At 71.8% G+C, this 97,464-nt stretch carries 82 protein-coding genes (1 of these 82 only partly in view); 34 read left to right on the top strand and 48 right to left on the bottom strand.

All coding sequences use genetic code 11. From position 1 onward, the window contains the following. The 3 genes in view from PV682_RS14205 to PV682_RS14215 are tightly spaced (at most 9 nt apart) and all read right to left on the bottom strand, a layout consistent with a single transcriptional unit that may run on beyond the window. On the bottom strand, positions 1-1,090 hold the 5' portion of the coding sequence (locus tag PV682_RS14205) for a lactate 2-monooxygenase (protein ID WP_319729400.1). 80 nt of this gene lie to the left of the window's left edge; the window shows 1,090 of its 1,170 coding nt (coding positions 1-1,090); it begins with the start codon at positions 1,088-1,090; the stop codon falls past the left edge of the window. A 9-nt stretch (positions 1,091-1,099) separates the two neighbouring features. Beyond that, positions 1,100-1,777: an alpha/beta fold hydrolase gene (locus PV682_RS14210; RefSeq protein ID WP_319729402.1), complete on the bottom strand. Its 678-nt coding sequence runs from the start codon at positions 1,775-1,777 to the stop codon at positions 1,100-1,102. Continuing rightward, positions 1,774-3,354: a purine-cytosine permease family protein gene (locus PV682_RS14215; protein WP_319729404.1), complete on the bottom strand. Its 1,581-nt coding sequence runs from the start codon at positions 3,352-3,354 to the stop codon at positions 1,774-1,776. The genes PV682_RS14210 and PV682_RS14215 overlap by 4 nt, the downstream gene beginning before the upstream one ends. Positions 3,355-3,761: 407 nt before the next feature. Between PV682_RS14215 and PV682_RS14220 the strand changes: the two genes are divergently transcribed. Then, on the top strand, positions 3,762-4,196 hold the full coding sequence (locus PV682_RS14220; protein WP_319729406.1) for a subtilase-type protease inhibitor: 435 nt from the start codon (positions 3,762-3,764) through the stop codon (positions 4,194-4,196). A 286-nt stretch (positions 4,197-4,482) separates the two neighbouring features. On the opposite strand, the gene PV682_RS14225 is transcribed toward PV682_RS14220, so the two are convergent. The 7 genes from PV682_RS14225 to PV682_RS14255 form a co-directional block, all read right to left on the bottom strand. Continuing rightward, a complete protein-coding gene (locus tag PV682_RS14225; RefSeq protein WP_319729408.1) occupies positions 4,483-4,839 on the bottom strand; it encodes an STAS domain-containing protein in 357 nt (118 codons plus the stop codon). A gap of 95 nt (positions 4,840-4,934) precedes the next feature. Next, positions 4,935-5,225: a hypothetical protein gene (locus tag PV682_RS14230; RefSeq protein ID WP_319729411.1), complete on the bottom strand. Its 291-nt coding sequence runs from the start codon at positions 5,223-5,225 to the stop codon at positions 4,935-4,937. A gap of 2 nt (positions 5,226-5,227) precedes the next feature. After that, positions 5,228-5,707, bottom strand: coding sequence for a hypothetical protein (locus PV682_RS14235; RefSeq protein WP_319729414.1), 480 nt, complete (start codon positions 5,705-5,707; stop codon positions 5,228-5,230). A 256-nt stretch (positions 5,708-5,963) separates the two neighbouring features. Next, positions 5,964-8,774: an NHLP bacteriocin export ABC transporter permease/ATPase subunit gene (locus PV682_RS14240; protein WP_319729416.1), complete on the bottom strand. Its 2,811-nt coding sequence runs from the start codon at positions 8,772-8,774 to the stop codon at positions 5,964-5,966. Beyond that, entirely contained in the window at positions 8,771-10,921 is a 2,151-nt protein-coding gene (locus PV682_RS14245) for an NHLP family bacteriocin export ABC transporter peptidase/permease/ATPase subunit (RefSeq protein ID WP_407705668.1), read from the bottom strand. Before PV682_RS14245 ends, PV682_RS14240 begins: the two co-directional genes overlap by 4 nt. Positions 10,922-10,926: 5 nt before the next feature. Then, positions 10,927-11,733: an HlyD family efflux transporter periplasmic adaptor subunit gene (locus PV682_RS14250; RefSeq protein WP_319729421.1), complete on the bottom strand. Its 807-nt coding sequence runs from the start codon at positions 11,731-11,733 to the stop codon at positions 10,927-10,929. Between the two features lie 99 nt (positions 11,734-11,832). Continuing rightward, entirely contained in the window at positions 11,833-12,039 is a 207-nt protein-coding gene (locus tag PV682_RS14255; protein ID WP_055718680.1) for a hypothetical protein, read from the bottom strand. Between the two features lie 719 nt (positions 12,040-12,758). Between PV682_RS14255 and PV682_RS14260 the strand changes: the two genes are divergently transcribed. Further along, positions 12,759-14,150, top strand: coding sequence for a S1 family peptidase (locus PV682_RS14260; protein ID WP_319729424.1), 1,392 nt, complete (start codon positions 12,759-12,761; stop codon positions 14,148-14,150). Between the two features lie 51 nt (positions 14,151-14,201). On the opposite strand, the gene PV682_RS14265 is transcribed toward PV682_RS14260, so the two are convergent. Then, positions 14,202-16,205 carry a SpoIIE family protein phosphatase gene (locus PV682_RS14265; RefSeq protein ID WP_319729589.1) on the bottom strand — a complete coding sequence of 668 codons (2,004 nt, stop codon included), beginning with the start codon at positions 16,203-16,205 and terminating at the stop codon, positions 14,202-14,204. A gap of 355 nt (positions 16,206-16,560) precedes the next feature. Here PV682_RS14265 and PV682_RS14270 point away from each other — a divergent pair, with 355 nt between their 5' ends. After that, positions 16,561-17,169: a response regulator transcription factor gene (locus PV682_RS14270; RefSeq protein WP_319729425.1), complete on the top strand. Its 609-nt coding sequence runs from the start codon at positions 16,561-16,563 to the stop codon at positions 17,167-17,169. On the opposite strand, the gene PV682_RS14275 is transcribed toward PV682_RS14270, so the two are convergent. From PV682_RS14275 to lanKC, 4 genes are all read right to left on the bottom strand, one after another. Further along, a complete protein-coding gene (locus PV682_RS14275) occupies positions 17,164-18,981 on the bottom strand; it encodes an ABC transporter ATP-binding protein (RefSeq protein WP_319729426.1) in 1,818 nt (605 codons plus the stop codon). The two genes, PV682_RS14270 and PV682_RS14275, sit on opposite strands and share 6 nt — an antisense overlap. Next, positions 18,978-20,774 carry an ABC transporter ATP-binding protein gene (locus PV682_RS14280; RefSeq protein ID WP_319729428.1) on the bottom strand — a complete coding sequence of 599 codons (1,797 nt, stop codon included), beginning with the start codon at positions 20,772-20,774 and terminating at the stop codon, positions 18,978-18,980. Before PV682_RS14280 ends, PV682_RS14275 begins: the two co-directional genes overlap by 4 nt. A 103-nt stretch (positions 20,775-20,877) precedes the next feature. Beyond that, positions 20,878-20,988: a SapB/AmfS family lanthipeptide gene (locus PV682_RS14285; RefSeq protein WP_055719801.1), complete on the bottom strand. Its 111-nt coding sequence runs from the start codon at positions 20,986-20,988 to the stop codon at positions 20,878-20,880. A gap of 51 nt (positions 20,989-21,039) precedes the next feature. Continuing rightward, entirely contained in the window at positions 21,040-23,652 is a 2,613-nt protein-coding gene (lanKC, locus tag PV682_RS14290; protein WP_319729432.1) for a class III lanthionine synthetase LanKC, read from the bottom strand. Positions 23,653-23,868: 216 nt separating this feature from the next. Here lanKC and PV682_RS14295 point away from each other — a divergent pair, with 216 nt between their 5' ends. Then, positions 23,869-26,292: a SpoIIE family protein phosphatase gene (locus PV682_RS14295; RefSeq protein WP_319729434.1), complete on the top strand. Its 2,424-nt coding sequence runs from the start codon at positions 23,869-23,871 to the stop codon at positions 26,290-26,292. A gap of 66 nt (positions 26,293-26,358) precedes the next feature. Here the strand turns inward: PV682_RS14295 and PV682_RS14300 are convergent, their stop codons facing one another. Together PV682_RS14300 and PV682_RS14305 are read right to left on the bottom strand one after the other, a co-directional pair. Then, complete coding sequence (locus tag PV682_RS14300; RefSeq protein ID WP_407705664.1) at positions 26,359-27,273, bottom strand: oxygenase MpaB family protein; 915 nt, start codon at positions 27,271-27,273, stop codon at positions 26,359-26,361. Positions 27,274-27,276: 3 nt separating this feature from the next. After that, positions 27,277-28,335 (bottom strand): alpha/beta hydrolase, encoded by a 1,059-nt coding sequence (locus PV682_RS14305; protein ID WP_319729437.1) that lies wholly within the window; start codon positions 28,333-28,335, stop codon positions 27,277-27,279. A 192-nt stretch (positions 28,336-28,527) separates the two neighbouring features. Here PV682_RS14305 and PV682_RS14310 point away from each other — a divergent pair, with 192 nt between their 5' ends. Then, positions 28,528-30,387: a glycoside hydrolase family 5 protein gene (locus PV682_RS14310; protein WP_319729440.1), complete on the top strand. Its 1,860-nt coding sequence runs from the start codon at positions 28,528-28,530 to the stop codon at positions 30,385-30,387. Positions 30,388-30,437: 50 nt separating this feature from the next. Here PV682_RS14310 and PV682_RS14315 read toward each other — a convergent pair whose 3' ends face one another. Beyond that, on the bottom strand, positions 30,438-31,682 hold the full coding sequence (locus PV682_RS14315; RefSeq protein ID WP_319729442.1) for a YncE family protein: 1,245 nt from the start codon (positions 31,680-31,682) through the stop codon (positions 30,438-30,440). Positions 31,683-31,851: 169 nt separating this feature from the next. Here PV682_RS14315 and PV682_RS14320 point away from each other — a divergent pair, with 169 nt between their 5' ends. Next, positions 31,852-32,535, top strand: coding sequence for a TetR/AcrR family transcriptional regulator (locus tag PV682_RS14320; RefSeq protein ID WP_319729444.1), 684 nt, complete (start codon positions 31,852-31,854; stop codon positions 32,533-32,535). A 142-nt stretch (positions 32,536-32,677) separates the two neighbouring features. On the opposite strand, the gene PV682_RS14325 is transcribed toward PV682_RS14320, so the two are convergent. Continuing rightward, positions 32,678-33,889, bottom strand: a complete 1,212-nt coding sequence (locus tag PV682_RS14325; RefSeq protein WP_319729593.1) for a glycosyltransferase — start codon at positions 33,887-33,889, stop codon at positions 32,678-32,680. A gap of 207 nt (positions 33,890-34,096) precedes the next feature. Here PV682_RS14325 and PV682_RS14330 point away from each other — a divergent pair, with 207 nt between their 5' ends. Next, on the top strand, positions 34,097-36,031 hold the full coding sequence (locus PV682_RS14330; protein ID WP_319729446.1) for a ricin-type beta-trefoil lectin domain protein: 1,935 nt from the start codon (positions 34,097-34,099) through the stop codon (positions 36,029-36,031). Between the two features lie 539 nt (positions 36,032-36,570). Next, positions 36,571-37,260, top strand: coding sequence for a hypothetical protein (locus tag PV682_RS14335; RefSeq protein WP_319729448.1), 690 nt, complete (start codon positions 36,571-36,573; stop codon positions 37,258-37,260). A gap of 3 nt (positions 37,261-37,263) precedes the next feature. Here PV682_RS14335 and PV682_RS14340 read toward each other — a convergent pair whose 3' ends face one another. Continuing rightward, positions 37,264-37,632, bottom strand: a complete 369-nt coding sequence (locus tag PV682_RS14340; RefSeq protein ID WP_319729451.1) for a nuclear transport factor 2 family protein — start codon at positions 37,630-37,632, stop codon at positions 37,264-37,266. A gap of 167 nt (positions 37,633-37,799) precedes the next feature. Here PV682_RS14340 and PV682_RS14345 point away from each other — a divergent pair, with 167 nt between their 5' ends. Next, positions 37,800-38,108: a hypothetical protein gene (locus tag PV682_RS14345; protein ID WP_319729454.1), complete on the top strand. Its 309-nt coding sequence runs from the start codon at positions 37,800-37,802 to the stop codon at positions 38,106-38,108. A gap of 153 nt (positions 38,109-38,261) precedes the next feature. Here PV682_RS14345 and PV682_RS14350 read toward each other — a convergent pair whose 3' ends face one another. The 9 genes from PV682_RS14350 to PV682_RS14390 form a co-directional block, all read right to left on the bottom strand. Continuing rightward, positions 38,262-39,419 (bottom strand): type III PLP-dependent enzyme, encoded by a 1,158-nt coding sequence (locus PV682_RS14350; RefSeq protein ID WP_319729595.1) that lies wholly within the window; start codon positions 39,417-39,419, stop codon positions 38,262-38,264. A gap of 5 nt (positions 39,420-39,424) precedes the next feature. Further along, a complete protein-coding gene (locus tag PV682_RS14355) occupies positions 39,425-41,122 on the bottom strand; it encodes an IucA/IucC family protein (RefSeq protein ID WP_319729456.1) in 1,698 nt (565 codons plus the stop codon). Further along, positions 41,122-42,288, bottom strand: coding sequence for an MFS transporter (locus PV682_RS14360; RefSeq protein ID WP_319729458.1), 1,167 nt, complete (start codon positions 42,286-42,288; stop codon positions 41,122-41,124). Before PV682_RS14360 ends, PV682_RS14355 begins: the two co-directional genes overlap by 1 nt. Next, on the bottom strand, positions 42,285-43,871 hold the full coding sequence (locus PV682_RS14365) for an IucA/IucC family protein (RefSeq protein ID WP_319729460.1): 1,587 nt from the start codon (positions 43,869-43,871) through the stop codon (positions 42,285-42,287). The genes PV682_RS14360 and PV682_RS14365 overlap by 4 nt, the downstream gene beginning before the upstream one ends. A gap of 128 nt (positions 43,872-43,999) precedes the next feature. Next, entirely contained in the window at positions 44,000-45,160 is a 1,161-nt protein-coding gene (locus tag PV682_RS14370) for an ATP-grasp domain-containing protein (RefSeq protein ID WP_319729463.1), read from the bottom strand. Between the two features lie 44 nt (positions 45,161-45,204). Then, entirely contained in the window at positions 45,205-46,236 is a 1,032-nt protein-coding gene (locus PV682_RS14375; RefSeq protein WP_319729465.1) for an ABC transporter substrate-binding protein, read from the bottom strand. A gap of 31 nt (positions 46,237-46,267) precedes the next feature. Further along, positions 46,268-47,080, bottom strand: a complete 813-nt coding sequence (locus PV682_RS14380; RefSeq protein WP_319729468.1) for an ABC transporter ATP-binding protein — start codon at positions 47,078-47,080, stop codon at positions 46,268-46,270. Beyond that, on the bottom strand, positions 47,080-48,090 hold the full coding sequence (locus PV682_RS14385) for a FecCD family ABC transporter permease (protein WP_319729470.1): 1,011 nt from the start codon (positions 48,088-48,090) through the stop codon (positions 47,080-47,082). The genes PV682_RS14380 and PV682_RS14385 overlap by 1 nt, the downstream gene beginning before the upstream one ends. Next, positions 48,087-49,055: a FecCD family ABC transporter permease gene (locus PV682_RS14390; protein WP_319729473.1), complete on the bottom strand. Its 969-nt coding sequence runs from the start codon at positions 49,053-49,055 to the stop codon at positions 48,087-48,089. Before PV682_RS14390 ends, PV682_RS14385 begins: the two co-directional genes overlap by 4 nt. Positions 49,056-49,253: 198 nt before the next feature. Between PV682_RS14390 and PV682_RS14395 the strand changes: the two genes are divergently transcribed. Continuing rightward, the gene (locus PV682_RS14395; RefSeq protein WP_319729475.1) at positions 49,254-49,955 is read left to right on the top strand and encodes a (2Fe-2S)-binding protein; all 702 of its coding nucleotides are present in this window, start codon (positions 49,254-49,256) and stop codon (positions 49,953-49,955) included. Here PV682_RS14395 and PV682_RS14400 read toward each other — a convergent pair. Next, the gene (locus PV682_RS14400) at positions 49,952-51,712 is read right to left on the bottom strand and encodes an ABC transporter ATP-binding protein (RefSeq protein ID WP_319729477.1); all 1,761 of its coding nucleotides are present in this window, start codon (positions 51,710-51,712) and stop codon (positions 49,952-49,954) included. The two genes, PV682_RS14395 and PV682_RS14400, sit on opposite strands and share 4 nt — an antisense overlap. A gap of 135 nt (positions 51,713-51,847) precedes the next feature. Here PV682_RS14400 and PV682_RS14405 point away from each other — a divergent pair, with 135 nt between their 5' ends. The 5 genes from PV682_RS14405 to PV682_RS14425 all read left to right on the top strand — a co-directional run bounded on the left by PV682_RS14405 (position 51,848) and on the right by PV682_RS14425 (position 55,749). Continuing rightward, the gene (locus tag PV682_RS14405; protein ID WP_319729480.1) at positions 51,848-52,936 is read left to right on the top strand and encodes an S-(hydroxymethyl)mycothiol dehydrogenase; all 1,089 of its coding nucleotides are present in this window, start codon (positions 51,848-51,850) and stop codon (positions 52,934-52,936) included. Further along, positions 52,936-53,565 carry an MBL fold metallo-hydrolase gene (locus tag PV682_RS14410; protein ID WP_319729483.1) on the top strand — a complete coding sequence of 210 codons (630 nt, stop codon included), beginning with the start codon at positions 52,936-52,938 and terminating at the stop codon, positions 53,563-53,565. The genes PV682_RS14405 and PV682_RS14410 overlap by 1 nt, the downstream gene beginning before the upstream one ends. Positions 53,566-53,665: 100 nt before the next feature. After that, positions 53,666-54,619, top strand: coding sequence for an SDR family oxidoreductase (locus PV682_RS14415; RefSeq protein ID WP_319729486.1), 954 nt, complete (start codon positions 53,666-53,668; stop codon positions 54,617-54,619). Between the two features lie 115 nt (positions 54,620-54,734). Continuing rightward, entirely contained in the window at positions 54,735-55,430 is a 696-nt protein-coding gene (locus tag PV682_RS14420) for a L,D-transpeptidase family protein (protein WP_319729489.1), read from the top strand. A gap of 145 nt (positions 55,431-55,575) precedes the next feature. Then, the gene (locus PV682_RS14425; RefSeq protein WP_193555000.1) at positions 55,576-55,749 is read left to right on the top strand and encodes a hypothetical protein; all 174 of its coding nucleotides are present in this window, start codon (positions 55,576-55,578) and stop codon (positions 55,747-55,749) included. 67 nt (positions 55,750-55,816) lie between these two features. Here PV682_RS14425 and PV682_RS14430 read toward each other — a convergent pair whose 3' ends face one another. Together PV682_RS14430 and PV682_RS14435 are read right to left on the bottom strand one after the other, a co-directional pair. Next, positions 55,817-57,148: a S1 family peptidase gene (locus PV682_RS14430; RefSeq protein ID WP_319729494.1), complete on the bottom strand. Its 1,332-nt coding sequence runs from the start codon at positions 57,146-57,148 to the stop codon at positions 55,817-55,819. A 134-nt stretch (positions 57,149-57,282) separates the two neighbouring features. Then, entirely contained in the window at positions 57,283-58,188 is a 906-nt protein-coding gene (locus PV682_RS14435) for a hypothetical protein (protein WP_319729496.1), read from the bottom strand. A gap of 512 nt (positions 58,189-58,700) precedes the next feature. Between PV682_RS14435 and PV682_RS14440 the strand changes: the two genes are divergently transcribed. Genes PV682_RS14440 through PV682_RS14465 form a run of 6 tightly spaced genes read left to right on the top strand, consistent with a single transcriptional unit; the run spans position 58,701 to position 64,444 of the window. Beyond that, on the top strand, positions 58,701-60,035 hold the full coding sequence (locus tag PV682_RS14440; protein WP_319729498.1) for an ABC transporter substrate-binding protein: 1,335 nt from the start codon (positions 58,701-58,703) through the stop codon (positions 60,033-60,035). Further along, positions 60,032-60,940 (top strand): carbohydrate ABC transporter permease, encoded by a 909-nt coding sequence (locus PV682_RS14445; RefSeq protein ID WP_109363231.1) that lies wholly within the window; start codon positions 60,032-60,034, stop codon positions 60,938-60,940. The genes PV682_RS14440 and PV682_RS14445 overlap by 4 nt, the downstream gene beginning before the upstream one ends. Beyond that, positions 60,937-61,878 carry a carbohydrate ABC transporter permease gene (locus PV682_RS14450; RefSeq protein WP_319729503.1) on the top strand — a complete coding sequence of 314 codons (942 nt, stop codon included), beginning with the start codon at positions 60,937-60,939 and terminating at the stop codon, positions 61,876-61,878. The genes PV682_RS14445 and PV682_RS14450 overlap by 4 nt, the downstream gene beginning before the upstream one ends. 26 nt (positions 61,879-61,904) lie before the next feature. Next, positions 61,905-62,807, top strand: a complete 903-nt coding sequence (locus PV682_RS14455; RefSeq protein ID WP_319729505.1) for a 5-dehydro-4-deoxyglucarate dehydratase — start codon at positions 61,905-61,907, stop codon at positions 62,805-62,807. Then, positions 62,804-64,054 carry a glucarate dehydratase family protein gene (locus PV682_RS14460; RefSeq protein WP_319729507.1) on the top strand — a complete coding sequence of 417 codons (1,251 nt, stop codon included), beginning with the start codon at positions 62,804-62,806 and terminating at the stop codon, positions 64,052-64,054. Before PV682_RS14455 ends, PV682_RS14460 begins: the two co-directional genes overlap by 4 nt. A gap of 18 nt (positions 64,055-64,072) precedes the next feature. Then, positions 64,073-64,444: a PPOX class F420-dependent oxidoreductase gene (locus PV682_RS14465; RefSeq protein WP_319729509.1), complete on the top strand. Its 372-nt coding sequence runs from the start codon at positions 64,073-64,075 to the stop codon at positions 64,442-64,444. Between the two features lie 53 nt (positions 64,445-64,497). On the opposite strand, the gene PV682_RS14470 is transcribed toward PV682_RS14465, so the two are convergent. The 4 genes from PV682_RS14470 to PV682_RS14485 all read right to left on the bottom strand — a co-directional run bounded on the left by PV682_RS14470 (position 64,498) and on the right by PV682_RS14485 (position 69,697). Beyond that, positions 64,498-67,263 (bottom strand): dienelactone hydrolase family protein, encoded by a 2,766-nt coding sequence (locus PV682_RS14470; protein ID WP_319729513.1) that lies wholly within the window; start codon positions 67,261-67,263, stop codon positions 64,498-64,500. A gap of 161 nt (positions 67,264-67,424) precedes the next feature. Then, a complete protein-coding gene (locus tag PV682_RS14475) occupies positions 67,425-67,829 on the bottom strand; it encodes a Zn-ribbon domain-containing OB-fold protein (protein ID WP_319729515.1) in 405 nt (134 codons plus the stop codon). Positions 67,830-67,926: 97 nt separating this feature from the next. Next, on the bottom strand, positions 67,927-68,604 hold the full coding sequence (locus PV682_RS14480) for a TetR family transcriptional regulator (protein WP_319729596.1): 678 nt from the start codon (positions 68,602-68,604) through the stop codon (positions 67,927-67,929). A 244-nt stretch (positions 68,605-68,848) separates the two neighbouring features. Then, a complete protein-coding gene (locus PV682_RS14485) occupies positions 68,849-69,697 on the bottom strand; it encodes a bifunctional methylenetetrahydrofolate dehydrogenase/methenyltetrahydrofolate cyclohydrolase (protein ID WP_109363225.1) in 849 nt (282 codons plus the stop codon). 233 nt (positions 69,698-69,930) lie between these two features. On the opposite strand from PV682_RS14485, the gene PV682_RS14490 reads away from it, so the two are divergent. Beyond that, positions 69,931-70,623, top strand: coding sequence for a peptidoglycan-binding domain-containing protein (locus tag PV682_RS14490; RefSeq protein ID WP_319729520.1), 693 nt, complete (start codon positions 69,931-69,933; stop codon positions 70,621-70,623). 39 nt (positions 70,624-70,662) lie between these two features. Here PV682_RS14490 and PV682_RS14495 read toward each other — a convergent pair whose 3' ends face one another. From PV682_RS14495 to PV682_RS14515, 5 genes are all read right to left on the bottom strand, one after another. Beyond that, a complete protein-coding gene (locus tag PV682_RS14495; RefSeq protein ID WP_319729522.1) occupies positions 70,663-71,055 on the bottom strand; it encodes a hypothetical protein in 393 nt (130 codons plus the stop codon). A gap of 128 nt (positions 71,056-71,183) precedes the next feature. Next, complete coding sequence (locus PV682_RS14500) at positions 71,184-72,119, bottom strand: MurR/RpiR family transcriptional regulator (RefSeq protein WP_319729524.1); 936 nt, start codon at positions 72,117-72,119, stop codon at positions 71,184-71,186. 21 nt (positions 72,120-72,140) lie between these two features. After that, positions 72,141-73,745 carry a phospholipid carrier-dependent glycosyltransferase gene (locus PV682_RS14505; RefSeq protein ID WP_319729527.1) on the bottom strand — a complete coding sequence of 535 codons (1,605 nt, stop codon included), beginning with the start codon at positions 73,743-73,745 and terminating at the stop codon, positions 72,141-72,143. Between the two features lie 76 nt (positions 73,746-73,821). Next, entirely contained in the window at positions 73,822-75,720 is a 1,899-nt protein-coding gene (locus tag PV682_RS14510) for a phosphatase PAP2 family protein (RefSeq protein WP_319729529.1), read from the bottom strand. A 206-nt stretch (positions 75,721-75,926) separates the two neighbouring features. Beyond that, positions 75,927-76,835: an N-acetylglucosamine kinase gene (locus PV682_RS14515; protein WP_319729532.1), complete on the bottom strand. Its 909-nt coding sequence runs from the start codon at positions 76,833-76,835 to the stop codon at positions 75,927-75,929. A 364-nt stretch (positions 76,836-77,199) separates the two neighbouring features. On the opposite strand from PV682_RS14515, the gene PV682_RS14520 reads away from it, so the two are divergent. The 5 genes from PV682_RS14520 (at position 77,200) to PV682_RS14540 (ending at position 83,778) form a co-directional block, all read left to right on the top strand. Then, positions 77,200-78,450 (top strand): ROK family transcriptional regulator, encoded by a 1,251-nt coding sequence (locus PV682_RS14520; protein ID WP_319729533.1) that lies wholly within the window; start codon positions 77,200-77,202, stop codon positions 78,448-78,450. A 246-nt stretch (positions 78,451-78,696) separates the two neighbouring features. Further along, positions 78,697-80,028 (top strand): ABC transporter substrate-binding protein, encoded by a 1,332-nt coding sequence (locus tag PV682_RS14525; protein ID WP_319729537.1) that lies wholly within the window; start codon positions 78,697-78,699, stop codon positions 80,026-80,028. A gap of 41 nt (positions 80,029-80,069) precedes the next feature. Continuing rightward, positions 80,070-81,044: a carbohydrate ABC transporter permease gene (locus PV682_RS14530; RefSeq protein ID WP_319729540.1), complete on the top strand. Its 975-nt coding sequence runs from the start codon at positions 80,070-80,072 to the stop codon at positions 81,042-81,044. A 28-nt stretch (positions 81,045-81,072) separates the two neighbouring features. Continuing rightward, positions 81,073-81,945 carry a carbohydrate ABC transporter permease gene (locus tag PV682_RS14535; protein WP_109363219.1) on the top strand — a complete coding sequence of 291 codons (873 nt, stop codon included), beginning with the start codon at positions 81,073-81,075 and terminating at the stop codon, positions 81,943-81,945. A gap of 6 nt (positions 81,946-81,951) precedes the next feature. Beyond that, positions 81,952-83,778 carry a hypothetical protein gene (locus PV682_RS14540; protein WP_319729542.1) on the top strand — a complete coding sequence of 609 codons (1,827 nt, stop codon included), beginning with the start codon at positions 81,952-81,954 and terminating at the stop codon, positions 83,776-83,778. Here PV682_RS14540 and PV682_RS14545 read toward each other — a convergent pair. Genes PV682_RS14545 through PV682_RS14555 form a run of 3 tightly spaced genes read right to left on the bottom strand, consistent with a single transcriptional unit; the run spans position 83,768 to position 86,924 of the window. Then, positions 83,768-84,367, bottom strand: a complete 600-nt coding sequence (locus tag PV682_RS14545) for a DUF6461 domain-containing protein (RefSeq protein ID WP_319729546.1) — start codon at positions 84,365-84,367, stop codon at positions 83,768-83,770. The genes PV682_RS14540 and PV682_RS14545 overlap by 11 nt on opposite strands. Beyond that, complete coding sequence (locus PV682_RS14550; RefSeq protein WP_319729548.1) at positions 84,364-85,809, bottom strand: MFS transporter; 1,446 nt, start codon at positions 85,807-85,809, stop codon at positions 84,364-84,366. The genes PV682_RS14545 and PV682_RS14550 overlap by 4 nt, the downstream gene beginning before the upstream one ends. Continuing rightward, complete coding sequence (locus tag PV682_RS14555) at positions 85,806-86,924, bottom strand: FAD-dependent monooxygenase (protein ID WP_319729550.1); 1,119 nt, start codon at positions 86,922-86,924, stop codon at positions 85,806-85,808. Before PV682_RS14555 ends, PV682_RS14550 begins: the two co-directional genes overlap by 4 nt. A 134-nt stretch (positions 86,925-87,058) precedes the next feature. Here PV682_RS14555 and PV682_RS14560 point away from each other — a divergent pair, with 134 nt between their 5' ends. From PV682_RS14560 to nicT, 4 genes are all read left to right on the top strand, one after another. Further along, entirely contained in the window at positions 87,059-87,658 is a 600-nt protein-coding gene (locus PV682_RS14560; RefSeq protein WP_319729552.1) for a TetR/AcrR family transcriptional regulator, read from the top strand. 173 nt (positions 87,659-87,831) lie between these two features. Then, positions 87,832-88,251 carry a YybH family protein gene (locus PV682_RS14565; RefSeq protein ID WP_319729555.1) on the top strand — a complete coding sequence of 140 codons (420 nt, stop codon included), beginning with the start codon at positions 87,832-87,834 and terminating at the stop codon, positions 88,249-88,251. A gap of 106 nt (positions 88,252-88,357) precedes the next feature. Then, positions 88,358-89,299 carry a lysylphosphatidylglycerol synthase domain-containing protein gene (locus PV682_RS14570; protein WP_319729556.1) on the top strand — a complete coding sequence of 314 codons (942 nt, stop codon included), beginning with the start codon at positions 88,358-88,360 and terminating at the stop codon, positions 89,297-89,299. A 109-nt stretch (positions 89,300-89,408) separates the two neighbouring features. Beyond that, positions 89,409-90,515, top strand: coding sequence for a Nickel transporter NicT (nicT, locus tag PV682_RS14575; protein WP_319729559.1), 1,107 nt, complete (start codon positions 89,409-89,411; stop codon positions 90,513-90,515). Positions 90,516-90,529: 14 nt separating this feature from the next. On the opposite strand, the gene PV682_RS14580 is transcribed toward nicT, so the two are convergent. The 4 genes from PV682_RS14580 to PV682_RS14595 all read right to left on the bottom strand — a co-directional run bounded on the left by PV682_RS14580 (position 90,530) and on the right by PV682_RS14595 (position 95,255). Further along, complete coding sequence (locus PV682_RS14580; RefSeq protein WP_319729598.1) at positions 90,530-91,489, bottom strand: KH domain-containing protein; 960 nt, start codon at positions 91,487-91,489, stop codon at positions 90,530-90,532. 350 nt (positions 91,490-91,839) lie between these two features. Further along, the gene (locus PV682_RS14585) at positions 91,840-93,297 is read right to left on the bottom strand and encodes an APC family permease (RefSeq protein ID WP_319729561.1); all 1,458 of its coding nucleotides are present in this window, start codon (positions 93,295-93,297) and stop codon (positions 91,840-91,842) included. A gap of 283 nt (positions 93,298-93,580) precedes the next feature. After that, entirely contained in the window at positions 93,581-94,984 is a 1,404-nt protein-coding gene (sthA, locus tag PV682_RS14590; protein ID WP_319729563.1) for a Si-specific NAD(P)(+) transhydrogenase, read from the bottom strand. 85 nt (positions 94,985-95,069) lie between these two features. Further along, entirely contained in the window at positions 95,070-95,255 is a 186-nt protein-coding gene (locus tag PV682_RS14595) for a hypothetical protein (protein WP_319729566.1), read from the bottom strand. Positions 95,256-95,534: 279 nt separating this feature from the next. Between PV682_RS14595 and PV682_RS14600 the strand changes: the two genes are divergently transcribed. The 3 genes from PV682_RS14600 (at position 95,535) to PV682_RS14610 (ending at position 97,359) form a co-directional block, all read left to right on the top strand. Then, positions 95,535-96,440 carry a GNAT family N-acetyltransferase gene (locus PV682_RS14600; protein WP_319729568.1) on the top strand — a complete coding sequence of 302 codons (906 nt, stop codon included), beginning with the start codon at positions 95,535-95,537 and terminating at the stop codon, positions 96,438-96,440. A 39-nt stretch (positions 96,441-96,479) separates the two neighbouring features. Further along, positions 96,480-96,800, top strand: coding sequence for a hypothetical protein (locus tag PV682_RS14605; protein WP_319729570.1), 321 nt, complete (start codon positions 96,480-96,482; stop codon positions 96,798-96,800). An 85-nt stretch (positions 96,801-96,885) separates the two neighbouring features. Next, positions 96,886-97,359: a carboxymuconolactone decarboxylase family protein gene (locus tag PV682_RS14610; RefSeq protein WP_319729572.1), complete on the top strand. Its 474-nt coding sequence runs from the start codon at positions 96,886-96,888 to the stop codon at positions 97,357-97,359. The last annotated feature ends 105 nt before the right edge of the window (positions 97,360-97,464 follow it).

Below are 97,464 nucleotides of genomic sequence, written 5' to 3' on the forward strand. Positions count from 1 at the left end.
ACTCGGCCAGCAGGGACCGGATCACGTGCTCGACGCCGGGTTGTCCGTCGAGGCCGAGGCCGTATGCGTACGGGCGGCCCAGCAGTACCGCTCGCGCTCCGAGGGCGAGGGCCTTGAACATGTCCGGCCCGGTCCGCACGCCGCTGTCGAACAGGACTGTCAGGCGGTCGCCGACCGCTTCGGCGATCCGGGGGAGCGCGTCCGCAGCCGCGACGGAACCGGCGACCTGGCGTCCGCCGTGGTTGGAGACCACGACTCCGTCCATTCCGGCGTCGGCGGCGAGGCGGGCGTCGTCGGGGTGGAGGATGCCCTTGAGGACGATGGGGCCGGGCCAGTTCTCGCGGAGGAAGGCGAGGTCGGGCCAGGTCTTGCCGGGGTCGGCGAAGAGGCTCACGAAGCGCAGGACGGCCGAGTTCAGGTCTTCCTGGGGTGGCTTCGCGAGGCCCGACAGGAACGCCGGGTCGGTGAAGTGGTTGGCCGTGCCCATCCCGTGCAGGAACGGCAGATACGCCTGGTCCAGATCGCGCGGGCGCCACGCGAGCAGCGGCGTGTCCAGCGTGACGACGAGGACGGAGAACCCGGCGGCCCGCGCCCGGCTCAGGAAACTCCGGGTCACCTCGCGGTCCTTGGACCAGTACAGCTGGAACCACCGCTCGGCGTCCCCCATCGCGGCGGCGACCTCCTCCATCGGCGTGCTGGACGCCGACGACAGCACGTACGGCACGCCCTGCGCGGCAGCGGCCCGCGCCGCCGCCGGTTCCGCGCCGGGGTGCAGGATCGACAGCACCCCGATGGGAGCCAGCGCCAGCGGCGCGCGCAGCGTACGCCCCAGCACCTCGACGGACAGGTCCCGCTCGGCGACGTCCCGCAGCATGCGCGGCACGATCCGGCGCCGCTCCAGGGCCGCCCGGTTCGCGCGCGCCGTACTGCCGTCCCCGGCGCTGCCCGCGACGTACCCGACCGGGCCGGGGCCGAGGCGCCGCTCGGCCATCTCCTCCAGCGCCGTGAGATCGGTGGGCAGCCGGGGCACCGCGCCGGTCAGGCCGTTGAGGTAGATCTCGTACTGGAAGTCCGCCGCGTGCTGCCCCATGTCGCTCCCTTACTCCGCGATCTCCCGCAGAAGGCGGGCGAGTTCACGAGGCTGAGAGAACATCGGCCAGTGCCCGCTGTCCATACGGATCAGGTCCCAGGACGGATTCTTGAGCAACTCCGTGACCGCCGGGAGGGGTTCCTCGCCGTCGAGGAGACACTTGATGTACGTCGCCGGCAGGTCGGGCAGTGTGCCGGTGAGGGCGGCCGGTTCGGTGAGGGTGGCGCCCGGGTGCGGGGTCGCGCCCGCGACGATCCGGGCCGCCTGCTCGGGTGTCAGGCCCAGCTCCACGAACTGCTCGACGGGCGGCGGCGGCCACCACCCGCCGTGCGCCGCGAGGGCCTCCCGCACCCAGTCGCTGTCCCAGCCGTCCAAGTCCCCCTGCCCGTCCACCGGCACGTTCGCGTCGACGAACACCACCCGCCGCAGCCGCTCCCCGATCCGCTCGGCGGCCTGCCCCACCGGCACGCCCGAGTAGCTGTGCCCCACGAGCACCACGTCCCGCAGGTCGAGCCGCTCGATCTCCTCGACGATGTCCCGCACATGCGTCTGCTGCCCCGCAGGCAGGTCCCGCTTCTCCGCGAGCCCCGACAGCGTGAGCGGATGGGCCGACGGCAGCTCCGCCGCCACCTCGTCCCACGCCCACGCCCCGAGCCAAGCCCCCGCCACCAACACGAATTCCGTCATGCCCGCAAGGTAGCCGACGGGTCTGACAATCCGTCCTGACCAGGCAGAACGCCGTTCCCGGTGATCGGCGGCACGGGCACGTCCACGGTCTTCGCGAACCGCGCGCCCCCAGGCCCGTACGCCGCGCGCGGCTCGGGGAAGATCCGCAGCAGCGACAGGAACAGCACCGCCGCGACGACCAGCGACAGCGGCAGGCTGATGTCGACGCCGTTCGCCAGGTCGCCGAGCGGGCCGACGAACTGGCCGGGGATGTTCGTGAACAGCACGCCGACCAGCGCCGCCACCCACCAGGCGGTCATACCGCGCCAGTTCCAGCCGTGCGCGAACCAGTAACGCCCGCCGCGCTGACGCCGGTTGAAGACCTGGAGGGCGTCCGCGTCGTACCAGCCGCGCCGCGTCCAGAAGCCCAGCATCATGACGACCATCCACGGTGTCGTGCACGTCACGATCATCGTCGCGAACGTCGAGATCGACTGCACGACGTCCAGCGCGAACCGGCCCACGAAGATGAACGCGATGGCGAGCCCGCCGACCAGCAACGTCGCCTGCACCCGGCTCAGGCGCGGGAACACCGACGAGAAGTCCAGGCCGGTGCCGTACAGGGCCGTCGTACCCGTCGCCATGCCGCCGATCAGCGCGAGCAGGCACACCGGCAGGAAGAACCAGCCCGGGGAGATCGCCAGCAGGCCGCCGACGAAGTCCGGGGCCGCCGGGTCGACGTACGCGGGCGCCTGCGCGGCGATGATGCTGGCCGTGCCGAGGCCGAACCCGAACGGCAACAGTGTCGCGAGCTGCGACAGGAACGCCGCGCCCACCACCCGGCGGCGCGGCGTGTCCGCCGGGATGTAGCGCGACCAGTCCCCGAGGAACGCCCCGAACGACACCGGGTTCGACAGCACGATCAGCGCGGCGCCGATGAACGCGGGCCAGAACGCCGCGTCGGACGTCGAGGCGAACGCGCCCGCGTACGAGGGGTCGAAATCCCCGGCGAACGCGACCACGCCGACCAGGAACAGGACGGTCGCGGTCGGCACGGCGACCTTGTTGACGAACAGCATGAACCGGAAGCCGTACACGCACACGGTGAGCACCAGACCGGCGAACAGCGCGTACGCGACGGCGTACGACGCGTCCCCGCGCGGGAGGTCCAGCAGCCGGTGCGCGCCGCCCACCAGGGCGTCGCCGCTGCTCCACACGGAGATCGAGAAGAACGCGACGGCCGTCAGCAGCGAGAGGAACGAGCCGACGATCCTGCCGTGCACGCCCAGGTGCGCGGAGGAGGAGACCGCGTTGTTCGTGCCGTTGGCCGGGCCGAACACGGCCATCGGGCACAGGATCAGGGCGCCGACGAGGACCCCCAGGAGCGTCGCCGCGAGGCCCTGCCAGAAGGAGAGGCCGAAGAGGACCGGGAACGCGCCCAGCACGCAGGTGGAGAACGTGTTGGCGCCGCCGAACGCCAGCCGGAACAGGTCCAGCGGGCGCGCGGTGCGGTCGGCGTCGGGGATGCGCTCCACGCCGTAGGGCTCCACCTCGGTCAGGGACGGCGGCTGCGCTGATGATGACTCAGGGGACGTCATGGGGACTCCAACGGGGCGGCGGCGGAGGCTGGTTCTGAGGGGGTGCGGTGACCGTACGGCTCGCGCGCGGGCGCCTGCCAGAGGTTGATTCGTCTACAACTGGCGGGGGGAAGTGGATGGTTCGACCATTGCTCGGCCCGGAGTATGTGAAGGGAATGTTTCAGGTCGATTGCCGAACGTACGAGAACCAGCCATCCGGGCCGGGAAGAGGATCATGAAGCGCTTGCCTGCGGCGTTCTCGCGTTCGAATCCTGTCGCTTCACGCCACTGATTGAATACGCAAGGTTACTGAAATCTGTGGGGTCGATGTGAAGTCCGGCGCCGGACCCGGCAGAGTGGCGTCCGCCGAGCGGCACCCACCCGGTGACCGGCGGCACAGACTCCAACCGAGCGGAAGGAAGCACACGATGCGGAACACCGCGCGCTGGGCAGTGATCGGCGGCCTCGCGGCCGTCACCGTGTGCGGGCCCCTCACCGGGTCCGCACCCGCAGCCCCGTCCGCAGGCCAGGCCTCCCTGTACGCGCCGTCGGCCCTCGTGCTGACCGTCGGGCACGGCGAACGCGCCGCCGGTACGACACCGGCCCGCGCCGTCACCCTGAACTGCGCGCCCACCGCCTCCGGGACCCACCCGGCCGCCGCCCGCGCCTGCGCCGAACTCCGCGCCGCCGACGGCGACTTCGAGGCCCTCGCGATGCGGGCGAGCGGACCCTGCACCAAGCAGTACGACCCGGTCGTCGTCACCGTCGACGGCGTCTGGCAGGGCCGGCGCGTCGCCTACGAGCGGACGTTCGCCAACGAGTGCGTCAAGAACGCGGGCGCGAGCAGCGTGTACGCGTTCTAGACGGCCACGCTCCGCACGCGCCGCCCTCCGAGCGAGCCGCGTTCTGAGCGAACCGCCCACTGGGCGGGCCGAATCGTGGGCGGACCGCGTTCAGCGCGGGCCGCTCGCCGAGACCGGAGTCGCGGGGTCCCTGTGGACGCCACGAGAGGCTCGTGACTGGGGAGTGCGAGTCCTGGACACGGGAGGGCCTGTGACTCCTGGGACCCCGGGGACCGGAAAGGCGGGGTGGGGCCGCCGCCGGTTCCCGGGGTTCACCCCTTGAGGGTCGACTCCCGGGCCCCGAGGGTCAATCCTCGAACCCCGGTTCCTCACCGGGGATCTCCGCCAGTGGCGGGAAACGGTCCGTCAGCCGCGCGGCCACCAGCAGCCGCCGTACGGCACCCCCCTCGACGACCAGCCGCAGCCGGCCGCCGCCGCGCCGCGCCCGCTCCTCCGCGCGGCACAGCGCGCGCAGGCCCGAGCAGTCGAAGAACTCCACCCGCCGCAGGTCCACGAGCACATCCGGCGTCTCCCTCCTGCTCGCCGCGTCCAGATGCTCCGCCAGCAGGCCCGCGGTCGCGATGTCGATCTCCCCGGTCACCTCGACGACGGTGAACCGGCCGCTGGACCTGGTCCGCGCGTGCGGATTGGCCGGTGGCGTCATGTCCTGTTCCACCTCGGCAGGGGGCTCGCTCCGGTCCCGGAAGCTACCCCGCACCACCGCGAACCATCCCTTCACGGCACCCCGCAAGATCTAGTTCACTCGACCTGGTGAATTTCCGCTCCCGGGATTGACTGGGACCGTGGGGAACTGCGCCGGGGCTGTGTTCGTTGTGCCGGTGTACGTGAGGTGTTCCGGGTGGGTCCGAAGAGGCGTTTGACGTACAGGGCCCAGCCGAGCGCGAGGTTGGCCAGCAGGACGCCCACTGCCGCGCGCAGGACGCTGCCCAGAGGTGCTCCGGGCGGCACCCGGGCCGCCAGCGTCAGGAGGAGCAGGGCCGCTGTCGCGAGGGCCGCCGTGGCGGTGACGGCCTTGAGGAGACGGGGCATGGTCAGTCCGGGGACGCGGGGAGGAGGCGGGCCTTGGCGAAGCGCCGCATCAAGGGCTGCTGGTCCTCCTCCGCCGCCTTGCGCAGCGCGGCGACCGCGGGGACCGGCGCCGCGAACTCCAGTAATGCCGAGTTCGTGTCCGACTCGATCAGCAGAAGGCACTTCACCGTGGCCTCTTTCGTGGTCCTCAGGACCAGCAGGTGCCGGACATGCGGGGCCGCGGCCCGGAGCTGGGCGGAATCGCACCACCGCGAGAGCTTCTCCGCGTCGAACTCGTAGAACGTGCCGGACGGGGTCGGGCAGTCCGGCTTCGGCGCGCGGGCGCTGCCCAGGGCCGCACCCGCCATGACGGCCACGGGGACGAACCCCAGCCGCACCCAGGGGTTGGAGACCAGGAGGAAGCCCGCCGCCAGCGGTGCCCCCACCAACAGGAAGTCCTTGAGGCGCGGTCCACCTCGGCGCGTGGGCCTGTTCTGGGGCATCGGCTTCCCTGGGATCGGCGTCAGAAGCGGGCGGGACGGGGCGACAGTTCCACCGAGTCGAGATACGAGAGCCGGCCCACCTCACGCACCCGCCCCCCGTCCGAACCCACCGGACGCATCTCCCTGGGACGCGCCCTGACCTGGGGCAACACGGAATGCCGGGCCCCCGTCGCCCTACCGGACCATCGTGCCCCGGCCGTGGCGCGATCGACTATGGGGGTCAACACCCATTGAGCCGAGCCGTCTTCAGCACCCCCTACGCCATCTGCCTCCGCACCAACTCGCGCAACCGCCCCCCGGCATCCGCCAGCAGCTCCCCGGGCGCCCCCACTTCCGCGACCTTCCCGTTCTCCATGACCACCACCCGGTCCGCGTCCATCACGGTCGACAGCCGATGCGCGATCACCACCCGCGTGGCGTTCAGCTTCCGGGTCGACTCGATGACCACCCGCTGCGTCTCGTTGTCCAGCGCGCTGGTCGCCTCGTCGAAGAAGAGGATGCGGGGCCGGCGGATCAGGGCCTGGGCGATCATCAGCCGCTGCCGCTGCCCCCCGGAGATGGCACCCGCGCCGGAGACGATGGTGTGCAGCCCCATCGGCATCCGCTTGATGTCGTCCGCGAGCCCGGCGAGTTCGGCGGCGGCCATCGCCTCCTCCGGCGTGTACGACTCGGTCCCGCAGATGACGTCGAGGATGGACCCGCTGAACGGCTGGGCGTGCTGGAGGACCACCCCGCACTGCCGCCGGACGGCGGACTGGTCCAGCGCGGAGAGGTCCTGCCCGTCGTAGAGGACACTCCCGGACACGGGCCGGTCGAAGCCGATCAGCAGCCGCAGCAGAGTCGACTTGCCGCACCCGCTGGGCCCCACGACCGCCACGAACTCACCCGGGCGCACCTCGAAGGACACGTCGTCGAGGACGAGCGGCCCGTCGTCGGAGTACCGGAAGGACAGCCGGCGAGCCTCGATCGCCCCGGTCAGCGGACCCGGCCGGGTCGCCGCACCCCGCACCTCCGGCGTCGCCTCCAGCACGGGCCGGATCTCCTCGAACAGCGGCAGCGCGGCGACGCCGGAGACGAACGCCCCGGTCAGGGACGTCACCGAGGTCAGCAGCATCGTCACCGACGTGTTGAAGGTGAGGAAGTCGGACGCGGACATGCTCCCGCGCGCCGGCCCCGCGAGCAGCATGAACATCAGCAGCGTGCACACCGGCAGATACACCGCGCCGAGCACGGCGTTGAGGTTCTTGATCCGCCCCAGCCGGTGCTGGAGTTCACGGCTGCGGGCGAACTCGGACGCCCAGGCGGCGTACGCGTAGTTCTCGGCGGCGGCGACACGCAGCTTCGGCAGCCCTCGGAGCGTCTGGAACGCCTGGTTGTTGAGCTTGTTGGACAGGACGACCAGCCGCCGCTGCCACCGCACCTGCCACAGCCCGAGCCCGAGGAAGACCGCGCCGATGGCGACGAGCATCCCGATCGCGGCCATCGCCATCGGCACGCTGTACCACAGCAGCAGCCCGAGGTTCATCGCGCCGACCGTCAACGACTGCGCGACGGACGGCCCGAGACCGGCCATCAGCCGCCGGATCGCGCTGATCCCCATGGCGGCACTGGCCAGTTCACCCGTGGAGCGGGAGGAGAAGAACTTCGTCGGCAGCCGCAACAGGCGGTCCCACACGGCGGGTTGGAGCGTCGACTCGATCCGCCCCTCAAGGCGCAGGATCGTCAGGTTCTGCAACAGGATGAACGCGGCGGCCACGACACTGCTGAGCATGACGGCCAGGCACACCTGGACGATCAGCCCCTCCTGCGCGCGCGGCACGAACTCCCCGAGCACCTTGCCGGTCGCGATCGGCACCAGCGCCCCGATCGCCACCGTCACCAGCCCGCTCAGCAGGAGCAGCGAGAGGTCGCCCCGGGTCCCGCGCATGCTGAACCGCAGCAGACCCAGCGGACCCATCGGACGGTCGGGCAGCGGCCGGTAGAACATCACCGCGCGCGGCTCGAACTCGCTCGCGTTCGCCTTCTCGACCGGCGTCTCCCGCCCGGTCCCGGGATGCACGGCGACATACCCCCCACGCCGCCACAGCAGCGCGACCGGCGCCCCGGACAGCGCGCGGTGCCCGACGAGAGGACCTACGTCGTCCCGCCACCAGCGCCCGTCGAGCCGCACGGCCCGTACGCGCACGCGGGAGGCGAGGGCGACCTGTTCGACCGGGTCGAGCCGGTCGTTGACGGCGCCCATCCGCGCCGGCTCGGTCAGCGCGATCCCGGCGGCCTGGGCGACCAGCTTGCACGCCGCGAACGTGGCATCCGCGTCGGCGGACGTCGAACGCCGGGACGCCGAGGGCTTCCTGATGGACGCGAGCAGGGTCCGGTCGGCCTGGACGCGGACCGCCTCACCGGCCTTGATCCCGGCGGCGGCACGCGTCTCGTGGGTGCGTTCGAGCTGCTCGATCCAGCGGTCGAGGGTGGTGAGGAGCCGGTACTGCTGGTCGACCATGCTCTGCCAGACGGCCGGGTCCATGAGGAGGTCGGCGGCGGCTTCCTGGCCGTAGAGGGCGCCGTACTGGACGCTGCCGGGCGGCACCTGCATCCAGAACACGTCCTCGTCCATGACCTCGGCGGCTCCCATCGGGGCCTGGAAGAGGATGGAGAGGCTGCGGCCGACGCCCAGGGAGAGGGCGTACTCCAGAGGGCTGGTCGTCAGCGGGGCGTACTGCGGATTGCCGTACTCGTCGTACGACCACACCTCCTGCGCGACCGGCTGGTACAGCTCGCGCAGCCCGATCCGGTGGACGACGCAGTCGCGCACCGGCCGCGCCACCAGCGTGTGCTGCGCCCCCGACACCGGGCCCAGCAGCAGCGAACCCGTCTCCAGGCGGCCGAGGTGGTGCCAGTGCCCCTCCTGCCCCGCGTCCACCGCGAACAGGTCGAGCGCGCCCGACGCGACGAGCCACAGCACCTGCGGCCCCTCCAGGTCGAGCCGCGCGGAGCCCGCGCAGTCGAAGCGGGTGCCCGACTGCCCGAGCGCCCCGAGGACCAGGTCGCCGTCATCCACCGCCGTCACCGCTCCCTCACCAGCGCCGCGTACGCGCCGCCGCGCGCCACCAGCTCCTCGTGCCGTCCGCGCTCCACGATCGTGCCGTGCTGGAGGACGACGATCTCGTCGCTGTCGCGGACCGTGCTGAGCCGGTGCGCGATCACCACGCAGGCGCAGCCGCGCCGCCGCAGGTTGTCCATGACGACCAGCTCGGTCTCCGCGTCGAGCGCGCTGGTCACCTCGTCGAGGACCAGGACGCTCGGCCTGCGCACCAACGCCCGCGCGATCTCCAGGCGTTGCCGCTGCCCGCCGGAGAAGTTCCGGCCGTCCTGCTCCACCTTGCTCTGGATGCCGCCCGGCCTGCGCGTCACCACGTCGTACAGGGCCGCGTCCCGCAGCGCCTCGGTCACCGCCTCGTCCGTGATCGACGGGTCCCACAGCGCCACGTTGTCGCGGACCGACCCCTCGAAGAGGAACACCTCCTGGTCGACGAAGGACACCGACGCGGCGAGCGCGCCGCGCGGGATGTCGTCCAGGCGCTGCCCGTCGATGCGGATCACGCCCTCCCAAGGCGTGTAGAGGCCCGAGATCAGGCGGGACACCGTCGACTTGCCGCTCCCGGAGCCGCCGACCAGCGCGACCTGCTGGCCCGGGCCGACGGTGAGGTCGAAACCGGACAGCAGCGGCTTGTCGAGAGGGCTGTAGCCGAAGGTGATGTTCTGGAGCTCGACGTGCCCGCGCAGCCGCCGCGTCGAGTCGGCGCCGCCGGGACGGTCGTACAGCGGGTCGGCGCGGAAGTTCTCCACGTCCTTCAGCCGGGCCACGTCCGCCGCGAAGTCCTGGATGCGGCCCGCGACGCCGTTCAGGCGGGTCAGCGGGGCCGTGAAGCGGGCCACCAGCGCCTGGAAGGCGACCAGCAGGCCCACCGAGATGTGCCCCTCGATCGCCCGCATCCCGCCGATCCACAGGATGAGCGCGCTGTTGAGGGTCGCGAGCGTCGGCGCGACCACACCGAGCCAGGCGCTCGGGACGCCGAGCCGCTGCTGCTCCTCCAGCGTCGTCGCGTGCTGCCCGGCCCACTTGCGGAAGTAGCCGTCCTCGCCGCCGGTCGCCTTCATCGTCTCGATCAACTGGAGCCCGGTGTAAGCGGTGTTGGTCAACCGGGCGTTGTCCGCGCGGAGTTTGGCCGTACGGGTCGCGCGGAGCTTGATCACGACACGCATCGCGACGATGTTCAACAGCGCCACCCCCACGCCCACGAAGGTGAGTTGGGGGTCGTAGGTATAGAGGAGGATCGCGTACAGGACGACCACCACCGCGTCCACGCCCGCCGAGGCGAGGTCGCGGGCCAGGGTCTCGGCGACCGCGTCGTTCGACTGGAGGCGCTGCACCAGGTCGGCCGGGCTGCGCTGGGAGAAGAACGTCACCGGCAGCCGCAGCAGGTGGCGCAGGAAGCGGGCGCTGGAGAGGGTCGAGGAGATGATGCGGCCGTGGTGGAGGTTGGCCTGCTGGAGCCAGGTCAGCGCGACCGTCAGCAGGACGCAGGCCGCCATGGACGTGAACAGGACGCCCAGCAGCGAGGTCTGGCCGCCGATGAGGAACATGTCGATGTACTGGCGGCTCAGCGCGGGTGTCGCCGCGCCGACCAGGACCAGCAGCAGGCTCGCGAGGACGGCCGCCGGGAGCGTACCCGCCGTACCGCGCAGCCGGGCCGGCATCGCGCCGAGCACGCCCGCCTTGCGTCCACCGCGCTCGAACTTCTCGCCGGGTTCCAGGACCAGGACGACACCCGTGAAGCTGCCGTCGAAGTCCTCCATCGGGACGAACCGGCGCCCCTTGGCGGGGTCGTTGATGAAGACGCCGCGCCGGCCGAAGCGGCGGCCCATGCCGTCGTAGACGACGTAGTGGTTGAACTCCCAGAACAGGATCGCCGGGGTCTGCACGCCCTCCAGGGCCGCCAGGTCCATCTGCATGCCCTTGGCGGTGAAGCCGTAACTGCGGGCCGCCTTCAGGAGGTTGCTCGCGCGCGAGCCGTCCCGCGAGACGCCGCACGCGATGCGCAGCTCCTCCAGCGGGACATGCCGGCCGTGGTGCGCGAGGACCATCGAAAGGGAGGCGGCCCCGCACTCGACGGCCTCCATCTGGAGCACGGTCGGCGTACGGACCGTCTTCACGGCGCTCACGGCAACAGCCAGTCGACGGGCCGCTGTTCGGCCAGCTTGATCGAACCGCTGGCCAGCGTCATGGAGTCGAGCCCGTACGGCGGCCCCTCGGCCGACGACCAGCGGTAACCGCTCTTCGTCCGCGCGGACTTGTCGAGCTGGACGAGCACCGCGACCGGCCGTCCCTTGCTCGTGAACTGCTCGCCGAGCTGCTGGTCACCGAGGAACGCGGCGATCTGCTGCGCCGACTGGGCCGCCCGGTCCACCGACTTCACATGGCCGCGCAGCACGCCGTACTGCTGGGTGGGGACCGTCTGGATGGTGAGGTCGACGGCGGCGTTCTCGGGGATCGTGGCCGCGTTCTGCGCGGGGACGTAGACGGTCGCGTACAGCGGGTCGTCGGGCTTCGCGACCTTCTCGATCGCGGCGACGTTCGCGCCGGTCGAGATGATCTGGCCGATCGTCGCGGCGAGCGCGGTGACGCGTCCGGCGGCGACCGTGCGGACCACCGCATCGCCCTGGGCCGTCCGCACCTGGAGCAACGGGGCGTTCGCGCCGAGCCGTTGGCCTTCCTTCGCGAGGACGGCGGTGACCTGCCCGGCGGCCGGGCTCTGGAGGATGTAGCTGCCCTCGCCGTGGGTGAGGACGGCGGGCGCGCTCACCGTGGAGGCGACCGAACCGGTCACCGCCCACACGGACCCGGCGGCCAGCGCGGTGACCGTCACCGCCAGCACCAGCCAGCCCTGCGGACGCGCGAAACGCACCGGCAGGTCGAGGTCCTCCGGCGACTGGAGCTTGCTCAGGGCCTGTTGGCGGAACTGCATACGACCTTCACGGGACGGGCGGTCAGCACGGTGCGGAAAGCAGCGAAGAGCCCCGGAGCCGGGTCACGGCTCCGGAGCTCAGCGACTGTGAGGCGTCGATCAGAGACCGGCGACCAGGTTGGTGACCGGGGCCACGCTCAGGCCGGTGACACCCTCGACCGTGCTCACGGCGGTGTTGACGACGCCGGAGACCGGGGCGATGCCGTCGACCAGGTCGGTGACGGTGCCCAGCGCGTTGAGGGTCAGGCCGCCGGAGACGTTGTCGAGCTCGGCGTCGGAGATCTCAACGGTCTGGATGGAGTCCATGATGGAACTTCCCTTCCTGATGGATGTGCTTGAGGGGGTGACCTCCGTAGGCCGGAGGAGCGGGCCCCCTCGGGGGGACGACTGGATCAAAGCAGTCCCGCACCCGGGCTTCCAATCAATCCCCCGTCACCCGAGGGCAGTTGACGGCCGATCCGTGCGGAAGCGTGCAGGCGCTTCCACAGCGCGCCGCCGAGTTCTTCACATGAAGGCACTTGATCGCTCGGATGAGCGCGGTGCGCTGTCGAGGCGAATCCGGCACTCCCGAGTCAAACGTTGCGACGCGTTTGCCGAGTTGTGCGGGAAGTGCGACCGAGGTGCCTCCGATGAGCAATCGATGTGCAGATTCCTTGAGCCGGGGATTCGGCCGCGAATTGTCGGCGGAAAGTCATCGGCCGGTCACGGAGGGGTCCGGTGGCGGGGATTCCCGCCAGGACCGGCGGGATTGAGACAACCGGCGTGACCGGTGCGGATGCACGGGAGGGCGTCCTTCCTCTTGTGGTGGGCGAGTTGCCCGGACCGGTTCTGTCGCTTTCGGTGCCGGTCAGCGGCATATGGGGGGTTGGCCGATTACCCGCTGCCGCCCGGCCGTTCGCAAAGAAACGGGAAACAGGTTTGAACGCCCTCCCGGAGACCCGCGTACTCATGGCCAACCAAGGCGCCGCTGTACGGAGCTGCCGACGAGGCAGCACAGACCCCGTCCCCTCAGGAGGTCGAAGAACGTGAGTCACAAGCGAATCCCGAAGCGCAAGGCAGCGATAGCCGTCGGAGGTGTGGCCGCGCTCGGAGCGGCGGCACTCCTGCTGCCCAACGCGAACGCTTCGCAGGACGGTGACACGAACGCCTCCTCCGTCGCGCCGAAGACGCTGAAGTCCTCCGGCGACGTCTCCTCCCTCGCCTCCCAGCTCTCGAAGATGCTCGGCGACGCGTTCGCCGGCTCGTACTACGACTCCGACGCCAACCAGCTGGTCGTCAACGTCGTGAACGCCTCCGGCGAGCAGAACGACGTCGTCGAGCAGGCGCAGAAGGCCGGCGCGAAGGTCCGCGAGGTCGCCAACAGCACGGCGAAGCTGGAGTCGGCCGCACAGACCCTCAAGGCGCGGGCGACCATCCCCGGTACGTCGTGGGCCGTCGACCCCAGAACGAACAAGGTTCTCGTCACCGCCGACTCCACGGTCACCGGCTCCAGGTGGAACCGGCTCGAATCGACCGTCAACGCGCTCGGCTCGGACGTCGCCACCGTCAAGAAGTCCGCCGGGACCTTCAAGACGTTCCTCTCGGGCGGTGACGCCATCTTCGGTGGCGGCGCCCGCTGTTCGGCCGGCTTCAACGTCACCGCCGGCGACGGCTCGCCCGCCTTCCTCACCGCCGGGCACTGCGGTGTCGCCGAGGAGCAGTGGTCCGACTCCGCGAACGGCCAGCCGATCGCCACCGTCGACCAGGCGACCTTCCCCGGCGAGGGCGACTTCGCGCTCGTCAAGTACGACGACGCGAACACGCAGGCGCCGAGCGACGTCAACATCGGCGGCGGGCAGAACGTCCAGATCCTCCAGGCCGCGGACGCGACCGTCGGCACGCAGGTCTTCCGGATGGGCTCGACGACCGGCCTCAACGACGGCCAGATCCTCGGCCTCGACGCCACCGTCAACTACCCCGAGGGCACCGTCACCGGCCTCATCCAGACCAACGTCTGCGCCGAGCCCGGCGACAGCGGCGGCTCCCTCTTCACCCAGGACGGCAGCGCGATCGGCCTCACCTCCGGCGGCGCCGGTGACTGCACGGTCGGCGGCGAGACCTTCTTCCAGCCGGTGACGACGGCCCTCGCGGCGACGGGCGCGACCCTCAACGGCGCGGGCGCGGGCGCCGGGGCCGGCGACCAGGCGGGCAACGCCGGCGCGGGCCAGGAGGCCGGCAACGGCCAGGACGCGGGCAACGGCGTCGGCGACAACGGCGCTGGTCAGGAGGCCGGAAACGGCGCCGGTCAGGAGGCTGGCAACGGCCTCGAAGGCGGCGACGGCCTGAACGACAACCAGAACAACGACCAGGGCGTCGACAACAACCAGAACCAGAACAACAACCAGAAGCAGAACCAGCACAGCGGCCAGAGCAACTGACCCACCGCTGACCCGGAGTCCGGCCCTCTCCCCCCTGGAGGGCCGGACTCTTCACGTCTCCTCCGCCCGCAACAACAGCAACGCCACATCGTCCAACCGATCCTCAGCCGCCGCATACCTCCCCACCAGCGCATCCGCCACCTCCTCCAACGACCGCCCCCCATGCTCACCCAGCCGCCGCGCCAGCGACGCCACCCCCTCCTCGATGTCCACCCCCGGCACCTCCACCAGCCCGTCGGTGTACAGCGCCAGCACCGCCCCCGGTTCCAGCGCCACCTCGGTCGTCGGATAGACGGCCCCCGCGTCGATCCCGAGCAGCGGCCCCCCGGCGAGATCGAGCACCCGCACCCGCCCGTCCGCCCTGCGCAGCAACGGCGGCGGATGCCCCGCCCGCGCCATCACGACCCGCCCCCGCCCGGGATCGAGCCGCAGATACAGGCAGCTCGCGAACAGTTCGGCCCCGAGATCCAGCAGCAGCCGGTTGGTCCCCCGCATCACCTCACCGGGCTCCTGCCCCACGGTCGTGAACGCCCGTACGGCCGTCCTGAGCTGCCCCATCAGCCCCGCCGCCGTCACGTTGTGCCCCTGCACGTCCCCGATGACGGCCGCCGCGTACGGCTTGGAGGGCACCAGGTCGTAGAAGTCGCCGCCGATCTCCATGCCCCGGGTCGCCGGCAGATACCGGGCGGTCGCGCACAGCCCCGGCAGCTCCGGCAGCGAATGGGGCAGGAGCGCGGCCTGCAAGCCGTGCGCGAGCCGGTTCTTCGCGTCGTACAGCAGCGCCCGGTCCAGGGCCTGCGCGATCAGCCCCGCCAGGCTCGTGAGGACGGCCCGCTCGTGGGTCGGGAAGTCGTGCGGCTCGGCGTACGCGAGGACGCACGCGCCGACCGGGCGGCCGGAGGCGATCAGCGGCAGGTAGGCCCAGGCCGCGAAGCCGTCCGGGGTCGCGTGCCGGTCCGGGTAGAGGTGTTCGAGCTGCCGCCGGGACGCGAAGAACGCGGGCAGGCCGGTCGCCAGCGCGTGCGTGCCGGGCGTGCGGTCGGTGAGCGGGAGGCCGTCCCAGCGCTCCACGGTCGCCGGGTCCGGATACCCGTGCTGCCCCAGCACGTGCAGCCGCCCCGCCTGCGACCCCAGCAGCACGAGCGCCTGACACCCCACGGCCGGCGAGATCTCCCGCGCGACGAGCCGTACGACGTCGGCGACGCTCACCGTCTCCGTCAGCGCGCCCGACAGGCTCAGCGCCTGCGAGAGCGTGACCAGCGGAGGGGACTCCGCGCGCGGCGCCGCGGCCTCGGCCCGCGCCCGCCCGATCCGTACGCTCAGCCCGTCCGTCCCCGGGTACAGCCGGAACGACAGCCACTCCGAGGGCGGCTTCAGCGCCACGAACGACGTCGGGATCTGGCCGATCAGCGCGGCCCGGTACCGCTCCTCGTACCCCGGGTCGTCCAGCCACGGCACCGACGCCCACAGCCGGGTCCCCGTCAGCCGGGCGACCGGCACGCCGAGCAGCCGCGCGGCGGCGGCGTTCGCGAAGTCGACGCGCCCGTGCAGGTCCAGCGAGCACAGGCCGTACGGCAGCCGGGCCACCAGCCGCGCGGCCTCCGGCGCCGTATCCGTCCCCACCTCGACGACGTCCCGCTCCGCGCCGACCGCGTCCGCCCGCTCCAGGCGCAGCGCGAGCCGCCAGCAGCCGCCGGTGAGCCGGCGGCGCTCCTCCTCGGACAGCTCGGCGGGGCGCCCGCCGGGCCAGGTCACGAAGACCGCGCCGTACACCGTCGACGGGGTCGCCACCGGCAGGGCCGCGAGCGCGAAGGGGTACGGCAGGACGACCGCGATCCGAGGGAAGCGGCGGGCCATCTCCTCCTCGCCGCCCACCCACACGAGCCGCCGGTCGCGCACCGCCTCGGCGACCGGCAGGGGCGCGCTCAGCCCGACCCGCTCCCAGGGCGCGGCGAAGGCGCGGGGCAGCCCCGCCATCACCGCCATCTCCAGGACGGGCTCCTCCTCCGACAGCAGGTACACGGCCCCCGAGAGGGCGCCCACGGCGTCCATCATCGAGGTCAGCCCCTGCGACAGCGGCGGCCCCGCGGCCGGCGGCACCTCCACCACGACCACCTCCTCGCCCGGCCGTGCGGTCGGAACAAATCTCTCCCGATACGGCGCGGAGCGCACGGCGAGGGGGCGGGGGCGGGGGCGGGGGCGGCGAGGCCCTCCGGAAGGGGTTTCCGTACCCCCTCGAACCGTTCATAGGCACCCGAATCGAAGCGCGGCACGGCGTCCGGGCGCCGCATGTGCGCCCCCGCGCATCGTCCTGGCCGGTTCTTCGCGCTCCGAAACGGAGGCGGGCGCCAAGAATGGGGCACGCATCAAACATGACGAGCCGGCGGGCGGGCGAGCCGAAGGGACGTAAGTGATCCGGGTACTTCTGGTGCACGACGAAGGACTGGTGCGCACGGTGCTGGCGAGATGGCTGGCCCGGGAGGGCGACCTCCGGGTGTACGACACGCCATGGAGCGGCGCGTACGCGCGGGTGCGCAGCGTACGGCCCCTGGTCTGCGCGGCCGACCTCGACTGCACGGACAGCTACGGCATCCCCCCGCTGGGCGAACTCTGCGCCCCCGGCGGCGACCGCGTCGCCCCCCGCCTGCTGGTCCTTGCCAGCGCGAACCGTCCTGGTCTGCTGAAACGTGCCCTCGAAGCGGGGGCGCTCGGCTACGTCGACAAGGCGGGGCCGCCCGAGCAGTTACTCGACGGAATCCGGACCGTCGCCCAGGGGGAACGTTTCATCAACGACTCCCTCGGGTTCGGATTCCTCAAGGCCGCGGAGATGCCACTGACCCGGCGGGAGCTGAGCGTGCTGACGCTCGCCGCGGAGGGGGTGTCCATGGCGGAGATCGCGGGGCGGCTGCATCTGTCGCACGGGACCGTGCGGAACTACATGGCGGCGATCACACGGAAGACGGGGGCGCGGAACCGGATCGACGCGATCCGGATCTCGCAGGGGCAGGGGTGGTTATGAGGGTGCCGCTGTCGCCGCCCAGCGGCCCACGAGGTCGCGGTACAGGGGCGAGCTCTCCAGGAGTTCCCCGTGCGTACCGTACGTGGTGTTCGCGCCGTCCATGACCAGGACGCGGTCCGCCCGGCGGGCCGAGGCGATGCGGTGCGCGACGACGACCAGGGTGCCGGGGCGCGCGGCGAACGCGCGCTCGGCTCTCTCCTCGGCCACCGGGTCCAGGTGCGAGGTCGCCTCGTCCAGGAGGGCCAGGGGGGCGGGGGAGAGATAGGCGCGGGTCAGGGCGATCAGCTGGCGCTCACCCGTGGAGAGCGCGGCGGGGTCCACGGGTGCCCGCGGACCGCCCAGGGCCCGCATCAGACCGGCCATCCCGACGGCCTCGGCACCGGCCCACAACGCGTCCTCCGGCACCGGGTCCGGGCACAGGTGCGTGAGGTTCTCGGCGAGGGTGCCGGTGAACACGTACGCCTCCTGGGGGATGAGCACGCGACGCGCTCGCGCTTCGGGGGCGGGCTCTCCGCCGATCTCTATCCCGCCCCCGGTCGGGGTGAGGGTCGCCGCTATCAGGGCGGTGAGAGTCGATTTGCCGATGCCGCTGGGGCCTACGACGGTGAGGTGGGCGCCCGGGGGGAGGGTGAGGGAGAGGCGGTCGAGGACGGGGGTGGAGGCGGGGCCGTAGGCGAAGGTGAGGCCGGTGAGGGTCAGGGCGGGGGCGGGACGGAAGGTGGCTTGGCGTCGGGTGGGGCTCAGCGTCGGGTGGGGCGGGTCTTTGTGCGGGGTGGGGCCGGGCGCCGGGTGGGGTGAGGCTTGGTGGGGAGTGTGGGGCGGAGTTGGAGGGGGTGTGTTCGCCGTGAGGCGGCGTAGGACCACCGTCAGGCGTGAGCCGCTCGTGCCGAGGCCGTGGACCAGGGCGTTCAGAGCGGGAAGCAGGGACTGGGTGACGTACGCGAACGCGCCGAGCAGGGCGCCGGGGGTGACGTCGTGGGACAGCAGCCACGGGGTGGTCAACAGGAGCAGGACGACGGGGAGTTCGCCCCCGATCGCCAGGGCGAGGACCCGGGTGAGGCTCCAGCGGGCCAGCGCGCGGGCCGCCCGGAACTCCGCGTCGACGAGACGCGCGGTGCTCTCCTCGACGTCCCGCTCCGCACCCGCCGCGGTGATGTCCCTCAGCCCTGGGCAGACCGTGCCGAGATGCGCGGCCAGGGCCTCGTCCGCACGGAGGTACGCCTCCTGGCGCCGGGCCAGGGGGCGGAGGGTGAGGGCGAAGAGGGCGACGCCCGCGGCGAGGGGCGGCAGGACGACGACCAGGAGCGCCGGGGCGAGGGAGAACAGGCCGGCCAGGGCGCCGATGGACGTGAACACGAAGGAGCGGGAGACCAGGACGAGCCCGGCGAAGGTGTCCCGGGCGATCTCGACCTGCTGGGTCAGCCCGGAGAGGGCACCCCGGTCGGCGTCCCGCACTCCTCGCCGGACCACCCCTGTGACCAGCCGGTCCCGCAGAGGCTCGACGAGGTCCGCGACGCCCCTGTACACCCGCCCGGTACCCACGGCCCCCGCGACCACCCCGGCCCCGGCAACCCCCAGCCACCCCATCCCCACCCCGACCCGCCCCACGAGGAACCCCTCGTCCAGGGCCTTCGCCAACGCGTACCCGAGCAGAAAGGTCTGCCCGGCTTCGAGGAGGGACCAGAGCGTGAGACGGAGGAGGACGGTCCGGTGGGAGAGGAGATAGCGGAGGGCGCGGGGGAGGAGGGGGGCGGGGCGGGAGCCGGGGCCGACCCCGCCGTCACGCCCGGCGTCCATCCCCTTCCGACTCACCGCAACCCCTCCCCGTCCCGCCCCGCTTCACCGGCAGTACGCCCCCGAGCCGACAGGGCCGCCCCCGCCCCCCCACCAACTGCCGGTGCCCGCACACCCACAGCACCCCCCGCCTCCCCGAACAACCCCCGATACTCCGCCACCCCCCACAACTCCCCATGCCTCCCCACCGCCCGAATCCGCCCCTCCTCCACCCAGGCGACCGCGTCCGCCCGAGCCGCAGTCGCGGCGCGGTGCGCCACCACCACCCGGGTCGTCGGGTCGGCCGGAGAGAACAACGCCTCCGTGATGCGGTGTTCGGTGATCGTGTCGAGGCTGGACAGCGCGTCGTCGAGGACGAGGAGACGGGCGGGGCGGGCGAACGCGCGGGCGAGGCCGAGGCGTTGGGATTCGCCGCCGGAGTGGGGCGCGTCGGCGCAGGGCGTGGCGTAGCCCTGGGGGAGGCGGGTGATGAAGTCGTGGGCCTGGGCCTTGCGGGCCGCGGCCTCGATGTCGGCGGGTGCCCGCAGGCCCAGGGCGATCGTGTCCCCGATGGTGGCCCCCAGCAGCGCGGGGCGTTCGAAGGCGCAGGCCACAGAGGTGCGCAACGCGTCGTGGGCGAGGGTGTGGAGGGGTACCCCGTCGAGGAGGACCTCCCCGTCGCAGGGGTCGGTGAGGCGTGCCGCGACAGCAGCCAGCAGCGACTTCCCGGAACCGCTGCGACCGACGACCGCGAGGCTGGTCCCACCCGGCACGGTCAGGTCGACCCCGTCGAGGACGACCCGGTCACCGCGCACGGCACGTACTCCCCGCAGCTCCAGCCGCCCGGGCCCGGGGGGCAACCGGCGTTCCCCGAAGGACGGCGCCTCCCGCACCTGCACCTCCGCGAGCCGCCGCGCCCCGGCCCGCGCGCGGACGAGGCCCGCCAACTGCCCCGTGAGCACGCCGACTCCGGTCGCGAGGACGGCGTACCGGGACGCGGCGAGGACGTCCCCGGGCGACAGCCGGTGCCGGGCGAGAAGGAGCCCGGCGACGGCGACCACGCCGAGTTGCAGCAGCGGCGCGACGGCGACGGCCTGCGCGGCGGCCCGCCCCTGGACGTGCCACATCCGCCGCCCGGCGGCGGAGAGTCCGGGCAGGGGCCGCAGGACGCGCGCGGCGTCACGCTCGGCGGTGCCGGCCGCCTGGATCGTCCGGGCCCCGTCGACCGCTTCGGAGAGCGCGGCGGCGATCCGCCCCTGGACGTTCTGGTACCGCACGACGCACTCGGACGTGTCACGGGCGAGCACCCGCAGCAGCAGCGCCAGCACCGGCGCCCCGGCGAGGAAGACGACCGCGAGCCAGGGATCGAGCACCCCCAACGCCACGATCCCCCCGACGGGCCCGGCCACGGACGCGGCCAGCGCGGCCCGGGCGGCGGGCGAGGCCCCCGCCTGAGCCCCGCTCCCCACGACCCGGGCCACCAGGTCCCCCGCCTCGAACCGCCCCCGGGGCCCCAGCGCCAGAACCTGCCGCACCACCCCCCGCCGCAGAAAGGCGGCCGTCCGGGCGTCGACGGTCCCCGCCAGCACACTCACGAACCCGTCCAGCACCACCCCCACCACCACGAGCCCCGCACACCACCCCAGCCACACCCCGGCGCCCTCCCCCCGGAGCAGCAGATCCAGCGCCCGCCCCAGCACGGCGGGCAACGCGAGCCCGGCCCCGGTGGCCCCGACGCTCGCCAGCGCCAGCCCGGCACACCGGACCCCGCTGTGCCGCAGGGCGTCCCTGAGCAGCCCCCGTGTCCGGACCCCCACAGGGTCGTCACCCACCGGCTCCCCTTTCCCGAGCGAACGACCCCGAGGGCCGACCCCCGTAAGGGAGCGGCCCTCAAGGCTTCGTACTAGCGACGACAGAGCGGCGTCGTCTTCCTGATCAGAGACAGAGCAGGACGCTCGCGGCGCTGATGCAGGACAGGAGGCTGAGGGTGCTCTGGCCGCCGGTGTACTCCTCGGACTCCATCGTCTGAAGGTCGAGCAGTGCCATGGTGTGCTCCTTCCGGGTTGTCCCGTCGATTCCCGTGGGGACGGGGGTGGTTCACGACTCCGTCGGAGCCGTGCTCTGGGGCCGCCGCGAGGGCGGCGGGAGGAACGGCAGGTGCGCGGCGCCGCGGTCCTCGGCGAGTGCCGAGGCGAGCGCCAGCAGGCAGCCGGCCGTTCCGGTGGCGAGGTCCATGGACAGGCGCATCATCTGGTGGCCGGGGAAGGCGAGCTGTCCCTGATAGGGCATGGCCAGCCAGTCCAGCGCGTCGATCTGCGCGGTGAGCCGGGACCCAGCGGCGCCCGGCATCGTCGTACGCGCCAGGTGCAGGATCATCCCGGCGCGTCCCTGGAGGAGTCCGGGCTGTGCGTAGAAGCGGCAGGTGGCGGCCGTGAGGATGCCGGTGCGGGCCTGCTCGAAGCCGTCGTCGGGGGCGTGGGCGAGGTAGTCGTCCAGGACCAGTCCGATCCCCGCGCTGCCGTCCCCGAGGTAGGGCATCGTCCGCCACCCCTCGTCGACTTCGAGGGATCCGCCCTGCTGGACGACGCACCCTTCGAGGTCCCGGCGCAACGCGGTCCCCGCGGCCTCCAGCAGCGCCTTGTCGCCGGTGCGCTCGTACTGCCGCAGCAGCAGGAGCGCCGGCCCGGTCGCCCCCCGCATCAGCCCCACGCGGGGCCGGGGCTTGGCGGGGCGCGGCTCGGCGAGCCGCCGTACGAGGATGCCGGCGGCGTCGGCGGCGTGCGCGTCCAGCGACGACTCGCCCGTGAGGTCCGCGAGCCCGCCCAGCACGAGGCCGAGTCCCGCGAGGCCCCCTTGCAGGTCGGACGACAGGTTCTGCCAGCGTTCGCGCAGGATGCCGGAGACGAGGTCGAGGGCGCGCTCGCGGTGCCCGAGGAGCGCGAGGACGTGCGCGACGCCCGCGAGCCCGTCGTACAGGCCGAGCGGCGTGCCCGGGGGCGGCGGGGCCGTGTGGTCGAGGAGCCAGCGCTCGCCCTCCTCGTAGCGGTCGGCGCCGGCGGCGCGCAGCGCGTACAGGACCCCCGCGGCGCCGTGCGCGATCCCGAGGCCGCCGCCGTCCGAGAACTGGGCGACGTCGCCGGGGAAGAGCCGGTCGTCGCGGTCCGGAGTCGCCGCCGCCAGGACCGCCTTGACCATGGAGTCCCGGCTGTGCGGCCAGTCGGCGGGGGCCGGCCAGGCGGCGCGCGCGCCGACCCCGTCCCCTGCCGGGGCCGGCGCGCCGTACGAGGGGTCGCGGGTGATCTCCGCGACCGCCTCGGCCAGGAACTCGCGCGGCACGTCGGGGAACTGCTCCCCGATCACCTCGGCGAGGTGTGCCGCCTTGCCCCGGTCGACGACGAACAGCGTCGTCACCGGCAGGAACAGGGCGAGCCGCAGACAGGCCAGGGCGTACCGGTCGACGTCGACGCCTCTGCGCTCGGGCGGCGCGAAGAACCCGGGGTGCGCGACGACCTGCCGGCCGTTCGCGCTCACCGGCGCCGCCGCCTCGAAGTCGAGCAGGCTCACCGACTCGTCGGGCGCCACCATGATGTTGAAGACGTGCAGGTCGTTGAAGGCGATCCCGCGCGCGTGCACGGCGGCCACCGCCCGCTCCACCTTCCCGTGGATGCGTACGGCCCACTCGGTGTACGCGGCGACGGCCGCCGGGTCCGGGTCGGGCACCAGCAGCGGATGCCGCTCGGCGAAGAACGAGTTGAGGGGCTTGCCCTCCAGGAAGTCCATGACGAGGAACCGGTGCCCGCCCAGCTCGAACCAGTCCCGCACCTCCGGCACGACCCCCGTGCCGGCGACGGCCTGCAACGCCCGCATCTCCCGCTCCAGCCGGGCGATGGCGTCGGCCCCGTCGGAGGCGAGCCCCGCGTGCGGACGCCCCTCCTTGAGGACGACCTTCTCCCCGGTCCGCGTGTCGACGCCCTGGTAGACACCGCCGCCGTTGGAGAAGTGCAGCGCCTTCTCGATCCGGTACGGCAGCTCGCCGACCGTCGTCGTGTTGCGCGCCGCGAGATGCGGTTCGAGGAACTTCGGCAGCGTCACCCATTCGGGCACCTGGAACGAGGGCTGCCGGCGGTCCGGGACCAGCGTCCCCGAGCCGTCCCGCACCGCCGGCACCAGCGAGCCCCGCTCGTCGACCACGAACCGCCGCGCGAACGCGCCGTAGCGGACGTACAGCGGGCCGTCGTACCAGCGCAGGTCGGTCAGGATGTACGGCCCCTCGAAGCCCTCCAGGAGCGCTCCCAGCTCGCGCAGCACCTCGTGGAGCTGGTCCTCGCCCGCCGGGTAGACGGTGACGAACTTGCCGCTGCCGTCGCGGCCCGCGTACTTCGTGTTGCGCAGGTGCAGCAGGTGCGGACCCGGCACGAACTTGAACGGGATACGGCGCGGCACGCAGTAGTCCCACACGATCGCCGCGATCCGGTCGGCGTTCTCGCGGGTGGCCGAGGCGTGGATCTTCCACCCCTGCTCCGGGCCCTCCGCGTGCGGCGGCGTCAGCGTCAGCCAGTCGCCGGAACGCGCCGACTCCCAGCCCGCCGGCACCGGCCTGCGCGCCGTCGCGAACCACCCCGCGGACTCGTCCCGGCCGGCGCCCAGCCGGTCCGGCGTCTCGTAGAAGTGCGCGTCCGCCAGCGCGTAGACCTCGTACCGCTTGTCCATGCGTCCCCCTCCGTGGGCCGGCACTGAGATTTCCAGGGCTCGGGGGCCGCCGACAGTCACGGCTGTCATGAGATGGACATGCGGAACGCACGGGTAAAGACATGTTCGGGATGTTTCGATCCCGCCGTCCGCCGGAGTGCGCCCTTCCGCACCTCCGGGAACTCCGGAACGCTCCCAGGGGCTGCGCGAAGGCGGCGCAAGCGCTGTAATACGGACGTGGTGACTGAGGGTGGTGCGCGGCAGGGAGGGCGGGCGCCGCGTGCCGAAGTGGCCCTCAAGACCGTCGGGGCGGATCCGCACTCACCCGAACGGGTGAGGCGGACTCTGGAGCAGGCGCTCGTCTTCGCGGGCGCCTCCTGCGCCGCCGGCTACGCGCCCGGCGCCGACGGCCTGCTGTGCCTCGTCGACTCCGCGGGCGTCCCGCGCACCCTCTTCGGCCTGCGCGAGACCTACCCGCCCGACGGGAACTCCCCGGTCGCCCTCGCCGTCCGCACCAAACGCCCCGTACGGCTCGGCCCCGGCGACCTCGCCGACTGCGCGGAATCCCGCCGGATGGCCGCCGGAGAGGTCCACCTGACCGCCCTGCCGGCCGGCGGCGGCTGCCTGGTCGCCGTCGGGGAGCGGCCCTTCGACGCCGACGACCGTGAGTGCCTCGCCCTCGTCGCCGACGCCCTCACCTGGCCCGAGTCCCCGGCCACCGTGCCCGACGAGGTCGGCGGCGACGGCTTCGCGCTCGCCATGGACACCGGCCGCGTCGAGGCCGGCGACCGCCTCCTGGAGCTGTTCGGGATCGCCCGCGAGCAGTTCGACGGCCGCGTGGAGACCCTCCTCGGCCTCGCCGTCCCCGAGGACCTCCCCGCCCTGATGTCGGTCGTCGAGGCCGACCACATGTCCCTCGGCGACCGCGAACTGGAGTTCCGGGTCATCGGCCCCACCGGCACGCCCCGCTGGCTGCGCCTGAGCGGACGCCTCGCCCACGCCGAGGCGGGCCGCCCCGTACGGCTCGTCGGCACGGTCGCCGACGCCGCCGCCGTACGCCCCGAGGTCACCGACGTCGCCCGCGTCCAGCGGCTCGCCGCCGCCCTCTCCACCGCCGGGACCGTCCGCGACGTCAGCCACGCCGTCGTCTCCGCCCTGCGCGGACCCCTGCGCGCCGACCGGATCGCCCTCGCCGAACTGGAGGGCGAGCGGCTCGTCGTCACCGTCCTCGACCCGCCCTACCCCGAGTCCTGGCCCGAGCTGTGGCGCCTGGAGTGGCGCGGCGAGTGGCCCGACGCGCCCATGGGGTCCCTGCCGACGCTGGCCGCCGTGCTGCGCGAGGGGCGGGTCCGGATCTGGAACGCCGGAACCGCCCTGGAACCGGCGCTCGGCGAACTCGGGCCCGGCGGCCTCGCCGTGCTGCCGCTGGCCGCCGCGGGCCGTACGGTCGGCGCCTGCCTCGTCGGCTGGAACGCCCCGCACGACTTCGGCCCCGACGAGCGCGCCCTCCTCACCGCCTCCGCCGGGCTCGCCGGACAGGCCCTCACCCGCGCCCACGCCTTCGACGCCGAGCACGAACTCGTCGGCATGCTCCAGCGCCAGCTCCTGCCCCGCAGCCTGCCCCGCCTGCCCGGCGGCGTCGCCGTCGCCCGCTACCTCCCCGCGACGGCCGGTCTTGAGGTCGGCGGCGACTGGTACGACGTCATCCCCCTGCCCGACAACCACGTCGCCCTCGTCATCGGCGACGTCCAGGGCCACAGCACCGCCGCCGCGACCCTCATGGGCCAGATGCGCACCGCCCTGCGCGCCTACTCCACCGAGGGCCACCCGCCCGACGTCGTCGTCGCCCACGCCAACCGCCTCCTCCTCGAACTGGAGACGGACCTCTTCGTCACCTGCGTGTACGTCGACGTCGACATGGAGTCCGGCACCGCCTGGTGCGTCCGCGCGGGGCACCCGCCGCCCGCCCTGCGTCACCCGGACGGCTCAACGGAGGTCGTCGACGAGGACGGGGGGCCGCCGCTCGGTGTCGTCGCCCAGGCGGAGTTCCCGCTCGTGCCGCTGCGGCTGCGGGAGGGGACGGTCGTCGCGCTCATGACGGACGGCCTCGTCGAGTCCGCCGGCTCCTCCATGGACGAGGGCTTCGCACGGCTCTGCGCGGGGCTCGCCGCCGCCGACCCCGCCCACCTCGACCTCGTCGCCGACGGCCTCCTCACGCAGGCGCACCGCGGCGACGACATCGCCCTGCTCCTCCTGCGCTACGACGGCATGTCGGTCCGGCCCCTCCGCGAGGGCTGGACCGTCTGGCGGGTCCCCGAGGCATCCCGCCACGCCCGCCGCTTCACACGGCGCACGCTGAAGAGCTGGGGGGTCGGGGACTCCGAGCTGGACGGCGCGCTCCTGGCCGTGTCCGAGCTGGTCACGAACGCGCTGATCCACACGGAGGGCCAGGTCCGCCTGGACATGACCCTGCTGGGCCGCCGTCTGCGGCTCGCGGTCACGGACACGTCACCCAGAACGCCCGTGAAACCGACGGGCCTGGGCTGGGAGGCGACCGGCGGGCGGGGAATCCTGCTGGTGGAGGCCATGTCGGAGGCGTGGGGGACGGTACCGGTCAGCGGGGGGAAACAGGTGTGGTGCGAACTGCGGCTGGACACATAGGGCCTGTCCGGCGGATGCGTATGCCAGACCCCGCGACCGCGGCCCGAGCCGCCGGACAGGCCCTGGTCACGTCAGCCGCCCCCGTGCCGCAGCCTGGATCTTCGACGGGCCCAGCCCCCATTCCAGCATCCGCCCCACCGCCGTGGCCAGCGGCCGGTCCCAGGCGGTGCGGACCGCGGCCGGACGCCGGATGCCCAGTTCCGCACGCGCCCAATCCGGCAGCAGCCCTGTCGACGCGTTCATGAGCCGCCCCACCACCAGCCGCTCCCGCCGGGTACGCCCGAAGCGCCGCAGGAACAGGACGGAGTCCAGCGCGGCCGGGGTGGCGTGGAGGCGGGGGCGGAGCCGGTCGAGGTACCGGGCGACTTCGAGCGACGTACGCGGTACGCCCCGCGCGCCCAGTGCCTCGGCGACGGGAGCGACCTGGTCGTAGTACGCGTCGCACTCGGCCGGCGTCAGCCGCTGCGCGCGGGGCGCGTACGCCTGGTGCCCGGCGAGGAAGCTGCTCACCTCGGCGGTGTGCACCCAGGTGAGCAGGGCGGGGTCGTCCGCGCGGTACGGGCGGCCGTCGGGCGCCGTGCCGTTCACCTTGGTGTGGATGCGCTTGACCAGGTCGATCACCTCGCGGGCGGCCGGCGCGGAGCCGAACGTCGTCGTCGTGACGAACCGCACGGTCCCGTTCAGCCGCCCGACCGGATCCGCGCGGAAGTCGGAGTGCTGGTCGACCCCCGCCATGGCCAGCGGATGCAGCGACTGGAGCATCAGCGCGGCGAACCCCCCGGTCAGCATCCCGGTGGCCTGCCCGTGCACCCGCCACACCGGATCACCGGGCACGATCCCGAACAGCCCCGGATCACCGGGAGGCTCCGCGTACCGCTCCAGGTGCAGATCACCACCGTGCATGGTCGCCGTCAGCTCCGCGGAGATCCGCTCGCGCAGTCCCACCCACACCTCCAGGCTCTCGCCCGAGGGTACCGACACCGCCTAGCGCGGTGCCCGCAGCCACTGGCTGAGCAGCGTGAACGCCTCCGGGTACTCCGCCTTCCAGGTGTTGTAGTTGTGCCCGCCACTGCTCAGCAGCTGGGTACGGATCTCCACCTGCGTCCCCGCGGCGGCTGCCACGAACTGCTCGATGGAGGAGGCCGGGCTCAGCCGGTCCTGGCGGGACGTCGCGAGGAAGAGGCTCACCCGTGCCCTGGTCCCCTTGACCATGTGGGTGGGGGCGTTGCGGCGGCGCACGGCGGGGTCGGTGAGGACCGACGTGTCGCCGGTCAGCGGGTCGGGGTCGAGGGCCGCGCCCGCGCCGAACACCTTGGGGAACTGGAGGGGCAGCTTCACGGCGCAGAACCCGCCCGTGGAGTACCCGGCGACCCCCCACCCGCCGGGCCCGCCGATCGTCCGGAACTTCGTCCGGACCAGGTCGGGCACGTCGGCGGAGAGCCAGGTGGCGACCTTGTGGCCGGGCAGGTCACTGCAATCCGTGTCGACGCTGCCGGGGTTCACGACCGGCATGACCAGGATGAAGGGGTGGACGGCGCGCCGCGCCAGCAGGTCCGCGAAGTCGCCCGGCATCCCGCCGTGCTCCAGCCAGGACTGCGGCGAACCCGGCACCCCGTGCAGCAGCATCAGCACGGGGAAGCGCTTGGTGCGGTACGCGGCCTCGTCGTACTGCGGCGGCGTCCACACCAGGACCTGCCCGGACAGCAGCGACTTCTTGCCCCGGAAGTAGGTGTCGAGGACGCCGTCCTGCGTGCCCTTGCTGAACTTGGCCCGGTCGACCGGCGGCCCCGGCATGGTCATCGCGGTCGTGTTGTCCGTGCCCATCAGGTCGTCCCAGGAGGCGTACAGGCCGTAACTGTTGTTGATCCACACGGCCACCACGGAGATCGCGGTGAGCTGGCACACGCCGATCAGCACCGCCTGCACCGCCCACCGCACCACACGCGGTCCCCGAACCCTCGCCCACAACGCGATGGTCGCCACCACCGCCAGCGCGGTCACCGCCACGAGAACGACGAAGAACGCCGTACCTGTCAGCGACATGACCACCTCCTGATCCTTACCGGACAACTTTGCTACTTCTGTACCAAAGAGACGGGCCGAGGACCGTTCCTGTTGGCCATGGAACGGTCAAGGATCTCCGAGTCCGGCAGGTCGGCGGCTGGTGGGATACAAGAGCAGAAACTTACTCATGAGTCAGAAGTATTGACGCTGTCCGGAAAACAACCGAATGTAATGGACATGCCGAATATTCGGGCTCGTCTGCTCGCTGTTCTGGTTGTCCTCTGCGGATTCCTGGCGACGCTGGTCCCACAGGCCGGTGCCGCCGCCCCTGTCCCCGACTCCCTGTCGTTCGACGGCACCGCCCTCACCGTCGCGAACGGCCGCTTCGTCGACGCCACCGGCCGTGAGGTCGTGCTGCGCGGCTACAACGTCTCCGGCGAGACCAAGCTCGACGAGAACAAGGGCCTGCCCTTCGCCTCCGTCGCCGACGCCAAGAAGTCCGCCACCGCGCTGCGCGCCCTCGGCGGCGGGAACTCCGTACGCTTCCTCCTCTCCTGGGCCTACGCCGAACCCGTACGCGGACAGCTCGACGCCGCGTACATCTCGGCCGCCACCGCCCAGATCGGCGCCTTCCTGGACGCCGGGATCCGGGTCTACCCCGACTTCCACCAGGACCTGTACTCCCGGTACGTCTTCAACTCCGGCAGCTGGTACACCGGCGACGGTGCCCCCAAGTGGGCCGTGGACCTCGGGGGTTACCCGCGGGAGTCGTGCGGCATCTGCATCATGTGGGGCCAGAACATCACCCAGAACAACGCGGTGAAGGCCGGCCAGTACGACTTCTGGCACAACAACCACGGCGTCCAGGACAGCTTCCTGACGACCGCTCAGAAAGTCATGGCCCATCTCAAGCAGAACCTGACGGATGATCAGTTCAAGGGTGTCATCGGCTTCAACCCCTACAACGAGCCCTACGCCGGCACCTACGACTCCGGCCAGAAGAGCCGGAGTTGGGAGCAGGACCTGCTCTGGCCGTTCTACGTGAAGTTCCGCGCCCGCATGGACGCGGCGGGCTGGCAGGACAAGCCCGCGATGATCGAACCCAACCTCTTCTGGAACGGCAACGTCAGCAAGGAGGAGGGCGGCTTCCTCGACGTCGGAACCCTCGGCTCCCGCTACGTCTTCAACACCCACTTCTACGACCAGAAGGCCATCTCCGGCATCCTCATGTGGGGCAACGCCTCCGACGGCCAGTACGTCACCGACTTCGGCACCGTCCGCGACCGCGCCACGGCGACGGGGACGACGGCCATCGTCAGCGAGTTCGGCCACCCCCTGGCCGGCGCGACCGCCGGCAAGGCCCCGACCGTCCTCAAGGCCATGTACCAGGCCCTCGACTCCCGCGTGAAGGGCGCCAACTGGTGGTCCACGCCCGCGAGTTCGGGCCCCGTCATGTCCGGCTCGCAGTGGCAGTGGGACATCTACAACGGACGCCACCACGAATACATGAACGGCAACCCCGACAAGCTCCTCACCACCGGCGACGCCTGGAACGACGAGGACCTCTCCGCCGTACGCCTCGACGACTCCGGAACGCCGGTGCTGCGGCAGGACGGACGGCTCCTCGACCGGGTCTACCCGAGCGCCACCGCCGGTACGACGCTGGCGTTCACCTACGAGGACCGCTCACGCGACGGCTCGACCGTCCTGACCTGGAACCCGGTGCCCAGCTCGCTGCCGAACGTGTCCTCGCTCGTCGGGTCGGGGCAGTACAGCGTGCTCGTGTGGCGCTCCAACGGGGGCTCCGCGCCCACCGAGTTGCACCTCCCGGCGACCTTCCCGACGGCCACGACCACCGTCGTCTCCGACCTCGGGACGGTGTACGGGCCGGGCGCGTACCCGGCGTCCACGAAGATCGGCGCGGCGGCCGAACCGGGCGGTACCGGGAGCCGGCGGCTGCTGCTGAGCACCTCCGACTCGGGGACCCTGCACTACGCGCTCGTCACCAACGGGGCGTCCTCGCCGTCGAGTTCGGCGCTGGCGGCGGCCCGTGCGGAGCTGGCGGGCTGGGTGGCACAGAAGTTCGGCTGAGCACGTGGCTGTGCCCCCCTTCCGGCTGAAGGGGGGCACGGTTCTCGTGATCAGGACGGGCTCGTCCAGGTGGCCGCGACATGCCCCAGCCGGACGCGCTGCGGGTGGTCGCCCACCGGTACCGACGTCACCTTCTGGCCGGTCGCGAAGTCGATCGCGGTGACCTGGTCGGCGCCGCTCTCCGAGACGACGCACGCCTTGCCGTCGCCGCTGACCGTCGCCCAGTAGGGCTTGGAGGCGGTGACCAGCGGGCCTTCCTGGAGCGTCGTGCGGTTCACGACGGTCGCGTAGTCGTCCATCGTGCCCGCGACGCACAGCTTGCTGCCGTCCGGGCTCATCGAAAGGCCGTGGTGGCGCGAGTCGTTGACGAAGCTGTTGCGCTCGTCGCTGGTCGCCGGGTTCTTCGGGAGGGTCTTCGTGCGGGTGATGCGGTCGGTCGCGAGGTCGTACTCGAAGAAGCCGTTGAAGAACGACACCTGGAAGTAGAGCTTCGACTCGTCCGGCGAGAACACCGCCGGGCGGACCGCATCCGAGTAGTCGGTCAGGCCGAGCGCGTCCAGCTTCGGACGCATGTCGATGACCTTGACCTGCTGGTACGTGGTCGCGTCGACGACCGTGATGCGCCGGTCGCCCTTCGTCCAGTCCTGCCAGGGCGCGTCGAGGGCCGTGTTCACGTCCCCGATCGACATGTTGTAGATGTACTTGCCGTCCTTGGTGAAGATGTTCTCGTGCGGCTTGTCGCCGGTGGCGAACTTGCCCAGTTGGCGGCCCGTGGTGATGTCCAGCACGTGCACGGTGTTCGAGATCGAGGCGGAGACCGCGACGCGCGTGCCGTCGGGGGAGACCGCCATGTGGTCGGAGCGGTAACCCGACACCGGGAAGCGCCAGTTGATGGCCCCGGTGGCGAGATCGATGGACACGACGTCGGCGAAGCTCGGGCGGGAGACGACCACCGACGACCCGTCGGGCGTGGTGTACATGTCGTCCACGAACTGGTCGTGGCCCTCACCGACGCCGTTGCGGATCGCCATGAAGTAGATCCACTTGATCGGATTGGCGTTGATCTCCGCCATCCGCTGGTCCTTGTCCGGGATGACGTTGATGCGGCCGATCTTCGCGTAGTCGCCGGTCGACTTGATGACGTCGGCGGTGCCGTCCCAGTTGTTCCCGACGAACAGCACCTCGCGCAGCGCCGCCGCGTCCGGGGCGGCGTGCGCGGAGGCGACAGGGGCGGCGAGAGTCAGGGTGAGAGCGGCGGCAATCGTGCACAGGTGCCTGGATCTGACAGCAGGCATGGGGGGTGTTGCCTCCATCCGAGGGCGGTGACAGGGGTGAAAGCGGCTCCGCCAGATCTGAAGACGTGCGATTCCAGATCTGACTTACTGGAAAGTAAGGAGGGGGTGGCCTTCGCCACAAGACTTCGGACACGACAAAATTGGCCGCAGGAGCGAACGAGGAGGGTCATTGACGGGCAGGCTCAAAGGGCCGACCGGTCGGTACGGTGGCAAGAGCGCGGAAGAACGGCAGGCCGAACGGCGTCGCCGCTTCCTCGCGGCTGCCCTGGAGCTGTTCGGGGGAGCGCCGGGGTACCGGGGCACGACCGTCGCCGCGCTCAGCGAGGCCGCGGGGCTGTCCACCCGCCAGTTCTACGAGGAGTTCCGGACGCTGGAGGATGTGCTCGCCGCGCTGCACCTCCAGGTGAACGACTGGGCCGAGGAGGCGGTGCTCGACACGTTCGCCGCGGTGGACGACCTGCCGCTGGTCGAGCGCGTGACCGCGATCTTCCGCGCGTACGCCCGCAACGTGACGACCGACCCCCGCCGCATCCGCATCACGTTCGTCGAGATCGTGGGGGTCAGTCCTCGGCTGGAGTCCCAGCGTCTTGCCCGGCGGGCCCGGTGGATCGACCTGATCGTGGCGGAGGCTTCGGCTGCGGCGCTCCGCGGTGAGGCGGTCGAGCGGGACTACCGGCTGGCGGCGACCGCGTTCATCGGGAGTGTGAACGGGCTGCTGCACGACTGGAGCGCGGGGTGGGTGGAGGCGGGGCTGGACGAGGTGGTGGATGAGCTGGTGAGGCAGTTGCTGGGGATCTTGCGGCCGGTGGGGGAGTGGCCGATTGAGGGGTGGGAGGGAGAGGGAGGGGGGTGAACGGGGGTGGCTGGGTGCGGGCTCGTTGTGGCTGGTCGCGCAGTTCCCCGCGCCCCTTAGGCCGTGGGGGTGGCCGTGAGTTGTCGGGTGACCGGCCGTGGGGTGCGCGCCCGTCGCCCGCAATCCGCTCGCCTTCGGTGCTTCACCCTAGCTGTCCCACTGCCTCCACCACCCTCCTCACCCCGTCCTCCCTCCGAACCCGCTCCCCCAACTCCCTCGCCCGCTCCCCGAATTGCGCCTCCCCCGTCGCCCGCCGCAGCGCCTCCGCGAACCGTTCCGTCGTCAGCCCGCGCAGCGGGAGCGCCTCCGGGGCCACCCCCAGTGTGACCAGGCGTCTCGCCCAGAAACCCTCGTCGAACTGGATCGGTACCGGCACCGAGGGGACCCCGGCTCGGATGCCCGCCGCCGTCGTGCCCGCGCCGCAGTGATGGACGACCGCCGCCATCCGGGGGAAGAGCACCGAGTGCGGTACGTCCTCGATCGTGAGGATGTCGTCGCCCTGCGCCGCGAGGTCCGCCCAGCCGCGCTGGATCACTCCCCGGAGCCCGGCCATCCGCAGCGCCCGGACGATCTGGGTGCTCAGCGCCACCGGGTCGGGGACCGTCGCGCTGCCCAGGCCGACGAAGACCGGTGGGGGACCGGCGTCCAGGAAGTCCCTTAGGCGAGCCGGGAGTTGGGTGGTCGTGTCGTACGGCCACCAGTAGCCCGTGACCTCCAGGTCCGCGCGCCAGTCCGTGGGGCGGGGGACGACCGAGGGGCTGAAGCCGTGCAGCATCGGGCGGCGGGGCCGGCGTCGGCGGCGCGGAGGGCGGGGTACCCCCAACTCCGCGCGGACCGAAGGGAGTGCGGGGGCGAAGACGTGGTCCACGGAGCGGTCGACGACGTGGCCCGCGAGGAGGTTCAGGAGCGGGCCGTAGGAGCCCGCGCCGAGCATCGGGGGCGCGAACTCCCGTGTAGCGATGATGGGTTGGAGGGGGAGGTCCAGCGCGGGGAGGTCGAGGGCCTCGGCGACGACATGGCCCAGCGGGGACAGGGACGCGGACAGGAGCAGCGCGTCGCTCTTGCGGGCCGCCGCGACGACGTCGTACGCCATCTCGCCGACCAGCGACCGGGCCATCCCCACCACGCGGGCCAGTTTCCCGAGGCCGCTGCCGCTGCGGTGCAGGCCACGGCCGCGCGCGGACTCCAGCTCGGCGCGGGGGTCGACGGGCAGCGCGTGGAAGGCGACGCCGGACCCGGCGACGAGGGGTTCGAAGCGGGCGTGGGTGACCAGGGTGACCTCGTGTCCGGCGCCCGCCAGGGCATGGCCGACCCCGGTGAAGGGGGCCACGTCGCCCCGGGAACCCGCCGTCATGATCGCGACTCGCACGAGCGACAGTATGGCGGCCGGGGCGTCGTGGAGGGGTGAACGACCCTGGAAAAAGAGCCAGTTCACTCCTGTCCCAGCCGTTGACTTCGTTACTCGCCGGTTCTATTTTCGGCCCGCGACACGTTCGATTCGTCGATCCCTGTTCGATACTCCGGACGAAATGCCGCTTCCCCCCGACCCTTACGGAGCCGCATGTACCCCCCTCTCCTGCGCCGGTGCAGATCCGTCGCCGCCCTCGCCCTGTCAGCGGCGGCGGCTCTCCTGTTCGTCCAGCCGGTCCCCGCCCAGGCCGCGACCTCGCGCCAGATCGCCGTACCGAGCGCGCCGATGGGCTGGGCCTCCTGGAACAGCTTCGCCGCGAAGATCGACTACGGCGTCATCAAACAGCAGGTCGACGCGTTCGTGGCGGCCGGGCTGCCGGAGGCCGGGTACCGGTACGTCAACATCGACGAGGGCTGGTGGCAGGGGACGCGGGACGCCGCCGGGAACATCACCGTCGACCAGTCCGAGTGGCCCGGCGGCATGGCCGCGATCGCCGACTACATCCACAGCAAGGGCCTCAAGGCCGGGATCTACACCGACGCGGGGAAGGACGGCTGCGGGTACTACTACCCGACCGGCCGCCCCGCCGCGCCCGGCTCCGGCAGCGAGGGCCACTACGACCAGGACATGCTCCAGTTCTCGAAGTGGGGCTTCGACTTCGTGAAGGTCGACTGGTGCGGCGGCGACGCGGAGGGCCTCGACCCGGCGGCCACGTACCGGTCCATCAGTGACGCGATCACCCGCGCGACCGCCGCCACCGGGCGCCCGATGACGCTGTCGCTGTGCAACTGGGGCCGCGAGAACCCCTGGAACTGGGCGCCCGGCCAGGGCGCGATGTGGCGCACCAACGACGACATCATCCTCTACGGCAACAAGCCGTCCATGACGAACCTGCTCACCAACTTCGACCGGAACCTGCACCCCACCGCGCAGCACACCGGCTACTACAACGACGCCGACATGCTGATGACCGGCATGGACGGCTTCACCGCGGCCCAGAACCGCACCCACATGAACCTCTGGGCGATCTCCGGCGCTCCCCTCCTCGCGGGCAACAACCTGTCGACGATGACCGCCGAGACGGCCGCGATCCTCAAGAACCCCGAGGTCATCGCCGTCGACCAGGACCCGCGCGGGCTCCAGGGCGTCAAGGTCTCCGAGGACACGACCGGGCTCCAGGCGTACGGCAAGGTCCTCGCCGGCAACGGCAACCGCGCCGTCGTCCTCCTCAACCGCACGTCCGCCGCCGCGAACATCGCCGTCCGCTGGTCCGACCTCGGCCTCACGGACACGCCCGCGACGGTCCGTGACCTCTGGGCCCGCACCGACGTCGGCTCCTACAACGGGAGTTACACCGCCAGTGTCCCGGCGGGCGGCTCCCTCATGCTCACCGTCACCGGTGGCACCGAGGCCGCGTCCAGTGTCCACACCGGCACCTCCTCCTTCTCCGGCGTCACCGCCGGATCCGGGGGCCTCAAGGTCGTCGACGTCGCGTACGTCAACAACACGTCGTCCACCCGCACCGCCACGCTCAGCGTCAACGGCCAGCACACGACGGCGGTCTCCTTCCCGCCGACGGGCGCCTCCCCAGGCACGATCAGCGTCCAGGTCTCCCTGGCGAAGGGCTCCGCCAACACCCTGACCTTCACCGGCGCACCGACACTGGCCGACATCACAATCCATCCGCTACCGGGAACGAACGGCACCGAACTCATCGGCACCCAGTCCACCCGCTGCCTCGACATCGACGACAACACCATCACCAACGGCACCCAGGCCCAGCTCTGGGACTGCAACGCCGGCCAGAACCAGACCTGGACGTACACCTCCCGCAAGGAACTCGTCGTCTACGGCGACAAGTGCCTCGACGCGTACAACCTCGGCACCACCAACGGCACGAAAACCGTCATCTGGGACTGCAACGGCCAGAACAACCAGAAGTGGAACCTCAACCCGGACGGCACGATCACGAACGTCAACGCGGGCCTCTGCCTCGACGCGAACGCCGCGGGCACGGCCAACGGCACGCGACTCGTCCTGTGGACCTGCAACGGCCAGTCCAACCAGAAGTGGACGCGCAACTGACCGCACCGAGAGGGCGCCCCTGCCGCCGGCCAGGGGCGCTACCGCCGCGCGGGCGCGACACGACCTGACCGGCTTCCCCGCGGAGCGCACCGCGTCGGTCACGGCCCGGGGCCAGGGTAAACCAGTTGGTCGGTGGGGCGGGGGTGGTGAGAATCCCGGGGATGGATGTTTTCGTGTGCGGTGGGTGTGGGGGCGAACTCAGCTGTCCTGTGGAGGAAGTTGTGTTGCCGGCGCATGCGCGGCAGCGGGTGGGGCATGACTTGTTGCCTGCGCTCATGGAGCCGGGGACCTATGCCGTTGATCCGGAGCCGGCCGGTCCGCCGTGGCGGGCGTGGGATGAGGTCGGGGTCGAAGGGGCCGCCGGACGGGGGGTGTTTGCGCCGGTGCCGGGTTTTTCGGACGGGCCGGTGGGTGCGGTCGTTCTTGCGCCGGGGGATGTGCGAGGGACGGTGTTGATTCCTGAGCGGTGTGATGGTTACTGCCTGGGGCTGGATGGGAGGGACGGTCCGAATCTGGCCTGTGGGACGTGCGGTAGGGCGGTGGCGACGCGGATCGACGACTGCACGTTCTGGCAGGAGGTGCGGCTGGAGCCGGCTGAGGTGCGACGTGTGCGGGGTGCCGGGCGGTCGGGGGCGGACTGGGGCGCACTCGCCTCGGAGTACGAGTGCGTTCCTCTGGTCGAGCCTTCCCGGACCTGGAACACGGGTGGGGATGTGTTCGACGAGTACTGGAGTCCCCGTTGGGAAGCCGCGATCGGTGCGGCGCTGGTCGATCTGCTGGTGGAGACCGGGGGAGAGCCCGTCAGGTTCAGCGGCGGCGGGCTTCTCGCGCACCTCTTCGGGCGGACACTCGCCAAGCTCCTCCCGGCAGGCCCGCCGACGCGCACCGTGGGACTCGCCGGACCGGGCATCGACTCCGGCGCAGACATCGCCGTGGTGCCCCTGCACCCGCGTACAGGCGAGGTGTGGCGGCCTGGTCGGGCAGCCGGGATCGTGCCGCTGGACGCGCGGATGTGGTTGTATCCGGCGCTCGGGATCGTCGCGCGGGAGTCCCTGCCGACGCCGGTGAGCGGCGGGATGCCGGAGGGGGTGCGGGGGGACTACCCGGTGTCGGAGCGGCTCGGCGACGCCTTCCGCCCTGACCGGGAGGTCTTCCGCCACCGCCTCGCCCGCCATCCCGCCGTCCGTGAGCCGTGGCTGCGGGCCATCCACGACCAGGGGTACTTCTGAGGTTCAGTCCGACGCCTCCTCGTCCCAGGCCTGGATCATCGTCTGGCGGACGATCTTGCCGTCCCGCAGGGAGACCGCGGACTCCGCGAGGACGCGGGTGCCGTCGGCGTACTGGCAGGACTCCGTGTAGGCGAGTTCGTCTCCCTGGACGACGCAGTGTTCGAGTTTGTGGGTCATGTCGCGGCTGTAGACGTCGTCGAGCATCGCGGCGATCTCGGTGCGGCCGTGCAGGACGAGGGGGTGGCTCGGCTGGGTGTTGCGGTCGATCACGCGGATCTCCGCGTCGTCGGCGTACAGCGACAGCAGCGTCTCGGAGGTGGCCGACTGCTCGATGCCCCGGCGCAGGGTGTCGGTGTCGAAGGTGGTGCCCATGGTGATGACCTCCTGAGGAGGGCCGCGGGCCGAGACGGGGACGGGCCGTAGGGCCCCCACCCTTACGAGCGTCCTCCGCAGCCGCGCCGCAGGCAACCGCTCAGCCTGTCGAGTGAGCGCCGGTCACCACCCGTTACCGCTCGGGTGCCGGGCGCGTTGCTGAGGGCATGATCTCGACTCGACGCATGCTCGCCGCCGCCGCTCTCGCCGCCGGTGTCGCCGGCCTCGCCGCCCCGATGGCGAACGCCGCGGACGCCGTTCCGACGGACGACGGCAAGCTCAACCCGATCGCCCTGCTCGACGACCTCGCCGTCAGCGACATCCCCGCCGAACACCGCGACAAGATGCCGAGCGTGTCCGGCCAGGTCAGCGAGGTGAAGAAGCTCGGCGGCATCCCGAACGAGCTGGGCCAGCTGCACCAGCTCACCGACCTCGCCGCCCCGGTGACGGGCCTGCTCCCGGCCATCGAGGGCTGAACCGGCCACGGGACGAGGGCCGGCCGGGGAAACCTCCGGCCGGCCCTCGCGCCATGTCCGGCCCGGGGAGCCCAGCCCGGCAAGTTCAGCCGGGGAGTCCGGCTCAGGGAGTTCGGCCCGGCAAGTTCGGCCAGGGAGTCCGGCCCAGGGAGTTCAGTCCAGGAAGTGGAACCCCGGCCGCGGATGCATCAGGAACTCGTGGTGGGAGATGTTCCACGCGTACGCCCCGGCCATCGAGAACGCCACCCGGTCCCCGGCCCGCACCCCGCCCGCCGGCACACCCCGGGCCAGCAGATCCTTCGGCGTGCACAACTGCCCGGCCAGCGTGACCAGTTCACCGGAAGCGGCGGCACGCGGCCACGGGTGCGCCCACTCCTCGACCGGCAGCACCACGCACGGCTGGTCATGCCCCTTCGTGGCGGGCGTCCGCAGATGATGCGTCCCGCCACGGACGACCGCGAACTCCTCCCCGTGGCTGCGCTTCACGTCGAGCACCTCGGTGACGTACCACCCGCAGTACGCGGTGAGCGCCCGCCCCGGCTCGATCCGCAACGTCAACTCCGGGTGGGCGTCGGCGATTTCCCCCAGCCCCTTGCCGTACGCCACCCAGTCGAACAGGCGTGAAGGATCGCCGTAGTCGACGGCCATCCCCCCGCCCACGTTGACCTCGGCCAGCGGAACCCCGAGCCCGGTGGCCCACTCCACGACGGCCCCGGCGACGGCTACCTGCGCCTCGGCGTCCAGCCCGCTCGCCAAGTGCGCGTGGACGCCGACGAGTTCGAGGCTCCCGTACGCTCCTGAGGCGAGCCCTCGTGCGACGGCCGCAGCCCGCGAGGGGTCCATGCCGAACGGGGTGGGCCGCCCGCCCATCGCGAGCTGACTCCCCGTCAATGCTCCGTCGGGAACGGCCAAGTTGACGCGAGGCAGCACCGAAACCCGCCGCCCGCCAGCCATCGACGCCAGCATCGACAGCTCGTACTCGCTCTCGACGTGGAACCGCTCCACCCCGGCGTCCAGCGCGGCCCGCACCTCGTCCGGCGTCTTCCCGGGCCCGCCGAAGGCCAGGGGGCGACCGGGCACCGCCCGTGCCACGTGGGCGAGTTCACCCCCGGAGGACACCTCGTACCCGTCGACGTACGCCCCCAGCGCGGCGAGGATCTCCGCCTCGGGATTGGCCTTGGCGGCGTAGTACACCTCGACCCGGGAGGGCAACGCGGCCCGGACGGCGGCGGCATGCTCACGCAACGCGGCCAAGTCGTACACGTAGGAAGGGAGTTCAGCGGCGGGAAGGCTCAGCGCGTACTCGTGCACCCGGTTCACCGGCCCACACTCCCCGCGAGGATCGACTCCGCCAGCGGCGAGGCCAGCCGTACGTACCCCGCCTCCCGGTCCGCCTTGCGCTCCCACCGCGTGAGGAGGTTCGCCTTCGCGGGCAACGGCACCCCGGCCAGGAGCGCGGCGAGCCTCGGCGGGCAGCCGTGCCGCGCGGCGTACCCCTCGATCGCGCCCCGCACCCGCGCCCACAACTCGCCCTCCAGGGACGGGTGCAGATCCGCGAGGGCGGCGAGCAGCTCGGCGACGTGGTTGACGAACAGGCAGTACACGACCCGGTCCCAGCCGCGCAGCGCGTCGTACGTCATGGGCCCCGCGACGTCGGCGGGGAGCGCGGCGAGCGTGCCGGAGTGGTGCTCGGGCAGCAGCTTCGTGCCCTCCAGGTCACGGAAGAGGACCTGCGCGGGCATCCCGGAGGCGTCGACGCAGACGAGGACGTTCTGGAGGTGGGGCTCCAGGACGAGCCCGTGGTCGAAGTAGGCGGCGAGGACGGGCGGGAGCAGCAGATCTAGGTACGCCGACCACCAGGCGAGGGCCGTCGCGGGCGCGGCGTCGGGCAGGAGCCGGGAGATCTGCGCGCCGCTCGTGGGGAACTCGTCGGCGACGGCCGCCGCGAGGAGCGCGGTGGCCCCGGGAGCCAGCCGCCGGGGCAGCCCCTCGCGGACGATCACCCCGAACCCCTCCAGGAGATCCCGGTCGGGCCTGCCGTCGGGACCGGGCAACGCCAGGGAACGGTAGGCGGGTTCACGCAGCACGGCCGCCCCGGGGAACCGCTCCGCGAGGTCGGCGAGCGCGGGCGCCAGTAGCCGGGTCAGCGCGACGGCACCGGTCAGCTCGTAACTGCTGTTCTTGCGCAGGCAGTTGGTGATCCGCACGTTCAGACTGAACTTGAGGAACGTCTCCCCGTCGTACAGGGTCCGCACGGACGCCGTCGCGGCGAACTCCCGGCCCCCGGTCCCCAGGTCGACCACGTCACCGCGCTCCAACGCGGCCGACAGCAAGGGGTGTTCGCGCAGATACGCGTACTGCCAAGGGTGCACCGGCAGCAGCCGGTACCCCTCGGGCACCTCCCGCAGCCCGTCCAGCGCCTCACCGGCCCACGCCTGCGCACTCTCGCCGGCGATGAACTCCGGCCGCACAGCCAGGTGTCGGAGCGGGAACACGGCACCGGCCTCCGGCGCGAACGCGGCCCAGTCACGGGCGTCCCCGGTGCGCGCCTTGGGCGTCGGATGGAACCGGTGCCCGAAGAGCAGCGCCTGCTCGGAGGCGAGGTAGGGATCGTCGACACCCTTGCCGGGTACGCCGGTCAGCGCCGCCTCGATCGCGTCGTGACTGGACACGACCTGCGCGAGGAACTCCTCGTTGCGCACGCCGGTCCTGAGCGACAGCTCGTCGTGCGTGAGCCGGGCGAGCCGGCGCCAGCCGATCTCCGCCCACCCGTCGCTCTGCCGCTCGGCGACGGGCCCGGCGAACCGGTGGGCGCCGAGCAGAGAGGTCCGGCGCAGGGCGACGCGCAGGAGAACGCCCCGGCGGGGCAGGCGCAACAGCAGGTGGCCGTCGTCGACGACGCTCTGATGCTCGGGCCCGGACACCTCGCGCAGCAGGCAGTTGAGGAGGGTGTGGGCCACGGCCCGGTCGGCCGTGGGGAGTTCGACAGGGGCGGAGGCTGTGAGGGAGTGCATCAACGGCTCCAGCGAGTACGTGGTGCGAGGAAGAGGGTCGCGAGCGCGGCGGTGGCCGCGGCGGCCCCACCGGTGAGGACGGGGGCCGCCGGACCGTAGCGGGCGCTGCCCGCGGCGGCGGCGACACCGGCGGCGACCGCGCCGGCCTTGGAGAAGAACTCCAGCGACCCGAACATCCCGCCGGGCGCCCGGCCGTGGGCGCAGTCGGCGGCCAGGACGGAGAGACAGACGAGCCCGAGGGTGAGCCCCGCGCCGAGCACGAGCCGCGCCAGGACCAGCGAGGCCAGCGACCCCGCGACCCCGTGCCCGGCCAGCCCCAGCGCGATCAGCACGAACCCCAGCGCCAGCCCGCCCAGCGGCCGGTCCCGGAACGCCGAGTGCACCGGCAACGCCGCGACCAGATAACAGAGATGGGGCAGCGCGAACAGCACCCCGGACAGCGCCGACGACGTCCCGGGCACCCGCTCGTCGACCAGGGAGATCAGATAGGGGAAGGAGATGACGGTGGAGAACACGAACGCGCACTCCAGCGTGTAGAGCACCCGCAGGGACACGACCGGTGTGTGCTCGACGGCCGACTCGGCCTGACGCACGGCCTGTTGAGCCCGCTCCGGCTCCGGCAGCAGCGCCAGCAGCACGGCCGCCGTCAGCGGCAGCACGGCCAGCAGCGCGTACTGCCGGTGCGGCGACAGCCAGCCCGACAGCGAACCGACCACGATCGGCGCCGCGACCAGCGCCGCCCGCGCGCTGCCCTGCATCAGCGTGAGCGCCCGCGACAGCGCCGGACCCTCCAGGGCCGCGCCCAGATAGCCGTTGGACGCGGCGAACGTCCCGCCCAGGATGCCCTGGAGGACGAGCGCCAGCGTGAACGTGAGCAGCGAGTCCGCCCACCCGGCGAGCAGGAACGACAGCGTCAGCCCCAACTGGGCGCGCAACAGCAGTCGTTTACGCCCGAACCGGTCGGCGAGCCGCCCCCACAAGGGCGCCCCCAGCGCGCCGAACACCGTCGGCACGACATACAGCACCCCGGCCCAGCGAGCCTGCTCGTCCCCCAGCTCCGGGAGGATCTCGGTGAGATACGGCGGCAGACCCAGCGCGGCGAACGACGCGACGAAGTAGCACCCCGCCACCGCGTACACCTGGGCCCGCCCGAAGCCGGCGCTCATGAGCCGTTCCCCAGCAGGTAGTTGGGCCCGTCGGTGTAGTGCTTGTTCACGTCGGCCGCCCCGGACCGCTCCTTGGACAGCAGCGTCCCGGCGGACACCATCGCCTTCACCGGCAGCCGGTCAGCCTCCAGAACCCGCTTGCGCAGCACGGCCCCCGCCTCCCCGCCCAGCCGCTCGACGGCCTCGGTGAGCCGCTCGCGGACCAGGTCGAGCAGATCGGGGTCGTCGAGGCCGAACGCGTAGGCGCCGGCGCAGAGATGGACGGTGATGGTCGTGAAGACGTCGGCGATCGGACCGTCGTCCGTGGTGAACGTGCGGAGGTCGTCGAAGGCCGGGACCGCACCGAGCCGCCCGGTGTTGACGCGCGGCCCGTCGTTGTCCTTGAACAGCAGCCTCAGCCGCCCCGGTTCGAGCACCACCGACACGTTCTGCTGGTGCGACTCCAGGGCGACGCCGTACCCGAAGAGGGTGGTGTGCCAGTCGAACAGCAGGGTCAACAGGGCGTCGAAGAAGGCGAGTCGGTCACCTGCGAAGTACCGCTCCGCGAGATGGTCCACCACCAGCCGCCCACCCGGCGCCTCCGCCAGCAGCGCGGCGAGCGGTACGGCCGTCCCGCTCGGCTGCCGACGGCACAGCACCGCCAGCAGTTCGTGCCCGGCGTGCGCGTACGTCGTCTCGTCGGCGTGCAGCACGCTGTCCCGGAACCGGGGTTCACGCTCCAGCACCGCCTCCACGAGCCGCTGTCCCGCAGCGCCGTCCACCAGGGTGCCCGGCTTGATCGAGCGCTTGTTGCGCAGGCCCAGCGTCGAGGTGGCCAGGGGGAGTTTGAGGTGCAGGGAGGGATCGTCGAGGACGGCGACGGTACGCATGGAGAGGGTGGGGACGACGTCCAGGTACGGGACGTCGGAGAGGACAGCGCCGGTTTCCGGCGGGATCGCGTCCACGGTCAACGGGTGGACCGGGAAGGGGAGGTGAGTGTCCGTCAGTTCGGGCAGGCCCAGCGCTTCGAGGGTCGGCCAGACCTCGGGGAGCGTGCCGCTGAGGGTGACCGCCTCGCGGGGGACCGCGACCCACCTCAGGGTGAAACGGGGGTGGAACTCGGGGGCGTACAGCCGGAGTTGCTCGAGGGAGAGGCCCGCGCGTCCCCGTGCCGTCGGGTACACCGGGTGGTCGAGGCGGGCGGCGAGCGTGTCGAGGGCGAGCGTGGGCCAGTCGGCGGGATCGGCGCCGTAGCGCTCGGCCAGCGAGGCGAGCACCGGGGCCCGGGTCTCCTCGTGCAGCCGTACCGTCTCCGCCGTCTGCCGGTACTCCTCCGCGAACGCGTCGAACCCGGGGCGGTCCTCGGGGGCGGCGAGGTCGCGCAGGGCGGCGAGGACGGTGTCGTAGGAGGACAGTTCGGCGCCGTCCCGCACGAGGAGGGGGAGGCGGGCGCGGTGGTCGCTCTGGAAGCCGTCGGTCTCCACGGGGAGCAGCAGATCGGCGCGGCGGAGCCAGAGGCCGTCGGGGTGCTCCTCCAGGGTGCCGAGGGTGCGCAGCCCTACGACGTCCTCGCGGAGGAACGCGGACAGGACCCGCAGCAGCAACTCCCCGCTCGCAGCGGACTGTTGTGTCGGCCCCGCGTCCGCAAGCGCCTCTCGCCTCGATTCCGCGCCCGCAGGCGCCTCTCGCCTCGATTCCGCGCCCGTAGGCGTCCCTCGCCCCAACTCCCCGCTCACGCCTCGATCTCCCAGCGCCGTGCGGCCAGGAACTCCGCCGAGACGCGGTCCACGGTCGCCTGGTCGGTGCCGGTGGACCGGAGGACTCCCAGGTAGTCGCGGTTGGTTCGGTAGAGGGGGTGCGTCGAGCCGGTCGGCCGCAGCGGACGGTACGTCAAGTGCACGCCGTCCACGTCGAGTTCGGTCGCCTCGGGAGCCGAGACGAGCGTGCCCGCGCGGGCGGCGCAGGGGTAGTCGAGCCGTGCGGCACCGTCACGGCGGGCGCCGAGGTCGTCGGGCAGGGCAGCCCCCAGGTGCACCTTGAGGACGTGCTCGAAGAGGGGGATGCCCAGCAGGCGGGCCAGCAGCAGGTCGCACTGGTCGCCGATGGCCCGGTAGTTGACCTCGATGATCCGGGCGCGCCCCTCGTGCACGACGAACTCGGTGTGACAGATCCCGAACCCGACGCCCAGGGCGTCCAGTTGAGCCAGGACCTGCTTGACGACCGGTTCGGGATGGGCCGGAACGAACGTCATCCGCTCCTCGATGAAGAAGGGCGGCGGCGACACCTCCGTATGGAACCCGCCGAGCACGTGCAGGGTGCGCCCGTCCCCGAGGGTCTCCAGCGTGTACAGCTCGCCGGGCAGATACTCCTCGACGACCAGCACACTCCCGGGCCTCCGGGCGAAGATCTCCTCGGACCGGGCCACCAACTCCTCCGGCCCGCCCACCAGAACGACATCTTCACTGGCGACCCCTTCACGCGGCTTGACCACACAGGGGTAAGGCGCGTGAAGGGCGACCGGCGCGGAGATCTCGGCGGACCAGACGGCATCGAGCCCGCCGGCCGCCAACCGCCGCCGCATCTCCGCCTTGTCCTTGCACCGCAACGCGGCCCGCCAGTCCTTTCCGGGAAGCCCGAAGTAGGAGGCGGCGAGAGCGGCTTGGGTCTGGAGGTGATCGCTGTTGGTGAAGATCCCGTCGGGCCGGTGATGCCGGGAGATCCGGGAGACGACGTCCCGGAAGTCCCGCACATCGCAGGCCAGCACATCCAGCCCGGCGTAGGAGTCGGGCTGGTCGGTCAGAACGGTCACCTCGATCCCGAGCCGGGCGGCGGCGGGAAGGAATCCGTCGGTGACGGAGTCGGTGGGGTTGAGCGCGAGGAGATACAGACGCATAGGTGGGGGGCTTCCGCTGGAAGTGGGGGGTGCGGTGAGGTTCTTTACTGCGCGGCGGGCAGTGTGACCCCCGTGGCCTTCGCCACGTCCTTCAGCATCTGCTCGGCCGCCTGGACGCCGATCCCGGACATCCACGTCTCGTCCGGGACGTTGAACACCTTGCCCGCCTTGACCGCCGGCAGGTCCTTCCACACGGGGTTGGACGTGACCTGCTTCTCCTGGGTCTTGTCCGGGGTGTCGGCGGTCGTCACGAAGATCAGGTCCGCGTCGGCCTGGTCGATCTGCTCGGGGCTGACGTCCTTCATCGTCACCGTGGGGTCGGTGGACGTCTGGGAGGCGGGCCGCCGGAGGCCGATGTCGTTGAGCACGATCCCGCTGTAGGAGTTGGTCTGGTAGAGCCGGGTGGGACCGGCGATGAACCGCACGACGGAAGCGACGGGCATCTTCCCGCCGTCCTTCTTCTTGATCTCGGCGCCCAGCGCGGCGGCCTGCGTCTCGTACTTCTTCAGCGCGGCGGAGGCCTCGGACTCCAGGCCCAGCGCCTGCGCGTGCACGGCGAGGTTCTGCTTCCACACCCCACCGGTCGTCTCCGTGAAGACGGTCGGCGCGATGGCGCTCAACTTGTCGTAGATCTTCTCGTGCCGGACCTTGGACGACAGGATGAGGTCGGGCTTGAGCGAGGCGATCTTCTCCAGGTTGGGTTCGAGTAGCGGCCCGACGTCCTGGGTCCCGCCCAGCTCGCCCTTGAGGTACGTCGGGAACCCGCCCTCGGTCTTGAAGTGGGGCGCCACGGCGCCGACGGGGTCGAGGCCGAGGAGGGTCACGTCATCCAGTTCGCCCGTGTCGAGCACGACGACTCTCTTGGGCTTGGACGGGATCTTGACGTCGCCCATGGCGGTCTTGACGGTCCGGGGGAACCCGGCGGAGTCGCCGGCGGCCGACGCGTCGGCCTTGGGGGAATCGTTTCCGCTGTCACTGCCGCCGCAGCCGGTCAGCACGACGGCGCCGAGGGCGACAGCGACCGGAACGGCCTTGAGACGGCCGATTCCGCGCAGGGAGGAACGCATGGTGAACATGGGGGTGAACTTTCTTCTGGGTGAGACGGGTTCAGTCGCGCGAGGCGGCCGTGTGCCGCGCCGCGCTGCTTTTGGGGACGACCAGCGGCGTGCCGGTCTCCGGATCGGGGACGATCCGGCAGTCGACGTCGAACACGGACCGCACGAGCTGTGCGTCGAGCACTTCGGACGGCGCCCCGGCGGCGGCGAGCCGGCCGTCCTTGAGGACGACCATGTGGTCGGCGTACCGCGCGGCCTGTCCGAGGTCGTGCAGGACCATGACGACGGTCCGCCCGGCGTCCGCGTGCAGGGCGGAGACCAGGTCGAGGACGTCGAGCTGATGGCGCAGGTCGAGGAAGGTCGTCGGCTCGTCCAGCAGGAGCAGCTCCGTGTCCTGGGCCAACGCCAGCGCGATCCAGGCGCGTTGACGCTGGCCGCCGGAGAGCCGGTCGACGGGCTGGTCGCGCAGCGGCGTCGTGCCGGTGCGCTCCAGAGCCTCGTCCACGGCCTTCTGGTCGGCGGCCGACCAGGGGCTCAGCAGCCGCTGGTGCGGGTAGCGGCCGAGCCGGACGAGCGCCTCGACGGTGATCGCCTCGGGCGTCACCGGCTGCTGCGGCAGCAGGCCCAGCCGGCGGGCCAGGCTCCGCGCGTCCATGCGGTGGATGTCGGACCCGTCGAGCGTGACGGTCCCGGCGGCCGGCGCGAGGAGGCGGCTCAGACCCCTCAACAGGGTTGATTTCCCGCAGGCGTTGGGCCCGACGATCGCCGTGACCGCCCCGCCGGGGATCGTCAGGTCGAGGCCGTCGACGATGGTCCGGTCGCCGTAGCGCAGTGCGAGGCCCTCGGTGGTGAGCTGGTTGGTCATCAGGAGTTCCTCTTCACGTTCAGGGGCGAGGACTGGCGGAGCATGAGCACCAGCAGCCAGGGCGCCCCCAGGGTCGCGGTGACCGCGCCGACGGGCAGCCCCTCGACCGGCAGGAGGTGCTGGACGACGAGGTCGGAGCCGAGCAGCAGGACGGCGCCGGTGAGCGCGGCGAGCGCGAGCGTCACGGCCGTAGGGGGTCCCGTGAGGAAGCGCACGATGTGCGGGACGGCGAGCGCGACGAAGGTCACGGGCCCGGCGAGCGCGGCGGCCAGGGACGCCAGCACGACGGCCAGGAGCAGGAGTTGGAGGCGGGCCCGGGAGGCGTTGAGGCCGAGTGCGCCCGCCGAGTCGTCCCCGAGGTCGAGGACCGCGAGGCGCCGGTTCATCACCAGCGCGACGGCGAGGGCGAGCACCATCGCCGTCGTACCGCCCCACACCTCGGTCCACGTCCGCCCGTACACCGAGCCCGTCGTCCACTGGAGCGCCGAGCCGGCCAGCTCGGCCGGGAAGCGGACGATCATCAGGTTGACGGCCGCGGCGAGCGCCGCCTGCACGGCGAGCCCGGTGAGGACCAGGCGGGTGACCGAGAGCCCGGAGCCCCAGCTGAAGACGCCCAGCAGGAGCGCGGCGACGAGGCCGCCGCCGAGCGCGCCCAGCGGGATCAGGGTCTGGGTGGCACCGGCAGCGAGGAGCGACACCGCGCCGAGGGACGCGCCGCCCGTGACGCCCATGACGTCCGGCGAGGCCAGCGGGTTGCGGAAGAGGCGTTGCAGGACGCACCCGGCCGCGCCGAGCCCGGCACCCGCGACGATCGCCGCGAACGCGCGGGGCGCCCGGAACTCCTGGACGACCAGGACGTCCCCGGCGTCCCCGAGCCCGACCAGCGCGCGCAGCGCCGTACCGGCCGGGATGGTCATCGTGCCGGTGGTCAGGGAGACGGTCAGCAAGGCGAGGAGGGTGACGAGGCCGGTGCCCGCGAGGAGCAGGACGCGTCGGCGGTAGGCGCTCATCGGGCCACCCTCCGGGCGAGGAAGGCCAGCAGCGGGGCGCCCAGGAAGGCGGTGACGATGCCGACTTCGAGCTCCGAGGGGCGGATCACCAGGCGGCCCAGGATGTCGGCGGAGAGCAGCAGGACCGGGCCCGCGAGGAGGCAGCCGGGGACCAGGAGGCGGTGGTCGCCGCCGAGGAAGGGGCGGACGAGGTGCGGCGCGGCCAGGCCGATGAACGCGAGCGGGCCCGCCACGGCGACCGAGGACCCCGCCAGCAGCACCACCGCGATGCCGCCCGCGAGCCGCACCTTCCCGACCGGGACGCCGAGCGCCGCCGCCGCGTCGTCGCCCAGCGCGAGGGTGTTGAGCGCGGGGGAGACGGCGAGGGCGACGACCAGGCCGAGGACCAGCGTCGGCAGCACCTGCCACAGCGCGGACAGCGGGCGCTCCGCGAGCGACCCGGCCAGCCAGAAGCGGGCCTCGTCCAGCGTGCGCTGGTTGAGCAGCATGACCGCCGACGTCCAGGAGATCAGCACCAGTTGGAGGACCGTGCCGCCAAGGGCCAGGCGTACGGGGTCGATGTCGCCCGAGCGGCGGGCCAGGGCCTGCGCGAAGAGGGCGGCTGCCGCCGCGCCGGCGAACGCGAACCAGACGTACTGCACCGGGTCGTCGAGCCCGAGCGTGTAGATCGCGACCACGACCGCGAACCCGGCGCCCGCGTTGATGCCGAGGGTCGTCGGCGAGGCGAGCGGGTTGCGGGTGACGCCCTGCGCGACCGCTCCGGCGACGCCGAGCGCGGCGCCGACGAAGAGGCCGATCACCGTGCGCGGCAGGCGCAGGCCCGTCACGACCAGCGCGTCACGGCCGTGCGCGTCGCGCAGCAGCGCGTCCGCCACCGTCGACAGGGGGACGGAGCGGGCGCCGAGCGCGAGGCTCAGCGCGGTGCACAGCACCAACGCGGCGGTTCCCAGCAGGAACAGGGACATGTGCCGAAAGGCACGGGAGGACACACCTGGAGGTGGTGTGTCCCGATGAGTCGCAGTCACGAGCGGTGAGCTTAGGTTAGGCTTCCTTTAGTTTTCAACCGCTGTGGAATCACTGTGATCTTTCTTGCGATCTTCACACCCTACGTCACGGTTGGGAACACCCCCGAGCTGGAAACCTTGTCCCGTGTGGAGCCCCGCATGCCCGTCACCGACGCCCTGCACCGCGTCACCGCCCTGTGCGACGTCCTCGACGTCCGGGTGACGGCCGAGGAACCCCTCGGCACCGACCTCCTCACCGACACCGCCGCCTTCGTCGACGCCGAGGCCGCCCGCATCCGCGAGCGCTACGACGTCACCGTCCCCCGCCACGTCGCCGCCTCCCGCGCCCTCCACGACTACACCTGGTCCGCCGCACTCCTGATGAGCGGACCCTGGTTCCTGGAACGCCGCGTGCCGCTCATCCGGCCCCAGGACATCCGCGCCGACCTCGCCACGGCGTCCTACCGGGTACGGCCGACCGGCGCCCTCGCCGATAACCTCCTCGACGCCCTCACCGCCCACATGGAACCGGTCCTGGACGCGTTCGCCCCCCTGACCCGGCGCGGATCGCGCGCCCTGTGGGGGATGGTCGGCGACGACCTCGTCTCCGGACTCTGGTACCTGGGCCGGGTGCTGGACCGCGAGGACGACGGCATACGCGCCGCGGGCGAGCTCCTCCCCGGCCCGACCGGCCGCTTCCCCGCCGGTGCCGGATTCCGCAACCTGACGGCCCCCGACGGCAGTTGCCACCCGACCCGCACCCGCGCCGGCTGCTGCATGTTCTACGCGGTACGCCCGGCCGAGGCGTGCGGCACCTGCCCGCGCACCTCGGATGCCGAACGGCTGCGCAGAATAGGCTAGTTCGCCGTGTGCTCCGGCGAATCCCCCGCCGCCAGGAACTGCGTCGCCGCCAACTCCGCGTACAACGGGTCCCCGCCCACGAGTTCACGGTGCGTGCCCACCGCGCGCACCCGGCCCGCGTCCATCACGACGATCCGGTCCGCCATCGTCACCGTCGACAGCCGGTGCGCCACGACCAGGACCGTCGTCGAGCGCGCCACGTCCGCGACCGTGTCCCTGAGCGCCGCCTCGTTCACCGCGTCCAGCTGGGACGTCGCCTCGTCCAGCATCAGGAGGCGGGGCCGCCGCAGCAACGCCCGCGCGATGGCGACCCGTTGACGCTCGCCGCCCGACAGCTTCGTCCCCCGGTGCCCCACCAACGTCTCCAGGCCCTGCGGGAGTCGCTCCACCAGCCCGTCCAACCGCGTTGTCTTCAGGACGCGTTGGACGGCGGCCTCGTCCGCGTCCGGGTTGCCGAGCAGGAGGTTGTCCAGCAGGGAGCCCGACAGGACCGGCGCATCCTGCTCCACGTACCCGATGGCGGACCGGAGTTCGGACAGGTCCCAGTCGCCGAGCGGGCGGCCGTCGAGCGCGACGGTGCCCGCCTCGGGGTCGTAGAACCGCTCGATCAGCGAGAACACCGTCGTCTTGCCCGCGCCCGACGGCCCCACGAACGCCGTCATGCCCCGGGGCGGCACGGAGAACGTCACCCCGTGGTGGACGAACGGCAGGTCGTCGGCGTACCGGAAGCGGACGTCCGTGAACGTGACCGAGGCCGGTTCGGCGTCGGACGCGGGGAGCGGCGCCGGGTGGGTGGACGGCTCGGCGGGCAGGGCCAGCGCCTCCTGGATCCGGGTCAGCGCCGCCGAACCCGTCTGGTACTGGGCGACCGCGCCCACCAACTGCTGGATCGGCGACATCAGAAAGAACACGTACAGCAGGAACGCCACCAGCGTGGCGATCCCGATCGCCCCCGTCGCCACCCGCGCCCCGCCCACAGCGAGGACCGTGATGAACGCGACCTGGATCGCGAGCCCCGCCGTGTTCCCGGCCGCCGCCGACCACATCGCCGCCCGCACGCTCTGCCGCCACGACTCCTCGGCCGCCGCGTGCAGCGCCTTCTCCTCGCGGTGCTCGGCGCCCGACGCCTTCACCGTCCGCAGCGCGCCCAGGACCCGTTCCAGCGAGGCGCCCATCACTCCGACCGCGTCCTGGGCCCTGCGGCTCGCGCGGTTGATGCGCGGCACGATCAGCCCGATCACCAGCGCCGTGCACACCACGACGCCCAGGGTCACCGCCAGCAGCACCAGGTCGACGTACCCCATCATCACGACGGTCGCCGCCAGCGTCAGCCCGCCCGTCCCGAGCCCGACCAGCGAGTCCGTCGTCACCTCCCGCAGCAGGGTCGTGTCGGAGGTGATCCGGGCCATCAGGTCACCCGGCTCGGTGCGGTCGACGGCCGTGATGCGCAGCCGCAGCAGGTACGACGACAGGGCCTTGCGGGCGCCGAGTACGACCGACTCGGCGGTGCGGCGCAGCACGAACGAACCCAGGCCGCCCAGCACGGCGTTGAGGACCACCAGGCCCGTCATCAGAGCCAACGCCCCGGTGATCGACCGGTCGTCGGACAGGTCGGCTATCAACTCCCGTGCCACCAGGGGGAGAAGCAGCCCCGCAGCGCCGGTCAGCAGGGAGAGGACCGCTCCGCCGAGCAGGGCCCGGCGGTGCGGGCGGATGTACCCGAGGAGCAAGCGCCAGGGGGGAGTGGTCTGCTGCACGTGTCTCCTCGGTTCGCATCGGTTCGCATCGGTCCGCGTGGGAAGCATCACCAGGCTACGACCGGCCGGATGTGGCACCCGGTGTGATCACTTCCGCGTAGGGTCGGAGGCGGGACGTAAAGAAAGGGTCAGCACATGGCACAGGAAGTACGTGGAGTCATCGCACCAGGGAAGGACGAACCCGTACGGGTCGAGACGATCGTCGTCCCGGACCCCGGTCCCGGCGAGGCCGTCGTCCGGATCCAGGCCTGCGGGGTGTGTCACACCGACCTGCACTACAAGCAGGGCGGCATCAACGACGAGTTCCCCTTCCTCCTCGGGCACGAGGCGGCCGGTGTCGTCGAGTCCGTCGGCGAGGGGGTGACCGACGTCGCCCCCGGTGACTTCGTGATCCTCAACTGGCGTGCCGTGTGCGGGAACTGCCGGGCCTGTCTGCGCGGGCGCCCGCAGTACTGCTTCAACACGCACAACGCCGAGCAGAAGATGACCCTCGCCTCGACGGGGCAGGAGCTGTCCCCGGCGCTCGGGATCGGCGCGTTCGCGGAGAAGACCCTCGTCGCCGCCGGGCAGTGCACCAAGGTCGACCCGTCCGTGTCCCCGGCCGTCGCCGGGCTCCTCGGGTGCGGCGTGATGGCCGGGATCGGCGCCGCCATCAACACCGGGGGCGTCGGACGCGGTGACAGCGTCGCCGTCATCGGCTGCGGCGGCGTCGGGGACGCGGCCGTCGCGGGGGCCAACCTCGCCGGCGCCGGGCGGATCATCGCCGTCGACATCGACGAGCGCAAGCTCGCCAAGGCGCGCGAACTGGGGGCCACGCACACCGTCAACTCCCGCGAGACCGACGCCGTCGAGGCGATCCGGGAGCTGACCGGCGGGTTCGGCGCGGACGTCGTCATCGACGCGGTCGGCCGGCCGGAGACGTACGAACAGGCCTTCTACGCGCGGGACTTGGCCGGAACCGTCGTCCTCGTCGGTGTCCCCACGCCCGAGATGAAGCTCGAACTCCCGCTGCTGGACGTCTTCGGGCGCGGCGGCTCGCTCAAGTCGTCCTGGTACGGGGACTGCCTGCCCTCGCGGGACTTCCCGATGCTGATCGACCTGCACCTCCAAGGGCGGCTGCCGCTCGACGCGTTCGTCACCGAGACGATCCAGCTCGACGAGGTGGAGAAGGCGTTCGACCGGATGCACCAGGGCGACGTGCTGCGTTCGGTGGTGGTCCTCTGATGGCCGCGCGCATCGAACGGCTCGTCACGTCCGGTCAGTTCACCCTCGACGGGGGGACCTGGGACGTCGACAACAACGTCTGGATCGTCGGCGACGACCACGAGGTCGTCGTCATCGACGCCGCGCACGACGCGCAGGCCATCGCCGACGCGATCGGCGGCCGGCGGCTGACGGCGATCGTCTGCACCCACGGCCACAACGACCACGTCAACGCGGCCCCCGCGCTCGCCGAGCTGACCGGCGCGCGGATCTGGCTGCACCCCGAGGACCTCCCGCTGTGGAAGCTCGCGCACCCCGACCGGGACCCCGACGAGCACCTCGCCGACGGGCAGGTCATCGAGGCGGCCGGCGCCGACCTGCGGGTCATCCACACGCCGGGGCACGCGCCCGGCGCGGTGTGCCTGTACGACCCCGCGCTCGGTGCCGTCTTCACCGGTGACACGCTGTTCGCGGGCGGGCCCGGGGCGACCGGACGCTCGTACAGCCACTTCCCGACGATCATCGACTCGATCCGGGACCGGTTGCTCGAACTCCCCGCGCAGACGCGGGTGTTGACCGGGCACGGGGACGAGACGACGATCGGGGCGGAGGCGCCGCACCTGGAGGAGTGGATCGCGCGCGGTCACTGAGATCGTGCGAGGTCACTGAGATCTACAAGGTCACTGAGATCTGCAAGGTCGCTTGAATAGGCGACAGAAGGTGTCCGGATTCTCGGGAACCCTCGTCCACATGAGTCAGAACGAGAACCCGGACACCCCTCAGCACAGCGATGACAAGCCCCTGCACGGCAAGGTCGCCCTCGTCGCCGGCGCCACCCGCGGAGCCGGGCGCGGGATCGCCGTAGAACTCGGCGCCGCCGGAGCCACCGTGTACGTCACCGGCCGCAGCACCCGCGCCCAGCGCTCCGAGTACGACCGCCCCGAGACCATCGAGGACACCGCCGACCTCGTCACCGAAGCGGGCGGCCAGGGGATCGCCGTACCCACCGACCACCTGGAATCCGGCCAGGTCAAGGCGCTCGTCGAGCGCATCGACGCCGAGCAGGGCCGCCTCGACGTCCTGGTCAACGACATCTGGGGCGCCGAGAACATCGTCGAGTGGGACACCCCGGTCTGGGAGCACGACCTGGAGAAGGGGCTGCGGCTGCTGAGGCTGGCGATCGACACGCACGCCATCACCTCCCACCACGCCCTCCCGCTCCTGCTGCGCCGGCCCGGTGGCCTGGTCGTCGAGATGACGGACGGCACCGCCGAGTACAACCGCGAGAACTACCGCCTCAACTACTTCTACGACCTCGCCAAGTCGGCCGTCCTGCGCATGGGGTACGCCCTCGGCCACGAACTCGCCCCGCACGGTGCGACGGCCCTGGTCCTCACCCCCGGCTGGATGCGCTCCGAGATCATGCTGGAGCACTACGGCGTCCGCGAGGACAACTGGCGCGACGCCCTGGAGAAGGTCCCCCACTTCGCGATCTCCGAGACCCCCCGCTACGTCGGCCGCGCCGTCGCCGCCCTCGCCGCCGACCCCGACGTCTCCCGCTTCAACGGCCACTCCCTCTCCGGCGGAGCCCTCGCCCAGCGATACGGCTTCACCGACCTCGACGGCAGCCGCCCCGACGCATGGCGCTACCTGGTGGAAGTCCAGGACGCGGGGAAACCGGCGGACGTGTCCGGGTATCGGTGATCCCGTAGCCGACTGAGGGAAAGTTCACTGTTCTGTCACAGGGCCATGTGGGGTACAACCGACGTGTCCGAGTACGGGTCTGGACAGGTGAGGAACTTCCCGAGGGAGGCAGGGCATGGGGGACATACGCAGACGAGTGGCGGTCGTGGCCGGGGTGACGGGGCTTGTGGCGCCGCTCACGATCGCGCTCGGGGCCGGGACGGCTCAGGCGGCGAGTTGTACGACGTCGGCCGGGCCGTACCAGAAGCAGGTGGAGAAGTTTCTGGGGCGGCCGGTCGACGGGAAGCAGTCCAGTGCGGACTGCAAGGCGATCCGGGCGTTCCAGAACACGCACGGGATCACGCCGAACATCGGGTACGCGGGTCCGGTCACGTGGGGCGTGATGGATCTCATGAACAAGCAGAGGGCCGTGGGGAGCAACCCCAACAGGGACGGCAAGTGCCCGACGAACAAGGGCCGGATCGCCTGCGTGAACCTGACGCTCCAGCTGAGCTGGATCCAGGACGGCAAGAAGCTGGTGTACGGGCCGGTGCCGGTGCGCAGCGGGCGGGACGGGTTCGAGACGCGTACGGGGCTGAAGAAGATCTACTGGCGGCACATCGACCATGTGTCGACGATCTACAACGTGCCCATGCCGTACAGCCAGTTCTTCGACGGCGGCCAGGCGTTCCACTCCGTGGGGATCAGTGTGTGGAACCCGCCGGGGTCGCACGGGTGCGTCAACATGACGACCACGGCGGCGAAGAAGTACTGGTCGCTGCTGCGCAACGGGGACGACGTCTTCGTCTACGGCCGTAAGCCGGGCACCTGAGAGGGCTTCTCCTCCCGTTCCCTTTCCGGCTGGATCGCCTTTTTGTTCCGGGCAGTTGACGTGATCAGTAACACGGTCCGATATGCCCGGAATGAAACCTATTAACTCACGCGGTCTTCACCCCCGGCGCCGTAAGATTCACACCATGTCCATCACTGTTGAACCCCTTACCGAGCGATCGGCCGCGGAGGTCAACGAGGAGATCAGGGCCCTGTGGCTCCGGTCGGGCGGGATTCTGCGCGGAGACCAGCGCGAGGAGTATCAGCGGCTGGTGACGGAGTGGGCCGCGGTCTCGCACCGGCCGGACCGCGTGGCCTGAACTCCCCGGCCTCCCTTACCTCTTGGGGCACCTACCGGCGCGGTAGGTGCCCTTCTGTGTGGCCCGCTCAGCTCCAGTTCGCCGCGTAGTACCGCTGGTACTCCTTGCGGTCCCGCTCCTCGCGCAGGTACCGCGTGAAGAACAGCACCCCCATGCTCGCCGCGATGATCAGCAGGCCCGGCCCGATGGCCAGGGGGTTCGTCAGCTTCGAGGCCAGGGACGTGCTGTCGACCGGAGCCGTCGAACCCGGTGCCGCCTTGCCGGGGGCGATCGCCGCCTGCGTGGGGGAGGGGCTCGGCGCCGCGCCGCCCTGCTGGGCGCCGTCCGCCCGCGCGGCCACGATCAGCTTCAGCTTCGTCGCCGCGAGCGCCGTCGTCACCGGCTGGAAGAACGTCGTACCCCCCGCCGTGCAGTCACCGCTGCCGCCCGAGGTGACGCCGAGCGCGATGCCCTCCGAGAACATCGGGCCGCCGCTGTCGCCGGGCTCCGCGCACACGTTCGTCTCGATCAGGCCGGTGACCGTGCCCTCCGGGTAGTTGACGGTCGAGTTCAACGCCGTGACCTGGCCGTCGCGCAGCCCCGTCGTGCTGCCGCTGCGGAACACGCGCTGGCCCACGGCCGGGTCGCCGAAGCCCGTGATCTTCACGCCGTTCCCGTTGCCGATCGCGACGATGTCCGCGCCCTCGCCGGCCCTGCCGTTCGCGTACTGGATCACCGAGTAGTCGCCGCCCGGGAACGAGGAGTCGACGGTCCGGCCGACCTCCTGCGACGCCTGGTCGTTCCCGAACCAGATCGAACCGTTCGGCCCGCAGTGCCCGGCGGTCAGGATGAAGTCCTGCTGCCCGTTGGTGACGTTGAACCCGGCCGAACACCGGCCGCTCGTCGAGAGGATGGGGAGTGCGCCGTTGATCCGGGTCGTGAACCTGCCCTTCGTGCGCTCCATCTGTACGAAGCTGCCGATGCCGGACGCGACCTTCGTCAGCCGGGACCAGTCGTCCGCCGAGACCGTGCTGTCCGCCTGGACGACCACCTTGTTCGTCCGGTAGTCCACCGACCACGCCGTGCCCGCGACCCGCGGCGCTTCCTTCAACGTCGTGGTGGCCGCCTTGAGTTCGTTCATGCTGTGGCCGACCATCTTCGGCTCGGCCCCGGCCTTGCGGACCTCCGCCGCCGCGCTGTCGTCGGTGACCGCGACGACCGGCCTGCCGTCCGCGCCGATCCAGCTGCCCGCCGTGCGCGCGGTGCCCAGCCTCTTCGTCAGCTCGGCCCCGGTCTGGCCCGCGGTGTCCGCCGAACTCTTCACCAGCGCCGACGCGTTCGGCGTCTCGCCCGCCATCGCCGCCTGCGCGACCATGACGCCTCCCAGGAGGACTCCGCCGACGGCCGCCAGCCGTGTCACTCGCCGGACGGTGCGTCGTCGTACGTGCCTCATACCTGGCTCCCGAACCCGAACACGCGACGCCGGGCGCCGCGGGGCGCCGTGGTCGTGGAGCGCCCACTGTTCATACGAACGCGGCCGTACGGGTGTTCACCTCAACTGACCGGGTTCTTCGGCGGGTTGCTTGGGAGGGCGGTGCCCCCGAGGTACGGCTTGAGCAACGCGCCGAGCGCCTCGTCCCCGGCTCCGCTCGCCTCGTCCCCGGCGATCTTCCGGGCGATGCCCGCGAGGAAGTCGGCGAGCTGGACGCGGGGGTCGGAGCGGGCCTGGACGAGGCGCATGCCGGCCAGCGTGACGCCTCGCTCCTCGGCGCGGCGCCGGATCCACTCGATGCGGGCCGGGGTGAGGAGGGTCTGACGGTCGTGGACCAGGCGGACGGGGGCGCCGGCGGCGGACCAGTGGGCGGCGGTGTCGACGACGGTGGGGAAGAGGGGGTCGAGGACGGGAATGAGGGTGGGTATCGACGCGCGGTAGGCGAGGGCCCTGTCCTGCTGCCCGGCGAGCGTGTCGAGAACGTCCCTCGCCTCCGCCCCCTCGGCGACACTTCGCAGTGCACGCAGGCTGCCGAGGAACTCCCGGACGAGTTCCCCGCTGTCGACGTCGGCCCGCACCCGCAGCAGCCGGTTCCCGCTCGCCAGGAAATCCCCCCAGGCCCTCCCCGCGAACCCCTCCCGCAGCAGGCCGCCGGCATCGCCGGCCTCCCCGCCCAGCACCTCCACCACCCGCCCCACCAGGAACGACTCCTTCCTGACCAGCTCGACATGGGCGCTCCCGCTCAACTCCCGGAGAAACCACTCCAGCACGGCCCGGTGTTTCTCCCGCAGCAGGTGAATCGCCTTGTACTCCTCGGCGGGCGACCGGATCCGCTCCCGCACCTCGGCCACGAGAGCCCCGGCGGCCTCCGCGGAAACCCCGACGCTGCCATGAGCGAAGAACAGGGTGTTCCCCCCGACGAGATTCTCCCCGTCGGCCCCGGACTCGTCGCACCCGATCTCGATCACGCCCCCATCTTGCTCCCACACGCCCACCCAAACCAGAAATTTTCCCCCACCGACCACGATCCCCGCCCCCGGCACGAGATCCGCCTTCGGCGTCAGGCCTGCCTTCGGCGCGAGGCTTGCCGTCGGCGTCAGGCCTGCGTTCGGCGCGATGCCTGCCGTCGGCGTCAGGCCTGCCTTCGGTACGAGATCTGCCGTTGGCGCGATGCCTGCCGTCGGGGTCGGGCCCGCCTTCGGTGCGAGATCTGCCGCCGGCACCAGGCCTGCCTTCGGCGCGAGGCCTGTCCCCGACGTTAGCCCCGCCCTCGGTGTCAGGCCTGCCCTCGGCGTTAGCCCCGCCTCTGGCGTTAGCCCCGCCTCCGGCGTCAACCCCGTCCCGTTCCCTCCCGTCGGGCGTTCGGTTCGGTCGGCGCAACCTTTCCGCAATGTCTTGACATGCGGCCGAAATCATTCGTAGCTTGAGCCCCTAATTTAGATTCGTGAAGCAAGTTCACGGATATGAACGGAGAGTGCCCATGGTGGATCGCCGACGGAGTCGTCGCCTGGCCGCCAGCCTCGGTGCCGCGGCGCTGATGTTCGGGGTGGCCGCTTGCGGTGGCGGGTCCAGTGGAGCGAACGGCGATGACCCGAACACCCTTGAGGTCTGGACCAGGAGCAATCCGGACCCCGCGGAGACGTATAAACGCGTGTTCGCCGCGTTCACGAAGAAGACCGGCATCAAGGTCGACTATCAGCCGGTCGTCAACTTCGACCAGCAGCTTCAGGCGCGCGCGTCCACCAAGGACCTCCCGGACGTCATGATCAACGACACGGCGCTGATGGGCAGCTACCAGAGCCAGGGCCTGCTCAAGCAGATCGACCCGGCGACGATCGCGGGCGGGAACCAGATCGACGCCAAGACCTGGTCCTCGACGGTCGGCCTGGACGGCAAGCACTACGGCATCCCGTACTCCCGCCAGGCGTTCACCCTGTTCATCAGGAAGGATTGGCGCGAGAAGCTCGGCCTGCCCGTCCCGAGGACGTGGGCCGAGATGCTGACCCTGGCCAAGGCGTTCGCGGACCAGGACCCGGACGGCGACGGCAAGAAGGACACGTACGGCATGGTCGTCCCGGGCAGCGCCCAGAACGGCTACGTCGCCTGGTGGGGCGCGAGCTACCTGTGGCAGTCCGGCGCCCGCGTCATCGAGCCCACGAAGACCGGCGGCTACCGGCCGGTCATGGACTCCGACGCGGCGGTGAACGCGGTCACCTGGCTGAAGAAGAACCTGTTCTGCACCAAAGACAACGGTGTCATCCAGCCGGGCGCGATCACCGCGATGACGAGCAACGCCACGAACTTCCAGGACGGCAACGCCGGGATGTACCTCACCGGCCCGTACAACATCGCCACGTTCGACACGGTGCTCGGCAAGGACAAGTTCGAGGTCGTCCAGGCCCCCGCCGGCCCCGCCGGCAACAGCGACGTCCTGGCCGACGGCGAGAACGTCTACTTCGGCGCCAAGACCGGCAAGGACCGGCAGGAACAGGCCCTCGCCGCGTTCCTGGTCTCGCCGGAGGGCCAGCGGCTGGCCATGACCGGCGACCACCAGCCGGTCGTCCGTATCCCCGTGAACTCCACGCTGAACGCGGCGACCGTGCACGACGACCCGCGCTGGGGCGTCGTACAGAAGGCGTACGAGGACGCCTCGGTGCAGTTCCCGAACGCCCTCGACTGGGCCCCGTTCCGCCAGGACACCGCCGACGCGCTGAACTCGATCTTCACCTACTGCGGAGGCGACGTCCGCTCCAGTCTCAAGGAGCTGAACGAGACCCTCGCCGGTGACCTCAAGGACCAGGACCTGCTGAAATGACCGCGACCACCCCGACCCCGGTGCGCCGCGCCCGGGGGATCAGCAAGAGAAGTGTCCTGCCGTGGGTGTTCCTCGCCCCCGGCCTGCTCCTCGCCCTCGTCTTCAAGTTCTGGCCGATGGCCAAGGGCATCTGGCTCAGCTTCTTCAAGGTGCGCCCGTTCCTGGGCGACCAGTGGGTGGGCCTGGACAACTACACCCGCGTGCTGTCCGACCACCGCTTCCAGGACGCCGTGGGACACACCCTGCTCCTCGGCATCGGCCAGTCCCTCGGCGGCATCCTCGTCGGCTTCGCGCTCGCCCTGCTCCTGGAGGGCCAGAGCCGCTCGCTGAAGATCGTCCGCACGGCCGTGTTCCTGCCGGTCGTCACCGCGACCGCCGTCGTCGGCGAACTGTGGCGGCTGATGTACTACCCGACCTCGGACGGCCTGATCAACCACGGCCTCGGCTTCCTCGGCCTCGGCCCGACCCAGTTCCTCGACAACCCCGGCACCGCCCTGTGGTCGACGATGGCCATGGGCATCTGGATGAGCGCCCCCTACAACATGGTCATCATCCTGGCCGGCCTCGCCGGCGTCGACCGCTCCCTGTACGAGGCCGCCGCGATGGACGGCGTCTCCCTGTGGCAGCGCCTGCGCTACATCACGATCCCCGCGATCCGCCCGGCGATCGGCATCGTCCTCACCCTCGCCGCCATCCGCGGCCTGCGCGTCTTCACCGAGGTGTACGTCCTCACCGGCGGCGGCCCGGCCGGCTCCACCGAGGTCTGGATGACCCGCGCCTACACGCTCGGTTTCACCCGCAACGACATCGGCGGCGCCTCCGCGGCCTCCGTGGTCCTCCTGTGCGTGACGCTCCTGCTGACCGTCACGGTCAACTACTTCCGCAAGAGGGGAGACGCCCGATGAGCGCGCCCGCCATCGACCCCGTCAGCGCGCCGCAGGCCCCCGCCCGCGGCCGTACCGCCAGAGCGGCCCGCACCACCCCGGCCCGCTTCGACACCGCGCTCGGCTGGAGCGACCGCCCCGGCGTCGCCTGGGCCTTGCGCATCCTGCTCTGCCTGATCGCGCTCGGCGTCTTCGCCGCGCCCTTCCTGACCATCTTCGCGGGAGCGTTCAGCGAGAACCCCAGCGGCTCCGACCTGTCGTTCCTCCCGCACCACCCCACGCTCCTCAACTTCAAGGTCGCGAACGAACGCAGCATCTGGGACTACTTCACCAACTCCCTGGTCATCGCGGGCGGCGCCCTCCTGCTCCAGCTCGCCGTCTCGGTGCTGGCCGCCTACGCGCTCGCCCGGCACAAGTTCCGGGGGCAGGCCCTCATCCTCACGCTGTTCATGCTGACGATGATGCTGCCCGAGGAGGTCATCGCGATCCCCCTCTCCCTGGTCCTCGGCCACGTCCCCGTCCTCGGCCTCGACCTGAAGGGCACCGCGTTCGGCGTCATCCTGCCGCTCGGCGCCTGGGGCTTCTCGATCATGCTGCTGACGGAGTTCATGAAGGACATCCCCGTCGAGATCGAGGAGGCCGCCCGCCTCGACGGCGTCGGCGAGTTCCGCATGTTGTGGCAGGTGATCCTCCCGCTGTGCAAGCCGGCCCTCGGCGTCGCGGGTGTCCTCGGCTTCGTGATGATCTGGGACCAGTACCTGCTGCCCCTCATCGCCTCCAAGGACCCCACCGACTACACCGTCACCGTCGCTCTGTCGGTCCTGCGCACCGACCCCGAGGTCGGCTCCGGAGTCCTGCTGGCCGGCGCGGTCATCGCCCTGGTCCCCAGCCTCATCGTCTACCTGCTCCTCCAGCGCTCGCTGGTCACCGGCATCGCGGCCGGCGCCACCAAGGGCTGACCTCGACACCCCCACTGAGAGAAGACATGAAGTTCCACGGAGTGCTGTTCTTCCCGGTCACCCCGTTCGACAAGGACGGCGCCCTGGACGAGGACCTGCTCGCCCAGCACATCGACAACGGCGTCACGGCGGGCGCGGGCGGCGTCTTCGTCGCCTGCGGCACCGGCGAGTTCCACGCCCTCACCCCGGACGAGGTCGAACGCGCCACCCAGGTCGCCGTCAAGACCACCGCCGGACGCGTCCCGGTCCTCGCCGCGGCCGGCGGACCCACCCCGGTCGCCCGCGACCACGCCGTACGCGCCGCCCGCGCCGGAGCCGACGGCATCCTGCTGCTCCCGCCGTACCTGGTCACCGCGCCCCAGCGGGGCCTGGTCCGGTACGCCGCCGAGGTCACCGCCGCCACCGACCTCCCGACGGTCTTCTACCAGCGCGGGACGGCCCGCCTCAGCGAGGACACCGCCGCCGAGATCGCCGCCCTGCCCCGTGTCGTGGGCCTCAAGGACGGCCTCGGTGACCTGGAGCGCCTGCACCGCGTCGTGCGCCGCGTGCGCGCGGAGCAGCCGGAGTTCCAGTTCTTCAACGGGCTGCCCACCGCCGAGATGACCGCCCCCGCCTACCAGGGCATCGGCGTCGACCTCTACTCCTCGGCCGTCTTCGCCTTCGCCCCCGAGATCGCCCTCGCCTTCCACCGGGCCCTCGCCGAAGGGGACACGGCTCTCGTCGCCACCCTCCTCGACGAGTTCTACGCCCCCCTCGTCGCCCTGCGCGACGAGGTGCCCGGATACGCTGTCGCCCTGGTCAAGGCCGGAGTCAAGCTGCGCGGCCTGGACGCCGGCGGCGTCCGCGCCCCCCTCGTCGACCCGACCCCGGACCACCTCGACAGGCTCGCGAAACTCCTCGACCACGGACTGGAGACCGTCGCCGCATGAGCGCCACCCGCATCCGCGAACTGATCATCACCCCGATCGCGTTCTCCGACCCGCCGCTCCTCAACTCCAACGGCTGCCACGAACCCCTCGCCCTGCGGATCATCCTCCAACTCGTCCTGGAGGACGGCACGGTGGGCCTCGGCGAGTCCCCCGGCGGCACCGCACGCCTGGAGCGACTTGAGATCGCCGCCAAGACGGTCGTCGGCATGGACGTCTTCGACGCGACCGCGATCAGCGCCGCCGTCGACCAGGCGCTCCAGCCGACCGTGCCGTCCTCCCACGAGCGCGGCTGGACCCACTCCGCCGTCGAGGTCGCCTGCCTCGACGCCCAGGGCAAGCTCCTCGGCCGCCCGGTCAGCGACCTCCTCGGCGGCAAGGTCCGCGACTCCGTGCCGTTCGCGGCGTACCTCTTCTACAAGTGGGCCGAGCACCCCGAGCTGAACGGCCGCCCCGCGATCACCGACGACTGGGGCGCAGCGCTCGACCCCGCCGGGATCGTCGAGCAGGCCCGGCTCATGCGGGAGCGGTACGGGTTCACGTCGTTCAAGCTGAAGGGCGGCGTCTTCCCGCCCGACGAGGAGATCGCCGCGATCCGCGCCCTGGCCGAGGCGTTCCCCGGCCGGCCGCTGCGCCTGGACCCCAACATCGCCTGGACCGTGGAGACTTCGCGGTACGTGGCCGAACAGCTCGACGGCGTCCTGGAGTACCTGGAGGACCCGACCCGGGGCATCGAGGGCATGGCCGAGGTCGCGCGGACCGCGCCGATGCCGCTCGCCACCAACATGTGCGTCATCGCCTGGGAACACCTCAAGCCGGCCATCGAACAGAACGCGATCCAGGTCCTGCTGACGGACCATCACTACTGGGGCGGCCTGCGCCGCACCCGTGAACTCGCCGCCGTCTGCGAGGCGTTCGGCGTCAAGCTGTCCATGCACTCCAACTCCCACCTCGGCATCAGCCTCGCCGCGATGACCCACGTCGCCGCCGCGATCCCCAACCTCGACCACTCGTGCGACACCCACTACCCGTGGAACAGCGCCGACGAGGTCGTCGTGGGCGGCCCGCTGAAGATCGAGAACGGCGAGGTGAAGGTCCCGACCGGACCCGGCCTCGGCGTCGACCTCGACCACGACGTCCTGGAACGCCTGCACCGCCGCTACCTCGACTCCGGGATGCGCGGACGCGACGACACCGGCTACATCCAGAACTTCCAGCCCGAGTACGAGCTGAGGCTGCCGCGCTGGTAGGTCCCTAGACTGCGGGGCATGACACAGGAATTGGCCGCGGGGAAGTACCTGCTCATCACCAGCTACCGCAAGAACGGGACCGGTGTCCCGACGCCGGTGTGGGTGGTGCCCGACGGCGACGCGCTGGGCGCGTGGTCGGCGGCCGACTCCTGGAAGGTCAAGCGGATCAGGGCGCGCGGTGACGTGCTGGTCGGCCCCTGCGACGCCCGGGGCAACCCGACGGGGAAGCCGGTCGCGGGGACGGCGGAGATCTGCGACGCGGAGACGACGGCCCGCTACCGGACGCTGATCGCCCGGAAGTACGGGGTCCTCGGGCGGCTCACCCTGCTCGGGAGCAGGCTGCGGCGCGGGCTGGACGGCACGGTCGGAATCCGCATCACGCTGACATGAAAAAAAGAGGGGTACGAGCCGCACGGCCCGTACCCCTCATCTCATGCGCGATGTCAGGACGCGTCCGTCACTGTCCCGACGACCCCCGTCCCCGGGAGCTCCTTGCCGTCCTCGTCGGTCAGTACGGCCCGCACCGACTCCACCGGCTCGGTCACCGAGTCCTTGACGGTCCGTATGTCGAAGTCCCCGGTGGTCTTCCCGGCCTCGACGGCCACCCACACCCAGACGTCCGCCTGGGACAGCGCGCGCTCCGGGTCGGGCTTCTGGCCCGAGTAGTCCGCCAGCCACTGCGGATCGACGTCCTTCGTGGACAGTTCGGTCCCCTCGGTCACCGGCACGAGCCGGATCGGGTGCCAGATGTCGACGTCCACGGCCGCCGACTGCGTGACCCGCCACAGCAGCGTGCCGCCTTCGGTCACCTTGTCGGTCACCGGCACCAGCGTCGCCGTGGGCGCCGGGTCGTCGTTCTTCGCGGTGACCCCGCCCCGGTGCTTGCCGACGACCGCGCCGCGCACCGCCTTGACGGCGATGTCCTGCTGCCGGTCGGGCCCGAACCGGGTGTCGCCCTTGACCGTCACCGGTACGTCGATGGTGTTCGCGCCCGGCCGGACGGTCACGACCTTGTCCGTGGCCTTCCCGGACGCGGCGTCGAGGACGTAGTAGCGGACCTGCCCGCTGCCCTTCCCGGACACCTTGACCGGGATCCGGTAGGTGCGCGTCCCGGAGTCGCCCTCCAGGACGGTGAGCCGGCCGACGTCGACCCGCGGCATCGCGGCGACCTGCGCGGCGGGGGTACCGGCACGCCAGCCCCACGCGTCGATCAGCCACGCCTTGCCCGCCTTCGAACGCGGCGTGATCTCAAGGGACTTGATGCGCTTCAGGTCGAAGGTCTTCGCCGTCTTCAGCGGGACCCGCACCTCGCGCGCCCAGTAGGACGCGGTCTGTGCGGAGCCGGGCAGCCCGTCCACGGTGACCCGGCCGAGCCCCGCGCGCCGGTTCGCGGAGTCGACGAGGGTGACGTCGAACTGCGTGCCCCGGGTGTTCGGCGGGACGAACAGGCGCAGGGCGACGGAGGAGGAACCGGCCAGCGAGAGCGGCTTCGCGGAGGTGATCCGCGCGGCCGTACCCGGCTTGGTCCAGGAGACGGCGACCGCGCGACGGCCGCTCTCCCGCTCGGTGTCCCACTGCGCGAAGTGCGGCGAGGAGCCCTTGGCCCGGTCGAGCCCGCAGCCCTTCTTCGCGTCGGGGGTGACCTCGTCGCACAGCCGCGCGCCGGACACGCTCACCGTGCCGTCGGGCAGGAACCCGGCGCCCCGGTTCGCGCCGACCGCGTGCGTGAGGACCTGCGCCTTCCCGGCGGAGGCGGCGCGCACGGCACTGCCGTCGAGGAGCGGGCGGACCCGGTCGTCGCCGCCGACGAACAGGCGCGCGGCGGCGGCGATGTAGACCGCGCCGGCCTGGTGCTGCTGGTCGGCGGTGAGGCGGGTCGCCTTGCCGGGGGTGCAGACCGGGTCGGGCTGGTCGGGGTCGCTGCCGAAGTCGTCCCAGGCGGGGGCCTGCGCCTTGCCCGGCGTCCACTCCGTGTTGAAGAAGTTGTGGTTGGCGCCGGCCACGTACACCGCGCTGTGCAGCGCCTTGCCGTTGCTGACGCCGCGCGTGCCGTCGACGTACACCTCGCCCTGGAGGTCGGAGACGTCGCCGTCGCAGCCCGGGAGGATCGTCGCGGACGGGACGTCGGCCACCGGGTTCTGGCCGAAGATCGTCGGTCCGATCAGGACGGTGCCGCTGATGTGCCAGCGTGCCTTGCCGGGCGCGCCGTCCTCGGCGGGCGGCGGCGGGTAGAGGCTGTCCATCGCCGCGCGGTTGACGCCCTCGCCGCCGCGCGAGTGCCCGACGAGGAGCACCTTCGACAGGTCGGTCTTCGGCGCGCCGCGGACGACCGCGGGTGCGGACGCCGGCTTCGCGGCCCAGTCCGCCCAGTCGGCCAGGTGGCGGCGGACCAGCGAGGAGCGGGCCTGGGCGCCCGCGTCCTCGGCCTCCCAGTCCTGGCCGTTGATGCCGTTCGCGGAGATGGAGACCGTCACATAGCCCTGGGACGCGAGGAGTTGCTGGTCCTTCACGTACCCCTGGTAGCTGGGGATCTCCTTGAAGCCCTTGGCGCACGGCCAGTCACCCGTGACGGCGTCGTCGCCGCCGCCCGGCTTGAAGCACGTCGAGTGGCGGCCGTGCAGGAACAGCGCCACGGGACGCTTCCCGGCGGCACCCTTCGGCGCGATCACCAGGCCCCGCATCTCCACGGGCACCTTGAAGCCCGGGAGTTTCACGGAGGGCAGGGAGTACTCGCCGCGCGTCGTGCGGTACGGGCCCGGCTTGCCGGGGTCGACCGGGTTGGCCGGCGGCGCGGGGGCGGCCTGCGGGGCCGCGGTCTGCGGGGCGGCGAGGGAGGGCGAGGACCCGGGCTCCTCGGCGTCCAGGCGGCGACCGCTCGCCTGCACCTGGAGCCGCGTCAGCTGCTCGGCCTGCGCGGCGTCGTCGAGGGGGAGGGTGAACGTACGGCCGTCGGCGGCCGGTTCGGGCAGGCCCAGGAGCCGGCCGTTCGCGTGGAACTCCACGCGCGCGTCGCCCATGGGCACGGGCTGCGGCGCGCGCCACAGCAGATCATGGCCGGATATTCGCCAGCCGGGCGGAAGCGTGTTCGCCGCCTGCGGCGCGTCGTGCGCCGCGGCCAACCCCGGTGAACCCGCCAGGACCGCGAGCGCGGCCACAGCGGTGACACCTATTCGCCGGGAACGGGACAAGGGAGTTCCCTCCTCGCACATGGAGTGCGGGCGTCCCGTCGGAACCGGGTGCCTCGCACGTCACTGAGGATGCGAAGCATGTCCTATGGGTTGACTGTGGGAACTCTGTTCGGATCAACAGCCGATGCTTTCCGGCCAGTTCTGAAACTTTCAAGAAGCTGTCTGGCCGGACGCCCTGTCAACTACCAGGACCGGTACGGCTCGTCGACGAGCTGGAACACCGGCTCGCCCCGCACCGGGTCCTGAGCGGTCGTCAGCCGCACCCGGTCCCCGCTGTGGATCCCGATCGCCGGTCCGATGACCCGGCCGCGCACGACGAACCCCTCGGCCATCTCGACCATCGACACGTTCCGCGCGGCCGGGGTGTTGCGGTGCACGACCGTCGTGTGCCGGACGGTGCCGGTGCCCTCGGCGCGCTCCGTGCGCAGGTCGCTGCCCCGGCACACCGGGCACAGCAGGCGGTGGTACATCGCCGTACCGCAGTAGTTGCAGCGCTGGTAGAGGATCGCCTCGTGCTCGGCGGCGCGCCGGTCGAGTACGGCGGCCCCGCCCGCCGCCCGCTGCGTGGCGTTCGTGTGGTGGTACACGCTGATCGACTCCCTGCGCTCGCCCGGACGGAACACGAGCAGCGTATGGCACTCAGTGCCAGCCGTAAAGGCACTGCGTACCCCGGAAAGCCGCGTTTCAGCCGCGGCCGAGGGTCGTCTCGATCTCCTGGACCACACGCCAGAGCGGCGCGCCCCGCCGGGAGACGACCACGACGACGTCCTCGGCGTCGTCCTGCGCACGGGCCGCGGGCGCGGCTTCGGGGGAGGCGTAGGTCGACTGGACGTACTCCAGCGCGTGGTCCACCATCGCGCTCGCGTCCCCCGTACCGTCCGAACGCAGCCACGACCGCAGGGCGTTGTTGTGCGCCGCGACCACCGCGGCGGCGATGACGTCCGCGCGCAGGATCCCGTCCGGGAGCCCGGCGAACCGCTCGCGCAGATACTCGGCCAGCGCCCGCTCGTACCGCCACACGACCGACAGCTCGTAGGCCCGCAGCCCCGGGACGCGCTTGGTGAGCCGGTAGCGCTGGACGGAGAAGGAGGGGTTCTCGGCGTACATCCGCAGCACCAGGCGGGCCGCGTCGCACACCCGCCGCACCGGCTCGAACCCCGGCTCGTCCTCGGCGAGATACGCCGTCATGTCGGCGAGGCACCGCTCGTGGTCGGGGAAGACCACGTCCTCCTTGGACGGGAAGTACCGGAAGAAGGACCGCCGTCCGACCCCGGCGAGCGCCACGATGTCGTCCACCGTGGTCTGCTCGTACCCGCGCTCCAGAAACAGCCGGAAGGCCGCCGCGACCAGCGCGTCCCGCATGGAGGGCTTGCTCATGGCAGGGAACGTAGCACGCGATGGCACTCAGTTCCCTGCCCCAGGCCCTGTCGTCACATTCCCGCCTGCCGGGCGACGCCTGCCACGCGCATCTGCGGCGTTGTCGTCGGTTGCCGACGCTCCGCGTCGACGCCCTCCTCCGCCTTGCAGCTGCACGCGTCAGACGCCGCCCGGCCCGCCCTTCGGGCGGACGACGGGAATGTGACGACAGGGCCTGCGGTACTGAGTGCTACTGCCGCTCCGCCGCCTCGACCACGTTCGTCAGCAGCATCGCCCGCGTCATCGGGCCGACCCCGCCGACCGGCGGCGAGTAGGAGCCCGCGACGTCGCTGACGTCCGGGTGGACGTCGCCGAGGATGCCCTCGACCGTGCGGGTCAGGCCGACGGACAGGACGGTCGCGCCGGGCTTGATCCAGTCCGGGGTGACGAGGTGGGCGACGCCGGCGGCGGCCACCACCACGTCGGCGACGCGCGCGTGCGCGGCGACGTCCTGCGTGGCCTCGTGGCACAGCGTCACCGTGGCGTGCTCGGTGGAGCGCGTCAGCATCAGGCCCAGCGGGCGGCCGACGGTGATGCCGCAGCCGATGACGCAGAACTGCTGGCCGGTGATGGCCACGTTGTTGCGGCGCAGCAGGTCGATGATGCCGCGCGGGGTGCAGGGCAGCGGGCCCGGGATGCCGAGGACCAGCCGGCCGAGGTTGGTGGGGTGCAGGCCGTCCGCGTCCTTGCGCGGGTCGATCAGTTCGAGGACCGCGTGCGTGTCGATGTGCGCGGGCAGCGGGAGCTGGACGATGAAGCCGGTGCAGGCCGGGTCCTCGTTGAGGCGCAGCACGGCGGCCTCGACGTCCGCCTGCGAGGCGTCGGAGGGGAGTTCGACGCGGAGGGAGGCGATGCCGACCTGCGCGCAGTCGCGGTGCTTGCCGCCGACGTAGGAGCGGCTGCCCGGGTCCTCGCCGACCAGGATGGTGCCGAGGCCGGGGGTGATCCCGCGCTCCTTGAGCGCACTCACCCGCTGGGCCAGCTCGGTCTTGATGTCGGCCGCAGCGGCCTTGCCGTCGAGAAGTGTCGCGGTGGTCACGGGAGGAGAAAACCCTTCGGGACGAAGACGCCGGTCGGGAGCCGGTGACGTCCTCGGCCCCCGTACGACCATGGTACGTCGCCCGAGTGGAGGATCCCGCGCCGGACGGATTGTGCGGTCGTACGAAAATCACCCGCGACCCGCCGATCACCCGCGACCCGCCCGCCTCGATGAACCGCTCCCGCCACCCGCCCGTATCTCTCCGGAGGGATCCGAGGAGAGGGGAGACCGGCGTGCCGACACCGGAGACCAGCGGCGAACCGTTCGAGCGTGAGGTCCTGGAACCCATCGTGGTGCTCAGGCCACGCCGCACCGACGCGCTCGCGGACCTGTTCCGCGAACTGACCGAACTCAGCGTCGACGACCCGCCGGGCCAGGAGAGGACCCGCGCCTACGAGGCGGTGAACGTCTCGAAGGAACCGGAGACCCAGCGCATCCCGCCACCGCTCCCGCCCCTGCCCCCGCGCCGCCGCCAGGCCCCGCCCCCACCGCCGCCCGCCACCGGCAAGGGCGTCCGCAGAGCGGCCGGGGTCATCGCGGTCTCCGCCGCAGCCCTGGTCGGCTTCGCCGCCGCGATCCTCCTGCTGCCCGGCCGCCAGAACGACGCGGCGGCGGCCCAGCCCCCGGTCAGCAGCGCCCCCGCGCAGCAGAACCCGGCCCCGACCCCCACCCCGAGCGCCCCCGCCCAGGACCCCGACGGCGCCGGCGTCCTGCGGGAAGGCGCCACCGGCCCCGAGGTCGTCACCCTCCAGGAGCGCCTGCGCCGCATCCCGAACGTGTACGACAACGGCGCGACGAACGGCGAGTACGACGCGACGCTCACCGAGGCCGTCGCCCGCTTCCAGCTCTGGTACGGCATCCGGGGCGACGAGTCCGGCGTGTACGGCGACAACACGCGCCACGACCTGGAGGCGCGCACCTCCTGACGTCCGGTACCGGCGTTAGCGGCTGTTTTAACGGCTGCCTCAGCGGCGCAGGGCGGCGGAGGCCGACCGGGCGGCCAGCGCCTCCGCGACCGCCCGCACGCCGCGCGCCAGGTGCTGGAGCTGCGTCAGCTCGGCGGCGTACATCTTGATCGTGTGCTCGATCGCCGCCTCGTGCAGACCGAGGGCCGGCAGGTCGGCGCGGGCCGTCTGGAGCGCCGTGCGGGCCACCCGGACCTCCTGCTGGACCTGGAGGTGCGCGTGCCGGGCGAGCAGGACGGGGTGGCGCAGCAGCGCCGGATAGCCCGCGTACCGCGCGGGAACCAGTTCGCGCAGCCATTTGACGGCGGAACGCTCCCAGTCGTAACTGCCGGGCGTCTTGACGTGGCGGGGCCAGTCCGGGCTGAGGCGCGTCGTCGTGAGACTCATGAGCATGGCTTCCGATGTGCGGCGGTGCGACCGGAGCAGTATTTATATATGCCGCCACCTTTGCAAGACGTATGGAAACATTCACGGTCTCGTCGGCGGAACTCCACGCTCCGGTCACCGGCCCGCAAGCGGGGTCAGTCGGGCAGGAAGAACTGGTGCCGGTCGGCGACCTGCTCGTACTCCTCCAGCCGCGCCTGCGTCCGCTCGGGGCCCGCGTCCGTCATGGCCTGGAGCAGCGCCGCCGCCATCACGCCCGGCGCCGCGTACGAGTCGAACACCAGCCGCGACCCGGTCCCCGTCGCGAACACCGCGTCCGCCTCGTCGGCCAGCGGGCCCAGCGCCAGGTCCGTGATCAGCGCCACCTTCAGGCCCGCCCCGCGCGCCACGCGCACCGCCGTCAGCGTCTCCTGCGCGTGCCGGGGCATCGAGAACGCCAGCACCCACGTCCCGCCCGCCGCCCGGGACTGGAGCAGCGCGTCGTAGGCGACGCTCCCGCCGCGCGTCACCGGCCGCACGTCCGGGTGGACCCGGCGCGCCGCGTACGTGAAGTACTCCGCGAGCGACGCCGAGATCCTCAGGCCCAGCACGGTCAGCGGCGCCGACTCCGAAAGCCCCCGGCCGACCTCGATGACCTGGTCCGGGTCGGCGAAGTCGCGGCGCAGGTTCTCCAGGTTGCGGATCTCGGCGTCCACCGCCGCCTGGAGCTCGTTGCCCCGGTTCACCTCCGCCGTGCCGTGCGCCCCGAGCGCCAGCGCCTGGAGCCGCTCCCGGAGCGCCGGGTACCCGCTGAAGCCGACGGCCGCCGCGAACCGGGTCACCGAGGGCTGGCTCACCCCGACGCGCTCGGCGAGGTCCGTGATCGACAGGAGGGACGCCTCGGTGAGGTGCTCGATCAGGTACTGCGCGATGCGCCGCTGGCCGGGGGAGAGGTGCGGACCGTCGAACAGGGCCCGCAGCTGCGAGGCCGGCGAGAGTTCCGTCTCCGGCACGGCCTTCCCCGAGGTGATCGCCGACGCCTGCGCCCGTGCCTGCTGCTCCGAGGGCCCGGAGCCTCCTCCTGTGTCTCCCACGCGCCTCAACATAACCCAGGATCACCGCCGGTAGACGGTGATCGAGTACCCCACCTCGTCCACCGCCCGGCTGGTCCGCAGCAACTCGGCGAGCCGCCCCCGCGCCTTCGCCGCCGCCGAGTCGGAGACGACCAGCAGACCTCGGACCCGCTCCGCCGGCACGGCCAGCGGATCGCTCGCTTCGATGCCGTAGTACGACGGCACCCCGGCCCCCTTGTACACGAGCCACAACGGCTCACCCCGGTACTTCTCCGCGAGCCGCCCGAGGTCCTGCCCCCAGTCCACGTTGGAGTCGTGCAGCCGCAGATGCGTACGGGACGGACCCCCGAACGCCTCGTTGGAGTACGGCAGATAGTAGGGAAACGTCCGCAGCGAACTCACCGCGACGAACGCCACCAGCGCGTAGACCACCCACACCCGCCTCAGCGTCAGCGCACAACCCGCCGCCACGGCGAGGAACATGGGCACGAACACCGCGTACCGCGTCCCCAGGTCCCGCGCCCCCGTCATCGCCGACGCCAGCAACACCCCCGCCGGGACCAGCACATACACCGCGGCGCGCCGCAGCCTCGGCACCGACAGCATCGCCACCGCCCCCGCCACCCACAGCGCGATCATCCCCAGCGGCGTCTTCACCAGCAGCGCGGCCGGCAGGTAGTACCACCGCGACCCGGTGTAGAGATGCCCGAACAGGAACCCCTGCCACGGCCGGCTCTCGAACCCGAACTGCACCCGCATCCCGTCCCGGTACGACTCCGGCACCGGCAGCAGATCCACAACCAGCCCGCGCAGACCGCGAGTTGACGGAATCTCACCCGGCGCCGGACTCCACCGCAGCCGGGGATCGACGACGAGATACGACACCCACACGACGGCGAACGCCGCCACCACGACACCGCACGCGCCCAGCAGCGCCCTGCGCCGGCCGGCCCGCCACAGCGACACCACCGCCAGCCCCGCGAACACCGGCACAGCCGTCAGCGCGCTCATCTTCGTCGCCAGCGCCGCCCCCAACGCCGGCCCGGCGAGGGCGAGATACAGCCGAGGGCTGCGGTCCGCGCGCCATAACAGCCACGCCGACGTCAGCAGGAACCCCGCCGCAGGGACGTCCAGCGTGGCCAGCGAACCGTGCGCGATCACGTCCGGCGAGAACGCGTACAGCGCGAGCGCGACGAAGGCCGCCGCGCGCCCGGCGACGTCCCGCGCGAAGAAGAAGACGACCAGGCCGAACAGGAGCGTCAAGGCGATGACGGGTAACCGGGCCCAGAACATCACGTCCCAGGGGTCGTTGCCGGACTCGTACAAGAGGTGACGGCCCAACGCGCCCTGATCACCGGTGAATCGCGGATCGACGTGCGGACCGGCGACGGCCACCCCGAGGGCCACGATCAGCTTGCCCAGCGGCGGGTGCTCGGGGTTGTAGCGGACCTCGTGCGCGTGCAGGTAGTCGGCGGCCGTCCCGACGTACACCGGCTCGTCGATGGTCGGCGTCTGCTGAACGGCCGTCGTCACCATGGCCGTCGCCATCTGGGCCAGCAGCAGGAACACCAGCAGGGGGACCAGCCAGGGGCGCCGACGGGCCCGGACGAGCGCCGGGGGTTCTCGCAGAAGAGTTGTGCTCGCCATCATCCGCCCTAGATGACCGTACGGGGTGGGAGCGGCCCGCTCTGTCCAGACTAGGCCGCTCCCACCCCTCAGTACGTCACCGCTTCACGAGTCGTACCGACAGACCGTCCGCCGTGTAGTGGGGTACGGCGCGCAGGTGGGCCGAGTTCACCTCCACCTTGTCGAACTGGCCGCGCAGCTGGGCCGCGTGGAGGACCCGGACGACCGTGCCGGCGGCCGGCGGCTGCTTGGCGTCCAGGCGCAGCACCAGCTTGGCGCCCCGCTCCAGACGGGCGCGGCCGGAGACGGTGAGGACGGCGCCGTGGCCCTTGCGGACCGTCAGGTCGAGCGTCGCGGCGCCCTGCGTCCAGCTGCCGCGCACCCGCACCGGCTGCGGGGCGCCGAGCGTGCCGCCCGCGAGGGTGACGTGGCCCTGGCCGAGCGCGTTGGCGTGCCCGGCGACCAGCGTGCCCTCCTTGACGACCGTGCCGCCGTGGTAGCGGTTGTGGCCGGTCAGGGTGAGCGTGCCGGAGCCCTTCTTGGTCAGGCCGCCGGCGCCGTCGATGTCGTTGCGCCAGGCGTCGGCCGCGTGGAAGCCGTGCTTGGCCGCGTCCAGGGTGACCGTGACGTCCGACTCGAAGGAGCCGTACCCGTCGGCCGCCGCGAACAGGTTGAGGCGGCCCCACTGCTCGAAGCCGTCCAGCAGGACGTACCCCGACTCCAGCGCGGTCGTCCGCAGCACCGCGCGGCGCTGCTCGGCGCTCAGGTACGGCTGGCGGGTCTCCAGGAGGACCTCGGCGCCCTTGGGGACGGTCAGCGGGTAGGAGCGTCCCTCGCGGGGCAGGACGTACGTCAGCTTCGGCTCGACCAGGCAGGCGTTGGCCTCGCGGTGGGCGTACCGGTCGGCGGCGTCCGCGTGGGCGTACGCGTACAGGGTGTCGGCGTCCGTGCCGGTCTTCGCCGTGAAGTAGGCCAGCGCCTGGGCGCGCGCTGCGGCCTTCAGCTCGGCGTTCGCCGGGTCGGCGAGGGTCGCGGCGGCCAGCGCGGTGGCCATGATCCGGCCGCCGATCACGTCGACCGTGGAGTGCATGCCGGACATGATCCGGGTGTGGCTCAGCTCCAGGGCGCGGGTCACCAGCTCCTGGAAGCGCTCCGGGACGGCGTACGCGTAGGCGAGCGCGGCCAGGTGGAAGGCGTTGGTGTGGCCGCTCGGGTAGCCGCCGTCGTCCTTCGGCGACATGTTCCGCTGGCGCAGCAGCTGCGGGACGACGAGGACCTTCGAGTCGTAGACCGGGAAGCCGAGGTCGTCGGTCCTGCCGGTGTCGACGACCTGGCTGTTCTCGTTCATGCGCCACGGACGCGGGTACTGGTAGGCGTACTTGCCCGGGTTGCCGGACGCGTAGTTGCCGCGCACGGTGTCGACGAGCGTGGCGACCAGGCCGAGGTCCGAGTCGTGCGAGCCGGCGCCGAGCGCGGAACCGGCGGGCGCGTCGGCCGGGACGGCGTCGTCGATCTTCGCCGGCGGGATGCCGTCGGGCGCCGCGGTGATCGAGGTGACCGCCTTGGCGCCGGAGCGGTAGAGCGGGGCCAGCGGGCCGAGGCCGCCGATCATCGCGTAGCTCTGGTGCTGGCGGTCGTAGACGAACGCCTCCTTGCCCTGGGCCTCGGTGCGCGCGTGCGTGAGCCGGATGCTGTAGCGCACGTTGGCGCGCAGCACCTCGCGGTCCAGGACGGTGCCGGTGTTCCAGGCGTCGCCCGTCTTCCAGACCTTCGCCATCCCGCCGAGGACCCGCACCACGGCGTTCGTCTCGGGCGTCAGGTTCGCCATGACGTTCGTCTTGTAGGCGTCGACGAACGCCGCCGGCGCGGCGGTCGCGGCCTTGGCGTCGGCGGCGCCGAGCCACGACACCAGCGTCGGCGCGGCCACCAGAGCGGCCGAACCGCCCACGGACGCCTTGAGGAAACGCCTTCTGTTCACTGCGGCGGGGGACGACATGCGTGTGCCTCTCTGGAAGTGACGGAGATCGTGCGATCGGGTGCGGCTCGGAGGCAGCTGCCGTCGACTGAGCCGGGTGATGCGTACCAGCGAAGATCTACGGCGGAGTCGTGACCGTTCCGGGTGGGAACGGCGACCGGACCATGTCCCGTGGGTGAACGGGGAGTTCGGCCGACGCCGCGCACATGTACTGAGGAGAGAGAGTTCTACAGGAGTGCGCGGGCCAGCGCCACCGCCCCCTCGACGGGCGCCACCGTGAGCGGTCGCGCCTTCGCGCCCGGTACGGCCTCTGCGAGGCCCGCCGTGAACGCGTCGTACAGCACCGGCTGCCCGAGGACCGTCCCGCCGGCCACCACCACGTCGTCCACCGGGACGCCGCGTGCGGCGAGCCGGGCGACGAGCGCCGCGAGGGCCTGGCCGGCCTCGGCGATGACGGCGTGGGCGAGGGGGGAGCCGGAGGCGGCGGCGGTGAAGACGACCGGCGCGTGCCGCCCCCAGTCGGCGGAGGCGCTGGCCGCACTCTCCAGCGCGGCGCCCAGCGCCGGGACCTCGGGCACGCCGAGCGCCTCGACGAGCCCTTGGGCGAGGGAGTCGGGGGCCTCACCCCGGTCGTGCGCGGCCCAGGCGGCGCGCGCCGCCTCACGGACCAGCCCGGCCGCGCCGCCCTCGTCGCCCAGCACGGCGCCCCAGCCGCCCACCTGGACCGCCGAGCCGTCCGCGAGCCGCCCGACCGCGACCGAACCGGTGCCGGCCACGAGACCGACCCCTTGGTCCAACCCGGCGGCGGGCACGAGGAGTTCGGCGTCCCCCACGATGCGCGCGGGGACGCCGAGAAGTTCTTGCAGAGCGGTACGGATGTCCGCGCACTGGCGCGGCGTCTCGCAGGCGTGCGCGCCGACCGCGACGGCGGACGGACGCGCGCCCGGCGGCAGCGCCTCGCTCAGGAGGTCGGCGAGCCAGCGGGCGGCGGCGTCGGTGTCGTGCGGGCGCCAGCCGCTGCTGGCACGGACATGGTCGGCGACCGTCTCGTCCCCCGCGAGCGCGCGGAGGTGCGTCTTGGTGCCGCCCACGTCGATGCCGACCAGAAGCGGGCACGAGGGGGGTGCGTCCTGCACGGGTTCTTCCTTCGTCGGAAAGCGCTGAGCTGCGACGGCGGGCGAACCGTGCGGATGTGAACGGATCTTGAACTTTCTCGGGAAGCCCCGGGACGGGCTTCGGTCGGCCACGGCAGGCGAGTACCGTGAGGATTTCGTTAGGAAGCTAACTAACGAAGTAGAGTGCGTCAAGAGGTTGTTGTGCACCCTGGGAGAGCCGCGTTCCGCAGGTGACGGGTGGGTGACCCGTTCTGCCTGCGTGTGGGAGGCGACACCGTTGTCATGCGGCGGATGTCGATCGCTGGCTGTCCAGACATTCAATCATTCGTAACTCCGGCGACACAATGCGCCGGGGTGCTCGCCGACCATTTCTGTTGGGGGAGCTGTGCAGCACCTGAGTGAGAGCGCGGGCGCGGTCTTCGCCGTCCTCGCGGAGGCGGGCGACGCCACCCGGCCCCGCCTGGCCCAGCTCGCGGGCCTGTCCAAGCCGACGGTGTCCAGCGCGGTGGCCGAGCTGGAGTCGGCGGGCCTCGCGTCCCGTACCGGCACGACGAGCGGGACGACCGGCCGCTCGGCCGCCGTCTACCGCATCGGCCCCGCCGCCGGAACGGTCCTCGCGGTGGACCTCGGCTCCACCCATACGGCGGTACGCGCCTGCACGCTGGACGGCACGGTCGTCGCCTCGCACACCGCCCGTGACCGGGAACTTCCGGCGGAGACGGTGCGGGGGGCGCTGTGGGGGCTCGCGCGGGAGGAGCTGGGGCCGGTGCGGGGGGTGGTGGTGGCGGTACCGGATGTGGTGCGGCCTGGCGGCGGCGCGGGGGAAGAGGGCGGGGCGGGTGCGGGCGGGCACGGTGCGGGCCTGCGGAACGACGACCGCACCGCCCCTGCCTCCGGATCCGCCACCGGCCCGGCCCCGGGCGCTCGCCACGCCTCGGACACCCACTCCTGGGGCGCCCGCCCCGCCACCCCCTCCATCGCCGCCGCCGTCGACGCCCTCGCCCTCCCCTCTCACCTCCCCGTCCACATCGAGAACAACGTCAACTGCGCCGCCCTCGCCGAACTCCACGAGGGCGCGGCCAAGGGGCGGCACACCTTCGGCTACCTCCAGGTCGGCTACGGCATCGGCCTCGGGATCGTGGTCGGCGGCCGGGTGCTGCGCGGCGCGGGCGGCGCGGCCGGGGAGATCGCCCGGTTGCCGTACCCGTGGCTGCCGGGCCGCGAATCCGTCCTGGAGGGCATGGAGGCGTACGTCGGCGCGGGCGCGCTGATGCGCAGAGTGCGCGAGGGGTGGACGGAGGGTCGCGTACCGGAGGGTGCCGCCGAACTCTTCGCGCTGGCCGGAAACGGGCACGAGGCGGCGGCGCGGTTCGTCGCCGGACACGCCCGGGAGGTGGGCAGGCTGGCGGCTGCGACGGTCGCCGTACTGGACCCGGGGCTGATCGTGCTGGGCGGCGGGATCGGGGCGAATCCGCAGCTCCTGCCGGGTGTGCGGGCCGAACTCGCGCGGCTGAGCTGGCCCACCGAGGTGGTCGGCAGTGAGGTCGGCGAGGACGCCACGGTCGCGGGCGCCGCCCGCCTCGCGGTGGCCCGGGGAATCCAAACCGTGACCGAGGGGTCGGACAAGAGGCATTGACGGACTCCGTCGGCTTCTGCCAATGTCCGGACAAGCGCTTTCTAGCCGGGCGGGACCCCGGCACAGAGCGGCGAATCCGGCCGTACGGACCGTACGGACCCACGAGGGCGTGTTCGTGGGCGGATGCCGTTCGTCGCGGTGGCGCGACCGGGCGAGGTCGCGGACCATGAGCGCACTCAAGCCACAGGACCCCGAGCCGCCTCACCGGCCGGAAGATTCCGTCACGCACATCCAGGGAGGGACCCGGTGGGTCACGAGATCTCGCGCAGAACCATCTTCCGCGCCGCGAGCGGCATCACCGTCGCGACGGCGCTCGGCACCACGCTGAGCGCCTGCGGCGGCGGCACGGGCGCCGGCAGCAGCAACAGCAAGCTGACGATGACCTGGTGGGGCAGCGACCAGCGCCACGCGGCGTACAAGAAAGCGCTTGCCACCTTCCAGAAGGACAACCCGAAGATCAAGATCCAGGAGACCTACCAGGGGTACGACGGATACTTCGACAAGTTCAACACCAACGTCGCCGGCGGCTCCGCCCCCGACCTGATGCAGATGGACACCGCGCTCGTCGCCCAGTACGCGCGCAAGGGCGTCCTCGCCCCCATCGACGAGTACGTCGGCAAGGACCTGGACCTCACCGGCTTCTCCAAGACGCTGCTGGCCGCCGGCACCGTCGACGGCAAGCTGTACGGCGTCCCCTCCGGCATCGGCGTCAACCAGCTCACCGTCAACCGCAGCGGCCTGGAGAAGCTCGGCCTGAAGCTCCCGGACCGCGAGTGGACCTGGAACGACCTCAAGGCGATCAGCCAGGAGGTCTACAAGAAGAGCGGCGGCAAGACGTACGGCGTCGACGACGGCGGCGGCGGGACCCTCCAGTGCTTCGAGATCTTCGCCCGCGAGAAGGGCCAGCAGTTCTTCTCCGACGACGGCAAGAAGATCGGCTTCACCCCGGACACCCTCCAGGAGTGGTGGGAGTTCTGGGCCGAGATGCGCAAGACCAACGCCTGCCCGCCCGCCGCTATCACGTCGGCCGCCCACAACGACCTCACGAAGAACGCGGTCGTCATCGGCAAGGCGCTGTTCACCTTCGACTCCGGCGTCTACGGCGCGGGCGGTTCGATCACCGACGCGCAGCTCGACTTCCTGCCCACCCCGCAGGGCAACTGGTCCGGCGCGCGGGAAGGCAACTACGTCAACGGTGGTGTGCTGCTGAGCGCCACCAAGACCAGCAAGCGGATCGCCGACTCCGTCAAGATCATCTCCTTCTTCGCGCAGAACGACACCGCGATCAAGGACATGCAGCTGCTGCGCGGCATCCCGCCGACCGAGAAGGCGCGCAACCTGATCGCCTCCGGCCTCACCGAGACCGACAAGCTGAACATGGCGAGCGCCGACTACATCTCCCAGCGCGTCGGCAAGGCCACCAACGTGCTGCCCAATCCGGTGCCGCCGCCGCAGGGCGCCGACCAGATCTGGGACCTGCTCTTCCAGTCGAACCTCGCTGTGGCCTTCGGCAAGGCCACCATCAAGTCGCAGTCGGGCAAGTTCTTCGACCAGGCGGCAGGCATTCTGTCCGCCTGAGCGGGCGCACGTACGGAGTAAAGAGGGCCAGGGAGATGAGTATGACCACCGCGAAGACCGACGAGGTCGTGAAGGAGTCGCCCGCCGCGACCCCTTCCGACCAGCGGGAGCGCGACCGGCAGCGGCGCCGCCTCGCGAGGAAGCGAGGCGGCGGCTGGTGGCCGTACCTCTTCCTGGCCCCATGGTTCGTGGGCCTGTTCGGGCTGACGATCTACCCGATGCTCGACTCGCTGTACCTGTCGTTCACCGACTTCGACCTGCTCACCCCGGAGAAGTGGGTCGGCACCGCCAACTACGAGCGGATGTTCACCGACGACCCGGTCTTCTGGGACTCGGTCCACGCGACCCTGCTGTACGTCGTCGTCTCCGTCCCCCTCAAGCTCGGCCTCGCCCTCGCCGTCGCCATGCTCCTCAACCGGGACATCAAGGGCATCGGCCTCTACCGGGCCGCGTTCTACCTGCCCTCGCTGCTCGGCGGCGCGGTCGCCATCGCCATCGTGTGGCGCCAGGTCTTCGGCGGCGACGGCCTCTTCAACGACTTCCTCAGCTGGTTCGGCATCAAGGGCCAGGACTGGATCTCCAGCCCCGACACCGCGCTCTACACGCTGATCCTGCTCGCCGTCTGGCAGTTCGGCACCCCGATGGTCATCTTCCTGGCCGGCCTCAAGCAGCTCCCCAAGGACGTCTACGAGGCCGCCGCGATCGACGGCGCCAGCCCCGTCACCCGGTTCTTCAAGATCACCCTGCCGCTGCTCACGCCGATCGTCTTCTTCAACGTCGTCCTCCAGATCATCGACGCGTTCAAGACCTTCACCCCCGCGTTCGTCATCAGCAACGGCTCCGGCGGGCCGCTCAACTCGACGATGCTCTACTCCCTGTACCTCTACAAGAAGGGCTTCACCGACCTTCAGATGGGGTACGCCTCGGCGCTGGCCTGGGTGCTCTTCCTGGTCATCGCGGGCTTCACGGCGGTCAACTTCATCGCCAGCCGCTACTGGGTCCACTACGACGACTGACGACGACTGACGATTGAGGAAAGCCACCATGTCCGCCATCACTCCGTCGCCGTTGCAGAAGCTCCGCTCCGCCACCGGCGCCCGCCGCATCTTCATCCACACCGTCCTCATCGGTGTCGCGATCGTCATGCTCTACCCGCTGCTGTGGATGCTCAGCAGCTCCTTCAAGCCCGACACGGAGATCTTCACCCACCCCGGGCTGATCCCCAACAAGCTCAACCCCGAGAACTACAGCAAGGGCTGGGACGGCTCCGGCAACTCCTTCTCGCTGTACATCACCAACTCGCTGATCGTCACGGTCGGCGCGGTCATCGGCAACGTCGTCTCCTGCTCGCTGGCCGCCTACGCCTTCGCGCGCTTCGAGTTCCGCTGGAAGAAGCTCTGGTTCGGCCTGATGCTCGGCACGCTGATGCTGCCGACGCAGGCGGTGCTGATCCCGCAGTACACGATCTTCTACAACCTGACCTGGATCAACACCTACCTGCCGCTCATCGTGCCCAAGTTCCTCGCGGTGGACGCCTTCTTCATCTTCCTGATGGTCCAGTTCATCCGCTCCATCCCGCGCGAGCTGGACCAGGCGGCCATGATGGACGGCGCCAACCCCTGGCAGATCTACTGGAAGATCATCCTGCCGCTGATGAAGCCGGCCCTGGTCACCACCACGATCTTCACGTTCATCTGGACCTACGACGACTTCCTGCACCAGCTCGTCTACCTCCAGCAGAACGACAAGTTCACCGTCCCCCTCGGCCTCACCCTCTTCATGGACCAGACCAGCGGCTCCTCCTACGGCGCCATGTTCGCGATGTCGACGATCGCCCTCGCGCCCACCCTGATCTGCTTCCTCATCTTCCAGAAGAGGCTGGTCGAAGGCATGGCCACCTCCGGCATGAAGGGCTGACACCGCGTGCACCTCCTCCACCAGCGCGGCCCCCTGCACGACCTGCCCGACACCCCCGAGGCGTACGACGCCGTCCTCGCCGACGTCGTCGAACAGGCCCTCGCCCGCATCACCCCCGAGGGCAACCTCGAACACCCCGACTGCACCGACGACATCGGCGACACCTCCCTCGGGATGACGTCGTTGCTGGCCCTGGCCTGGCAGCGCTCCGGCGACGAGCGGCTCCCCGAGGCCGTCCGCCGCAGCCTCGCCTTCCACCTCGACCAGCGCGTCTACACCGAGGACAACCCCGGCTACCCGAACCTGACGGTCCGCGACTCAGGGTTCCCGTACGCCCGTTACGTCCTCGCCCCCGGCGCGCACCCCATCGGGGACTGGCCGAGCACGGTGTGGGCGCTGCTCCAGGCCGTCAACATCCTCGAACTGTCGGACGGCCTGGTCCCCGAGGGCCAGCGCGCCCGCCTCCTCGACGTGGCCCGGGGCTACTGGCGCTGGCTCACCGAGGCGACCTTCTTCAACCCGCAGGAAGCCGGCAACCAGGCCATCGGCTGCGTCGTGGGCGGCCTGATGCTGGCCGGGCAACTCCCGTCGGGACAAGGCGAGTCGGTCCGCGCGACGGCCCTGGAGCTGTACCGGTCGAAGATCCGCGCCCACCGCGTGTACGACCGGGGCGCCCTGCTGCCCCCCGAGCACGGCGGCGCCTACGACAACAACTACGGCCCGATCTCCCTCTCGTTCCTCGCCCAGGCCCACCGGGTCTCCGGCGAGGAGATGTTCGCCGAGGACGGCACGGCGCTGGCCCGCTACATCGACGCCCGCCTCACGGGCGGCGGCTTCGACAACGGGGGCCCGCGCTACAGCGAGCAGCACTCCGGCTTCGAATCCGTGCTGGGGCTGCGGTACTTCGGCTCGCGCATCGGCGCCGACATCGGACGCTACCGGGGCGACACCCGGTGGGGGCGCCACGCGGTCAAGGCGGACGGCGGGGTCGACGGGCACTTCGCGTGGATGCTGGTCTGGCAGATCCAGGACGACAGCGTCTGGCACCGCGAGCCGTCGGCCGGGCCCGCGCGGCATCAACTCCGCGCCGGGACCGTGTCGGTGGCGTTCGACTCGAAGATGACGCCCTCGCTGGTCGAGGCGGCCGGCACCTACTACCTCCCGGCCGCGACCAACCGCCAGCACGGCTTCGGGCCCGTCCTGGACGGGTTCCTGTTCACGCGCCCGATGGGCGAGGTCCGGGTCCGCGACCTCCAAGCGGACGGCCTCACCGCGAAGTTGGTGACCAAGCCGGTCGTCGGCCGCGACCATGTCCTGCGCAGCGTGCGGTCCCTGTACGTCACCGACGGCACGTCCCTGTGGACGACCGTCGCCGTCGAACGCTTCGACGGGGAGCCCTACCTGCTGGCCGGTCTGCCGTACGCCGCCGACGACGCGGGACGTGTGCTGCGCACGCCCTCGGCGGCCGGGGTCGCCTCGGCGGGGGAACTGCGCCTCACCCACCCGGCGGCCGAGGGCCCCGACCACTTCGACGCGCGGTCCGAACTCACCCAGGAACAGGCGGCGTTCGTCCTCGCCGCCGACCCGCGCGGGTACGGCAACCCCGACGAGGGCTGGCGCCACCTGGTCAGCTCGACGGCGCTGGAGGCGGGTCCCGTCGCGGACGCGCCCGACGACCTGCACGTCTTCGCCATCCGGTACGGGGACCCGGCGCCGTTCACGGTGAGCGTCACGTGGGCCGACGAGGGGCTCGTGATCCGCACGGACGCGTTCACGGCGGTCCTCGGGGGTCTCGACGCGGCGGCCGAACCGGAGTTGACGCTCAGCCGCTGAGGCGTGGCAGCGCGTGGACAGGGAGCCTGGCGTCCTGGAGATACGCGGGGGAGAGGGACAACCCGAACCTCCGCTCCAGGAACACCAGGCTCCTGTGCCGCTCGCCGTCCGCCGGAAGATAGGTCCCGCCGTCGGCCGTGAGGATCCCGGCGGCGGCCAACTCCGGTACCAGCAGGTCGGGTTGGTCACCCCAGCGCCACAGCTCCTCCGTGAGGCCGTGTCCGCAGAGGTGGACGCCGTCGAAGGCGTGGTCGAAGAGCGCGGGCGGGTGTTCCTGCGCGGGGCAGTACCTGACCAACTCGACGCCGTCGCGGGAGAGTTCGGCGAGGAGGTCGCCGGCCGGGGAGTCGCCGTACTCGACGGCCAGGGTCCAGCTCCCGTACGTCCCCACGCGGATCGCGGCATCCCCGTATCCGTCCTCGCGGTAAGGCTCGGCGAGGAGGTCGTCGACCTCAAGCTCCGTGGCCGGCTCGGGGAGGGGTTCGCCTCCCATGCGGGCCGCCAACTCCTCGGGGGAGACCCCCTTCGCGAAGAGGAGGGCGGTGAGCCGGCCGTCGTAGTCCTGGAGCCAGGTGATGCCGTCGGTCATGAGGGGGACGGTAGCGGAGTCCTCCTGCGGGCCAGCATCAGTGCCGGTACCGCCGCGAGCAGGAACAGGACCCCCGTCATCCCGGCGTACAGCTGCACCCCCGTCGCCGTGCTCACCGGGGCGCCGTCGGCGGAGACCCCCGCGATCTCCGTGGCCTTGAGGATCTCGCCGCCGGCGAAGGTGAAGACGACCGAGCCGAGGGCCAGGACGACCGACACCAACCCGGCGGCCGTGCCCTGCCGTTCGGGTGCTTCGAGGCTGGTGGCGAGGTTGTAGCCGGAGGCGCCGATCGCGCCGGCGGCGACGCCGGCGAGGGTGCCGCAGGCGATGGCCAGGGGGAGCACGGAAACGCCGGCCAGCATGGCGAAGGTGGCCGCCGCGCCGAGGGCGATGCCGCCGAGGAGGGGGAGGGCCGGGCCGTACCGTCCCGCCAGCAGGCCGGCGAGGGTGCCGCCGGCCACGATGCCGAGGTTGGGTACGGACAGCAGGACCGCGACCGCCTCTCCCTCGCCGAGGCCGTAGCCGAGTCCCAGGTCGGCGGGGACCTGGGCGACGATGCTCGTCAGTTGCAGCATGCTCCGGAAGGAGCCCGCCGCGAGGACCAGCGCGAGCAGCGTCAGCAGGATCGGACGGCTGAGCCCCCGCAGGTCGACGACGGGTTCCTCGGTCCGCAGCGCGAGCAGCACCCAGCCGGTCAGCGCGGCGGCCCCGCCCGCCAGCAGCGCGAGCATGCCCCCGGACAGCCGGCCCTGGTCGCCCCCGAGGCTGACGTACGCCAGCACCGCGCAGATCCCGCCGCCCAGCAGGAGCGCCCCCTTCAGGTCGACCCGGCCGGTGCCCCGGACCGGCGACTCGGGGATGAGGGTCCGTACGCACAGGGCGGCGACCGCCGCGAGCACCGCCGCCACGAAGAACACGCTGCGGTAGCCGAACACGTCGATGGCCGGCTGCATCACGTACGGCTCGACGATCCCGACGACCGACGACCCGGACGTCACGAGCCCGATCAGGGCCATCGCCACCCGGGGCGTGCAGATCTGCCGGGCGAGGGCCACCGTGAGGAACACCGCCGCGAACGCGGCCCCTTGCAGGAAGCGCCCCGCCAGGAAGATCCAGAGGTTCGGCGCGACGAGGCAGACCAGCGCGCCCCCGCAGGCGAGGAGCAGCGTCCCGACGAGCATCTTGCGCTTGCCCAGGACGTCCGACCCCTTCGCGAGCAGCGGCGACCACAGGGCCCCGGCGAGCAGCGCGCTCACGTTCAGCCACGCGGCCTGGTCGGTGTCGAAGCGGTCGAGGAGCTGCGGCAGCACCATCATGGGCGAGCTGACGGCCAGGTCCGCGAGGACGTTGGCGAGGGTGAGGACGAGCGCCCACAGGACGAGGCGCCCGCTCCAGCGGTGCTCGCGCAGGGCGGGGGCGGATTCTTCGAGGGTGCCGGTCACCGGGCGTTCCCCTCGGGGGCCCGGGACGAACCGGCGGCCCGCAGTGCCTCGTTCCGCGCGGCGATGGCCTCCCACGTCGGGGGCAGCATCCGCTCCCGCCCGCCGTGCACCCGCTCCTGCGCGGCGGCGACGTACGGCCGCTGCCGCGCCTCGTACCGCGCGAGCCCGGCGTGCAGGTCCCCGGCCCGGAGTTCCTCGGCGAGGAACCGCGCCCCGGTGAGCGCGAGCGACGTGCCCCGCCCGGAGAGGAACGCCGGGCAGTACCCCGCGTCCCCGACCAGCACGACGCGCCCCCGGTGCCAGGACGGCATCCGGATCTGGCTCGCCGAGGTGAAGTAGAAGCCGGGGTCGGCGAGCGCCGCGTCGAGCAACTCCGGTATCCGCCACGACCGCTCACCCGCGAAGGCGTCGACGAGCAGTTTCTTCTGCGCGTCCGGGTCACGGTGGTCGTGGTCGAGCGGCGCCGACCGGAACTGGAACACGGCGACGGCCCCGCCCCCGTACCGGAAGACCCCCGCCATCCGGCCCGGCACGTTGTATATCGAGTTGGGCCCGTCCGCGTGCGCCTCTTCCGGCAGCGCGGCGAGCGCGAAGTACACGCCCAGATGCCGCAGATGCTCCTCCTCGGGCCCGAACACCAGCTCCCGTACGCCGGAGTGCTGGCCGTCGGCGCCGACCACCAGGTCGTAGCGCCCGGTACGGCCCGAGGCGAACCGTACGCCGCCGTCCTCGGTCAGCGTCTCGACCGAGTCGCCGAAGCGGACGGTCGCCGTGCCGGGCAGGGCGTCGGCGAGGACGCGGACGAGGTCGCCGCGCAGGAGTTCGACGTCGTGGGCGGAGTCGTTGATCTCGGTGAGGGGGAGCGGGGCGATCGGCCGGCCCTCGCTGTCGACGAAGTATGTGCGCTCGGACATGTCGATCCGGTGGCGCAGGACCGCCGGGAGCAGGCCCGCCCGGTCCACGGCGTCGAGCGCGTCGCCGCGGATGTCGATGGGGGTGCCGGTGAGGCGCAGGCGGTCGGCGTACTCGACGACGGAGACGTCGTGGCCCCGCCCGCCTAATTCGAGTGCGCAGGCCAGACCGGCGATTCCGGCTCCGGAGACGAGGATCTTCACGTGGGTGCTCCAGGTGGCTCAGATGTTAAAGCGACAATCTGTCGCTTTAATTGAGCGTACGTCCCGGCGGCTTGCACCGCAACGGAGTGCCTGGCGAGAATCGCCGTCCGAGCAGAGAACGTGAGGTGAGCGCGGTGACGGCCGACGGGACCACTGACCGGCCGGCCGCGCGGCGCCCCGGGGGCCGTACCGCGCGCGTGCGGGAGCGGATCCTCGCGGCGACCGTCGAACTCGTGGCCCGCGACGGCATCGCCGGGTTCCGCTACGAGGAGGTCGCCGAGACGGCCGGCGTGCACAAGGCGAGCGTCTACCGGAACTGGCCCGACCGTGAGGAACTGGTCGTCGAGGCGCTGCTCGCGTACGTCGAGGACCTGGCCACGGTCGCCGACACCGGCGACATCCACCGGGACCTGGCCGACTTCCTGGTCGCCCTCGCCGGGGTCCTGGACACCCCCTTCGGACAGTCCCTGGAGAAGGCCCTCCAGCCCGCCCGGCAGACCGTCGCCGTCCAGGCGCTGGCCAAGGTCCTCGACCAGCGCGTGGCCGCGATGCGGCGCCGGGTCGACGCCGCCGTGGAACGCGGCGAACTCCCGCCGGTCGACAGCGGATTCCTCGGCGAGATGATCTCCGGCCCCGTCCACCTGATCGTCAACCGCGGCGTGCGCTCGTTCACCCGCGCGGACGCGGAACGCATCGTCGGCGTGGTCCTCGCGGGGCTGCGGGCCCTGGCGTAGAACGCCTGCGCGGCGGGCCGGGGCGGGCCTCGGGAATCCGTGCATTCGGTAGGGAACGGATGTACGGGAGTGAATCGTTGGAAGAGGTGCACCCAGGCAAGTTCAGCCTCCTCACAGGAAGACGGATCACTCTCGTATCCGTGAGAGAGGGGGAGAGGAAAGGAGCGTCCGCCGTGTGTCCGACCCAGGTCTCCACCGCCGTCGACGACGAGGCGCGCATCCGTGTGCTGATCGCCCGCTGGGCGCAGTCCGTGCACCGGGGCGACATCGACGGGGTGCTCGCCGGGCACGCCGAGGGGCTGTCGATGTTCAACGTCGCCCCGCCGTACGAGGGGATTCGCTCGCGCGCCGCGTACCGCGTCATCTGGCCGCCCCTGTTCGCCTGGCAGGCGCTCGGCGCCCGGTTCGACATCGAGACGCTGGAGGTGACGGCCGGTACGGACGTCGCGTACGCGCACGCGCTGGTGCGCTGCGGGACGGAACGGGAGCTGGCCGAGCGCCCGGAGCTGCGGCTGAGGCTGACGTTCGGGCTGGTCAAGGAGCGGGGGGAGTGGGTGATCGCCCACGAGCACCATTCGTTCCCGCACGACTGAGCAGTCCGCCGCCCGGGGGAACCCGAGACGCCGGATCGCCTCGCGGAGGGTTACGTTGGCGGTACCCCCAGTGACAGTCGTCGGCCGTGGAGAGAAGGCAGCGCACATGACTTCCGAGCCGTGTGCCGCGGTCACCGCCCCCGTCCGGCGCCGGGTCCCCTGGCCCCTGCTGGGCTCGTTCGCGGTCCTGCTCGGCGTGGCCTGGCTGGCCCGCCGGCACTGGTCGGTGGTCTCCGACGGCGCCGGACGCCTCGTCGTCGCGGACCAGGGCTGGCTGCTGTGCGGCGCGTTCGCGACCGTGGGGACGTGGGGGTGCGCGGCCCTCGCCCAGCAGGGCGCCGTACCGCCGAGCCTGCCGCGCGGGAAGCTGGTCGCCGCGCAGTTCGCGGCGTCCGCCGCCAACCACCTCCTGCCCGCCGGGCTCGGCGCGAGCGCGGTCAACCTGCGGTTCCTGATGCGCTGCGGGCTGTCCGCGACGCGCTCCGCGACAGCGCTCGGCGTGAAGGCGACGGCTTCCGTGATCGCCCGCGTCACGCTGATCGCGATGCTCGCGCCGCTGGCTCCCGGCGTCCTGCGGGTCCCCGAGGCGCCGGCCGGTGCCGTCGTGGCCGTCGTCGCCGCTGTGCTGCTGCTTCCGGGGCTGCTGCTGTGGGCGCGGTGCAGGCGGGCGCTGTCCGCCGTCGTGGCCGACATCCGGGCCGTCCACGCGCGGCCGTGCCGGGCGGCGGCGCTGTGGGGCGGTTCCTTCGCGTTCGCCGTGCTGCACGCGTGCGTGCTGGTCGCCGTGACCCGGGCGATCGGGCTGTCGCTCTCGCCGGTCCATGTCGCGCTGCTGTACCTGGCCGCGAGCAGTGCCGCCGCGCTGCTGCCGACGCCGGGCGGGATCGGGTCGCTGGACGCGGTGCTGGCGTTGTCGCTGGCCGCGACCGGGGCGCCTGCCGTGGCGGCGACCTCGGCGGTGCTGGGGTACCGGTTGCTGACGGTGTGGCTGCCGCTGGTGCCGGGACTGCTCGTGCTGGTGGCGTTGATCAAGCGGCGGGCGCTGTAGACCCTTGGCCGAGCCATGGTGAAGATCTGCCGCGGGCTTTACTGCACATGATGTGCAACTAGGAGAGCATGGCGGGTGCTGACTGTCTGCGAGGAAAGGCACCACCCCCATGACGATGACCCGGCAGGAATGGACCCGCGTCGCCGGAATGGCCGCGTTCATCCTCGCCCTGCACGTCGTGGGCTGGTTCACGCTCGTCGCGATCGTCGCCCCGCACCACTACAGCATCGGCGAGAAGACCTTCGGCATCGGCATCGGCGTCACCGCCTACACCCTCGGTATGCGGCACGCCTTCGACGCCGACCACATCGCCGCGATCGACAACACGACCCGCAAGCTGATGAGCGAGGGCCGGCGCCCGCTCTCCGTCGGCTTCTGGTTCTCCCTCGGCCACTCCAGCGTCGTCTTCGCCCTCGCGCTGCTGCTCTCCTTCGGCGTCAAGACCCTCGCCGGGCCGCTGCGCGACGACGACTCCAGCCTCCACGACATCACCGGCCTGATCGGTACGGCCGTCTCCGGCACGTTCCTCTACGTCATCGCCATCCTCAACCTCGTCATCCTCGCCGGGATCTGGAAGGTGTTCCGGCGGATGCGCACGGGCGAGTTCGACGAAGCGGAACTGGAGGAGCACCTGAACAACCGGGGCTTCATGAACCGCCTCCTGGGCCGGGTCATGAACTCCATCACCGAGCCCTGGCAGATGTACCCGCTGGGCCTCCTCTTCGGCCTCGGCTTCGACACGGCCACCGAGGTCGCCCTCCTGGTCCTCGCCGGCTCCGGCGCGGCCTCGGGCCTGCCCTGGTACGCGATCCTCTGCCTCCCCGTCCTCTTCGCCGCCGGCATGTCCCTCCTCGACACCATCGACGGCTCCTTCATGAACTTCGCCTACGGCTGGGCGTTCTCGCAGCCCGTCCGCAAGGTCTACTACAACCTCACGGTCACCGGCCTCTCCGTGGCCGTCGCCCTCCTCATCGGCACAGCCGAACTCCTGGGCCTCGCCGCCGAGAAGCTCGACCTGCACGGGGCGTTCTGGGACTGGGTGTCCGCGCTCGACCTCAACACCCTCGGGTTCGTGGTGACGGGGATGTTCGTCGCGGCGTGGGGAATCGCCCTGATCGTGTGGAAGGTCGCCCGCATCGAGGAGAAGTGGACGCCCGGCCCTCAGCCGGAGCCCCACACCGAGCCGGCCGACACCCTCTCCAGCACCCGCCCCTGAACCCCGTCCCGCCGTCATCTTCTCGCCAGCTCCTTGCGGTAGCGGATGATCTGCTGGGCCGGGTCTCCCGTGCAGGTCCAGGGAGCCGGTGTCGCGCGGCGGCCCATGAGGTCGAGGAGGATGCCGGCGATTTCCGGCTCGCCCGCTCGGCAGGCCGCGTGGGCGAGGTGGTTGAGGTCGCGCAGTTCGGCGGGGGAGACCGGGAGGTGTCCGGGGCGGGGGGACAGCCAGCGGTCCCAGGTGCGGCGTACGTCGCTGATCGCGCCGTCGTTCGTCCAGTGCTGGGCGATGCCGACGGCCGTCGGGCGGTCGCGGGTGAGCTCCAGGGTGTGCCGGTACTCCTCGACGCGGGCGTACTGGACCAGCACCGGCAGCGGACAGCCCGGCGGGGAGACCCCGGCGGCGTCGCGGGCGAAGTCGTACATCAGGCCGTGCGTGCCGTGCCAGCGGGCCGAGTAGTAGTGCAGCACCTGGAGGTGGCCCTCCATGCTGTACGGGTCCCGGCGGTGCAACTCGTCCCACCAGCGGGCGAGTTCCTGCCGCCGCACCCCCGCCGGGTACAGCCGCGCGACCGAGATCAGCGACACCCACGGCGTCGGGTCCACCGGGTACGCCTCGCTCGCCGCCAGGCACGCCGACACCGCCGCGTCCACCCGCCGGGGGTCGATCGGCGCACCCCGGCCCGCCTCGATCGCCAGGTTGAACGCCCGCGTCGTCTCCGTCGCCGCCCGCAGCACCAGCGCGTCCGGGTCACGCGGCTCGGCCGCCAGCCACGACTCCACGGTGGACCCGCCCGCACACACCTGCGCCAGCCGCCGCACCCGGTGCCCCCGCGCCGCCCAGTCCGGCCCCGTCGCCCGCAACAACTCCCGCAGCCCGTGCCATCTCCCGATCACCAGATCCGGCCGGGTCACGGCCAGCGCCTCGTCCCCGCAGTCGGGATCAAAGTCGAGCGAGAAACGATCACGCACCATGGGGCCTGCCTCGGTCGGGGCTCGGGGGGTGTCGGGGGAGGTGGAGTGGCTGGAGGGCGGCTGGAGGACGGAGCGGGGTGACTGCAAGGGGGCGGATGGTGGTTCGGCGGGCGGCGTGGGGCTGGGGCGGGGGGGATCAGGGGGCCAGGGTGGGGAAGTCGGTGTATCGCCGGGGCCGAGTGCCCGGGGGCCGGGCCGGTCGGGACCGTCGGGGCGGGAGGCTGCTGTTCCGGGGGCCGCGCGGGGCGTGGCGTGCGTCCCGCTGACCGCCCCGCGCGCCTCCGGGAATCGGCGCGACAGCCTCGTACCCGTCGTCGTCCCCGGCCTGCGGGGCCTGCGAGTCCTGCGGGTCAGAAGTCCGTGGGTACGCCCTCGTACGCGCCTCTGCCCGCCGGGACCGCGTGGGACGTGATCGTGTGGGAGGCGTCCAGGCGGGTGGGGCGGTAGTAGTCGCTGCCCTTGGCGCGGTACCAGAGGAGCGGGACGAGGCCGAGGGCCAGGCCGCCGAGGCCGATGGTGATCGCGGGGGTGCTCAGGGAGCCCAGGGACTCGACGAAGATCCAGAACATGAAGAGGGCGCCGCACAGCGGCCAGACGCCGCCCAGGAGGAAGGCTGCGGGGGACTTGAGGAGCAGCCTGCGGTACGCGACGACCGCCGCGAGCCCCGTGAGGCCGTAGTACAGGGCGATCTGGAGGCCCATCGCGGAGATCGCGTCCGCGAGGATCTCACCGACGGAGCCGAGCGCGTTGGACGCGACGAGCAGCGTGAGCGCGACCGCGCCGACGACGGCGACCGCCACCCAGGGCGTGTTCCAGCGCCGGTGGACGAGGCCGAACGCGGCCGGCATCGTACGGTCGCGCCCCATCGCGAACAGGGAGCGGGTCACCTGGATGAGCGTGGTCTCCAGCGTCGCGATCGTGGACAGCATCACCGCCACGACCAGCAGCTTTCCGCCCCACCCGGGCCACACGGCCTCCCCGAGCGCGCCCAGCACGTTCGCCGCGTCCCGGTCGATCTCGTCCCGCGTCAGCACGACATTGACGGCGACCGTGTAGATCTCGAACAGCAGGAACACGATTCCGAGGCCGATCAGCCCGGCGAGCCCGGTGGTCCGGCGGCTGTCGCGCGTCTCCTCGCCGAGGTTGCTGCTGACGTCCCAGCCCCAGTAGTAGAACGCGGCGACCAGCGCCCCCGCCGCGAACCCGCCGACCCCGTCGAACTGCCCGGGTCCGAACCAGGCCCAGTCGAAGGCCCGCGCGCTGTCCGTATGCAGGAACGCCAGCACGGCGAAGACCGCGAGGATCGCCAACTCGATGCCGGACATGAGGAGTTGGACCCGCGCGGTGAGCCGCGCCCCGCCGAGCACGATGCCCAGCATCAGGACGAACCAGCCCGCGCCGACGACCGTGGACCAGCCCGTGGAGTCCGCGAGCCCCTCGTCGAACAGGGAGAGCGTCAGCGACCCGGCGGGCAGCGACCCGGCGACCATGAAGATGGTCGTCGACACCACCAGCGCCCACCCGCTGAGGAACCCGAGGAACGGATGGAGCGTGCGCCCCACCCACGAGTACGCCGCCCCCGCGTTCGCGTCGATGCGGCCCAGATGCCGGTAGGCGAGCGCGATGCCCAGCATCGGCAGCGCGCAGTAGAGCAGGGCCGCCGGGCCGGCCAGACCGACCGCGCCGACCAGGACGGCGGTCGTCGCCGCGATCGAGTACGCGGGAGCGCTGCCCGCGAGCGCCATCACCGTCGTCTCGAAGGTGCCGAGGACGTTCGCCTGAAGCCCTCGACCACTGCTGTTGCTCATGGTGCGCTGCTTTCCGTCGTGCACACCGCGCGGCGGGAACTGCCCGGCGGCGCGTGGGGGGTGGGGGGTTGCACCGCCGCGCGTCCAGGGATGGGCCTGGGGCGGCGGCGGGAAAAAGGCCGTACGGAACCTGCGTGCGGGACCTGTCGCACCACCGCTCCGTCGGCGGCCGGTCACACCGAGTATGCGAGTGATGATAGTCCCAACGGTTTACCTTTCAAGATTGACCGTCGGGTAACCTCTACGACCGGTTTTCTCGAACTCCCTTGCGCCGTACGAGCGTTCAGTCGCCGATCCGGTCCAGCTGGCGCAGCCGGTTCGTCGCGTCCAGCGCCGCGACCTTGTAGGACTCCGCCAGCGTCGGGTAGTTGAAGACCGCGTCCACCAAGTAGTCGACGGTGCCCCCGCAGCCCATCACCGACTGGCCGATGTGGATGAGTTCCGTCGCCCCGCTCCCGAAGCAGTGCACCCCGAGCAGCTTGCGGTCCACCGGCGACACCAGCAGCTTCAGCATCCCGTGCGCGTCCCCGATGATCTGACCCCGCGCCAGCTCCCGGTACCGGGCCACCCCGACCTCGAACGGCACGCGCTCCTCGGTGAGTTGATCCTCCGTACGGCCGACGAAGCTGATCTCCGGGATCGTGTAGATGCCGATCGGCTGGAGGTCGTGCATCCGGCCCACCGGCTCCCCGAACGCGTGGTACGCCGCCGCCCGGCCCTGTTCCATCGCCGTCGCCGCGAGCGCCGGGTAGCCGATCACGTCGCCGACCGCGTAGATGTGCGGGACCTCGGTGCGGTAGTGCTCGTCCACGGTGATCCGGCCGCGCGCGTCCGCCGTCAACCCGGCGTTCTCCAGGGCGAGTTCATCGGTCAGGCCCTGTCTGCCCGCCGAGTACATCACCGCGTCCGCCGGGATCTTCTTGCCGCTCTCCAGCACCGTCAGCGCGCTGTGCTGGTGCTGCTCCACCGCCGCGACCGTCTCCCCGAACCGGAACGTCACGGCGAGGTCGCGCAGGTGGTACTTGAGCGCCTCGACGATCTCCACGTCGCACATGTCCAGCATGGCCGGGCGGCGTTCGACGACGGTCACCTTGCTGCCGAGCGCCGCGAACATGCTCGCGTACTCCATGCCGATCACACCCGCGCCGACGATCACCATCGACCTCGGGACGCGTTCGATCGTCAGCACGTTGTCCGAGTCGAGGATCGTCCGGCCGTCGAACTCCACGCTCGGCGGGCGCGCGGGGCGGGTGCCGGTCGCGATGACGACGTGCTCCGCCGTCAGCACCCGCTCGTGGCCGGTGACTTCGCGCAGGGCGACGGTGTGCGGGTCCAGGAAGCGGCCGGTCCCCGCGAACAACGGGACCTGGTTGCGGGCCAGTTGGCTGCGGATGACCTCGATCTCGCGGTTCACGACATGCTGCGTACGGGCCGTGAGGTCGGCGACCGTGATGTTCTCCTTCAGGCGGTAGCTCTGGCCGTACAGGTCCCGCTGGGTGAGGCCGGTCAGGTACAGCACCGCCTCCCGCAGGGTCTTCGACGGGATGGTGCCGGTGTGCAGCGAGACACCGCCGACCATGTCGCCGCGGTCGACGACACCCACTCTGCGGCCGAGTTTGGCCGCGGCGATGGCGGCTTTCTGGCCGCCGGGACCGGATCCGAGCACGAGCATGTCGAAATCGGGCACGGTCGGAGTGTGGCAGGGGGTGAGGCTTTCCGGAAGGGGACGTCGGTGCGGGCAGGCCGGGTGCCGGGTGCCGGGTGCCGGGTGTCTAGGGGAGCAGCTTCTCGATCGCGGCGTCTCCCTCCGTGGCCAGTTTGCGTTCGGCCCAGGCGAGGTTCTCGGGGGTGAGGTCGCGGCCGGCGGCGAGGACGACGTCCTCGGCGGTCACCTCGGTCCCCGTACGGGTGTGGAGCAGGGCGTCGGGGGTGGCACGGTCCTCGGAGGGGCTCGTCATGGGATGGACTCCTCTGGTGCGGTCGACCGGCGAGGTCGACAAATCCACTATCACCACACATCGCGCGGCTCGCATGTGCGCGTGCCCGCGGAGATCGCCGGAAAACTCGTGGACGCCCCCGAGACGGCTGTCGTATCGTCTGACCGCACGCCCGAGACGCACGGAAGGAGGCGAGTGCCATGCAGTCCACCACGACCCCGCGCTCCCTCCCCGCCGCCGTCGCGTGCCACGTCTGACCTGCCCGGGAGCGCACCGCACGTCCGCTACCCGGAGGAATCCGTGACCGACCTGGTCATCCGCGCGCTCGACGAGAGCGACGCCCACCTGTTCGACACCCTGCCCGACCCGCTGCGCTCCGCCGACGCCCTGGGCCACGTCACCTACCGCCCCGACTGGAAGCGCGTCGCCCTGCGCGACGGCCGTGTCGTGGCCCGCGCCGCCTGGTGGGGCGGCCCCGGCGACACCGAACCCCTGGCCGTGCACTGGTTCGACTTCGCCGACGGCGAGGCGGAAGCCGGCGCGGAACTCCTGCGTACGGCCCCCTGGCAGGTCGGCGTCGAGCTGAACCCGCCCGGCGGCTGGCGCGACGACCCCGCGACGAAGGCCGCGGGAGAGGCCCGCATCGACGCGGCACGGCGAGCGGGGCAGCGCGTCCTCGTCGAGCGCTACATCTACCGCTGGACCCCCGAACGCGGCCTCCCCGACCGCCCCGGCCGCCTCTCCTTCGGCCCCGAACCCGACGACGCCGTCTTCTTCGACGCCCTGCGCCGCATCCACTCCGTCACCCTCGACGCGCACGCGCGCAAGGCCATCAAGGAGGGCGGCCTCGACCGGGCCGCGCAGGAGGAGATCGACTTCTTCCGCTGGTGCCCGTCGCCCCGCGAGTGGTGGCAGGTCGCCCGTACGCCCGAGGGAGAGCTGGCCGGCATCCACATCCCGGCCCACAACTCCAGCGGGCCCTGCATCGGGTTCATCGGCGTCGTCCCCGAGCAGCGCGGGCACGGGTACGCGTACGACCTGCTCGCCGAGTGCACCCACTACCTCGCCGAACGGGGTGCGCGGTTCATCGCCGCGGCCACCGACCAGGGGAACTTCCCGATGGCCGCGCACTTCATGAAGGCCGGGTATCCCGTGGTGCGGGAGCGGGTGAACTTCGCCTGCGAGGGCGTTGTCGGTGGGGGGTGACAAGCTGGGGTGAGACGGACTGAGAGGACCGGAGGGGACATGGGGTTCGACGGGGAGATCTGGCGGCTGCGGTGCGGGGGCGAGGAGGTCGGTACGGTCACGATCGACGACGCCGACTTCCCCTGGCTCTCGGGCCGCTTCGCGCCGGGGCCGGGGTACGCGGCGGTCGAACCCCTCTTCACCCGTGAGCTGGCGCTGCTGGGCGAGGGGTGGGCCGAGGAGTGGGAGTCCGCGTACGACGAGATCGCGAGCCGCGTCTCGCTGTCCTCCCCGGACGGTCCGGTGCCGGAGTTCCTGCTGCACATCGAGGGGGAGCGGGCGTGGTTCCGGTGGAGCGACGAACCCTTCGAGGAGGAGTGACGGGCATCACATCCAGGGCTGTCACACTCGCGCTCTCCCCGCTGTCTAAGGGGTGTACCCAACGGAACGGCACAGGGAGAACACGATGGAAGCCCGCCTCAACCTCTTCGGCAGCCAGCTCTTCGGCAAGGTCCTCCGGCACGTCAACTCGGCCGGCAAGGTCGTCTCGGACTCCACGCTCCCCGCGGCCACCCAGGAGCTGGTCAAGATCCGGGCCAGCCAGATCAACGGCTGCGGCTTCTGCACCGACATGCACACCAAGGACGCCACCGCCGCCGGCGAGGACGCGACCCGCCTCAACCTGATCGCCGCCTGGCGCGAGGCCACGGTCTTCACCGACGCCGAACGCGCCGCCCTCGCCCTGGCCGAGGAGGGCACCCGCATCGCCGACGCGGCCGGCGGTGTCTCGGACGAGACCTGGCAGAACGCGACGAAGCACTACGACGAGGAGCAACTGGCGGCGTTGGTGTCCCTGATCGCCCTCATCAACGCGTACAACCGGGCCAACGTGATCATCCGCCAGCCCGCAGGCGACTACCAGCCGGGCATGTTCGGCTGACAGAAGCCGGGGCCTTCCCCCGAAGCGTGGACACCGTTTGCTATGCGGCAGTGGTCAGCGTAGCTGATCGCTGTTCGAAGGCGATGGGGCTGATGTAGCCCAGCC

The organism is Streptomyces niveiscabiei, from assembly GCF_033794345.1.
GTDB classification, from domain to species: domain Bacteria; phylum Actinomycetota; class Actinomycetes; order Streptomycetales; family Streptomycetaceae; genus Streptomyces; species Streptomyces niveiscabiei.

Coding starts and splice junctions, on each gene's coding strand:
- PV682_RS14370 (WP_319729463.1), bottom strand. CDS start 45,160: ATGCGTCTGTATCTCCTCGCGCTCAACCCCACCGACTCCGTCACCGAC.
- PV682_RS14255 (WP_055718680.1), bottom strand. CDS start 12,039: ATGGACTCCATCCAGACCGTTGAGATCTCCGACGCCGAGCTCGACAAC.
- PV682_RS14480 (WP_319729596.1), bottom strand. CDS start 68,604: ATGCGGGACGCGCTGGTCGCGGCGGCCTTCCGGCTGTTTCTGGAGCGC.
- PV682_RS14265 (WP_319729589.1), bottom strand. CDS start 16,205: ATGATGGACGCCGTGGGCGCCCTCTCGGGGGCCGTGTACCTGCTGTCG.
- PV682_RS14420 (WP_319729489.1), top strand. CDS start 54,735: ATGGGGGACATACGCAGACGAGTGGCGGTCGTGGCCGGGGTGACGGGG.
- PV682_RS14315 (WP_319729442.1), bottom strand. CDS start 31,682: ATGCCTGCTGTCAGATCCAGGCACCTGTGCACGATTGCCGCCGCTCTC.
- PV682_RS14375 (WP_319729465.1), bottom strand. CDS start 46,236: ATGTTCACCATGCGTTCCTCCCTGCGCGGAATCGGCCGTCTCAAGGCC.
- PV682_RS14355 (WP_319729456.1), bottom strand. CDS start 41,122: ATGCACTCCCTCACAGCCTCCGCCCCTGTCGAACTCCCCACGGCCGAC.
- PV682_RS14605 (WP_319729570.1), top strand. CDS start 96,480: ATGGGGTTCGACGGGGAGATCTGGCGGCTGCGGTGCGGGGGCGAGGAG.
- PV682_RS14250 (WP_319729421.1), bottom strand. CDS start 11,733: ATGCAGTTCCGCCAACAGGCCCTGAGCAAGCTCCAGTCGCCGGAGGAC.
- lanKC (WP_319729432.1), bottom strand. CDS start 23,652: ATGGACAAGCGGTACGAGGTCTACGCGCTGGCGGACGCGCACTTCTAC.
- PV682_RS14440 (WP_319729498.1), top strand. CDS start 58,701: ATGGTGGATCGCCGACGGAGTCGTCGCCTGGCCGCCAGCCTCGGTGCC.
- PV682_RS14580 (WP_319729598.1), bottom strand. CDS start 91,489: ATGGTGCGTGATCGTTTCTCGCTCGACTTTGATCCCGACTGCGGGGAC.
- PV682_RS14460 (WP_319729507.1), top strand. CDS start 62,804: ATGAGCGCCACCCGCATCCGCGAACTGATCATCACCCCGATCGCGTTC.
- PV682_RS14510 (WP_319729529.1), bottom strand. CDS start 75,720: ATGTCGTCCCCCGCCGCAGTGAACAGAAGGCGTTTCCTCAAGGCGTCC.
- PV682_RS14225 (WP_319729408.1), bottom strand. CDS start 4,839: ATGACGCCACCGGCCAATCCGCACGCGCGGACCAGGTCCAGCGGCCGG.
- PV682_RS14305 (WP_319729437.1), bottom strand. CDS start 28,335: ATGTCGCTGACAGGTACGGCGTTCTTCGTCGTTCTCGTGGCGGTGACC.
- PV682_RS14330 (WP_319729446.1), top strand. CDS start 34,097: ATGTACCCCCCTCTCCTGCGCCGGTGCAGATCCGTCGCCGCCCTCGCC.
- PV682_RS14325 (WP_319729593.1), bottom strand. CDS start 33,889: ATGACGGCGGGTTCCCGGGGCGACGTGGCCCCCTTCACCGGGGTCGGC.
- PV682_RS14340 (WP_319729451.1), bottom strand. CDS start 37,632: ATGGGCACCACCTTCGACACCGACACCCTGCGCCGGGGCATCGAGCAG.
- PV682_RS14230 (WP_319729411.1), bottom strand. CDS start 5,225: ATGCCCCGTCTCCTCAAGGCCGTCACCGCCACGGCGGCCCTCGCGACA.
- PV682_RS14360 (WP_319729458.1), bottom strand. CDS start 42,288: ATGAGCGCCGGCTTCGGGCGGGCCCAGGTGTACGCGGTGGCGGGGTGC.
- PV682_RS14610 (WP_319729572.1), top strand. CDS start 96,886: ATGGAAGCCCGCCTCAACCTCTTCGGCAGCCAGCTCTTCGGCAAGGTC.
- PV682_RS14285 (WP_055719801.1), bottom strand. CDS start 20,988: ATGGCACTGCTCGACCTTCAGACGATGGAGTCCGAGGAGTACACCGGC.
- PV682_RS14585 (WP_319729561.1), bottom strand. CDS start 93,297: ATGAGCAACAGCAGTGGTCGAGGGCTTCAGGCGAACGTCCTCGGCACC.
- PV682_RS14445 (WP_109363231.1), top strand. CDS start 60,032: ATGACCGCGACCACCCCGACCCCGGTGCGCCGCGCCCGGGGGATCAGC.
- PV682_RS14570 (WP_319729556.1), top strand. CDS start 88,358: ATGACTTCCGAGCCGTGTGCCGCGGTCACCGCCCCCGTCCGGCGCCGG.
- PV682_RS14210 (WP_319729402.1), bottom strand. CDS start 1,777: ATGACGGAATTCGTGTTGGTGGCGGGGGCTTGGCTCGGGGCGTGGGCG.
- PV682_RS14410 (WP_319729483.1), top strand. CDS start 52,936: ATGGCCGCGCGCATCGAACGGCTCGTCACGTCCGGTCAGTTCACCCTC.
- nicT (WP_319729559.1), top strand. CDS start 89,409: ATGACGATGACCCGGCAGGAATGGACCCGCGTCGCCGGAATGGCCGCG.
- PV682_RS14470 (WP_319729513.1), bottom strand. CDS start 67,263: ATGTGCGAGGAGGGAACTCCCTTGTCCCGTTCCCGGCGAATAGGTGTC.
- PV682_RS14215 (WP_319729404.1), bottom strand. CDS start 3,354: ATGACGTCCCCTGAGTCATCATCAGCGCAGCCGCCGTCCCTGACCGAG.
- PV682_RS14545 (WP_319729546.1), bottom strand. CDS start 84,367: ATGACCGACGGCATCACCTGGCTCCAGGACTACGACGGCCGGCTCACC.
- PV682_RS14535 (WP_109363219.1), top strand. CDS start 81,073: ATGTCCGCCATCACTCCGTCGCCGTTGCAGAAGCTCCGCTCCGCCACC.
- PV682_RS14405 (WP_319729480.1), top strand. CDS start 51,848: ATGGCACAGGAAGTACGTGGAGTCATCGCACCAGGGAAGGACGAACCC.
- PV682_RS14380 (WP_319729468.1), bottom strand. CDS start 47,080: ATGACCAACCAGCTCACCACCGAGGGCCTCGCACTGCGCTACGGCGAC.
- PV682_RS14495 (WP_319729522.1), bottom strand. CDS start 71,055: ATGCTCATGAGTCTCACGACGACGCGCCTCAGCCCGGACTGGCCCCGC.
- PV682_RS14345 (WP_319729454.1), top strand. CDS start 37,800: ATGATCTCGACTCGACGCATGCTCGCCGCCGCCGCTCTCGCCGCCGGT.
- PV682_RS14450 (WP_319729503.1), top strand. CDS start 60,937: ATGAGCGCGCCCGCCATCGACCCCGTCAGCGCGCCGCAGGCCCCCGCC.
- PV682_RS14385 (WP_319729470.1), bottom strand. CDS start 48,090: ATGAGCGCCTACCGCCGACGCGTCCTGCTCCTCGCGGGCACCGGCCTC.
- PV682_RS14465 (WP_319729509.1), top strand. CDS start 64,073: ATGACACAGGAATTGGCCGCGGGGAAGTACCTGCTCATCACCAGCTAC.
- PV682_RS14235 (WP_319729414.1), bottom strand. CDS start 5,707: ATGCCCCAGAACAGGCCCACGCGCCGAGGTGGACCGCGCCTCAAGGAC.
- PV682_RS14390 (WP_319729473.1), bottom strand. CDS start 49,055: ATGTCCCTGTTCCTGCTGGGAACCGCCGCGTTGGTGCTGTGCACCGCG.
- PV682_RS14395 (WP_319729475.1), top strand. CDS start 49,254: ATGCCCGTCACCGACGCCCTGCACCGCGTCACCGCCCTGTGCGACGTC.
- PV682_RS14455 (WP_319729505.1), top strand. CDS start 61,905: ATGAAGTTCCACGGAGTGCTGTTCTTCCCGGTCACCCCGTTCGACAAG.
- PV682_RS14415 (WP_319729486.1), top strand. CDS start 53,666: ATGAGTCAGAACGAGAACCCGGACACCCCTCAGCACAGCGATGACAAG.
- PV682_RS14220 (WP_319729406.1), top strand. CDS start 3,762: ATGCGGAACACCGCGCGCTGGGCAGTGATCGGCGGCCTCGCGGCCGTC.
- PV682_RS14530 (WP_319729540.1), top strand. CDS start 80,070: ATGACCACCGCGAAGACCGACGAGGTCGTGAAGGAGTCGCCCGCCGCG.
- PV682_RS14595 (WP_319729566.1), bottom strand. CDS start 95,255: ATGACGAGCCCCTCCGAGGACCGTGCCACCCCCGACGCCCTGCTCCAC.
- PV682_RS14505 (WP_319729527.1), bottom strand. CDS start 73,745: ATGGCGAGCACAACTCTTCTGCGAGAACCCCCGGCGCTCGTCCGGGCC.
- PV682_RS14425 (WP_193555000.1), top strand. CDS start 55,576: ATGTCCATCACTGTTGAACCCCTTACCGAGCGATCGGCCGCGGAGGTC.
- PV682_RS14310 (WP_319729440.1), top strand. CDS start 28,528: ATGGACATGCCGAATATTCGGGCTCGTCTGCTCGCTGTTCTGGTTGTC.